This is a genomic window from Pseudomonas sp. NFACC13-1 (genome assembly GCF_900104425.1).
Lineage (GTDB): Bacteria > Pseudomonadota > Gammaproteobacteria > Pseudomonadales > Pseudomonadaceae > Aquipseudomonas > Aquipseudomonas fluorescens_AA.
Genome location: NZ_FMXV01000001.1, coordinates 283562 through 398904, shown reverse-complemented (window position 1 = coordinate 398904; position 115343 = coordinate 283562). Strand labels below are relative to the sequence as shown.

The following is a 115343-nucleotide window of genomic DNA, read 5'->3' as shown; positions in this document are numbered from 1 at the left end:
TCGGCGATCAGGTTACACGCGCAAAGGCGGGGCTTTGCGGCAAAGAGCGGGATTATATCCATTAAATGCGGCCTGTGCAGCCGTAAGACCGCACAGCCATTGCCGAGTGAACACCATGTAGGAGCTGACGAGTGCAACGAGGCTGCGATCTTGCCCCAGACACTTGAGTCCCAAGCGCAAGATCAAGATCAAGATCAAGATCAAAAGATCGCAGCCCCCGGCAGCGCCTACGCCGCACCATGATCCATCCCGGTCTCCTTCAAACTGTGCACCACGCAGACCACCCGCACCAACCCGCTGAAATTGCGCACCCCGCCATGGCGCAGGTGCACTTCCCTGTCCACATGGGACAGCAACGTGCTGATGGAGCAGCGGTTGAGCTCGGCCATGTCACCGAGGATATCCCAATAGACCTGTTCCAGCCGCAGACAGGTGGCGAACCCGTTCAGGCGAATGGATCGGGCCAAGGGCCGGGCCAGTTGCATATCGAACCCCCGGATGAACGGGTCGACGCTGATGGGCTGAAAACGCCCCAGCCGCCCTTCCCCGGGTTCTTTTCCTTGAATCATACCGTTGACACTCCTTTGCCATACGAGCCTCTGGGTTGGAACAACCCATCTGTGGCTCTATGGAAGCTCAACGGCATCGCCAGTTCCAGACGACTTTATGACCATGGGCGTAGGACAAGCCAACAGCAGGCCGGCGACGAATTACGCGGTCCTACACCCAGCGGGAGCAAGCGCCCTCGCCACGACGCCTTATTAGTTTTCCAACAGCGCCCGTAGCATCCACGCGGTCTTTTCGTGAACCTGCATGCGCTGGGTCAGCAGGTCGGCCGTGGGCTCGTCACTGACCTTGTCCAATAAAGGAAAGATGCCACGGGCCGTACGCGTCACCGCTTCCTGGCCCTCGACCAGTTGCCGGATCATGTCTTCGGCAGCCGGCACGCCTTCCTCTTCCTTGATAGAGGACAGGCGCGCATACACCGAGTAGGCACCCGGGGCCGGGAAGCCAAGGGCGCGGATTCGCTCGGCAATCAGGTCCACCGCCAGGGCCAGCTCGTTGTATTGCTCCTCGAACATCAGGTGCAGGGTCCGAAACATCGGCCCGGTGACGTTCCAGTGAAAATTGTGGGTCTTGAGGTACAGCACGTAGGTATCCGACAGCAGGCGCGAAAGCCCGTCGACGATGGACTTGCGGTCTTCTTCACTGATACCGATATCAATTGCCATGGGGTAGATCTCCTTAGGGTGATGAATTCGACAACGGCCCTACCACTCTAGTGGTTCTGGCCGCCTACGGCCTGCGACAGATTGCCAGCCCTCCAGAACCGACCAGCCAAGGCAGCCGACGGTTCCGACACCTGGGAAATTCAACGCCGCTTGCCTGGCGCGTTCAAGCAGCCGCGGGGCTTTTCTGGCCGACGAACAGCGCGGTCCGCGCCCGTAACGGGTTTGAGAAGGCCCGAGCTTTGCTGTTAAATAGGCAGTGTGTCGCTACGCCTAATTTTTCCGGGCGTAACGCATAGGCTGATTCGGGTACGTGTCCAACGCCTCTCATTGTTTCGAAGCGAACCGTGCCCGACCCGCTCTTCCTTGTGATCTGTCTTAACCGTGAGCCAATCAAAATGTTGAAAATCGTCCACTTGCTAATGGGCGCAGCTGCCCTGCTGCTGTCCTTCATCCCTAGCCTGGGTTCCGAAGCCACACCTTACCTGCAACACCCCGATGCACTGTACCTGGCCTTTTTCGGCCTGCTCAACCTGACCCTTGCCCCCGTCATCCCTTACTGGAACAAAGGTCCACGCCACCAACTGCAAAACCTTGTCAGCGCCTTGCTGGTGCTGGCCGTTGCCCTGCAAACCCTGGCCCTGCTGGCGCCCATGCCGGAAATTGGCGGTCAACCGGCCATTCTGTTCAGCCTGGGTGCGGCACTGCTCGCCGTAGCACTGCACCTGGCCGTCAGCTTCTACAAGAAGTCGTCGCCGACCGCCGCTGCGCAGAACTACGACATGTCCAACCGCGATACCGGCACGGTGAAGTGGTTCAACACGTCCAAAGGGTTCGGCTTCATTTCCCGCGACTCCGGCGATGACATCTTCGTCCATTTCCGGGCCATTCGTGGCGAAGGCCATCGCGTCCTGGTGGAAGGCCAGCGCGTGGAATTCTCCGTGATGAACCGCGACAAGGGCCTGCAGGCCGAAGACGTGATCGCTGCGCTGCCGCGCCGCTGATCCAAGCGTAAAAAAACCGCGATGCAGCCTCGCTGCTCGCGGTTTTTTATTGCCTGCCAATCGGCCAGGTCAGTAATGAGGAGGCGGGGCTTCTTCTTCGAAGGATTCGAACTGCCCGGCCATTTCTTCCTGGCGTTTGAGCAGCGCCGCCATTTGCAGCTGCAAACGTTCGACGATTCGTTGCTGCTCCACCAGTACGTCATTCAACGCCTGGATGGTGTCATCCTGAAAAGCCAAGCGGCTTTCCAGGTCGGTTACGCGTTCTTCAAGGTTCATGGTTCAGCCCTCCAGAAACTTGAAATCATCGGCCAGCGCCATGCGCAAGCGTTCGCGAATGGCCGTTACCTGTTCTTCATTATAAGGCTGGGCCGGGTGCTTGCCCCAGACCGGCGCCGGCCAGGCGGCATCATCACGCTTACGCACGATGACATGCATATGCAGTTGACTGACGACGTTACCCAAGGTTGCAACGTTGAGTTTATCGGCGTCGAACGAATCCTTGAGGGTTTCGGCCAGTGCGGTGGTTTCTTTCCACAGTTGCAATTGATCGATGTCATCCAATTGAAACAATTCACTGATATTTTCCCGCCGCGGTACGAGGATGAACCACGGGTAATTGGAATCGTTGGACAAGAGCAACCGGCACAGCGGGAAATCACCGATGGGCAATGTGTCTTGTTGCAGTCGTGGGTCTAAGGCAAACACCGCGCGTACTCCTCGCTAATGAATTCGCCCGGCGCAGCGGCCCGCAGGCCTGCATCGGGCACAGACCCGCAGCATACCCGCGAACGCAGGATCGATCACGGCGAACCGCCCCCGGCTCACCCCGACGGCTATTTTTTTCGACCCAACGGCCCGGCCTGGCATGAACAAGTGCAGCCCCACGCACCAACACGGCGCAACGATTAGGCAAAGCCCTGACATCGCCGCCCCAGAGGTCAGGCGATTCCCTAGGCGCTGTAAGATTTTCGTACAAGACACAAATTTTTTGCACCAAAACAGCACAGTGCGTCTACGCTCAGTGCACAAAGCATCCGGGATTTACTCACTGTGCAGGGTGAACCGGTAACGTTTTTGGTTGTCGCGGCATTTTTATCGTCGCCCAACACGGCGGCCGTACGCAGTCAACCCTATTTAAAACAAGGCCTTTGGAGCCCGGTTTCATGAGGTTTCACCGCGACAGACGCCAGGATGTGAAAAAAATGTAAACGAAATTCGGGTTTGTGCATGCTTGTTGCATTCATCCCCACATCGTCCACAGGGCCACGCCGGAAGCGAGTACCTGCGGACTACAAAATTAAAGTGGCAAGGCTGCCCCAAGGAGCTTCAAGCGCAGTAATGACGGACTCTTTACACCGATGCAGGAACAGAAAACACAACATTTAAGTTGTGAATCCGATTGCATTGGATCAGCCCAGATACGACATGGATCGAGCCATTGGCGACATGGTCGTAAAGAAGCTGAAAGGTTGAATGGGCAAGTATCGCCAAAGAATGTCGGCGTGATATAAGTTTGCGCCGACACAAAAAGAAAGAGCCGCCCAGATAATAAAACAGGTGGGACGGCAGTACTCTTAAAACCAAAGGAGCAAATCACGATGCGCGTGATGAAGTGGAGCATGATCGCACTGGCCGTTGCTGCAGCAGCCAGTACTCAAATGGCCTCGGCCGCACCTTTCGTAAGTGACCAGGCTGAAGCCAAAGGCTTTGTTGAAGATGCCAGCGCCAAACTGCTGCTGCGCAACTATTACTACAACCGTGACCGCAAAGACGGCTCTACCGACCAGAAAGACTGGACCCAGGGTATCTGGGGTAACTTCAACTCCGGTTACACCCAAGGCACCGTAGGCGTCGGTATCGATGCATTCGGTTACCTGGCGGTTAAACTGGATGGCGGCGATGGCACTGGCGGCACCGGCAACATGAGCCGCGATGCCGATGGCGACGTCAATGACAGCCAAGGCAAAGCCGGTGCAGCGGTCAAATTCCGCGTATCCAAGACCGAGCTGAAAATCGGTGACCAGCAGCCAAGCACTGCTCCAGTGTTCGCGGTTGGCGGCTCCCGTATCCTTCCTCAAACTGCCAGCGGTTTCCAACTGCAGAGCAGCGAAATCAAAGACCTTGACTTGGAAGCCGGTCACTTCTACTCGGCGACCAGCCAGGACAAAAATGCTCGTAACGGCGGCCTGTATGCGACTTATGCCGGTGTCGAAGCCAACACCATCGACTACGCTGGCGGCAAATATGCCTTCAGTGAAAACCTGTCCGCATCGTTGTATGGCGCCCGGTTGGAAGACATCTGGAACCAGTACTACGCGAACCTGAACTACACCATCCCAATGGGTGGCGATCAGTCGCTGAACCTGGACGGTAACATCTACCGCACCACCGACACCGGCAGCTCCAAGGCCGGTGACATCAGCAACACCGCGTACTCCCTGGCTGCAGCCTTCTCGTTCCTGAAAGCGCATACCATCACCGTTGCCTTCCAGAAAATCAACGGCGACACACCGTTCGACTACATCGGTGTAGGCGGTCACAGTGGCTCCGTTAACCGCGGCGGCGACTCGATCTTCCTCGCCAACTCCATCCAGTACTCTGACTTCAACGCCCCTGGCGAGAAGTCTGCCCAGATTCGTTACGACATCAAGATGGCTGAGTACGGCGTTCCTGGTCTGAGCTTCATGACCCGTTACGTTAAAGGTTGGGACATCGATGGGACCAACCTGTCCGCTAACAGCCAGTATCGTGATAGTTTGGGCAACCCGCTGTACGGAAGCAACGGCAAGCACAACGAAACCAACTTCGAAGCCAAGTACGTTGTCCAGTCTGGCCCGGCCAAAGATCTTTCCTTCCGTGTTCGTCAAGCCTGGCACTACGCTAACGCTGATGAAGGCGAAGGCGACATCAAAGAGTTCCGCCTGATCGTCGACTACCCGATTTCGGTTCTGTAATTGCCGAAAGTCTGTTTGCGGTAATCAAGAAAAGGCCCATCTTCGGATGGGCCTTTTTTATTGGATCAACTTTTTACGCAAGGCCTGACTTGAAGGTCAGACAACAATCGATCGAGCGTTACGCCGATGTCGATTCCTGAACGACCCGAATCACGCGTTGTGGAAACGGAATATCAATGCCCGCGTCCTTCAAGCGATCCCGCGCCTGTTCATTGAGCATGAACATCACGCTCCAATAGTCCGCGGTCTTCACCCAGATGCGCAGCGACACCGTGATGGAACTGTCGCCCAAGGTGGAAATCACCGCTTCAGGCGCCGGATCCGCCAGCACACGCTCATCCTTGGCCAGCTCCAGCAACACTTCCCGGGCCTTTTGCAGGTCAGCCTGGTAATCCACGCCGACATCAAACACGACCTTGCGGGTCGGCTGGCGGTTGGTGTTGGTAATGATGCCGTTGGAGAGATTGCCGTTGGGCACGATGACGGTCTTGTTGTCACCGGTGCGCAACACGGTGTGGAAGATCTGGATGCTATCGACCGTACCGGCCACACCCTGGGCTTCGATCCAGTCACCGATGCGGAACGGGCGGAACAGCAGGATCAGCACGCCACCGGCGAAGTTCGCCAGGCTGCCTTGCAGGGCCAGACCAATCGCCAGGCCGGCGGCACCGATGGCGGCGACGAACGAAGTGGTTTCCACGCCAATCATCGAAGCGACGCTGACGATCAACAATATCTTCAGAATGATGTTGGCCAGGGTACTGATGAACCCTTGCAGCGCCAGGTCGGCGTTACGCAGGGCCAGCAGCGCACCCAGTTTCTGCGTCACTTTGTTGATCAACCACCAGCCGATGGCCAGGGTGATGACCGCCAGCAGCACCCGGCTGCCATACTCCATGATCATGGGGATCCAGGTCTGGGAAGCCTTGACCAGGTTGTCCACTTCAGCATTCAAGTCCATCTCTCTCTCCTTATTCCTGTTGCACGCGGCATTGTGGCGAGGCCGCTTGCTCCCGCTGGCTGCGTAGCAGCCCCTTATAGGTGGGCGCTTCGCACCCAAGCGGGAGCAAGCTCCCTCGTCACAGGATCTTCATACAACTGAAGTATCAGTCGCGGAAGTTAGTGAATTGCAGGGGCATGCCGAATTCTTTGCCGCGCAATGCCGCAATGGCTTCCTGCAGGTCGTCACGCTTCTTGCCGGTAACCCGCACCTGCTCGCCTTGGATGGCGGCCTGCACCTTGAGCTTGGCGTCCTTGATATGAGCGACGATTTTCTTTGCCAGTTCCTTGTCGATGCCTTCCTTGAGCACGGCTTCCTGCTTCATCAGCTTGCCCGAGGCATAGGCGTCCTTGACCTCAAGGCACTGCACATCGATCTTGCGCTTGACCAGCGCCAGCTTGAGGATCTCGATCATCGCCTCGAGCTGGAACTCGGCCTCGGCGGTCAGGTTCACGGTCAGGTCTTTTTCCTTGAACTCGAAACTGCCCTTGCCCTTGAGGTCATAACGACGGTCGAGTTCCTTGACGGCATTTTCAACCGCGTTGGTGACCTCGTGTTTGTCCAGTTCGGATACCACGTCGAATGACGGCATGTAGTGTTCTCCAAATAAAAAGGCGCGCCAGTATCAACGGCGCGCGCTTGGCTTGTGGTTAAAATCGGGCTCATTATAACGGCTCTTTTCCTGCCGACACTGCGAGCCCTCTGATGCCTGCGCCAATCCGAGTAAAAAACTGATGCCCACCACCTGGCATGTCCTCGGGGCCGGCAGTCTCGGCATGTTGTGGGCCACGCGCCTGGCCCGGGCCGGGTTACCGGTGCGGCTGGTGCTGCGCAACGAAGCGCGCTTGCAGGCCTACCGCAGCGCCGCGGGCCTGACGCTGGTGGAACAAGCCCAGGCGCAGTGCTACCCGGTGCCGGGCGAAACGGCGGACAGCCCGGAGCCGATCAAGCGCCTGCTGCTGGCTTGCAAGGCTTACGACGCGCAAGCGGCGGTGACGTCGGTGGCCCATCGCCTGGACGCAGAATCGGAACTGATCTTGCTGCAGAACGGCCTCGGCAGCCAGGACGCAGTGGCCAATTGCGTGCCCCAGGCTCGTTGCATCAGCGCCTCCAGCACCGAAGGCGCGTTCCGCGACGGTGACTGGCGCGTGGTATTCGCCGGCCATGGCTACACCTGGTTGGGCGACCCGGCTCACCCGGTGGCGCCGTTCTGGCTGGACGACCTGGCCGCCGCCGGCATTCCCCACGAATGGAGCGCCGACATCCTCACCCGCCTCTGGCGCAAGCTGGCACTCAACTGTGCAATCAATCCACTGACCGTGCTGCATCACTGCAAGAACGGCGGCCTGCTGGAACATCACTGCGAAGTGGCGACCCTGTGCGCGGAGCTCACGGAGGTGCTCGAACGGTGCGGCCAGCCCGCGGCGGCCGAGGATTTGCAGCCGGAAGTCGAACGGGTGATCCAGGCCACGGCCGCCAATTACTCCTCGATGTACCAGGATGTGGCCAATCGGCGTCGTACCGAAATCAGCTATTTGCTCGGCTACGCCTGCAAGGTTGCCCAGCGCCACGGGCTGACCGTGCCGCACCTGGAACAACTGCGCCAGCGACTGATTGTCCACTTGGACAACCTCGGATTGCCCAGCGACTGAGCAGCGGCTACGCTGGCCCTCGTGTTCCTTTCTTAGCGACGAGTCTGATGCCATTGCGCCAGCGCCTTGAAAACCTTCCGGTCGGCCAGAAACTGCTGGCCGCCCTGTTGGTGTTATTGACCACTGTCCTGCTGGTAGCCAACCTGACCTTTATCAGCGCCGCCTACTACATTTCCCAGGAAAGCATGGCGCCCCAGGCCCTGCAGACCATTGGCCGACTGGTCGCCAACCCGAGCCTGATCTCTGACGCCCTGCAGTCGCCACAAAGTGCCCAGCGCCTGCTCGACGAGCTCAACAGCTACGCACCGCTGCGGGCGGCGGCGTTGTACGACGGCCAGGGCGACCGCCTGGCACAGCTGCAACAGGGCGAAAAGCTCAAGCTGCCGGACCATTTCCGCAACATACAAGCCTGGCAAGCGAGCGAGTTCCGCAGCAACCAGGTCATTACCCTGCCCCGCCCCGGCACGACGCCGGGGCACCTGTTGCTGGTGGCCAGCAGCGAATTGCCGACGGCGTTCTACACTGGCACCCTGACCGCAAGCCTCGGCATCCTGATTTTCAGCGTATTGCTCTGGCTGGTCATCGCCCAGCAAATCAAACGCCTGATCACCCAGCCGATCCATCAACTCGAAGAACTGTCGCGCCAGGTCACCCGCGAAGAGAACTACTCCCTGCGCGCCGCCCGCGGTAATCACGACGAGATCGGCAGCCTGGCCGAAGCGTTCAACACCATGCTGTCGCGGATCGAGGCCCGGGAGCAGCAACTCAAGCGCGCGCGGGACGACTCCCAGGCCGCCTACGACCAGGCCCAGGGCCTGGCGGAAGAGACCCGCCATACCAATCGCAAGCTGGAGCTGGAAGTCCAGGTGCGCAGCAAGATCGAGAAAAAACTCACGGGCTTCCAGAATTACCTCAACAGCATCATCGACTCCATGCCGTCGGCCCTGATCGCCCTCGACGAGCAACTCTACGTCACCCAATGGAACCAGGAAGCCAGCGCCCTCTCCGGCACGCGACTGGACGAGGCCCTGAACCAACCGATCTTCCTTGCCTTCGAACCGCTCAAGCCGTACCTGCCCCAGCTCAAGCAGACCGTCGAGCAACATACGGTGGCCAAGATCGAACGCGTCACCTGGACCAAGGACGACGAGGCCCGGCATTACGCCCTGACGTTCTATCCGCTGATGGGCGGCGCCGGGCGGGGCGTGGTGATCCGCATCGACGACATCACCCAGCGCCTGTCGCTGGAGGAAATGATGGTGCAATCGGAAAAAATGCTCTCGGTCGGCGGCCTCGCGGCGGGCATGGCCCATGAGATCAACAACCCCCTGGGCGCCATCCTGCACAATGTGCAGAACATCCGCCGACGCTTGTCGCCGGAATTGCCGAAGAACCTCGAACAGGCCGAGCAACTGGGAATCGAACTGCCGGTGGTCAACCGCTACCTGGAAAGCCGGGAAATCCCACAATTGCTCGACGGCATCCAGCAGGCCGGCGCCCGGGCGGCGAAAATCGTCACCCACATGCTCAGCTTCAGCCGGCGCAGCACGCGGCAGATGGCGCCCTGCGACCTGCCGGCGCTGATCGACCAGGCGGTGGAAATCGCCGGTAATGACTTCGACCTGACGATCGGCTTCGACTTCAAGGGCCAGGCGATCATCCGTCAGTTCGACCCGAACCTGGGCCCGGTGCCCGGCACGGCCAACGAACTGGAACAGGTGCTGCTCAACCTGCTGAAAAACGCCGCCCAAGCCATCCACCAACGCCAGGACGACAGCGAACCCGGGCGCATCATCCTGCGTACGCGGTTGAATCCGCCATGGGCGGAAATCCAGGTCGAGGACAATGGCATCGGCATGAGCGAGAACGTGCGCAAGCGCACCTTCGAACCCTTCTTCACCACCAAGGAGATCGGCCAGGGTACCGGCCTTGGGCTGTCGGTCTCGTATTTCATCATCACCAACAACCACAAGGGCCAGATGGAAGTGCAGTCGGCGCCGGGCCAAGGCACCTGCTTCACCTTGCGCCTGCCCCTGACGGGCCCCTCGATGGTGGCGCAGGAAAACAAACCACTGGAGCGTTGAGCATGGGTTTCCGCTTGTCGAAGATTTACACCCGCACCGGCGACAAAGGTGAAACCGGGTTGGGCGATGGTCGCCGCGTGGCGAAGGACCACCCACGGGTCGAGGCCATCGGCGAAGTGGACACACTGAACAGCCAGTTGGGCTTGCTGCTGGCCGGGCTCGCCGCCGAAACGGCCCGGTGCCCGGCGCTGAAGGAAGTCAGCGAGGTGCTGGGACCTTGTCAGCATCGATTGTTCGACCTGGGCGGCGAGCTGGCGATGCCGGCCTACCAAGCCTTGAACGTGGCGGAAATCGAGCGGCTGGAAGCGGCGATCGATGTGTGGAACGAGGAATTGGGGCCGCTGGAAAACTTCATCCTGCCCGGTGGCTCGACCCTGATCGCCCAGGCCCATGTCTGTCGCAGCCTGGCCCGCAGCGCCGAGCGGCGTTGCCAGCAATTGAACGCGGTGGAGCCGCTGACGGGGCCGGGGCTGGCCTATATCAATCGGTTGTCGGACCTGTTGTTCGTGGCGGCGCGGGTCATTGCCCGGCGACAAGGAGTGGCGGAGGTACTGTGGGAAGCGGCGGCCAAGCCTGGGGGCTGAATCGTTCTTGAGGCCGCCATCGCGAGCAAGCTCGCTCCCACACGGGATCTTCGTCGTTCACAGAATCCCTGTGGGAGCGAGCTTGCTCGCGATAGCGTCATCTGCTGCACCACATTCTCAAGCTGCTGGCCAAAACGCCCGAATTCCCGCCACACCCTGGGCCCCGGCTTCCCAGGCTTTTTGCCGCTCACCAGGCCCGACCCCACCCAACAGATAGACCGGCCGGTCAAAGCCATCGATCAACCGCGCCGCCTCTGCCCACCCCAACGGCTGTGCATCGGGATGGGTCTGGGTCGGCTGTACCGGCGAAAGCGTGACGAAGTCCACGTCCATTTGCTGCGCCAGGGACAGCTCCTCGGCGTTATGGCAGGAAGCCGCCAGCCAGCGGTCCTTGCCGAACGGTCGACCGGCCGCGGCATGCTTGCGCAGTTGCGCGGCGGTAATGTGCCAGCCAGCGGAAGGAAAATCCCCCAGCCATTCGAACGGCCCCTTGAGCATCAGTTGAGCCTTGCCGGCACACAACCCCGCCGCATCCACCGCCAGGTCGCGGTATTGCGGATCGTAGCCGTTGGGGGCGCGTAGCTGGACCAACTTGATCCCGCCGGCAATCGCCTTCTGCATGCCGCGCAGCAAGGCCGGCGTCTCAAGGCCTTCGGGAGTGATCAGGTATTCACCCGGCAAACGAGCCGCCGCGACGATCGGCTGATTGGCCGCCGGGAACTCATGGTTCGTCAGGTCGCGGGCCGTCACCCAGGCCAACGGTTGCCCTTCGGCGCCATGGGGCTCGCCGGTGAACGCCGAGACTTCCCAGACATCCAGCAACACCTGCTTGTCCGGGTAATCGTGACGCACCTTGATCAACGGCCGGGCGGCGTCGACGACAATGCCCAGCTCCTCGTGAAGTTCACGGGCCAGGGCGGTTTCGACGGATTCGTCGGCCTCGACCTTGCCGCCAGGAAATTCCCACAGGCCGCCCTGGTGCTGGATGTCTGCCCGTCGGGCGATCAGGATTTTACCGGCGGCATCGCGGATGACCGCTGCCGCCACATGGACTCGTTTCACCGCGCAGTGTCCTCCAGGCCAGCCTGTTGCCACACCTTGAACGCTGGCCATTGATATAGGGTTTCGACGTAGGCCTCATCGACCTCGGACAGTTTCACCTGATAAGTGCGCAAGCGCACGGCAACAGGGGCAAAAAACGCGTCGGCCAGGCTGACGCGGCCAAACAGGTAGGGACCGGCCTCGGTCGCCGCGGCACGGCATTCAGCCCACAGCGCCAGCATCCGCTCGATTTCCACTTGGACATCAGCCGGCATGGGCGACAGCGGTGCATCGCGCAGCAGGTCAAACGGCATATGGCTGCGGATGGCGAAAAAACCGCTGTGCATTTGCGCACAGGCCGAGCGTGCCTGGGCCCGGGCGGCCACATCCTTGGGCCAAAGACCGGCCTGCGGGAACTGTTCGGCCAGGTATTCGGCAATCGCCAGGGAATCAGCGATCACGCCGAATTCGGTCTTGAGCAACGGGACCTTGGCCGTGGCCGAATGCTTGAGCAGCTTTTCGCGGGTGTCGGGCTGGTCGAGCCTGACCAGCTCCTCGGTGTATTGCTCGCCGGTCAATGCCAGGGCCAGTGCGCCGCGCATGGACCAGGAAGAAATGCGTTGGTCGCCGATGATCAGGTGCAGGCTCATGCGTGGAGTCCTTTCTTAAGGTTTTGAGATGTCTGTACCGGCGCCATCGCGAGCAGGCTCGCTCCCACAGGAGAATGGTGGTGTGAATAGATTTTACCCCAGCAAATCCCTTGTGGGAGCGAGCCTGCTCGCGAAAGGAGCGACTCGATCCCAAACCTGTCAGGTCCGGTATTCAGCGTTGATCTTGACGTACTCGTGGGACAGGTCGGTGGTCCAGATGGTTTCGCTGCAATCCCCCCGTCCCAACTCGATACGGATGGTGATTTCTTCCTGCTGCATCACTGCCGCGCCCTGGGCTTCAGTGTAAGTGGCAGCACGAGCGCCTTGGCTGGCGATGCAGACGTCACCGAGGAACACGTCGATCTTGCTCACGTCCAGCTCAGGCACGCCGGCCCGGCCGACAGCGGCGAGGATGCGGCCCCAGTTCGGGTCGGAGGCAAACAGTGCGGTCTTGATCAGCGGCGAGTGCGCCACGGTATAGCCCACATCCAGGCATTCCTGGTGATTGCCTCCGCCATTGACCTGCACGGTCACGAACTTGGTCGCGCCTTCGCCGTCACGGACGATGGCCTGGGCCACGTCCATGCACACTTCGAACACGGCCTGCTTCAGGGCCTCGAACAGTGGGCCGCTGGCCTCGGTGATCTGCGGCAGCTCAGCCTGGCCGGTGGCGATCAGCATGCAGCAGTCGTTGGTGGAGGTGTCGCCGTCGATGGTGATGCGATTGAACGACTTGTTGGCACCGTCGAGCATCAGGTCTTGCAGCACCTGGCGCGAGACCTTGGCGTCGGTGGCGATGTAGCCAAGCATGGTCGCCATGTTCGGCCGGATCATGCCAGCGCCTTTGCTGATGCCGGTGACGGTGATGGTCACACCGTCATGCTCGAACTGACGGCTCGCACCCTTGGGCAGGGTGTCGGTGGTCATGATGCCGGTGGCGGCGGCGGCCCAGTTGTTTTCCGACAGGTCGTCGAGGGCGGCTTGCAGTGCGCCTTCGATCTTCTCGACCGGCAGCGGTTCGCCGATCACGCCGGTGGAATACGGCAGCACCTGGCTGGCGTCGACGCCGGTCAATTCCGCCAGCTTGGCGCAGGTGCGCTCGGCGGCGGCCAGGCCTGGTGCGCCGGTGCCGGCGTTGGCGTTACCGGTGTTGGTCAACAGGTAACGCACCGGCCCCTGCACGCGTTGCTTGGCCAGGATGACCGGCGCGGCGCAAAAGGCGTTGAGGGTGAACACACCCGCCACCGTCGAGCCTTCGGCGCAACGCATGACCACGACGTCCTTGCGCCCGGGGCGCTTGATGCCCGCCGAGGCAATACCGAGTTCAAAACCGGCAACCGGGTGCAACGTGGGCAACGGACCAAGACCAACAGCCATGAATGCGCTCCTAAATTAGATGTCTATCGACGCCGTCCTCATTGGGATGGCGAATCAAAATGGCAAAACGCCGCGACGGATAGCATCCGGTCGCGGCGCGGGTGGTTCAGCCTTGAAACGGGTTTATTGGATCTGCCCGTGGCAATGCTTGTATTTCTTGCCCGAACCGCAATAGCACAGTTCGTTACGGCCCAGCTTCTGCTCGTTGCGCACCGGTGCGGTCGCCAGGGCGACATCCACATCGACGCCCTCTTCGGCGACCACTTCCAGGCCAGGGGCTTCGGCGTGCTCGAACTGCATGCGCGCAGCCAGGGCTTCGGCTTCCTGGCGCAGGCGGGCTTCTTCCTCGGCCGGGTCTTCGCGGCGAACCTGTACGTGGGACAGCACACGGATCGAGTCGCGCTTGATCGAATCGAGCAACTCGGAGAACAGCGTGTAGGACTCGCGCTTGTACTCCTGCTTCGGGTTCTTCTGGGCGTAACCACGCAAATGGATACCGTGGCGCAGGTGGTCCATGGTCGACAGGTGGTCTTTCCACAAATCGTCCAGTACCCGCAGCACAATCTGCTTCTCGAAGGAACGCAGTGCCTCGGCGCCCGCCTGGTCTTCCTTCTCGTTGTAGGCAGCGATCAGTTCGGCCAGCAGTTTTTCACGCAGGGTTTCTTCGTACAGGTGATCGTCTTCGTCGAGCCATTGCTGGATCGGCAATGCCACGCCGAAATCGCTCTGCAAGGCGGCTTCCAGGCCGGCGACGTCCCACTGTTCCGGCAGTGACTGCGGCGGGATGTGGGCGCTGACGGTGGCGTTGAGCACGTCCTGGCGGAAATCGGCGATGGTTTCGCCAATGTTGTCGGCGGCCAACAAACTGTTACGCATGTGATAGATCACTTTACGCTGTTCGTTGTTGACGTCGTCGAACTCGAGCAATTGCTTGCGGATATCGAAGTTGCGGCCTTCGACCTTGCGCTGGGCCTTCTCGATGGCGTTGGTCACCATGCGGTGCTCGATCGCCTCGCCGGGCTGCATGCCCAGGGCCTTCATGAAGTTCTTCACCCGGTCAGAGGCGAAGATGCGCATCAGGCTGTCTTCCAGGGACAGGTAGAAACGGCTGGAGCCGGCATCGCCCTGGCGACCGGCACGGCCACGCAACTGGTTGTCGATACGACGGGATTCGTGACGCTCGGAGGCAATCACCTGCAAACCGCCGGACTCCAGCACCTGCTGGTGACGCTTCTGCCAGTCGGCCTTGATCTGCGCGATCTGCTCGGGGGTCGGGTCTTCCAGGCTGGCGACTTCCACTTCCCAGTTGCCGCCCAGCAGGATGTCGGTACCACGGCCGGCCATGTTGGTGGCGATGGTCAACGCACCCGGGCGACCGGCCTGGGCGATGATCTCGGCTTCCTTCTCGTGGAACTTGGCGTTGAGGACCTTGTGCTCGATGCCTTCCTTGTTGAGCAAGGCGGACATGTGCTCGGAGGTCTCGATGGTGGCGGTACCCACCAGGATCGGACGGCCCTGGGCCATGCCTTCCTTGATGTCGTTGATGATCGCCGCGTACTTCTCTTCGGCGGTCAGGAACACCAGGTCGTTGTAGTCCTTGCGGGCCAGTGGTTTGTTCGGCGGGATCACCACCACTTGCAGGCCGTAGATCTGGTGGAATTCGAACGCCTCGGTGTCGGCGGTACCGGTCATGCCGGACAACTTGCTGTACAGGCGGAAGTAGTTCTGGAAGGTAGTCGAGGCCAGGGTCTGGCTCTCGGCCTGGATGTTCAGGCCTTCCTTGGCTTCGATGGCCTGGTGCAGGCCTTCGGACAGGCGACGACCCGGCATGGTACGGCCGGTGTGTTCGTCCACCAGCACGACCTGGCCGTCCTGGACGATGTATTCGACGTTGCGATGGAACAGCTTGTGGGCACGCAGGCCGGCATAGACGTGGGTCAGCAGGCCCAGGTTATGGGCCGAGTAGAGGCTCTCGCCTTCGGCCAGCAAGCCGACGCGGGTGAGCATTTCCTCGATGAACTGGTGACCGGCTTCGTTGAGTTCGACCTGGCGGGTCTTCTCGTCGATGGTGTAGTGCCCGGGCTGGGTCACTTCGCCTTCGACTTCCTCGACATGCAACTTGAGCTGCGGGATCAGTTTGTTGATCTCGATGTACAGCTTGGAGCTGTCCTCGGCCTGGCCGGAAATGATCAGCGGGGTACGGGCTTCGTCGATGAGGATGGAGTCGACTTCGTCGATCACGGCAAAGTTGAGTTCACGCTGGAATTTTTCTTCCATGCTGAACGCCATGTTGTCGCGCAGGTAGTCGAACCCGAATTCGTTGTTGGTGCCGTAGGTGATGTCGGCGGCGTAGGCGGCACGCTTCTCTTCCGGTGGCTGGAACGGCGTGACGACGCCGACGGTCAGGCCGAGGAATTCGTAGAGCGGGCGCATCCAGTTGGCGTCGCGGCGGGCCAGGTAGTCGTTGACCGTCACCACGTGCACGCCCTTGCCGGACAGTGCGTTGAGGTACACGCCCAGGGTCGCCACGAGGGTCTTGCCCTCACCGGTACGCATTTCGGCGATCTTGCCTTCGTGCAAGGTCATGCCGCCGATCAACTGAACGTCGAAGTGGCGCATGCCCATGATCCGCTTGCCGGCTTCACGGGCGACCGCAAAGGCTTCGGGCAGGAGCTGGTCAAGGGTTTCCCCCTTGGCGATGCGGTCCTTGAATTCGGCAGTCTTGGCGCGTAACTGATCGTCCGAAAGGGCCACCATTTGCTCTTCGAAGGCATTGACAGTCTGTACCGTCTTGAGCATGCGCTTGACTTCACGCTCGTTCTTGCTTCCAAAAAGTTTCTTTAACAAAGGCGCAAACATATCGGCAGGATCTTCCACACTAAAGGGATGGAGGGCGGCCCCATGAGTCGCCCGTGCAGCCCTCATGGCCGCATGCGAACGAGCATTCTACCCGGAAACGATGGAGAGGAAAGTGGCGTTATTCCACGATGCTGGCACAGCGCTGTGACGGGGCCACCCTAAAATAAGGGCTTTTGCGCGAACTTCAACCCACAAAGCGCAGAAGTTACTCACTGATTGTGTAGCCAAAAGCCGCTGGGCGAGAGGGTCGAGGCGCGTCCGGCGCTTTCTGCTACCATGGCGCCTCTGTCACTTGCGGTATTCATTCATGGCCTTTCGCCCTCTTCCAGCCAAGGCGCCCGCCGTTCTGCTGCGCGAAGCCAAGCCGCTGAAAGCCATCTTCGGCCACGCCAAACGCCTGGGCCACTTGCAGCGCCTGCTGGACAGCCAGTTGCAACCGGCCGCCCGCGAGCATTGCCACGTGGCGTCCTGGCGCGAAGGCAGCCTGCTGTTGATCGTCACCGACGGCCACTGGGCCACGCGCCTGCGCTACCAGCAAAAACGCCTGCTGCGCCAACTCCAGGCGTTCGAAGAATTCGCCAACCTGACGCGGATCCTGTTCAAGGTGCAGCCACCCACCGTCCAGGTCGGCGCCAAAGGTCATACACTGGACCTATCCACCGACGCCGCGGCGACCATCCAGGCCACCGCCGACGGCATCACCGACCCCAACCTGCGGGCGGCGTTGGAGCGGTTGGCGGCGCATGCGCGGCCCAAGGCCTGAAATATTCATCGCCTGTAGAATCGCAATCGCGAGCAGGCTCGCTCCCACAGTAGGTCTTCTGCGGATACACATTTCGTGTACTGCACAGATTCCTGTGGGAGCGAGCCTGCTCGCGATTGCGGAAAGTCAGTCAACACAATCTTCGCAGGCTTGCTCGCGAAGGGGGCAACTCGGTCTCGACTACCGGCGCCGCTTGCTGCCCCCCAGCAACGACCCCATCAACCCGCGCACCAGCTGCCGGCCCAGTTGATTGGCCGCCTGGCGCATCGCCGACTTGAGCGCCTGGCCAGCCGCCGAGCCAAGGAACTCGCCGGCCTTTTCGGTGAAGCTCGGTTCTTCCGCCGCCGGTTTGCCCGGGGTCACTTCGGCCTGGGGCTCCAGCCCCTTGCGTCCCATCAGCACTTCGTAGGCCGATTCGCGATCAATGGGCTTGTCGTAGCGCCCTTGCAGTGACGAACTGGCGATCAACCCGGCGCGCTCGGCCTCGCTCAGCGGCCCGATGCGCGATTGCGGAGGTGCCACCAGCCCGCGCTGGACCATTTCCGGCGTGCCCTTTTCCTGCAAGGTGCCCACCAGGGCTTCACCGATGCCCAGCTCGGTCAGCACCGCCAGGGCATCGAACTGCGGGTTGGGCCGGAAACCGTCGGCCACCGCCCGCAGGGATTTCTGCTCCTTGGCCGTGAAGGCCCGCAAGCCGTGCTGGATGCGCAACCCTAACTGGGCGAGCACATCGTCCGGCAAATCGCCCGGCGACTGGGTCACGAAATACACCCCCACGCCCTTGGATCGGATCAGGCGCACCACTTGCTCCAGGCGCTCCTGCAAAGCCTTGGGCGTACCGGCAAAGAGCAAGTGCGCCTCATCGAAGAACAGCGCCAGCAGCGGCTTGTCCGCATCGCCGCGCTCGGGCAGCTGTTCGAACAGCTCGGCCAGCAGCCACAGCAGGAACGTCGCGTAGACCTTCGGCGCTTCGTGGACCAGGCGGCTGGCGTCGAGCAAGTGGATGCGGCCACGGCCATCGCTGGCCGGTTGCAGGATGTCTTCGAGCTGCAACGCCGGTTCGCCGAACAACGCGTCCGCGCCCTGCTGTTCCAAAGTGGACAGGCGCCGCAGCAGCGCCTGACTGGAGCCGGTGGTCATCAGCGCCGCGTCGTCCCCCAGCAGCTCGGGGTTGTCCTTGAGATGATTGAGCAGCGCCTTCAGGTCCTTGAGGTCCAGCAACAACAGGCCTTCACGGTCGGCCACCTTGAACGCGGCGTAGAGCGCCGACTGCTGGCTGTCCGTGAGTTCCAGCAGGCTGCCGATCAACAACGGGCCCATCTCACTCAGGGTGGTGCGCAGTGGATGCCCGGACTGGCCGTGGATATCCCACAAGGTCACCGGATAAGCCTGGGGCTTGTGGTTGAGCCAGGGCATGCCGGCGATGCGCTCGGCGATCTTGCCCTGGGGGTTGCCGGCAGCACCCAGGCCGCACAGGTCACCCTTGATATCCGCCGCGAACACCGCCACGCCGGCATCGCTGAACATTTCGGCCAGGCGCTGCAAGGTGACGGTCTTGCCGGTCCCGGTGGCGCCGGCCACCAGGCCATGACGGTTCGCCAGGCGCATGGCCTGGGCGATGGGCTGGCCGCTGAGGTCGGCACCGATAACGAGTTGCGATGAGTCAGGCATGTGGTCACCCGTGGTGTTTGCGATATGACGCCATTTTGCACGCTTATATAAAAGCATGCCTGGCGCATCAAGGCCCTGGCAGCAGGAATAATAGCTGCGAACCTGGGCCGGCCCTATCGCGAGCAAGCTCGCTCCCACAGAGATTTGGGGCGAGGCACAGATCCCATGTGGGAGCGAGCCTGCTCGCGATAGGGCCCTGTCAAACCCAGCAATACTCCACTGGCGGTGCACCCGCCCCACAACCCCAACCGAACATCTATTCTTCATAAAGGTCAACACAGGAGAACACAGACCGGAGGGACGTTCATCGTGCATATAGCGGACATAACCATGTTCTACGCCCCCGCCAGTGGAGGCGTGCGCACTTATCTGGATGCCAAGCACCGGCGCCTGGGCGATCGGCCCGGTATTCGCCACAGCCTGTTGATCCCCGGCGCGCATTTGAGCGAGCACGACGGAATCTACAAGGTGCCAGCCCCTGCGCTGCCGTTCGGCAAGGGCTATCGCTTCCCCCTTCGCCTGGCGCCCTGGCGCAATGTCCTGCGCGATCTGCAACCGGATCTGATCGAGGTCGGCGATCCGTACCTCACCGCCTGGGCCGCACTGGATGCCCGCCGTCAGCTCGACGTGCCCGTCATCGGCTTCTATCACTCCGACCTGCCGCTGTTGGTGAGCAACCGCATGGGCAACTGGTTCACCCCCAATATCGAAGCCTATGTCAGCAAGTTGTATGGCAATTTCGACCGGGTCCTGGCGCCGAGCCAGGTCATGGCCGACAAGCTGACCGGGCTGGGGGTCAAGAACGTCTATGTGCAACCCTTGGGCGTTGACCTGCAAACCTTCACCCCTGCCGCCCGCGACCCGGAACTGCGGGCCGAGCTGGGTATCGCCGAAGACGCGCGCCTGCTGATTTTCGCCGGTCGCGGCTCCAAGGAAAAAAACCTGCCGGTGCTGCTCAAGTGCATGAAACGCCTGGGCGAGCGCTATCACCTGCTGTTGGTGGGCTCATCGATGCCCGCCGTGGTGCCGGACAACGTCACGGTGGTCGACGAATTCTGCCCGGCGCCGCAAGTCGCCCGGCTCATGGCCAGCGCCGATGCCCTGGTGCACGCCGGCGACCAGGAGACCTTCGGCCTGGTGATCCTCGAAGCCATGGCCAGCGGTATTCCCGTGGTGGCGGTGGCAGCCGGGGCTTTCACCGAAATCGTCAACGAAGACTGCGGCCTGCTGTGCACACCCAACAATCCGCAGGCCATGGCCAATGCCGTGCGGCAACTTTTCAGCGAAGGCTGCCAACGCCGTGGCCTGCTGGCGCGCCGGCATGTGGAGCGTCATTACGCCTGGGACACCGTGGTCAACAGCTTGCTGGGGCACTACTACGCCGTACTCGGCGAACAAATGCCGTTGCTGGCCAATGGTTGAGGCGAGGAGCGTGTCGATGAGTTCTTCGCCCAGCGTGCTATTGGTGTTGCACGACGTGGCACCGCAAACCTGGCCTGACTACCAGCCCTTCGTCGAAGCCGTGGATGCCCTCGGCCAAGTGCCGATGACCTGGCTGGTGGTGCCGGACTTTCACCGTACCAATGCCCTGGAGGCTCACCCCGACTTTCGCCGCCTGCTCGACCGCCGGGTCGAGCGCGGCGACGAGTTGGTGCTGCATGGCTACTATCATTGCGACGACGGCCCTGTCGCCCGCCACCCCAAGGAGTGGTTCATGCGCCGGGTCTATACCCATGAGGGGGAGTTCTACAACCTGTCCGAGGCCGCCGCCCTGGCCCGCCTGCGCGCCGGGATCGACACCTTTGAGCGCTACCATTGGCCGCTGGAAGGTTTCGTCGCCCCGGCCTGGCTGATGAGCGAAGGCACGCGCCAGGCCTTGCGCCAGTTACCGCTGAGCTACACCAGTGACACCCAACACCTCTATCGCCTGCCCGACTTCAGCGCCATTGACGCGCCGGGCCTGGTCTGGAGTGCCCGCAGTGCCTGGCGCCGCGGCCTGTCGAAAGTCATCAGCGACCAGCGTGAACAGCGCTGGCGCCAGGCTCCGGTGATTCGTCTGGGCCTGCACCCGGTGGACATGCGCCACGGGTTTTCCCGGGACTATTGGCTGCGCACCCTCGAACGCCTGCTCAACGACGGTCGCGTGCCGATGACCAAGGTTGGCTGGCTGGCAACCCAGGGGCTGCGGGCCCGCAGCGCCGCATGAAACGGCTGATCTGGCTGGGCGCCGCCCTGCTCACGGCGCTGCTGGTGCCGCTGCTGGTCGGCGGCGGGGAAATGTGGTCGCGGGTGCAGCGCTTTCCCCTGTCCCTGCTGCTGACCATGCTCGGCATGATCGTGCTGTGCTGGGGCTTGAATTCCGTGCGCCTGCGCCTGTTGCTGGGTGAATACCGTGGGCGCATCGGCGGATGGAAAAGCATGGGCATGGTGATGTCCACCGAGTTCGCCATGTGCGCGACGCCTGGAGGCAGCGGCGGCCCACTGACGCTGATGGCCCTGCTGGCGCGCAACGGTGTACGCCCGGCCCATGGCAGCGCGGTGTTCGCCATGGATCAACTGAGCGACTTGCTGTTTTTCCTCTGCGCCCTGGTGGGCATTCTGTTCTACGCGCTGTTCCAGAACCTCAGCCAGCGCCTGGAATGGATGCTGGCGTTGAGCGCGATTTCGTTGTTTGGCGGGCTGTTCGGCTGCGTGCTGGTGGCCCGCTATCATCGTCAGCTGATTCTGCTGGGCGCTCGCGTGCTGCGGCACTTGCGGGTGAAGACCGCCACCCGCCGACGCTGGGGCCGCAAGATCCTGAACTTCCTCGCGGCCTTCACCGACACCTTGAAATTGCCACGACAGACGCTGTTCCAGGTCTTCGGCCTGACCTGCCTGCATTGGGCGCTGCGCTACAGCGTGTTGTACCTGGCATTGAAAGGGCTGGGCGCGGACCTGCAGTGGGCGTGGAGTTTCCTGATCCAGATGCTGTCCTTGAGCGCGGGGCAGTTCAGCCTGCTGCCGGGCGGTGCCGGGGCGGCCGAGCTGACGTCGGCGGCGCTGCTGGCCCCCATGGTGGGCAAGTCCACCGCAGCCGCGGCGATCCTGATCTGGCGGGCGGTGACCTATTACTTTTACCTGGTGGCCGGTGGGCCGGTGTTCTTCCTGATGGTCGGGCGGCCGTTGATCAAGAAGCTGATCAGGCTCAGGCAAGCCTGACCGGTCACGGCGTCTGTTCGGGCTCGTCCTGGGGATGCAATTGCTCCCACAATTGCGCGGCGTCGGGAAACTCGGTGCCATCCTCCGGGCTCAACGCGTCGGGGTCATAGCGGCTGAGGCAGCCCTCGCCCAGGGTGGCTGGCGCCTTGGAGGTGGCTTTGTCCAATGGATCGGTCATGGCGCGTGCTCTGGTAAGAAGGTTGCCCGAATCATTGTGCCCAGGGATTGCTCCCGCTCGGCTGCGCCTGTAGGAGCTGACGAGCGAAGCGAGGCTGCGATCTTTCCCCTACCGCTTGAGTCTCAAGCGAAAGAGAAAAATCAAAGGATCGCAGCCTTCGGCAGCTCCTACAAGCGCCCAAAACCCAGTCAGAAGACCACGGTCTTGTTGCCGTGCACCAGCACCCGGTCTTCCAGGTGATAACGCAGGCCCCGGGCCAATACCATCTTCTCTACGTCACGGCCGAAACGCACCATGTCTTCGATGCTGTCGCTGTGGCTGACGCGCACCACGTCCTGCTCGATGATCGGGCCGGCATCCAGCTCTTCAGTCACGTAGTGACAGGTGGCGCCAATCAGCTTCACACCGCGCATCGACGCCTGGTGATACGGCTTGGCCCCGACGAACGACGGCAGGAAACTGTGGTGGATGTTGATGACCTTGTGGGCGTATTCGCTGCACAAGGCCGGCGGCAGGATCTGCATGTAGCGAGCCAGCACCACCACCTCGGCGTCGTGCTGCTTGACCAGTCGCGAGACCTCGGCGAACGCCGGATGCTTGTCCTGCGGGTCGACCGGCACGTGGTAGTACGGGATGCCATGCCATTCCACCATGCTGCGCAAGTCATCATGGTTGGAAATCACACAGGCGATGTCGCAATCGAGCTCATCGCTGTGCCAGCGGTGCAGCAGGTCAGCCAGGCAATGAGACTCGCGGCTGGCCATCAGCACCACGCGTTTTTTCTGCGCGGTGTCGGTGATACGCCAGTCCATCGAGAACTCTTCGGCAATGGGGGCGAACGCTTCACGAAAGGCTTCAATGTCGAAGGGCAGCGAGTCGGCACGAATCTCGTGACGCATGAAAAACCAACCGCTTTGATTGTCCGAGTGATGGCTCGCTTCGGTGATCCAGCCGTTATGGGACGCCAGAAAGTTACTGACTTTAGCAACGATGCCGACGCGGTCCGGGCAAGCAATCACCAGACGAAAAGTGCGCATTAGGGAAACTCCAGAACTTCGCAAAGGCGGCCATTCTAGCCATTGCGCGGCAAAACTGCAGTATCGATGACACGCCGGATCCTGGGCGACAGCCCCAGGCCATGGCCGGCGAGGCCCGGGAAGGCAGATTATATGTGAACGGATGTGAAGACACTGTCGCGGTATTTAACTGCAACAGGCGTTTTTGTGGCGCGGCACTAATTAATTAAATAAAACACCGGTTAAATGTTTACTTGATGAAACTGTCTGATTACTATTGTCGCACTGTCTCCTTGTCACCCGCGTCCTACATAAGGTAGTCCACATGTCCTTGATCAATGAATACCGCGCCACAGAAGAAGCCATCAAAGAACTGCAAGCTCGCCTGAAAAACCTGTCGCAAGACGACAAACTGCAAACCGAGCTTGAATTCGAAGGCAAACTGCGCACGCTGATGGGCGAATACTCCAAGTCGCTGCGCGACATCATTGCCCTGCTGGATCCAGAAGCCAAGTCGAGCAAAGCCCCACGTGGCGCCGTGAAAACTACCGGCACCAAGCGCGCTCGCAAAGTTAAGCAATACAAGAACCCGCACAACGGTGAAGTCATCGAAACCAAAGGTGGCAACCACAAGACGCTGAAAGAGTGGAAAGCCAAGTGGGGCGGTGACGTGGTAGAAGGCTGGGCAACCCTGCTGGGCTAAGCCTCACCGCGGCGCAAGCTTCTTTGCGAACAAAAAAACGCCAGTGATTACTGGCGTTTTTTTATGCCTGTTATCTTTTCATTTCATTGCGATTCAAGGCTTAAACGTTTACGCAATTGCTGGCTGTAGCCCTGCCACTCCACGAGTACTTCTCGCTGCATCGGCGTAGACAGGGCCAGCCACTCTCCCATCGCCTCGTCAAAACTTTGCAAGGTATTAGGCGCTCCCCATTCCGGGGCGGACAGACGTTGTTGACAGAAAATTGTCCAGCGCTCCTGCTCTTCGGGACTCAAGGTGTCTGGAAAGTTGCGTGCACGATATCGGAACAAAAGTTCCGGTAGACGCTCATCATCGAAAGGCCATTGCGCTTGCGCCAATTGCGCCGGGTCCGCCATGCGCACTTGTTCACATAAACGCCGATCGCGATCGCCCAAGAAACCCGCGTATAACTGTTGCTCGGGATCCTCGCTGGCGGTGAAGTCCTCGCGGCCATAAATAGCCTGAAGTTTATCCTGCCAAACTTTCTGTGCGTCAGTTAGCCGCAATGCGCGCTGTCGATAGCCCTCCATGTCCAGCTCCAGCCGCTGCTGGTCCTCGACGCGCAGCACCGACAACGGCGCGACCACCGGGCATTTGTTGATATGGATAAGTTTGAGCGGCACCGGCAACTCGCCTTCGAGCAGTTCTTCGCGGCGGGTATACAAACGCTGGCGCAGGCTTTCGGCGTCATCGTCCAACAGGCCCTGGGGGTCCAGGTGCAGGTCGCAGACAATCAGGGCATTGCGGTTTTTCGGGTGCCAGGCCAACGGCAATACCACGCCGATGTAGTTGCGCGCCGCCGAGAAGCGACCGGAAATATGCACCATCGGCTGCAACAGGCGGATCTGGTCCATCACTTTCTGCTTGCTGCGCAACTGGAACAGCCAGTCGTAGAGCCGCGGCTGCCGCTGACGGACCAGGCGGGCCAGGGCGATGGTCGCGCGCACGTCCGACAACGCATCGTGAGCCTGGCCATGATCGATGCCATTGGCGGCGGTCAGGCGTTCGAGCTTGAGGCTGACGCGACCGTCCTCTTGCGGCCAGACAATGCCTTGCGGGCGTAGCGCATAGGCCGCGCGCACCAGGTCGATCAAGTCCCAGCGACTGTTGCCGCCCTGCCATTCCCGTGCGTACGGGTCGAAGAAATTCCGATAGAGGCTGTAGCGGGTCATTTCATCGTCGAAACGCAGGGTGTTGTAGCCGGCACCACAGGTACCGGGCGCGGCCAGTTGCCCGTGGACACGGGTCATGAAGTCGGCTTCGCTCAAGCCTTTTTCGGCCAGGCATGTCGGGGTGATGCCGGTAATCGCACAGGCCGCCGGATGCGGCAGGATGTCATCGCTGGGCCGGCAATAAAGATTCACCGGTTCGTCGATTTCATTGAGCTCGAAATCGGTACGGATACCCGCCACCTGCAAGGGCCGGTCGCAACGCGGGTTGATGCCGGTGGTTTCGTAGTCGTACCAGAAGATGGAAGTCACGGGCTGTTCCTGAACTGAAGACTGGCGAAGTCTAGGCGCTCGGGCCTGCCCTGGGCCAGCGGTGGTGTAACTTTTGAATTTCTTTACAAAATCCATGTACACCACAGACCTTATGTGGGAGCCGAGCTTGCTCGCGATGACGGCGGCACGTTCAACATCGATGCAACCAGACCCACCGCAATCGCGAGCAAGCTCGGCTCCCACAGGGATTTGGGTGAGCACACAAATCCATGAACATGGCTGATCCATCAAATGACCTGCACGGCCATATCGTTTGCCTACACAAAGGCTGCTAGCATCGCAGCCCATAGACCCTTCGAACCGGCCCCACCACTCAGGTTGCCCATGCTCGAGACACCAGCACTGCAAAGGAACGCGACGCTGCCCGCGCCCCTGGACACGCGTTATCAGGTGGAAACGCCGGAGGGCATCGACCTGCCACTGCGCCCGGCGGGGCTGATGCCGCGTGCGATCGCCTTCACCATCGATCTGGGTATACGCGGCTTGGTCCTGGGTGTTTTTTTCCTGGTCCTGGCGTTTTTCGGCGAGCTGGGGCTCGGCCTGGGGTCCATCCTGCTGTTTGTCGTCAGTTGGTGGTACATGGTGCTGTTCGAAGTACTCAACCAGGGGCGTTCTCCCGGCAAGCAGATCATGGGGCTGCGCGTGGTGCAGGACGATGGCCGGCCCATCGGCTGGTCGGCGTCGTTGATCCGTAACCTGCTGCGTTTCGTCGACATGCTGCCCTTCGGCTACACCTTCGGGGCCATCTGCTGCCTGCAGCATCCGGCGTTCAAGCGCCTGGGCGATCTCGCGGCCGGTACGCTGGTGGTCTATCGCGAACAACCGGTCAAACGCCCCGCATTGCCCATGGTCCCGCCGATACGCGCGCCTTTCACCCTGAACCTGCATGAGCAACGCGCCGTGCTGGGCTTCGCCGAACGCCAGGCCGAACTGTCCCAGGCGCGGGTCAACGAACTGGCCGCGATCCTGGCCGCGCCACTGAACGTCCAGGTGCCGAACGCCACCGCCGAGCTCAATGGCATCGCCCGCGGCCTGCTGGGGCCGACATGAAGCAGAGCCTGTTCGAAAGCCGCCACCAAGGAGAATGGGAGCACCTGGCCCAGCTACTCGATCAATTGGAGCGCAGCCGCAACGTGCCCCAGAGCGGTGACTTCCCTGCCGCCTACCGACGGCTTTGCCATCACCTGGCATTGGCCCAGGCCCGGGGCTACAGCAGCTTGCTGGTCGACACCCTGCAGCAACTGGCGCTGCGCGGTCACCAGCAACTCTACCGGGATCGCAGCCGACCATCGGCCAGCCTTTCGGCCTTTATCCTGGTCGGTTTCCCTCGACTGGTGCGTGAACAATGGCGCTTCGTGCTGGCCGCCGCCCTGATGTTCCTGGGCAGCCTGGTCGGCATCGGGCTGCTGGTCTATCTGTTTCCGGAACTGGTCTACAGCGTGCTGGGCGCCGACGAAATCAGCCAGATCCGCAGCATGTATGACCCGGCCTCCGGGCACCTGGGACGCTCGGTCGAACGGGCCGCCAGCGAAGACTGGGTCATGTTCGGCTACTACATCATGCACAACATCGGCATTGCTTTTCAGACGTTCGCCAGCGGCTTGATCTTTGGGCTGGGGAGCGCGTTCTTCCTGTTTTTCAATGGCCTGACCATTGGGGCGGTGGCCGGGCACCTGACCCAGATCGGTTCCGGTGGAACGTTCTGGTCGTTCGTGATCGGCCACGGCGCCTTCGAACTCACCGCCATCGCCCTGGCCGGTGCCGCGGGCCTGCAACTGGGCTGGGCGTTGATCGCCCCGGGACGCCTGACCCGTGGCGAGGCCTTGCGGCTCGCGGCGGGTAAAAGCGTGCTGATGGTCGGCGGCGTGATGCTGTTCCTGCTCATCGCCGCGTTCATCGAGGCCTACTGGTCTTCCAGCGCGGTAACGCCCGCCACCAAATACACCGTGGGCGGCTTGTTGTGGCTGTTGGTCATCAGCTATCTGTCGCTTGCCGGACGGGCCCGCCATGCGCCTGAGTGATGCCACCGTCGTCATCCGCCCACGCACCACCTGGGAAGCCATGGACCTTGGCGTGTTGATGAGCCAGCAGCATCGACGCTTGCTGATGACCAGCTGGGCGATCATCACGCTGCCGGTGTACCTGTTGCTGACCCTGCTGCTATGGGACTCACCGTCCCTGGTGGTGATGCTGTTCTGGTGGTTGAAACCGGCCTTCGACCGTCTGCCGCTGTACATCCTGTCCAAGGCGCTGTTTGGCGAAACCCCCACCTTGCGACAGGCCTTGCGCCAATGGCCGGCGCTGCTCAAGCCCCAGTTGCTGACCAGCCTGACCTGGCGCCGACTGAGCCTGAGCCGCAGCTTCCTGCTGCCGGTGGTGCAACTCGAAGGGCTAACCGGTGAAGCACGGGAGCAACGCAAACGGGTATTGCTGCAACGCAACCGCGGCGCGGCGCAATGGTTGACCATCATCGGCATACACCTGGAAACCGCCCTGTGGTTCGGCCTGATGGCCCTGTTCTATCTGTTCGTGCCGCAACAAGTCGAACTGCAATGGGACTGGGAGACCTTGGTGTCAGCAGCCGAGCACGACTGGTTGTGGTTCGAACACCTGGTCAACTTCCTCTACCCACTGCTGCTGATCTTGTGGGAGCCGGTGTACGTCGCCTGTGGCTTCAGCCTCTACCTTAACCGGCGCACGATCCTCGAAGCGTGGGACATCGAACTGGTGTTCCGGCGCCTGCGCCAGCGCCTGAGTGGCGTGGCCCCGGCATTGTTGCTGCTTGCCCTGGTGATGCTGCCGCTGGTGCCCCCGGCATGGGCCGACGAAGAGCCCAACACCCCCGACAGCCCGCGGCTGCTCAACCAGCCCCTGACCAGCGAAGCCTCCCGGGCCGGCATCAAGGCGATCCTCGAGGCCCCGCCATTCAAGAACCCGCAGACCGTCACCCGTTATCGTTTCGGCGAAGAAACCGCCGAACCCACCGACGAGACCGAGGCCAAACCGAGCTGGCTCAAGGCTCTGTTCAAATGGCTCGGCGGCCAACGCTTCGACATCGCCGCCGCGCTGATCCAGGTCGCGCTGTGGGCCTGCCTGGCAGGTGCGATCGCCTGGCTGGCCTGGCACTACCGGGAACGGCTCAAAGCCCTGGTCAATCGGCGACCGACGCAACGCCTGCCCGTGGAACGAGCGGCACCGGCACACATGTTCGGCCTGGATATTCGTGAAGAAAGCCTGCCGACCGACGTCGCCGCCAGCGTCGAACAGCTGTGGCCCACGCAACCCCGAGAAGCCTTGGGCCTGCTGTACCGGGCACTGCTCAGCCGGTTGCATCATGACTTCAAGATCCCTTTGAAACCGTCCGACACCGAAGGCCAGGTGCTGCAACGCGTCGAACGGCTCGAGCAGGACAACCTGCTGGGCTTCAGCAAAAGCCTGACCCTGCATTGGCAGAACATTGCCTATGGGCATCGCCCGCCGCCGCCCCACCTGCAACAGGAACTGTGTGACGGCTGGCGCGGGTTGTTCGGGCCGGGAGCGTCTCGATGAGCCGGCACACGGGGTGGCTGATCGGCGCCGTGCTGGCCGCCGTGGTGTGCGCATTCGGTTTTTACCTCTACGCCCAGGCCGTGCCCTATGAAGAGGTCGTCGAGCACGGCCCCTCCCCGGAAGTACAGGCCAACCCTTACCTGGCCGCCGAACTGTTCCTGCGCCAGCGGGGGATCAACGTCGAGCACGCCAACAGCCTGGAGGTGCTGCCCACCCTGGAGCCACGCCAGCACAGCCTGCTGTTGCTGGGCGAGCGCACGCACATGACGCCACGGGAAGTCGAACAGTTGATGAACTGGACCCGGGCCGGCGGACGCCTGGTCTTTGTGGCCGAAGCCTTGTGGGACAAGAGCACCGGCAGCAGCGGCGACCTGCTGCTCGACCGCGTGCGCCTGCGCCAACTCCTGAGCGAAGACCTCAAGGAGCCCGCGCCCGAACTGATCAAGGACCGTTACCCGGAACTGACCAAGCTCTACCTGGAAGACGAAGAGGCGCCGGCGTATGCCAGCTTCGACACCGACTTCCACCTCGAAGACCCGTACAACCTGGCCCAGGCCTGGGCCAACAGCGCGTTGTCGACCCACATGATGCAATTGAACCTCGGTCTCGGCTCGATCACGGTGATCACCGACGCCGAGCTGTGGAAGAACGACGCCATCGACCAGTACGACAACGCCTGGCTGCTCTGGTATTTGAGCGCCGACACGGACGTCACCCTGCTGTTCAACACCGACCACGACACCTTGCTGACCCTGTTGCTGCGCTATTTCCCCCAGGCGCTGGTGGCACTGCTGGCCTTGGTCGCCCTGTGGTTCTGGCATTCGGCGGTGCGCCACGGCCCGCTGCAACCACCGGCCTCCCAGGCCCGGCGCCAGCTGGAAGAACACGTACAGGCCAGCGCCGGTTTCCACCTGCGCCACAACGGCCAGCAGCACCTGTTGCATGCCTTGCAACAAGACGTGCTGCGCCGGGCCCGCCATCTTCACCCAGGCTTCGAACAACTGGCCGTCGCCGAACAATGGCAGGTCCTCGCCCGCCTGACCCGACAGCCCACGCGGGCCATCAGCCAGGCCTTGAGCCCACGGCCGAAACAGCGTATGTCCAGCGCAGAGTTCTGCCGCCAGGTCGCCCATTTGCAAACCCTCAGGAATGCCTTATGACTGAACAGAACGAACCTATCGACAGCCAGGCCCACGCCGCCCAACAGCGCCAGCGCGCCATTCAGTTGGCCCAGGCGATCCGCACCGAGCTGCGCAAGGCGGTGGTCGGCCAGGCCAGCGTGATCGACGATGTGCTCACGGCGCTGATCGCCGGCGGCCACGTGCTGCTCGAAGGCGTTCCCGGGCTGGGCAAGACGTTGCTGGTGCGCGCCTTGGCTCGCTGCTTCAACGGCGAGTTCGCGCGCATCCAGTTCACCCCCGACCTGATGCCCAGCGACGTCACCGGGCACGCGGTGTATGACTTGCAGACCGAGCAGTTCAAGCTGCGCAAGGGCCCGGTGTTCACCAACCTGTTGCTGGCCGACGAGATCAACCGCGCACCGGCCAAGACCCAGGCCGCGCTGCTCGAAGCCATGCAGGAACGCCAGGTCACCCTCGAAGGCCGCGCCCTGCCCATCAGCCAGCCGTTCATGGTACTCGCCACCCAGAACCCCATCGAACAGGAAGGCACCTACCCGCTGCCGGAAGCCGAGCTCGACCGCTTCATGCTCAAGGTGCGCATGGACTACCCGGACGCCGACCAGGAGCTGGACATGGTGCGCCAGGTCAGCCGCTCGACCCGTGCCGACATGCTCGACGTGCAACCGCTGCGCATGGTGCTGCAGGCCAAGGACGTGCAAGCGTTGCAACGCATCGCCAGCGACCTGCCGATGGACGACCAGGTGCTCGACTACGCCGTGCGCCTGGCCCGCACCACCCGCAGTTGGCCGGGTTTGACCCTCGGCGCCGGGCCCCGTGCGTCAATTGCGCTGGTGCGGTGCGCCCGGGCCCGGGCGTTGTTGCGCGGCGGCGAGTTCGTGGTGCCGGACGACATCAAGGGCTGCGCCCTGGCCGTACTGCGCCATCGGGTACGACTGGCGCCGGAACTGGACATCGAAGGGCTGTCGGTGGACCAGGTGCTGGGGCAGTTGCTCGATCAAGTGCCGGCGCCGCGGTTGTGAATACGCACTTCGTGATGGAGAGACTCATTGTGGCGAGGGGATTTATCCCTGCTGGGCTGCGAAGCGGCCCCCTGGTTTTGTCTGACACACTGCAAGGGGCCGCTGCGCGCCCCAGCGGGGATAAATCCCCTCGCCACAAAAGCGCGCTCTGCATGTCTCCAAGGGGAATGCACCCATGAAACCCTCGCGCCTGCTCTTGATCTGGCTCGCGCTGCTGCTGGCCCTCGGCATTGTGCTGGGCGCGCTACGGGCACTCGGCGTGACCGTGCCGGCGACGCTGCTGTCGATCAACTGGGGGTTGCTGTTGGCCGTACTAGCCCTGGCGCTGCTCGACGCGCTGCGCGTCCGGCGCCTGCCCTCGCCCCGGCTGCAACGGCAAATGCCCGGGAGCCTGGCCCTGGGTCGCTGGGGTGACGTGCGGTTGGACATCAGCCATGACTTTGCCCAGCCGCTGCACGTGCAGCTCTTCGATCACGTACCCGACGGCCTGGACTTCGAAAACCTGCCCCTGTCGGTCGAGCTGCAACCCGGCCAGCACAGCCAGGTCGGCTACCGCCTGCGCCCGCTCAAGCGCGGTCACTTCACCTTCGCCCAGTGCGAAACCAACCTGCCAAGCCCGCTGGGCCTGTGGACCGACAAACGCCTGCTGGAGGCCGTCGACCACACCCGTGTCTACCCGGACTTCGCCCGGCTCTACGACGGGCAACTGCTGGCGGTGGACAATTGGCTCAGCCAACTCGGCATCCGCCAGCGTCAACGTCGTGGCCAGGGGCAGGAATTCCATCAACTGCGGGAATTTCGCGAGGGCGACAGCCTGCGCCAGATCGACTGGAAAGCCACCGCCCGCCACCGCACGCCGATTGCCCGTGAATACGAAGACGAACGCGACCAACAGATCATCTTCATGCTCGACTGCGGCCGGCGCATGCGCAGCCAGGACGGCGAGCTGGCGCACTTCGACCACGCCCTCAACGCGTGCCTGCTGCTCAGCTACACCGCCCTGCGCCAGGGCGACGCCGTGGGCCTGAGCACGTTCGCCAGCGAACAAAGCCGCTACCTCGCCCCGGTCAAAGGCACCGGCCAGCTCAACGTGTTGCTCAACACCGTGTACGACCTCGACAGCAGCCAACGCCCCGCCGACTACCAGGCCGCCGTCACCGAACTGTTGGCCCGGCAAAAACGCCGGGCCCTGGTGGTGCTGGTGACCAACCTGCGGGATGAAGACGATGCGCAACTGCTGGCGGCCGTGAAACGGCTGGGCCAACAGCATCGGGTGCTGGTGGCCAGCCTGCGGGAAGAGGCCCTCGACCGCTTGCGCCAGGCACCGGTGCAAAGCCTGCCTGAAGCCTTGGCCTATTGCGGGACGGTGGATTATTTGAACGCCCGGGCCGAGCTGCATAAGCAGTTGGCCGCCCATGGTGTGCCAACCCTGGATTCGCGCCCCAGCGAGTTGGGGGCGGACCTGGTGACCCAATACCTGGCCTGGAAAAAGGCCGGGACCGCCTAGGTCCTACAGCGAGCCAGCAAAGTTCCAGCTGACTACAGTGCCTTGCGCAACGGACTACAGATCCGCCAGAATCCGCCGGCTTGTGCACCTTGGCCTTGCCCCGTAACTTGATTCGCGTCGCTGATATCCAGCGATCGGGTTTAGTCGCCCGGTGGTAAAAACGGTGTGCACAAGCGTCATCCAGTCGGGTTCCCCTATCCCCGCACTTGATGGTGGCTGTGCGCAGGGCGCCCTCGGGCGCGCCGGGCTTCGTTTTTCCACCGGTCGACTAACCTGCGTCCAGCCGCCACCCCTCGTTTAGTCGCGAACCGGGTGGCAGCACCAATCATGGAAAAACGAATATGATCAAGCCAACCCCCAATCCACCCCATACCGGCTCGCAGTCCCCCCACGAAACCTTCGATCCCGAAAAACTCGACGAAGCCGCCCAAAGAGCCCTGGACTACTACCTCAAGCCCAACAACGGCCAGCCCGACCAGAAAACCGCCAAACACCTGGACTACTTCATCGTCGCCCCCGAGGCCGACCCCGAAGGCATGCTCGCCCACACCTACGAAACCTTCTGCTCGGTGAGCACGCTGATCCTGGATTTATCCGAAGACCTGGAAGGCGCCCCGCGCAACCTGGCCCTGGCGATTCACCAGATGGGCGAGATGGGGGTGTTGTTGCTGGAAAGACTGCTGGATAACGAAGCGAGGGTTCAGCGCTGACAGGCACCCCGTAATCGCTGCGTAAGCGTGTAGGAGCTGTCGAGTGCAACGAGGCTGCGATCTTTCCCCAGACAATTGAGTCTCAAACGAAAGACCAGCAGATCAAGATCAAAAGATCGCAGCCTCGTTACACTCGGCAGCTCCTACAATCGAAGGCATCAAGCCGATTCCGGCAACGGATAGAAACTGAAATATTGCCGCAGCGCATTGATCAGTTGCCCGTACTCCGGCGGCGCCCACGTCAGGCTGAAGCCGGCGTCGAAATGCATTGGCGTCACGTCTTCCTGGCACCACAGGCACCTGGCTTTCAACTTGACGTTTTGCTGTGGTCCCTCATCAGCGGGAATTTTCAGGTGCAAGTCAAAATCCGCACCGATCATCAGCGGAAGATGGCTGATCAGCATCAGCCCATTTTCGGAAACATTGCCCAAAAAACCGATAGGCCTGTCGTTGATACCGTTAAACACTTTGAGGAAATACGGCAACTGATGCCGTTCGATTCGGCGTTCCTTGTACATGTCTTGTATCGCTTTCTTAGCGGCCACCATACCGGGCCTACCGATCACTTCGGAACGAACCCAAGCGAGCCCGCTCTCCCCGATCCCGGTGCCAGACGCTATCAATCGCCTTGGGCCTACTTCTGCCGGTCTCAGGTGCTTCTAAAAGTAGAGATCTAGCTCTAACTACGACTTGTACAAATATAGCCCAAGGTGGGGTGACAACCAGCCCCATGTATCAATTTTCATAAACACGATGGGCAGAGGCAGAGTGGCCAGGATTGCCCCTGGCCACGGGGGGAAGGGTCAAGAAGCTGGACGGATGGCCGAGGCGCTGCGGGTCGGGTAGTGGCCCAGGCTCTGCAGGGTTTCCAGACGGGCGCGAGCGCGGAACGCGTATTCACTGTTAGGGTATTGGGTGATGATGAACTGGTAGGTCTGTGCCGCATCGACAAACAGCTTCTGCCGCTCCAGGCACTGGCCGCGCAGCATCGAGACTTCCGGCTGCATGTAGCGGCGGGCACGGCTGGCGCGGTCGACCTGGGACAACTCGAGCATGACCTGCTCGCAATTGCCACGGTCATAGGCCTTGTAGGCCAGGTTCATGTGGTGGTTCATCGACCAACGGGTGCAGCCCGTGACGCTCAGGGCCAGGGCAACAAAAAGCACGAATCGCATGGGAGGTTCTCCTGTCTTGAGCCCTGTATCGACCTGGCTGGGAAAATCTGTAGGAGCTGCCGAAGGCTGCGATCTTTTGACCTTGACCCGATGTGCTGAGTTTTCGCTCAAGATTCAATTGTCTGGGGAAAGATCGCAGCCTCGTTGCACTCGGCAGCTCCTACGCAATGGTTTGCATTGCAATGGAGTAACGCGCAAAAATTTTCAAGAATGTTCATTTCGAAAAACAAACGAAAAAGTAGTGCATATGAACAATGACTACACCCAAAGAGCATAGTAGCCTTCGCTGGCGCTTGAACTTGAGGAGTCTTGCATGTCCGTCCGTCGCACCAAAATCGTCGCTACCCTTGGCCCGGCCAGTAATTCGCCGGAAGTTCTCGAACAGCTGATTCTGGCTGGCCTGGACGTTGCCCGTCTGAATTTCTCCCACGGCACGCCCGAAGAACACAAGGCACGTGCCAAGCTGGTGCGCGACCTCGCCGCCAAGCACGGCCGCTTCGTTGCCCTGCTGGGTGACCTGCAAGGCCCGAAGATCCGTATCGCCAAATTCGCCAACAAGCGCATCGAGCTGAAGATCGGTGACAAATTCACCTTCTCCACCAGCCATCCGCTGACCGAAGGCAACCAGCAGGTGGTGGGCATCGACTACCCGGACCTGGTCAAGGACTGCGGCGTGGGCGACGAACTGCTGCTCGACGACGGTCGCGTGGTGATGCGCGTCGAGACCGCCTCCGCCACCGAACTGAACTGCGTCGTGACCATCGGCGGTCCGCTGTCGGACCACAAAGGCATCAACCGTCGCGGCGGTGGCCTGACGGCGCCGGCCCTGACCGAAAAAGACAAGGCCGACATCAAGCTGGCCGCGGAAATGGAAGTCGACTACCTGGCCGTGTCCTTCCCCCGTGACGCCGCCGATATGGAATATGCCCGTCAACTGCGCGACGAAGCCGGCGGTACTGCCTGGCTGGTGGCCAAGATCGAACGCGCCGAAGCCGTGGCCGACGACGAAACCCTCGATGGCCTGATCAAGGCCTCCGACGCCGTGATGGTGGCCCGTGGCGACCTGGGTGTGGAAATCGGCGACGCCGAGCTGGTGGGCATCCAGAAGAAAATCATTCTGCACGCACGCCGCCACAACAAGGCCGTGATCGTCGCGACCCAGATGATGGAGTCGATGATCCAGAACCCGATGCCGACCCGCGCCGAAGTGTCCGACGTAGCCAACGCCGTGCTCGACTACACCGACGCCGTGATGCTCTCGGCCGAAAGCGCCGCTGGCCTCTACCCGCTCGAAGCGGTACAAGCCATGGCGCGTATCTGCATCGGCGCTGAAAAGCACCCGACCAGCAAGACCTCCAGCCACCGCATCGGCAAGACCTTCGAGCGCTGCGACGAAAGCATCGCCCTGGCGACGATGTACACCGCCAACCACTTCCCGGGCGTGAAGGCGATCATCGCCCTGACCGAAAGTGGCTACACGCCGCTGATCATGTCGCGCATCCGTTCCTCGGTGCCGATCTACGCGTTCTCCCCGCACCGCGAAACCCAGGCCCGCGCCGCCATGTTCCGTGGCGTCTACACCGTGCCGTTCGACCCGGCCGCCCTGCAACCGGGCGAAGTCAGCCAGGCGGCGGTGGATGAACTGGTCAAGCGGGGCGTCGTGCAGACCGGTGACTGGGTCATCCTGACCAAGGGCGACAGCTACCACACCATCGGCGGCACCAACGGGATGAAAATCCTGCATGTTGGCGACCCGATGGTCTGAGTGACCGAGCGCTGAAAAACAAAAGCCCTGCCATGTGAATGGTGGGGCTTTTTGGTTTTTACCTTGAAGTCTGTGCTGTCTGGTCTGCCGCCATCGCGAGCAAGCTCGCTCCCACAGGGTTTCATGGACACCGCAGACCTACTGTGGGAGCGAGCTTGCTCGCGATGGGGCCAGGCCAGGCGCTCCAGAATTCAATGCCTGTTGATAAAACCCGACAACGCCGCAACCGCCTCGGGCGAGCGCAGGCGTTGGGTGAACAGCTTGCCTTCTTCTTCAATCACCTTGCGCAACAGTTCCCGGTCCGGCGCCCTCATCAGTTGCTTGCTGATGCGCACCGCGTCAGGCGGCAGCGACTCGAAACCCAGCGCCACCTCCCGCGCCTTGGCCAGTGCCGCTTCACCGCTGTCCAGCGCCTCGGTGGCAATGCCCCACGCCACCGCTTGTTCGCCACTGAAGCCCTCACCCAACAGCAACAATTGCGCAGCCCTGGCCTGGCCCAGCAGCCGCGGCAGGATCAGGCTGGAACCGAATTCCGGGCACAGCCCCAGGTTGACGAACGGCATGCGCAGCCGCGCGTCCCGGCTGACGTAGACCAGGTCGCAATGCAGCAACAACGTGGTGCCGATGCCCACCGCCGGCCCGGCCACGGCGGCGATCACCGGTTTGCGGCAATCGAGCAGGCTGAGCATGAACTGGAATACCGGGTTGTCGAGGTCGTTCGGTGGCTGCTCGAGGAAGTCGACGATGTCGTTGCCGGCGGTGAAGCAATCGCTGGAACCGCTGAGCAGCGCCGCGCGGATCTGGGGGTCGCTGTCCGCCATCGCCAGGGCTTGGGCCAATTGATGGTACATGGCCCGGGTCAGGGCGTTTTTCTTGTCCGGGCGGTTCAAGCGCACGGTCAGCAGGCCGCGTTGACGGTCGAGCAACAGGGTTTCGGTCATGATCGGTCTCGCGTCTGGAAATCAGCGCTCAACCACGGGGCAGGAAGACGTCGGCCAGCAGTTGATTGCGCGGCAAGCCAGCCAGGTACAAACGCTTGGCAAAGGCCTCGACCCGGTCGGGATGGCCGCAGAGTAAGGCCTGGGTTTGCCGGGAAACAAGCCGCAGTTGCGCCAAGGCGGACGGCGCCTCGGCCGCGGCCAGCAACTCCACCGAGAGGTTTTCATGCTTGGCCGCCAACGCCGCCAGGGGTTTGGCCAGATAATGCCCGGTCGTATCATGGGCCACGTGAATAAGGCGAATCGCGCCTTGGTGATGCTGGCGCAAGGCTTCGCGCAGGAGACCGAACAACGGCGCCAGGCCCGTGCCAGCGGCGAGCAACCATAGCGGCCTGTCGTGCCAGTCGGCGTCGTAGTGCAAGGCACCGCCACGCAGTTCGCCCAGGCGGATCGGGTCGCCGGCCTTCATCTGCCGGGCCGCGTCGATGAACAGGCCGGGCTCGCGACAATCGAGGTGGAACTCCAGGAAACGGTCTTCTTCGGGCAGGCTCGCCAGGGAATACGGCCGGGCCACCTCGCCGGCCCACAGCACCAGATGCTGCCCGGCCCGATACCGCAGCGGCCGCTCGGGGGTGAGGCGCAGACGCAGCACCTCACCGCCCAGCCAATCCACCGCCATCACCTGGGCGGCCTGGCCGTCGCGTTGCGGGTCGAAGGTATGGATCCGCACATCCTCGACCACCTGGCATTGGCAGGCCAGCCGCCAACCCTGGTCGCGCTGCGTCGGGCTCAAGGCGTCGGGGCGGCTGTCGCGCACATCGCCCCCCACGCACTGCACCAGGCAGGCGTGGCAGCTGCCGGCGCGGCAACTGTAGGGCACCGCCACGCCGGCGCCGTTCAAGGCGTCCAGCAGGTTACTGCCCGCCGCCACCGTCCATTGCCGGCCAGCGACTGTCAGTTCAGGCATCGACATTCTCCCAAGCGGCGGCGCAACGATTGCGGCCGTCTCGCTTGGCACGGTACAGGGCCTGGTCGGCACGCTGCAACGCGTTGTCCAGGTCATCGCCCATTTCCAGCATGGTCATGCCCGCCGACAGGCTGAGGGCGCCGACCTGCAGGCCGATCAGCTCGACTTCGGTGAACGCCAGCCGCAGCCGCTCGCAACAGGCCGTCAGGCGATGGGGGTCGCAAGCGGGCAGCAGCATGACGAATTCCTCGCCGCCGTAACGGGCCAGTACATCGCCCTCGCGCAGGCACGCCGTGGCGACCGCGGCAAACGCCTGCAGCACCTGGTCGCCCGCGGCATGGCCATGCAGGTCGTTGATGCGCTTGAAATGGTCGAGGTCGATCAGGGCCAGGCCATGGGCGACGCCAGGCCGGAGGGTGTTGAGTTCGCGGGAGGCCAGGCGCAGGAAGTGCCGGCGATTGAACAGCCCGGTCAGTTCATCGGTGGCCACCAGGTCTTCGAGCTGGCGCATCATGCCACGCAAGGTGTCCTGGTGCGCCTGCAAGGCAAACCGCCGCTGGCGCATGCGCTGGCGTGAGGTCTGGACGTAGCGGGCGTAAAACACCAGCCACACCAGCACGAGAAACAGCACGGCCACCTGCAACCCGGCCAGGGTGGGATCGGGAAGCCTGAAGAAGTAACCGTCCCAGAGGGTAATCGCGGTGAAGCTGATGAACACCAGCGACGCGCAGCGCACAAAGGCCCGGCGCGACAGATGGAACAACCCGAACAGCAGGATCAGCACATAAAACACCAGGAACACGCCCCGGGCCTGGTCCAGGTGCGCCATCATCCAGGTCTGCCAGCCCAGGCCGATCAACACCTGCACTTCGGTGAGGCTGGGGTCGGCGAAGCGCAGGTTGCGGTCGGTGATAAACAGCGCGAACAGCCCGGCCTGGCACAGCACCACCAACACGCTGCCGATGATGACACCGCGCAACGAGTCCAGGTAATGCCCACTGAAAAATGCCAGCCACAACAAAACCAGTGCCAGCGCGTATGTCGCGGCCGCCAAAGCGAAGCGTTTCAGCAAAAGACGTTGAATGGCGTTATGGGTCAATCGTTGACTCACCATGGGAAAGGAACTGACAGGAGGCGTCCTACGCTACAGGCCAGACGCCACTTTAGTGGCGTGTAGGGCAAATGACCATTCAATTCTGGAGCAGAAAAATGGCGTCAAAGCAATGGCCCAATTGACGCATTGTTGAGTGCTGGCAGATGCCCCCTGTGGCGAGGGGATTTATCCCCGCTGGGCTGCGAAGCAGACCTGAAAGCTGCCACTGCGGTGGGTCAGGTTAATGCCCATCTGTCTTTTGGGGCTGCTTCGCAGCCAGCGGGGATAAATCCCCTCGCCACAGATAAATCCCACTCCATACAGGCCGCTCGCTCCCACAGGGTGCCGGCCTGCGATATACTGCCGCGCCTTTTTAGCGTCGCGCCAGCATGCCCGGCGTGCCTTAAAGAGGTGTCGTCCGTCGACCGATGCACCCAAACGGACGGCACCTTATTGAATGTTCCCGTCTTCAGAGAGGAGCGCGACTCATGACCGTGATCAAGCAAGATGACCTGATACAGAGCGTTGCCGACGCCCTGCAGTTCATTTCCTACTACCACCCCGTGGATTTCATCCAGGCGATGCACGAGGCCTACCTGCGCGAAGAATCGCCGGCGGCCCGTGACTCCATGGCGCAGATCCTGATCAACTCGCGCATGTGCGCCACCGGCCATCGGCCGATCTGCCAGGACACCGGCATCGTGACCGTGTTCGTGCGCGTGGGCATGGACGTGCGTTGGGATGGCGCGACCATGAGCCTGGACGACATGATCAACGAGGGCGTGCGTCGCGCCTACAACCTGCCGGAAAACGTCCTGCGCGCTTCCATCCTGGCCGACCCGGCCGGCGCGCGTAAAAACACCAAGGACAACACCCCGGCGGTCATCCACTACTCCATCGTCCCGGGCAACACCGTGGAAGTGGACGTGGCGGCCAAGGGCGGCGGCTCCGAGAACAAGTCGAAGATGGCCATGCTCAACCCGTCCGACTCCATCGTCGACTGGGTGCTCAAAACCGTTCCGACCATGGGTGCCGGCTGGTGCCCACCGGGCATGCTCGGCATCGGCATCGGCGGCACCGCCGAGAAAGCCGCGGTCATGGCCAAGGAAGTCTTGATGGAATCCATCGACATCCACGAGCTCAAGGCCCGCGGCCCGCAGAACCGTATCGAAGAGATGCGCCTGGAGCTGTTCGAGAAGGTCAACCAACTGGGCATTGGCGCCCAGGGCCTGGGTGGCCTGACCACCGTGCTCGACGTGAAGATCATGGACTACCCGACCCACGCCGCCTCCCTGCCGGTGTGCATGATCCCCAACTGCGCCGCCACCCGTCACGCCCACTTCGTGCTGGATGGCACGGGCCCGGCGTCGCTGGAAGCGCCCCCGTTGGACGCCTACCCGGAAATCGTCTGGGAAGCCGGCCCGTCGGCTCGTCGCGTCAACCTCGACACCCTGACGCCAGAAGACGTGCAAAGCTGGAAGCCGGGCGAAACCGTGCTGCTCAACGGCAAGATGCTCACCGGCCGCGACGCGGCGCACAAGCGCATGGTCGAGATGCTGAACAAGGGTGAAACCTTGCCAGTGGACCTCAAGGGCCGCTTCATCTATTACGTCGGCCCGGTCGACCCGGTCGGCGATGAAGTCGTCGGCCCAGCCGGCCCGACCACCGCCACGCGGATGGACAAGTTCACCCGCCAGATCCTCGAGCAGACAGGCTTGTTGGGCATGATCGGCAAATCCGAGCGCGGCCCGACCGCTATCGAAGCGATCAAGGACAACAAGGCCGTCTACCTGATGGCCGTCGGCGGCGCCGCTTACCTGGTGGCCCAGGCGATCCGCAAATCCAAGGTCCTGGCGTTCGCCGAACTGGGCATGGAAGCGATCTACGAGTTCGAGGTCAAGGACATGCCGGTGACCGTTGCGGTCGATAGCCAAGGCGAGTCGGTGCACATCACCGGCCCTGCCATCTGGCAGAAGAAGATCAGCGACAGCCTGGCGGTCGAAGTGCAGTAACACTTCAGTGCCATGAACAAGGCCGGTGAGCGACAAGCCCACCGGCCTTTTTTTGTGTCCATGTCAGCGATGCTCACTACAGGTACCTGTGGTAATCCTGTGGGAGCCGAGCTTGCTCGCGATAGCGGCCTGTCAGCCAACATCCTCTCTGGATGACCCACTGCCATCGCGAGCAGGCTCGCTCCCACTGTGGCTATCATCGGACACAAATCTTGTGCACAGCCCCCATCTACTGTGGGAGCCGAGCTTGCTCGCGATAGCGGCCTGTCAGTCAATATCCTCTCTGGATGACCCACCGTCATCGCGAGCAAGCTCGCTCCCACAGAGCAACCGCCATGCTATCGTGCCCGCCCGACTTTCCACTGGTTTACGCCAGCATGCTGCCGACCCCCCGTACCTTGCGCCTGTCGTTGTACACCTTGCTGATCCTCGCCGGCGCGGCGGTTGCCGCCACCCTCGCCGTGCGCCACGCCGAACGCGAGGCCTTGAAGGAAGATGCCAGCCGTGCCAGCCAGCAGTTGGCGCTGTACGCCAATTCGTTGCACACCCTGATCGAACGCTACCGCGCCCTGCCCGCCGTGCTGGCGCTGGATCCGGAGTTGCGCTCGGCCCTCAAGGGGCCGGTCAGCGCGGCGCAGCAGGATGCGTTGAATCGCAAGCTCGAACAGATCAATGGCGCCGCCCAATCATCCACACTGGAACTGCTCGACCACAGCGGCCTGGCCGTCGCGGCCAGTAACTGGCGCCTGCCCAGCAGCTATGTCGGGCACAACTATGGCTTTCGTCCCTACTTCATCCAGACCCGCACCCAGGGCACCGGGCGGTTTTATGCGGTGGGCGTGACCAGCGGCATCCCGGGGTACTTTCTCTCCAGCGCCGTGACCGGCGACAACGGCGAGTTCCTTGGCGCGATGGTGGTGAAGCTGGAGTTTCCGGAGCTGGAGCGCGAATGGCGCCAGGGCAGCGACACCCTGCTGGTCAGCGATGCCCGGGGCATCATCTTCATCGCCAATCGCCCGGGCTGGCGTTATCGCCACTTGCAGCCGCTGACCGACAGCGACCGCGCCGAACTCAAGGCCACCCGCCAATACGACAAACAACCGTTGCAAGCCCTGGCCCATGAACCGCTGCGCCGCTTCGACGACAACAGCCGCCTGGCCCGGGTCGAGGCCCCCGGTGGATCGGAGGATTACCTGTGGGAATCCTTGCCGTTGAGCGCCGAAGGCTGGACCCTGCACTTGCTGCGCCGTCCGCAGATCGCCTTCGAGGACCTGCGCAACGCCGGGCTTGCCGCCGCCGGGTTGTGGCTGGCGCTGGTGTTCCTGTTGCTGTTTCTCAACCAGCGCTGGCGCCTGGCAAAGTTGCGCCAGCGCAGCCGCGAAGAGCTGGAACGGCTGGTGGAGGAGCGGACCCGGGACCTGCGCACCGCCCAGGACGGGCTGGTGCAATCGGCCAAGCTGGCGGCGCTGGGGCAGATGTCGGCGGCCCTGGCCCATGAAATCAACCAGCCCTTGACCGCCCAGCGCATGCAATTGGCAACCCTGCGCTTGCTGCTGGATCACGGTCGGGTCGATGACGCCTACAAGGCCCTCAAGCCGGTGGACGACATGCTGACCCGCATGGCCGCCCTCACCGGCCATTTGAAGACGTTCGCCCGCAAAAGCCCCAGTGGCCTGCGCGAACGCCTGGACCTGGCGGCAGTGGTGGACCAGGCGCTGCAACTGCTGGACACGCGCCTGCGGGACGAGCAGGTCAGCACTGTGTTGCACTTGACCCGTCCAGCGTGGGTGCGCGGCGATGCAATCCGCCTTGAGCAGGTGTTGATCAACCTGTTGCGCAACGCGCTCGACGCCATGGCCGGCCAACCTCTCAGGCGCCTGGAAGTGCGCCTGGAGGCCGATGATCAATTGTGGCGCCTGACCGTCAGCGACAGCGGCACCGGCATCGCCGAGGAACACCTGGCCCAGGTGTTCGATCCGTTTTTCACCACCAAGCCCGTGGGCGATGGCCTGGGCCTGGGGCTGGCGGTTTCGTTTGCAATCATCCATGAGTCCGGCGGGCGTCTGAGCGCGGACAACCACGAGAACGGCGCGGTATTCTGCGTGACCTTGCCCATCGATCAGGAGGCGCAACTGCATGCTTGATTCAGTCATGGTCGTGGATGACGAAAGCAGCATCCGCAATGCCGTCGAGCAATGGTTGAGCCTGTCGGGGTTCCAGGTGCAGCTGTTCAGTCGCGCCGACGAATGCCTGGCCCGGTTGCCGGAGCATTTTCCCGGGGTGATCCTCAGCGACGTGCGCATGCCCGGCCTCAGCGGCCTGGAGCTACTGGCCGAAGTACGTCGCCGCGACCCGGACCTGCCGGTGATTCTGTTGACCGGCCACGGTGACGTGCCCATGGCCGTGGAGGCCATGCGCGACGGTGCCTATGATTTCCTGGAAAAACCCTTCAGCCCCGAAGCCCTGCTCGGCAGCCTGCGCCGGGCCCTGGACAAGCGCACCCTGGTCCTGGAAAACCGCCGCCTGCATGAGCAGGCGGACGCCCGCGCCCGCCTCGATGGCACGCTGCTAGGGGTTTCCCGTGCGCTGCAAAACCTGCGGCGCCAAGTGCTGGACCTGGCGGCATTGCCGGTCAACGTATTGATCCGTGGCGAAACCGGCAGCGGCAAGGAATTGGTCGCTCGCTGCCTGCACGATTTCGGCCCGAGGGCGAACAAACCCTTCGTCGCGTTGAACTGCGCGGCCATTCCCGAAGCGCTGTTCGAGGCGGAGTTGTTCGGTCACGAAAGCGGCGCCTTCACCGGCGCCCAGGGCAAACGCATCGGCAAGCTTGAATATGCCGACGGCGGCACGCTGTTTCTCGATGAAATCGAAAGCATGCCCCTGGCCCAGCAGGTCAAGCTGCTGCGGGTATTGCAGGAACAGAAGCTCGAACGCCTGGGCTCCAACCAGAGCATCGCCGTGGACCTGCGCATCATCGCCGCCACCAAGCCCGACCTGCTGGACGAAGCCCGGGCCGGGCGTTTTCGCGAAGACCTGGCCTATCGCTTGAACATCGCCGAGCTACGCCTGCCGCCGCTGCGAGAACGGCGCGAGGACATTCCCCTGCTGTTCGAACACTTCACCCACAACGCCGCCGAACGCCTGGGCCGCCCCGCCGCGCCCCTGAGCGGCCCGCAGTTGAGCCATCTGCTCAGCCACGACTGGCCGGGCAATGTGCGGGAACTGGCCAACGTCGCCGAACGCCAGGTGTTGGGGCTGGATCAACTGCCCGCCCTGGAGACGGAGCCGGGCCAGTCCCTCGCGGCCCAGCAGGAAGCCTTCGAAGCCCAATGCCTGCGCGCCGCCCTGACTCGGCACAAAGGTGATGTGAAAGCCGTGCTCGAAGAACTGCAACTGCCACGCCGCACCTTCAATGAAAAGATGCAGCGGCATGGGTTGAGCCGGGAGATGTTTTTGTAGGTTTCTGTGGCGCCTGCACTGGCGCCATCGCGAGCAAGCTCGCTCCCACAGGGTTATGCGTACACAGACAAAAATGTGGGAGCGAGCTTGCTCGCGATGAGGTCAGAGCCAACACCCCCGAATAAGCGGATTTCCGCTCACCACCAATCGAAAACAAGCGGATTTCCGCTCACTCGACACCGCAAACCCCTCTAGACCGGCCCTCCAGCGCCTGGCACAGCTCCTGCTATAGCCCTGTCAGGCTGCGTTCCCGCGCGCTCCACAAAAACAATTAAATGAAGGATCCTTCGATGGATAACTCCAACGCCCTGCCCATTGGGTCGGCTGCCGTGCCCGCCCGTGAAAGAACCACCGCCAGCCGGATCAAATCGATCTTCAGCGGCTCGGTCGGCAACATGGTCGAGTGGTATGACTGGTACGTCTACGCCGCGTTCTCGTTGTACTTCGCCAAAGTCTTCTTCCCCAAGGGCGATACCACCGCCCAATTGCTCAACACCGCCGCGATCTTCGCCGTGGGCTTCCTGATGCGCCCGATCGGCGGCTGGTTGATGGGCCTGTACGCTGACCGCGCCGGGCGCAAACGTGCGTTGATGGCCTCGGTGTACCTGATGTGCTTCGGCTCGCTGATCATCGCCTTGAGCCCGAGCTACGAAACCATCGGCGTCGGCGCGCCGATCCTGCTGGTGTTCGCTCGCCTGCTCCAAGGCCTGTCGGTGGGTGGCGAGTACGGCACCTCGGCAACCTACCTGAGCGAGATGGCGACCAAGGAACGTCGCGGCTTCTTCTCCAGCTTCCAGTACGTGACCCTGATTTCCGGCCAGCTCATCGCCTTGGGTGTATTGATCGTGCTGCAACAGTTCCTCACCACCGAACAGTTGTACGCCTGGGGCTGGCGCATCCCGTTCGCCATCGGCGCACTGTGTGCGGTCGTGGCGCTGTACCTGCGGCGCGGCATGGAAGAAACCGAGTCGTTCACCAAGAAAGAGAAGTCCAAGGAAAGCGCCATGCGCACCTTGCTGCGCCACCCCAAGGAACTGATGACCGTGGTCGGCCTGACCATGGGCGGCACGCTGGCGTTCTACACCTACACCACCTACATGCAGAAATACCTGGTGAACACCGTCGGCATGAGCATCTCCGACTCCACCACCATTTCCGCCGCCACACTGTTCCTGTTCATGTGCCTGCAACCGGTGATCGGCGGGCTGTCGGACAAGATCGGTCGCCGGCCGATCCTGATCGCCTTCGGTATCCTTGGCACCCTGTTCACCGTGCCGATCCTCACCACCCTGCACACCATCCAGACCTGGTGGGGTGCGTTCTTCCTGATCATGGCCGCGCTGATCATCGTCAGCGGCTACACCTCGATCAACGCCGTGGTGAAGGCCGAGCTGTTCCCCACCGAAATCCGCGCCCTGGGCGTCGGCCTGCCCTACGCACTGACCGTGTCGATCTTCGGCGGCACCGCTGAATACATCGCCCTGTGGTTCAAGAGCATCGGCATGGAAACCGGCTACTACTGGTACGTGACGGCCTGCATCGCCGTGTCGCTGCTGGTGTACATCACCATGAAAGACACCGGCAAGCATTCGCGGATCGTGACCGACTGACAGGGTTCAACCGCCACCGCAACGGTGACGGTGATGGCCCCATCGCGAGCAAGCTCGCTCCCACAGGATTAGCGTAAATCCCTGTGGGAGCGAGCTTGCTCGCGATTGGAGACAACTCGGTCTCAAGTCAACTCAGCAGTGCCCTGCTTGCCATAACGCTTCTGCGCATAGGTCGCGCCAGCGATCATCACGATCAATATCCCCGCCAACACCGCCGATGAACCGATGGTGCCGAAATCAAGGCCGCCTTTTTCATGAGGCTTGGTCATCAAGTCGCCCAGGGTCGCCCCCAGGGGACGGGTCAGCACGAACGCGATCCAGAACAACGCCACCGACGAAATACGGGTGAAGTACTTGAGCGCCACGACCACGGCAATGGTCGAGCTGATCAACAGTGCGCCGCCAGCGAAGCCCAAGCCCGAATCGTCGGCCAGGTAATCGCCGAGGGCAGTGCCCAACGTGTTGGAAAACAGAATCGCCATCCAATAGAACATCTCGCCGCGAAAGGTCTGCACCTTGGTGACATTGAGCGAATCACCACTCAGGCGCCAGGCGGCGAAGATCGCCAGCAGAATCGCAATCAGGATCATCGACCCGGTGGCGTAACCCAACTCCAGGGTGCGATCCATGAAATCGGACATCGTGGTGCCCGCCGTGCTGGTGGACAGGATCACGATCCAGTACAGCACTGGCTTGTAAGTCTTGGCCATCAACTGCGTGATCAGGGTCAGGACAAACACACTGATCAACATGAGCGAACTGATCGCGTAACCGACATCGAGGGTCATCGACAGCAGATCTCCCGCGGTTTCGCCAAGGGTCGTCGCGCAGATTTTCATGACCCAGAAGGCCAAGGTGATTTGAGGCAGTTTATTCATCGCAGGGCTCCGGAGTGTGGCAGCTGACTCTTGGGGTCCAGCCGTGGGGGCAAGTTGACATCGCGGCGGTGAAAAGCAGGTCCGTAATCTATGAAAAATCTGTCATTGAACTGGGATTAATCGCCCGTTAATGCACTTGCCACACCCTGGGTTCACTGAATCGATGACCTGCGCGACGTTCGCTCCGACGATGGAAGCGATTGAATACGCCGCCCTTAATATCTAGTTAATCGATTGTTTTTAGCATTATTTTGCGCTTTTTAATCAACTTAGTTGGCGTAGCATTCAACCCATGCAAGACACACATCGCCCACGAATCCGGAGTGACCACCATGAAAACCCAACTGATCCTCGCCCTGACCCTGTCCGTGTTGGCCGCCAACACCTTCGCCGCTGACGGTTTCGACAAGACCGGTGCCGCCTCCTTCGGTGCCAACGCCAGCGCAGCCATCGAACGCAGCCCTGCCGGTCATTACGCCGCCGACGGCTTCGACAAGACCGGCACCGCCGACGCCATCGCCGCCGATGGTTTCGACAAGACCGGCACCGCCGACGCCATCGCCGCCGACGGCTTCGACAAGACTGGCACCGCCGACGCCATCGCCGCTGACGGCTTCGACAAGACCGGCACCGCCGACGCCATTGCCGCTGACGGCTTCGACAAGACCGGCACTGCCGAAGCAATTGGTTGATGATTGAACGTCAAAAGATCGCAGCCTTCGGCAGCGCCTACGGATTGAACACGGTCCTGTAGGAGCTGCCGGAGGCTGCGATCTTTTTTTGCATCACCCAATCTGGAAATAAAAGGCCCAGCCTTGCACTATTGGCCGCCTATGAATGCCTTTCCAGGAAACGCCCGCCATGCCCGATGACATCCATTACTACGAACCCGCCAACGGTCACGGCCTGCCACACGATCCATTCAACGCCATCGTCGGCCCGCGCCCCATCGGCTGGATTTCGTCCCAAGATGGCGAAGGCCGCTTGAATCTGGCGCCCTACAGTTTCTTCAACGCCTTCAATTACATTCCACCGATCATTGGGTTCTCCAGCGTCGGGCGCAAAGACAGCCTGAACAACATCGAACAGACCGGTGAGTTCGCCTGGAACCTGGCCACCCGACCGCTCGCCGAGCAGATGAACCAGAGCTGCGCGATGGTCGGCCCAGAGGTCAATGAGTTCGAACTGGCGGGCCTGACGGCCGCCCCGTCACGGGTGATCCAGGTGCCGCGCGTCGCCGAAAGCCCGGTGTCCTTTGAATGCAAGGTCACACAGATCATTCAATTGCAGCGGGCGGACAAAGGGCTGGTGCCAAGCTGGCTGATCCTCGGCGAAGTGGTCGCCGTGCATATCGCCCAGTGGCTGTTGAAGGATGGGGTGTACGACACCGCCGCCGCCGAGCCGATCTTGCGCGGGGGTGGGCCGGCGGATTATTTCCAGCTGGGGCCTGAGGCGTTGTTCAAGATGCATCGCCCCAAATAGAAGCTTGCCCATCACACTCTGTGGCGAGGGGATTTATCCCCGCTGGGCTGCGGAGCAGCCCCCAATACCTTCCTGACACTGAGTTGCCTGGACTGTTTTAGGGCCGCTTCGCGCCCCAGCGGGGATAAATCCCCTCGCCACAGGTGTAGGTCATCCCAACAGGTGACACGGGTTTACCAGACCAGCCCGCCCTCGTCGTCGACACCCTGGAGATGGGTGAGCTGCACGGCAGCGGCTTCATCGGCTTCGGTCGCGGTCTTGAAGCTCTGGTCTTCAAGCACCTTGTTGAAACGCGGCGCACCTGAGCCGCCGATGGCCTTGGTGGCAATGGCGGCGTTGTAACCGCCGCCCTCCTTGGGAACAACGGCGGAAACGGCTTCAAAGGTATCAAAGGCTTTACGTGCCATGTTTGTGCATCCTGGCGGTGGAAAATGACGGTCATTAAACCTTCAACCGGCCAGTTTGTGTACCTGTGCCCGGCACCCTTCGGTCGCCTGAGCGGCGGAGACTTCCCTAAAGGTGTGGAAATCCAGGCTGCTCACCACCAGGTCCTGCACCAGCTCGGCGAAAATCGCCATGGCCGGTGAGTTGAAGTAGGCGTCCATCGACGGCTGATTGACCCAGAGCCCGGACACCAGCCACAAATCAGCGTCGCATTGCGATTGCTGCAAGGCGAAGTGCAGGCAACCGGGCGCCTGGCGCGAGGGCGCGATCAGCGTACTCAGGCGTGCACCCAGTTGCTTGGAGCAACCACGGCGGGCCCGGACAAAAGCCATGTGGCTGACGGGGATCTGTGTAGTCATGCTCAACCCTCCCAGGTAATCCATTGTGCAGCCGGGGACAGGCTGCGACAGGATCAAAGGTTAAGCGCCACGACGCGAGCTTCGTTAGTCGATTCCTGCCGACCCGTTGCACAATCCTGCGCATCGGTTGCACAAGAGCCGCCATCGAACCCGCTGCCGACTGCGAAGTTGAAACAAAAGGTTTCAAGCAAGTTTCACCCGCATTGACCCGTCATGGCCCATTGCGCCGTGCAGGATCAGGCAAGCTTTCAACAGGATGTTGCTACCGCTGTGCCTTGCACAAACATAAGCTTCGTTCATCGCTCTCTATCGCCTGAGGATCACGGCATGTCGCCACTCGATCACGCTCACGTCCCGCTGGACACCTACCTGGAACAACAGCGCGCCGAACTGGCATCGATCATCGACCGCAACACCAGCGAAGACGGCACCTACGCCACGGCCATCGGCTCGCTGAACCTGTCGCGGCACAGCCAGCCGCACAAATTCGCCCCGGTGCTGGCGCAACCGGCGCTGTGCATCATGGCCCAGGGCAGCAAACAGGTGCGCCTGGCGGACGAGCTCTTCAACTACGATCCGCTCCATTACCTGGTGGTCTCGGTCTCGATGCCGCTCAGCGGTTGCGTCGCCGACGTTTCGCCCGAGCAGCCGATCCTGGCCCTGCGCCTGGACATCGACCCGGCGGAAATCACTGCGTTGATCGCCGATGCCGGCCCCTTGGGCGTGCCGACCCGCCCCGCCGGGCGCGGGCTGTATGTCGAACGCCTGGATACGCCGATGCTCGACGCTGTGCTGCGCCTGGCACGGCTGCTGGACACGCCGAAAGACATCGCCATGCTCGCGCCCCTGGTGCGCCGGGAAATCCTCTATCGCCTGCTGCGCAGTCCACAGGGCTATCGGCTGTATGAAATCGCCATCGCCAACAGTCAGAGTCATCGCATCAGCCAGGCGATCAAATGGCTCAACGGCCATTTCGAACAGCCGCTGCGCATCGATGACCTGGCCCGGGAAGTGAACCTCAGCGTCTCGACCCTGCATCACCGTTTCAAGGCCATGACGGCCATGAGCCCACTGCAATACCAGAAGCAACTGCGCTTGCAGGAAGCCCGCCGGCTGATGCTGGCCGAAGGGCTGGAAGCTTCGGCGGCGGGGTATCGGGTGGGTTATGAAAGCCCTTCGCAGTTCAGCCGCGAGTACAGCCGATTGTTCGGCGCGCCGCCGTTGCGGGACCTGGCGCGGTTGCGGATGACCGTTTGAGAGAGGGTTTGGATGGGTTGTGCCGGCCTCATCGCGAGCAGGCTCGCTCCCACATTTGATCGGTGGTGAACCACGCATTCGTGTCCACTGAAGATCTCCTGTGGGAGCGAGCCTGCTCGCGATAGAGCCAGCAAAAACACCTCAACACTTCGATGTCCAGACACCCTGGTCAATCTCAATCAACGTCGGCCCCTGCCGCTCACGGGCGGCCAGCAACGCGGCACGCAGCGACGGCACATCGTCGATGGCTTGGGCAAAGCAGCCCAAGGCCTTGGCGACACCGATGAAATCCGGGGTGTAGATGTCCACCCCCACCGGTTCGATGCCGCGGTTGAGCATGTATTTCTTGATCTCTTCGTAGCCCTGGTTATTCCACAGCAGCACGATCACCGGTGTGCTCGCCTCCACGGCGCTGGCCAGTTCCGGCAGGGTGAACTGCAACCCGCCGTCACCGATCAGGCACACCACCGCGGGGCGGCCGTGGCCCAGGTCCTTGCCGCCGAGCCAGGCGCCAATGGCCGCCGGCAACGCGTAGCCAAGGGTGCCGTAGCCGGTGGAGGCATTGAACCAGCGGCGCGGCTGCTCCGGGTTGAGGGTCAGGTTGCCGGTGTACACCGGTTGCGTGGAGTCACCGACGAACACCGCCTCCGGTAGCGTCTGCAAGACCGTGTCGAGAAACACCGTCTGGGCGCGGGTCGCGGCGTCCCAACTGCCTTGAAGCTCCGCGCGCAAGCGGGCGGCACGCGCCGGTCCCCAATCGGCTTGGCGTTCGGCCAAGGGTCGCTGGCCCAATTCGTCGAGCAAGGCCCGGGCGGCGACACCGGCGTCGGCTACCAGCGCCAGGTGCGGCGGGTAGTTGCGCACGGTCTGGTCCGGGTCGATGTCGATGCGCAGCAGCGCGCCGGGAATCTCGAAGCCGCCGGCAAAGGTAATGTCGTAATCGGTTTCGGCCAGTTCGGTACCGATAGCCAACACCACATCCGCCTCGGCCACCAACGCACGGGTGGCCACCAGGCTCTGGGTGGAGCCGATCAGCAACGGATGGCGCGCAGGCAGCAGGCCTTTGGCATTGATGGTCAACGCCACTGGCGCGCCGAGACGTTCGGCCAGTTCGGTCAATTCAGCCCCTGCGTCAATGGCCCCGCCACCGGCCAGGATCAAAGGCCGTCGCGCCGTCGCCAGCAGGCCGGCCATTTGTTTTACCGCACCCGGTGCGGCACCGGCGCGGCTGATGTTCACCGGCACGCTGGCGAGCAAGGCATCGGCGTCTTCGACCAGAACGTCCAGCGGGATTTCAATGTGCACCGGCCGCGGGCGCCCGGCCTGGAACACCGCGAACGCCCGGGCCAGCACGCCGGGCAATTCGGCGGCGGACATCAGCGTGTGGGAAAACGCCGCGACACCGCCTACCAATGCAGACTGGTTCGGCAGTTCATGCAGCTTGCCACGCCCGCCGCCCAACTGGCTGCGCGACTGCACGCTGGAGATCACCAGCATCGGGATCGAATCGGCGTAGGCCTGGCCCATGGCGGTGGTGATGTTGGTCATGCCGGGGCCGGTGATGATGAAACACACGCCGGGCTTGCCGCTGACCCGGGCGTAACCGTCGGCCATGAAACCTGCGCCCTGTTCATGACGCGGCGTCACATGGCGGATACTGGAACGGGCCAGCCCGCGGTACAACTCGACGGTGTGCACGCCGGGAATGCCGAACACCTGCTCCACGCCATAACCTTCGAGTAACTTGACCAATACTTCGCCGCACGTCGCCATTGCCATTGCCTTTTTCTGGTCGGGTAAAAGGCCGCGCAGCACTAGGGAGCGGGCCCCTTTTGTCTTGGAGATGGCGTTATTGGAACGGGCGGGGCATGGCGACAACAATGGATAAAAAGTCATACTAGCCATGTCCTCACGTCATGGCTTGGATCGAAATGAAACGACTCCCCCCGTTACCGGCGCTGCACACATTTCTGATCACGGCCCAATGTTGCAACTTCACCCGGGCCGCCGAACAGTTGCACATCACCCAGGGCGCGGTGAGCCGGCAGATCGCCGGGCTGGAAGACCATTTGGGTTATGCGTTGTTCCAGCGCCAGGCACGCGGCCTGAGCCTGACCGCCGAGGGCCAGGCGTGGCTGCCACGGGTGCAGCAGGTGTTCGGCCTGATCGGCGAAGCGGTCCAGCAGATCGGCGAAAAGCGCCAGACCCTACAGCTAAAGGCCCCGACCTGTGTGATGCGCTGGCTGCTGCCGCGCCTGTTGCAATGGCAAAAGGAACGACCGGACGTGCCGGTGGAACTGACCACCACAGTCAGGCACGGCGTGGATTTCCAGCGCGAAGCCTTCGACGCCGCGGTGGTCTATGGCCCACCACCGGATGCCTCGCTGGCGTGCCTGCACCTGTTCGATGAACAGCTGACGCCCGTCTGCTCCCGCCCGATCCTGGAAGGACCGATACCGCTGCATGAACCCGCCGACCTGCAGCACCACTTGCTGTTGCACCCGGCCCTTGACGAGCGCGACTGGAACGCCTGGCTGGCGGCGGCCGGTGTGCACTTGAACCAGGTCAGCAAGGGCCAGCATTTCGAAACCCTGGACCTGGCGATGTCCATGGCCTCCCAGGGCACGGGCGTGGCGATTGGCGACTGGTCGCTGATCGGCGACGACCTGAGCGCCGGCCGGCTGGTGGTGCCGTTCGAACTGAAGGTCAAGACCGGGCTGGGTTATCACCTGGTGCACCCGCGCAAGCCCCAGGTTTCGGGGCCGTTGCTGGAGTTGATGGACTGGTTGGTGGCGCAGGCACAGGTGCGGTAGAAGCCATGTGCTAAACCCTTGTGGCGAGGGGATTTATCCCCGTTGGGTCGCGCAGCGCCCCCAAAGCCTAGCGCCTCGGTGTGTCAGGCTGATCATGTTCGATAGTTTGGGCCTGCTGTGCAGTCCAGCGGGGATAAATCCCCTCGCCACAAAAAACCCAGGCATCCGCTAGAGCAGATTCGGCGCCTGCGCCGGTTCGATCTGCGCCCAATGGGACGTGTCTTCGCGGTGCTGCTGCAGGTACGGCAACACCGCCGCCAGCAACGGCGCCTTGAACGCGTCCTGGAAGCGATGGGCCAGGCCCGGGATCAGTTTCAGTTGGCTGCCTTGGATGTGCGCCGCCAGGTGCACGCCGTGCATCACCGGCAGCAACGGGTCGGCGGTGCCGTGGACGACCAGGGTCGGCACCCGCAGTTGATTGAGCAGTGCTACCCGGCTCGGCTCGGCCATGATCGCCATGATCTGGCGTTTCACGCCTTCGGGGTTGAAGGCCCGGTCATAGGCCAGTGCAGCCTGATGCAGCAAGGCCTGACGGTCATCCACCACCATCGGGCTGCCCAACGCGGCCAGCAGATCGGCCTGCTGTTCAAGGGCCATTTCGCGATTCGGAGCTCCGCGCCGGGACAACAGTTGCACCAGTCTTTCACTGGGCGCGGGCAAGCCGGCGGCACTGGAACTGGTCATGATCAGGGTCAGGCTTTCAACCCGCTCAGGCGCCATGGCCGCCATGTGCTGGGCGATCATCCCGCCCATGCTCGCGCCCAGTACATGGAAATTTTGCACATGCAACGCGTCCATCAGCCCGAGCCCGTCGTCGGCCATGTCGGTGAGGGTATAGGGCGCGGCCACGGGCAAGCCGAGTTTGTAGCGCAGGGCTTCAAAGGTCAGGTTGGCGCTGCCGGGCGCCTGGCGCCAGGTGCTCAGGCCGACATCGCGGTTATCGTAGCGAATCACCCGGAAACCCTGCTCGCACAGGGCGACCACCACTTCGTCCGGCCAATGGATCAACTGCCCACCCAGGCCCATCACCAACAGCAATGCAGGATCCGAGGCACGGCCAATGCTCTGGTAGGCCAGGCTGACCTGATCCAGATCGACCCGTTGGGTCGCAACATTGACATCGCAACGAGACGCCGCCATCGACGGCAGGCCGAAAAACAACGCGGCCAGGAAAATAAGTACACGCATGAAGAAACACCGAAACGCAGAACCCCAGTAGAGCGCGAGTCTGATGAAGTTTGTTCAAGCGCGCTGCCACAGTTGCGTGACAGTTTGATGAAGATTGCGTAGGAGCTGCCGAAGGCTGCGATCTTTTGACCTTGATCTGCTGTTTTTTTGCACGCTTGACTCAAGTGTCTGAGGAAAGATCGCAGCCTCGTTGCACTCGACAGCTCCTACAGGGTGCAGCCCAGCGGGAGCAAGCTGCCTCGCCACAAAAAAGCTCCCCTTGCCAGGGACAGGGTGCTCGCCCGCAACAGCCGGGCCTCAGGCCAACTGGCTGCGCAACTGCCGCGCCGCCGCCACCATGTTCACCAGTGCCGCTTCCGTCTCGGGCCAGCCCCGGGTCTTCAGCCCACAGTCGGGGTTGATCCACAGCCGCTCGGCGGCGATGCGTTTCACTGCCTTGTTCATCAGCGCAACCATCTCGGCCGTGTCCGGCACCCGTGGCGAGTGGATGTCGTAGACGCCCGGGCCGATGTCGTTCGGGTAGTCGAACGCTTCGAACGCTTCCAGCAACTCCATGTCCGAACGGGAGGTCTCGATGGTGATGACATCGGCGTCCAGGTCGGCGATGGCCTTGATCACGTCATTGAACTCGCTGTAGCACATGTGGGTATGGATCTGGGTGTCATCACCCACGCCCGATGCGCACAAGCGGAACGCCTCCACGGCCCAGTCCAGGTAGTGCTGCCATTGTCCGCGACGCAGTGGCAGCCCTTCGCGGAACGCCGCCTCGTCGATCTGCACGATTCTGATCCCGGCCTTTTCCAGGTCCAGCACCTCGTCGCGCAGGGCCAGGGCCAGTTGTCGGGCCTGGACCTGGCGCGACACGTCTTCGCGGGGGAACGACCACATCAGCATGGTCACGGGACCGGTGAGCATGCCCTTCATGACCTTGTCGGTCAGGCTTTGCGCGTAACGGATCCAGTCGACGGTCATGGCTTTCGGGCGGCTGATGTCGCCGTAGATGATCGCCGGCTTCACGCAACGCGAACCGTAACTCTGTACCCAGCCGAAACGGGTGAAGGCGTAGCCGTCCAGTTGCTCGGCAAAGTATTCCACCATGTCGTTGCGCTCGGCTTCACCGTGCACCAACACGTCCAGGCCCAGGCGTTCCTGGATCTGCACGGCATGGCGGATCTCGGTGTGCATGGCGTCCTGATAGTCGTTGGCCGACAACTTGCCCTGCTTGTAGGCCTGACGGGCCAGGCGTATGGCCGGGGTCTGCGGGAAAGAGCCGATGGTGGTGGTAGGAAAGGCCGGCAGCGCCAGGCGTGCGCGCTGGCGTTCGATGCGCTGGGCAAACGGTGAATGCCGCTGGCTGTCCTGTGGCCCGATCGCCGCCAGGCGCGCCTGGACCTCGGCTTTGTGAATGCGCGCCGAGCCGGCGCGGCGGGCCTGCACCTCGCGGCTGTCGCTCAAGGCCTGCTGCACGGCGGGGGCCTGTGGATCGTTCATCGCATCGCGCAGCACCGCGACTTCACCGCACTTCTGCACGGCGAAGGCGAGCCAGCTCTTGAGTTCGGGATCGAGCCGGTCTTCACGCTCCAGGTCCACCGGGCTGTGCAACAAGGAGCACGAGGTACTGACCCAAAGGTTGTCGCCAAAGCGCTCCTGGGCCGGTTGCAATTGCGCCAGCGCCTGTTCCAGTTCGCAGCGCCAGACGTTGCGACCGTTGACCAGGCCCACCGAGAGAATCTTGTAGGTCGGCAGGCGGTCCAGCACCTGGCCCAGTTGTTCCGGGTCACGTACCGCGTCGATGTGCAAGCCGTCCACCGGCAGGCTCACCGCCAGGCCGAGGTTGTCTTGCAGGCCGCTGAAGTAGGTGGCCACGAGCTTTTTCAACGGCGAGTACTGGAGGATGTGGTAAGCCCGCTCGAAGGCGCTCCTCCAGGCCAGGGGCAGGTCCAGGGTGAGGATCGGCTCGTCGATCTGCACCCATTCCACGCCCTGGGCCTTGAGGCGGTTGAGGATTTCACCGTAGACCGGCAACAGGCGCTCCAGCAGGTCGAGCTTGTCGAAGGCCTCGCCCTTGGCCTTGCCCAGCCACAAGTAGGTCAACGGGCCGATGATCACCGGTTTGACCTGGTGGCCCAAGGCATGGGCCTCGTCCACTTCGTCGAACAACTGTTCCCAGCTCAGGGCGAAGGTCTGGTCGACGGAAAACTCCGGGACCAGGTAGTGGTAGTTGGTGTCGAACCACTTCGTCAGTTCCTGGGCGTATTGCGCCTGGCCGTGCTCGGCACCGCAGCAACTGGCCGTGGCGCCACGGGCCATGGCGAACAGGGTGTCGAGGGTCGGCCGGCCCTGGGCATCCAAGGTACCGTGGAAACGTTGCGGGACGGCGCCCAGGGTCAAGGTGTGGCTGAGCACCTGGTCGTACCAGGCAAAGTCGCCGACGGGCAGCAGGTCGATGCCGGCGTCTTTCTGCAGTTGCCAGTGCCGGGCCCGCAGTTCACGACCCACGGCTTGCAACGCAGCCGGGGCCAGGTCGCCTTTCCAGTAGGCTTCGAGGGCTTTCTTCAATTCGCGGTCGGCGCCGATGCGGGGAAAACCGAGGGTATGGGCCAGGGCCATGGTGTGCGTCCTCCTGTAAAAGATGGCGCCATTGTCGACAGCTCGACCTGCATGAGACAAACTCAACCTTTTCGTGTTGATCACAAGTTTTACTCATGGAGCCACTCCGGTGCTTGAACTCCGTCACCTCAAGACCCTGCACGCCCTGCGTGAAGCCGACAGCCTGGTCGAAGCCGCCGAACGCCTGCACCTGACCCAGTCCGCCCTCTCCCACCAGTTCAAGGAACTGGAAGAGCGCCTGGGCATGCAGTTGTTCGTCCGCAAGACCAAGCCCGTACGTTTCACCAGCGCCGGCCTGCGCCTGTTGCAACTGGCCGATGCCGCCCTGCCGTTACTGCGCAGTGCTGAACGGGACATCGCCCGCCTGGCGGGCGGCACCGCCGGGCGCCTGCACATGGCCATCGAGTGCCACAGCTGCTTCCAGTGGCTGATGCCGACCATCGACCAGTTCCGCGATGCCTGGCCGGAAGTCGAGCTGGACCTGGCCTCGGGTTTCGCCTTCGCCCCCTTGCCGGCTCTGGCCCGGGGCGATCTCGATTTGGTGGTGACCTCCGACCCGCTGGAACTGGCCGGCATCACGTACGTGCCGCTGTTCACCTACGAAGCGATGCTCGCCGTCGCCAACCAACATCGGTTGGCGAGCAAGCCCTACATCGTGCCCGAGGACCTGATCAGCGAAACCCTGATCACCTACCCGGTGGAGCGCGACCGGCTGGACATCTTCACCCGTTTCCTGGAACCGGCCGATATCGAACCGGCCCAGGTGCGCACGTCCGAGCTGACGGTGATGATGATGCAACTGGTGGCCAGCGGTCGTGGCGTCTGCGGCATGCCGCACTGGGCGTTGCATGAATACAGCTCGCGGGGCTACGTGAAGGCCAAGCGGCTGGGGGAGAAAGGCCTGTTCGCCACGCTGTACGCGGCAGTGCGCACCGACATGCTCGACGCGCCATACATGCGCGATTTTTTGCTGACGGCCAAGGACACGTCGTTTTCCACGCTCGACGGTGTCAGTGCCGTTCGCTGACTGTAGGAGCTGTCGAGCGAAGCGAGGCTGCGATCTTTCCCCTGGCCATTGAGTCACGAGCGAACGCCCAACAGATCAAGCTCAAAAGATCGCAGGCTTCGCCAGCTCCTACAGGAGTCTGCGGTGAGATTAGAGCTCGAACCACATGTGGATTTTGTCGAGGTACTCGTCGTCCACGCGGATCGCCATCGGTTCGAGACCGTACAGGACGAAGCCGCAGCGCTGGTAGAGCTTGAGCGCCGGGGCGTTGCCCGCGGTGACGGTCAGTTGCACCAGGCGCAGGAAGGTGTGGCGCCGGGCTTCGTCGAGGGCCGCCTGCACCAGTTGGTAGCCGAGGCCCCGATGGCGATGTGCGTCGGCGACGTACATGCCGAACAGCAGCGCCTTGTGCCGGGCTTTTTCCCTGGGCTCCAGGGCCAGGCCAACGATGCCGACCAGTTCTTGCTCGACAAACGCCCCCAACAGCACATCGAGCCGGCTGCCCAGGCGTGACTCCCACCAGTTGATGGGCAACTTCGCCCGCTCGCCGACGCTGGAGGTGAAGGCCTGGGGGTGCAAGGCGTACGCCTGGAGCATCAGCTCGCGATACACCAGGGCATCGCCGGCCCGCAGGCGTCGAATGTTCACGCCGAACGCCGTTGCTCAAGCATCAGGCGCAGCGCCAGGGCACCGAGGACAAACCCCATGAAGTAGCGCTGCACCGCCAGCCAGCGCGGGTTGTGGACAAACCACGAGGCAATGCCGGCGGCGAACAGGGCGATCAGCAGGTTGACGCTGAAACTGACGCTGATCTGGGTCAGCCCGAGGAGGATGCTCTGGGTGAACAGCGAGCCGTGTTCCGGGCTGATGAACTGCGGGAACACCGACAGATAGAACACCGCGATCTTGGGGTTCAGCGCACTGGTGAGAAAGCCCATGGTGATCAGCTTGCGTGTCGAGTCCGCCGGCAACTGCCGGGCCTCGAAGGGCGAACGCGCGCCCGGCTTCACCGCCTGCCAGGCCAGCCACAACAGGTACAGCGCGCCGGCCCATTTCAACACTTCATAGGCCATGGGCACCGCCAGGAACACCGCCGTCAGCCCCGCGGCGGCGGCGAACATGTGCACGAAGAACCCCGCCACCACGCCCAACAGCGACGTGACGCCGGCCTTGCGGCCCTGGCAGATCGAACGGGAAATCAGGTAGATCATGTTCGGGCCGGGTGTCAGTACCATCAGTAACGCGGCGGCGGCGAAAATCAACAGGTCCGGCAATGGGATCATGGGCGTCAGTCCTTGAGGCGTGAATCAGCAAGCGGCGAGGTATGTCGCTCGATAAAACGGCAGGATCACCTCGCCTGTCAACGGTGCGAGCACAAGATCGCTGTCGCCGTCCGGGTCGATCCAGCACACCTCTTCGATTTCGGCCGCTGGCGAAACCGGGGCGTCGATGTTCAGCAAAAACACCTCGGCCTGCACGATAAACCCCGGTTCGTTGGCCGCCGGCGCGCTGAACACACCCAAGTGGCAGGCCTGGGCCGGATCGATCCGCAACCCGAGCTCTTCTTCCAGCTCCCGGGCCAGCGCCTGCACCGGTTGTTCATGGGCCTCGATCTTGCCCCCCGGCTGCATGAAGGCCCGGGTACCGCGCTTGCGCACCAACAGGGTTCGCCCGTCGGGCCCGACCAAGAGGGCGGCGGCGATGCGGATGAGGGAGGTGGTCATGATGAGTCAAAGCCTTGGGCAGAAAAATGCCGGGGAGATTACAGACACAGTGGCCGGGAGCAAAGCCTGGCGCTGGGCTGAAATTCAACACATTCCCCCTGTGGGAGCGAGCTTGCTCGCGATAGCGTCCGGTCAGTCGACACTGCAGTCACTGACACTCCGCTATCGCGAGCAAGCTCGCTCCCACAGTTCGAACAGTGGCATCTTCAGAACCGCATCACCCCAAAATCGGCCTCGGCGCCGAAGGGTCGGCGAGTTCTTCGGGGATCTTGACGAACACGCTGTACCGGGCCCCTTCCATCGACTCGAAGGCGATGAGCTTCTCCACCAGCGGGCCGCTCAGGACCTTGCCGGCGTTGAGCAGCAGCATGCCGTTGTCGGCGTTGAGGTTGCGCGCCAGGATCATGCCGGCCACCAGTTCGCGGGTGTTCATGACCTTGACCGTCGGGTCGGACAGGGTCACGTCGTCCAGGTACTCGCCGCAGGCCTTGATGAAATCCTCGATCATGTCCGGGTCGTACAGCTTGCCGGCGTATTTGCGGATGTAGACCAGCGCCTCGTCGCTGTTCATCTGTCGTTCGAGGATCAACCCGCGCTGCAGCTCGATGAAATCCACCGCCAGTTTCAACAGTCGCGAGCCGAAGGGAATGGCCTCGCCCTTGAGGTGCTCTGGGAAGCCGCTGCCGTCCCAGCGCTCCTGGTGATGGCGGATGATCCGGGCCGCGTCCTTCATCGGATCCAGGGTCATCAGCAGCGATTCGCTCTGCTTCGGATAGGCCCGATAGAGATCGAGCTCATTGTGGTGCAGCAAGTCGGCGGGCGTGACCATCATATTGTCGGTCCAGCTCAGCTTGCCGATGTTGTAGAGCGCAGCGGCCATGGTCAGGTCGCGGTCGGTGGACTCATCGAGGAAATGCAGTCGGCTGTAGACCCTGATCAACTCGATGATCTGCCGGTTGGTCTGCTTGGCCTTGGGCAGGCGCAGGTTGGCGATCAGCGAAAACACCTCGGTGCTGGTCACATAACTGCGCTTGAGTTCGTCATAGGCCAGGTCGAGCATGTCGGCGGTCTGCTGCAGCTCGGAGGTGCGCGACGCCACGCGTTTTTCCAGGGTGGCGTTCAGGGTCTTGAGTTGCTGGTTCTGCTCGCGGTTCAGCGCTTCGAGACGCTGGCGTTCGCTTTCGGAATGCTGGTGGGCCAGGGCCTGGCGCAAGGCCTGTACCAGTTCCTCATCGTTCCAGGGCTTGCTGAGGTAGCGATAGAGCTGCCCCTCGTTGATGGCCTTGGTCATCATGTCCACATCGGCATAACCGGTGAGCAGGATGCGCAACGTCGATGGGTACAGCTTGCGGATCTCGGCCAACAGCGTGGCGCCATCCATGTTCGGCATGCGCGCGTCGGTCATCACCAGGTCGACCGGCCGCTCCTTGAGAATCTCCAGGGCCTTGGCGCCACTGTCGGCCAGCAGGATCTCGTACGGCTGGCTGCGCAATAGCCGACGCAGGCTATTGAGAATCGACTCTTCGTCATCGACCAGCAGCACCACCGGCTTCTTTACCGGAACGTCCGGCGATTGATCTTCCATTTGAAACCCCCTCCTGTTCACGGCAACCGTTCTACCTTAGCCCCAAATACAGGCTAGTAGATTGCGAAGATTTAGACACATTTGCCATCAGTGGCCGAGCGCATCGCGATGAGACGACTATGCTCTACCCCATGAAGGGCCATGTATAGGCCGAATACTCATGCCAGCGAAAGGGATATCAGATGTTCCCAGGGTTCTATAGTCAGCATCAAAGTGGTGCACGGCCATGAATCTGCCTTTGGATAAGACCAATCGGCGGATCCTGATCGTCGACGACACCCCGACCATCCATGAGGATTTTCGCAAGATCCTCAGCCCCCAGATGACCGCCGAAGACAACCTGAGCAGTGCCGAAGAGGCTCTGTTCGGGGCGCCGGTGGCAGTCGCCGCCATGAGTTTCGTCCTCGATTCGGCGTTCCAGGGCATGGAAGCCTTGAACAAGGTCGAGAAAGCGCTGGCCCAAGGGCAGCCCTTCGCCATGGCGTTCATCGACATGCGCATGCCGCCGGGCTGGGACGGCCTTGAAACCATCGAACGGCTATGGCGCGCCGACCCCAAGCTGCAAGTGGCCCTGTGCACCGCGTACTCGGATTACTCCTGGGAAGACATTTCCGAGCGCCTCGAACTGGGCGACCGCCTGCTCATCCTGAAAAAACCCTTCGACGCCATCGAGATCCGCCAGATGGCCAGCGCCCTGACCGTCAAATGGCAGATGACCGAGGACGCGGCGCTGAAAATGGACATGCTCGAACGGGCGGTCGAGGAACGCACCCGCGAGTTGGCCGACGCCAACATCATCGTGCAGAACAGCCCGACCATTCTCTATCGCCTGCGGGGCGAGCCGCCGTTCGCGTTGATGTACATCTCCCATAACATCACCAAGTTCGGTCATTCCGCGGCGCAACTGATCAACGCGCCGGACTGGGCGCAAACCCTGATCCACCCCGACGACCAGGACAAAGTCCAGGAGGCCATGGTCCGCGTCCTCGACCGTGACACTGCCGGGGCCTCCATCGAGTTTCGCATGCGCACTGGCGACGACACGTTCCGCTGGGTGGAGAACCGCTACATTCCGGTGCGCAACGACCAGGGCCTGTTGCTGGAAGTGGAAGGCATCATCCTGGACATCACCGAGCGCAAGCTGGCCGAAGAGAAGATCGCCCTGCTCGCCCGCACCGACGGCCTGACCGGGTTGGCCAACCGCGCCACCATGATCGAGCGCCTGCACCAGGCCTTCGCCGCCGCTCGTCGGGGAGCGGCACCGTTCGCCATGTTCTACCTGGACCTGGATCACTTCAAACGCATCAACGACACCTTGGGCCATCCCATCGGCGACCTGCTGTTGCAGGAAGTCGCCGCCCGTATCAAGTCCTGTACCCGGGAAAACGATGTGGTGGCACGCCTGGGCGGCGACGAATTCGCCCTGCTGCAACTGGACGTCCATGAAGCGACCCACTGCGCCGCGCTGGCGGGCAAGATCCGTGATGCGCTGGTCGCGCCGTACTCCCTGGACGGCAACGACGTACGGATCTCGGTGAGCATCGGCATCGCCCTGTACACCCCGCAAAGCCTGAGTGCCGACAGCCTGATGGCGCAATCCGACATGGCCCTGTACCGCTCCAAGGAAAAGGGACGCAACCAGTATCACTTCCACAACGAGGAAATTAACCAGGAAGTCACCGACCGGGTCGCCCTGGCCAACGATTTGCGCCAAGCCATCGAAAACCAGGAACTGCACCTGCACTACCTGCCCGAAGTCGACCTCGGCACCGGCAAGATCCTCGGCATGGGCGTGCAGGTGCGCTGGAACCACCCCCAACGGGGCTGGCTGGAACCGGAGGCCTTCATGCCAGCGGCCGAGAAGACCGGGATCATCATTGGCCTCGGGCACTGGGTGCTGGACCAGGCCTGCCAACAGATGCGCCAATGGCGCGACCAGGGCATGGCGCCGCCGGTGATCGCCATCGACCTGTCCCTGACCCAGCTCAAGACCGGCCCGGAACTGATCTACGACGTGCTGCGCACCACCGCGCGCTGGGAGCTGGCACCCTGGGACCTGCGTTTCGACGTCACCGAAGCCACCCTGGCCCAGACCAAGTGGACCCACAACGACGTGCTGCCGCGCCTCTGCGAACTGGGCGTGCAGATCGCCATCGATGACTTCGGTACCGAATATTCCTCGTTCGATTACCTCAAGACCTACCGGGTCAATCACCTCAAGCTCGCCCAGCGCTTTCTCGACAGCGCCAACGCCGACCCCGAGAACGCCACGACGTTGCGGGCGATCATCAACTTCGCCCGGGACGTGGGCATCGGGATCATTGCCGAGGGGGTCGAGACCCAGGAACAACGCACCACGCTGATGTCCAGCGGCGGCGCGATGCAGGCCCAGGGGCATTACTTCAGCACCGTGGTCGACAGCAGCCAGGCCGCCAAACTGCTCAAGGCCGGCACGATCATTCCCGCGACAGACCACTGGACCCGACCAGCGAGCCAGCTATCGGAGAGCAATCCATGAACCCCATGTCGGTGCCTGCCAACCGGCGGATCCTGGTGGTGGACGACACGCCGGCGATCCACCAGGACTTTCGCAAGATCCTCAGCCCCAGCGCCGGCAGCGATGACTCGCTGGACGACACCGAAAGCCTGCTGTTCGGCACTCCGCAGGTCAACCGGCTGCAATTCCAGATCGACTCGGCCTACCAGGGTGAGGAAGCGCTGGAACTGGTCAAGCGCGCCCAGGCCGAAGGCCAGCCCTATGCGCTGGTGTTCGCCGACATGCGCATGCCACCGGGCTGGGATGGCCTGCAAACCATCGAACAACTGTGGAAAGCCGACCCGCGCCTGCAAATCGCCCTGTGCACGGCCTTCTCGGATTACTCCTGGGAAACCATGGCCGAACGGATCGAGTTCGATGATCAATTGCTGATTCTCAAGAAACCGTTCGACACCTTGGAAATCCGCCAGATGGCCAGCGCCATGACCTGGAAATGGCAGCTGGCCCAGGACGCGGCGCGGAAAATGCGCAGCCTGGAACGCACGATCGAAGAGCGCGTCCAGGAATTGCTCAAGGTCTCCCACCTGCTGCAATACGATGTGCTCACCGAGCTGCCCAACAGCATGTTGCTCGGCGACCGCCTGACCCAGGCCATGGCCCAGTGCCGTCGGCACGACCGGCAACTGGCGGTGATGTTCATCGGCCTGGACCGCTTCAAGCGCATCAACAACGCGCTAGGCCATCCGGTGGGCGACGAAATGCTCAAGCGCGTGGCCCGGGCGCTGGCGACCGTGGTGCGTGAGTCCGATTCGGTGTTCCGCTACGGTTCCGATGAATTCGTAGTGATCATGGGAGACATCGCCGAGGCGCAGCAAACCAAAGGCGTGGCCGAAAAACTGCTGGCGGCCATCAGCTCCCCGCAACCCATCGACGGCCATGACCTGAGCGTCACCGCGAGTTTGGGCATCAGCGTGTACCCGACCGACGGTTTCGACGCCGTGGCGCTGATCAAGAAAGCCGAGACGGCGATGCGCAACGTCAAGGAAACCGGCCCCAACGACTACCGTTTCTTCACCGAGGACATGAACCGCCGGGCACGGCAGCAACAGACCATCGAATCGGGCCTGCGCCTGGCCCTGCAACGCAAGGAATTCGTGCTGCATTACCAACCCAAGCTCGACCTCGGGAGCGGCAAGGTGGTCGGAGTCGAGGCGTTGGTACGCTGGAACAGGCCGGAACATGGCCTGGTCTACCCGGGGGATTTCATTCCGGTGGCCGAGGACAGCGGCTTGATCGTTCCGCTGAGCCAATGGGTGCTTCAGGAAGCCTGCCAGCAGGCCTGCCGCTGGCAAGCCCAGGGCATGCGGCCGTTGTGCCTGTCGGTGAACATCTCGGCCATCGATTTTCGCCAGCGCGGCTTCGTCGAAGGCATCACCCGCACCCTCAAGGAAACCGGCCTGGACCCGACACAGTTGGAACTGGAGATCACCGAAAGCGTACTGATGCAGAACATCGATACCACGGTCGCCATCCTCAAGGCCATCAAGCAACAGGGGATACGCCTGGCCATCGACGATTTCGGCACCGGCTATTCGAGCCTGAGCTACTTGCAGAAATTTCCGGTGGATGTGCTGAAGATCGACCAGTCGTTCGTCGGTGACCTGAGCATCGACAGCAATGACGCCAAGCTGGTGAGCACCATCATCAGCCTGGGCAAGAGCCTGAACCTGCACATCATCGCCGAAGGGGTGGAAACCCTTGAGCAGCTTGAGTTTCTCAAGCAGCACCACTGCGAGGAAGTCCAGGGTTATTACTTCAGCAAGGCCGTCGAACCGCAGGCCTTTGCCGATTGGATGACCGAGTGGGAAAAACGCCAGAACCCGTTTTCGTGAACAGCTGAGTCCTCAACCAAAGTTTCAAGGAAAAGATCCCATGGCGTCACATGGACTGATTCTGGCTCTCGGCCTGCTCGTGGGAGCAAGCGTAACCGCTCACGCCGCCCCCCTGGATGAACCCCTCAAGCCCCTGCCACCGGTGCCGGCCCTGGACCCCAAGCGCGTCCAACTGGGGCTGCGGCTGTTCAATGACCCACGGCTGTCAGTCAACAACACCCTGTCCTGCGCCAGTTGCCATCGCCTGGACAAGGGCGGTGCCGACGACAAGCCGTTTTCCCTGGGCTTCGACGGCAAGCCGGTGGAGGTCAATACACCCACCGTGTTCAACGCCGGCCTGAACTTCCACCAGTTCTGGGATGGCCGGGTCGATACGCTGGAAGAACAGGTCCACCAGGTCGTGATCAGCCCGGTGGAAATGGGCAGCACCTGGGAGTCGGTGATCAAGCGCATCGCCGATGATCCCGGCTACGCCAAGGACTTCAAGGACGCCTACCCCGACGGCGTGACCGAGCCCAATATCCAGAGCGCCCTGGCCGACTACGAACGCACCTTGCAAACACCCAACTCGCGTTTCGACCAGTACCTGCTGGGCAATACCGACGCCCTCACGCCCCGGGAAAAGTTCGGTTACCAGCGTTTCAAGGAGTACGGCTGCATCGCTTGCCACCAGGGCGTGAACATCGGCGGCAACATGTTCCAGAAATTCGGGATCATGGGTGACTACATCGGCGACCGGGGCAACCCCACCCGGGCCGACGAAGGACGCTTCAACATCACCGGCGATGAAGCGGACCGCCAGGTGTTCAAAGTGCCCAGCCTGCGCAACGTGGCCGTCACCGCGCCGTATTTCCATGACGGGTCGGCGACGACTCTGGAACACGCGGTGGAGGTGATGTTCAAGTACCAACTGGGTCGTGAGCCGCTCAAGAACGATACGACACTGATCGTCGAGTTCCTCAAGAGCCTGACCGGTGAATCGGAGGGCAAGCCCCTATGACCACGCTCCGTCGCCTCGGTCTTGCGTTCATCGGCCTGTTGCTGGCTTCGATCCTGCTGTTCATGTACATCAATTCGGGGGCCCGACAGGCCGCCTCGTACATTGAATCCCGGGACCTGATCCGCCTGCTCAAGCAACAGGACGCCATCTGGGACAACGAAGTCCTCAAGTCGCGGATCGCCCTGACCCACAACTACGACCCGCTGGTCTCCCCCCTGCATGAAATGGCACGCCTGTGGCAGCGTCTGGACGCCATCGAATCGGAACCGGGGCGCCACGGGCCATCGCTCTGGGAGGCCCAGCGCGACGATTACCTCAAGCTGGTCAAGGAAAAGACCCGTCTGGTGGAACAGTTCAAATCCCATAACGCGGTGTTGCGCAACTCCCTGGCCTTCCTGCCCACAGGGGAGGATGACATCCAGGGCCAGTTCGCCCGGCTGCCCGACACCTACAAACTGGAGTTGCAGAACGTTGCCATCGACACTTACGACCTGTTGCTCAGCAGCATGGAGTTCGCCCAGCTCAGTTCCCCGGAAATCGCAGCCGAGGTCCTGTTGGGCTTGAACCAGTTGGATGTCAACAAGGAGCGCCTGCCCGAGGGGTTGCTCAACTCCATCGAAGTCCTGCGCAGACACATCGGGGTGATCCTGCGCGAACAGCCAAAGGTCAATGAATTATTGCTGGGCATCGAAGCGATCCCCTTGTCCGATCGCCTGGACACCATCACCAACCTGCTTGAGAAAGACCAGGAAAAAGCCGCCGCCAAATACGAGCGCAACCACATTTACCTGCTGGTGTTCGCCACGTTCCTGGTGCTGATCCTGATCTGGCTGGCGATCCGGTTGATACGCAGCTTCGCCGAGATCAATCGGGTCAACAACGCCCTGCAAACCGCCAACGATGAACTGGAACTACGGGTCGAGGAGCGTACCCGCCAGCTCAAGGACACCCAGAGCGAATTGATGGACACCGCCCGCCAGGCCGGCATGGCGGAAATCGCCACCAACGTGTTGCACAACGTCGGCAACGTCCTCAACAGCGTGAACATCTCCGCCGACCTGGTCAGCCGCAAACTGCGCAGCAGCAAGGCCCTGGGCCTGGGCAAGGCGATGCAACTGATCAACGAACACGCCGATGACCTCGGACACTTCCTCACCGAAGACGCCAAGGGCAAGCTGCTGCCCGGCTACCTCAACCAACTGGTCGAAGCCATCGCGTTGGAGCAGCAGAGCCTGACCGATGAACTGGCCCAGTTGAGCAAGAGCGTGGACCACATCAAGGACATCGTCTCCACCCAGCAATCCTATGCCGGGGCCAGCAGCCTGCTCGAGCCCCTGGTGGTCAGCGAACTGCTCGAAGACGCTTTGCGCATGAACGCCGGCGCCCTGACCCGCCATCATGTTACGGTGATCAAGGAATACGGCGACGTGCCGCGGATCATGGGCGACAAGCATCGCTTGCTGCTGATCCTGATCAACCTGATCAGCAATGCCAAGTACGCCATGGCCGGGGTGTCCAACGATGCGCGGAACCTGACCCTCAAGGCCGCGGTGGTCGATGGCCAGACCCTGCAAATCAGCGTCAAGGACGAAGGCGAAGGCATCCCGGAGGAAAATATGACGCGCATCTTCGCCCATGGTTTTACCACGCGTAAGGAAGGCCACGGCTTTGGCCTGCACAGCTGCGCATTGGCGGCCATCGAAATGAACGGCCACCTCACCGCCCACAGTGAGGGGCCAGGCAAAGGAGCGACATTCCAATTGCAGGTGCCCCTGAAACTTGCAGAAGGTGAACCATGAACAGCCTGAGTAACCGCCGCATCCTGTTGATCGACGATACACCCGCCATTCATGAAGATTTCCGCAAGATCCTCACCCCGGAGGATGACAGCAACACGGATTTGCAGGACATGGAAAGCGCGCTGTTTGGCGAAGCGCCGAAACCTGCCGCCACCGTGTTCGAACTCGACTCGGCCTACGGTGGGCAGGAGGGCCTGAACAAATTGCTGGGGGCAATGGCCAAGGAGCGTCCCTATGCCCTGGCCTTTGTCGACATGCGCATGCCCGAAGGCTGGGACGGCGCCAAGACCATCGAAGAACTCTGGAAGCGCGACCCGCAGTTGCAAGTGGTGGTTTGCACCGCCTATTCGGATTATTCCTGGGATGAATTGCTCGACCGCCTGAACGGCCACGACCGCTTGCTCATCCTGAAGAAGCCGTTCGACAACATCGAAGTCCAGCAGATGGCCAACACCCTGACCACCAAATGGGAAATGACCTCGCGCGCGCAATTGAAAATGAACAAGCTCGAAGACCTGGTAGAACAACGCACCCAGGCTTTCAAGCAGGCCAGCGAGCTGCTGCAGATGGAGATCGACGAGCGCAAGATGCTGGAAACCCAGTTGGTGCAATCGGAAAAGCTCGCCTCGCTGGGCCAGTTGGCGGCCGGGGTGGCCCACGAGATCAACAACCCGATCGGCTTCATTTCTTCCAACCTGGGGGCGCTGGACGGCTACTTCGGCAAACTCCAGGAAATGCTCACGGCTTACGGCAGCGCCGAGGAGGCCATCGCCTCGCCGGAGCTGGTGGTGAACTTGAGAAAGCTGCGCGAACAGGTGGAGCTGGATTTCCTGGTCGAGGACATCCCCCTGCTGATCAAGGAATCCAAGGATGGCATCGGCCGGGTCGGGCAGATCGTCAAGGACCTGAAGGACTTCTCCCGCGTTGATTCCAGCCAGGAATGGCAGATGGCCAATTTGCAGCAGGGCATGGATTCGACGTTGAACATCGTCGCCAATGAAATCAAGTACAAGGCCGACGTGGTCAAGGAATACACACCCTTGCCGGAGGTGGAATGCCTGCCGTCGCAGATCAACCAGGTGATCATGAACCTGATCGTCAACGCCGCCCAGGCCATCGGCCCCGAACGCGGCACCATCACCCTGCGCAACGGGGTCGGTGAAGAAACCGTCTGGATCGAAGTGGCGGACAACGGCTCGGGCATTCCCCCCGAGACCCTGCAGAAAATCTTCGACCCGTTCTTCACCACCAAACCCATCGGCCAGGGCACGGGGCTCGGGCTGTCGTTGTCCTACGGCATCGTGAAAAAACACAACGGCGAGATCACCGTACGCAGCGAAGTCGGCGTGGGCACCACCTTCCGCGTGGAATTACCGTTGCGGCAGATGAAGCAGGCAAGCTGAGCCACCCCTGTAGGAGCTGCCGAAGGCTGCGATCTTTTGATCTTTCGCTTTCTTTCGCTTGAGATTCAAGTGTTTGGGGAAAGATCGCAGCCTCGTTGCACTCGACAGCTCCTACACAGCTCCTACAACGCAGCCCAGCGGGAGCAAGCTCCCTCGCCACAGACTGAATTCCAAGCTAATGTCTCGCCAATCGCCCACTCCCAAGGAAACCGTATGAGCCTGTCTCTGCTGAGTCGTTACGCCTTCTTTGCTGGCTGTGTCATCTTCACCCTCGCCAGCCTGCCATTCCTGCAACACGACTGGCTCTGGCCCATTGCGCTGGTGACCGGCCTGTTGAGCCTGTTGGGAGTGTTCGACCTGCTGCAAAGCCGTCATGCCGTACGGCGCAACTACCCGATCCTGGGCAATATCCGTTATCTGGTCGAAGGCATCCGCCCGGAGATCCGCCAGTACCTGCTCGAATCCGACAGCGATGCCCTGCCCTTCTCCCGGGCCCAACGCTCGCTGGTGTACTCCCGGGCCAAGAACGAAAGCGCCGACAAGCCGTTCGGCACCTTGATCGACGTGTACCAGACCGGCTTCGAATTCATCGGCCATTCCATGCGCCCGGCCCCGCTGAGCGACCCCAGCGGTTTTCGCGTGACGGTCGGTGGCCCACAGTGCACCCAGCCGTACTCCGCATCGGTGTTCAACATCTCGGCCATGAGCTTCGGCTCCCTGAGCGCCAACGCCATCCGGGCGTTGAACCAAGGCGCGAAGCTGGGCAACTTCGCCCATGACACCGGCGAAGGCAGTATCAGCCCCTACCACCGCGAACACGGTGGCGACCTGACCTGGGAACTGGGCAGCGGCTATTTTGGCTGTCGCACCAGCGACGGGCGCTTCGACCCCGAGCGCTTCGCCGCCCAGGCACAGAACCCGCAGGTGCGGATGATCGAAATCAAGATGAGCCAGGGCGCCAAACCCGGCCACGGCGGGATCCTGCCCAAGCACAAGGTCACCCGGGAAATCGCCGAGACCCGTGGCATCCTCATGGGCGAGGATTGCGTGTCCCCATCACGTCACAGCGCGTTTTCCACCCCCATCGAACTGATGCAATTCGTCCAGCAACTGCGTGAGCTGTCCGGCGGCAAACCGGTGGGCTTCAAATTCTGCCTGGGCCATCCCTGGGAATTCATGGGCATCGCCAAGGCGATGCTGGAAACCGGGATCCTGCCTGACTTCATCGTGGTGGACGGCAAGGAAGGCGGCACGGGCGCGGCGCCAGTGGAGTTCACCGATCACATCGGCGTGCCGCTGCGCGAGGGCCTGTTGTTCGTGCACAACACCTTGGTGGGCCTGAACCTGCGGAACAAGATCAAGCTCGGCGCCAGTGGCAAGATTGTCAGCGCCTTCGACATCGCCAGCGTCCTGGCCATCGGCGCCGACTGGGCCAACGCCGCGCGCGGCTTCATGTTCGCCATCGGCTGCATCCAGTCCCAAAGCTGCCACACCAACAAATGCCCCACCGGCGTCGCCACCCAGGACACCTTGCGCCAGCGCGCCCTGGTCGTCCCGGACAAGGCCCAGCGGGTCTACAACTTCCACCGCAACACCCTCAAGGCCCTGGCCGAAATGCTCGCCGCCGCCGGGCTCGAACACCCGTCGCAATTGCAGCCCAAGCACCTGGTGCGGCGGATGTCGGCCACCGAGGTCAAGTTGTTCTCTGAGTTGCACGTGTTTCTGAAGCCGGGGGAATTGCTGACCGGCGAGGTCAATGGGGCGTTTTATTCGCGGATGTGGCAGATGGCGCGGGCGGACAGCTTTGAGCCGATGGAAGTGGCGGCGGCGTGAACCGATCGCGCAACGAACCGTTTCGACGCTGCGCAACTTTCCTTGCACCGGAAGGAACAGGACACTCCCTGACTATCGAGTCAAGTCGCTACAGTCGGCAACACGGCGGCTGATTTGCGTAGGCTCTTTCATAACGATGAAACCATAGTCGCCCAGCAGATAAATCCGGTAATACTGGTTGTCCACGATGGGCGCATAAACTAAATAACCCACCTGTGTCGCATTGCGCCGCTCACGTTCCTTTGCCACGTTGGTGATGCCCATTAACGGTAAGCGTTCCGAGAGCATGAAGTAGTCGATATTTAGTAAATAAGACAGCACCGGAAGCTCTCGGAACGAACCGCAAGCGCTTACCAACCAGTAGTCGGAATAGGTGATCGATAGATAAATCCGCTTGGCTTCGTACAGTTCCCGGTGTGAAGTGATGTCATACCCCAAACTGTAAAGCGCACCGTCGGCGAAGGTTTTTTGCAGAGTCAGCACCCGACCATAAGCGAAGGACAATGAAAGCGTCGCCAGAAGCGGAAGGAAGAGCAATAACGGCAAACGCGGATGGATTGGAGAAAGAGCCAGATACGCAAGATAAAAGCAGAACATCAGAAGCACACCGAAGCCCATCAAGGTACGCGCGCCTTCGTTGAAATCACGAAAAACCAGCGTGATACCAGGCACCAGCAGGATCAACAAAGGCAGCGTCATCGAACATCCCAGAAACAACACGAAAGTTTTCCAACCCTGCTCCTCACGCTCCAGCAACCTGCTGCCCAATCGTATGGCGCCGATCAGCGCCAACACAACCAGCGCGGCTAGCAACCAGGCGTAGCCACCGTGAAACAGCAGCGCAACTTTCTCGGCCACTCGTTCTATGTTGATGCCGATTTGCAGCAACGGATCGGCTTTCCAATTCAACAATGCAGTCCGCTCCGGCCCCATGAGCAACACGGCGGTGGCAAAGTAAATCAGAACGGCCAAACCAAGCTGAGCCAACTTCCAACCCAGCTTTTCCAGCCATTGCAGGTACGGTTCCCGTTTGTATGCCGCTGTGAGCAATTCCAGGCAACACAGGCCCAGGAACACATTGAAGCTGATCTGGTAGAGCCCGAATGCCAGCACCAACAAACCGGCTGGCACCCACCACTGACGTATTCGCGAAGTCCCCTGAAAGGTCATTGCGTAAATGACCGCGACCAGACTCAGTGCCATCGCGGGGCCGTCGTATTGATACGACAGGTTCTGCAACAGGAAGGGGTTGTACCAGAGGGGCAACGGGACCAAACAACAGACCAGTGTCGGCTGAGGGAAGTAATGAAAAGTCAGGCGAATCAAAGCCAGGGACATGGCCAATGCGGCGAGCAACAATGGCAGCGGAAAAATGTCTGGCGCGGCGCGGGTGAGGGACAGCGCTTGATACAACAGATCAGAAAACCAGCGCCCTTGGTTGGTCCAGGCCATTCCAGCTTCCAGTGCCCGCCAGTTATCGTCGATATAGCGAAAATCAGCGAGGATCAACGGCAGGACGTAAAGCAAGATCGCCGTTGAAAAAAACAGCGCGACCTGACGACGATTGAGCTCGCGATAGAAAAAGTCGCTCATCATGATTCATCCCGGGATTTCAGCCTGCTTTTCCGGATCATTTCCTTGATGACATGCCAGGGTCGGTGCCTGGTCTTCAGATATCCGTCCGACGTACTCACCCAATACTCCAATGCCGACCCATTGCATCCCGCCTGGAAACAGAGTCGCGGACGAGCGCAAGGACTACCACAGCCGCCAAAGCTGAACGATCAACCAAACGCTCATTCGCGATGTCCACGAAACACCACAAATCGGGACAACAGGAAACCGATCACCAGGCTCAACAGCGAAAATACCGCGACAGTCAGCAGGCCATGGACATGCCAGCGATCACCCAAGTAACCCACAATGAAACTGAGGGTCCCCATGACACATAAGAAAAGAACATAGCCCAACACTGAGGTCTTGGCCTCGAATGTGTAGAGCGCATTGACATAAAAAGAGAACGAGGCTGCCACGCAAAAGGCAGTGAAGTTACTCAACGCTTGATTGAGGCCGAACGCCACCCTGAGCACGAAAAACACTTGCCAATGGATCAGCGTATTGGCCAGCCCAATCAGGGCGTAACTGAAAAAGCCTTTCCATAACGTTTTCATGGATGCCCCCGACCGGGACGGTACTTAAGGCTATTCAATCTAGGGTTCTGTCGATACTCGGTCTACTGTAAGAACTAACAGGTGTCCTGTAGTTCATCTGGCTGTGACGCACAAAAAAGCCCCGATCATCCGACCGAGGCTCTCTTCTACATCGCCGTCAACTTACGAAACCGAACGCACCGTCCCCTGCACGTCACCGGTCGGTTGCAACTTGAAGGTGTAAAACAAAACTGTCAGCAACACCAGGAACGCCGGGCCTACATATAGCGCCACGCGGGTATCCGGGAAGTACGCCATCAGGCCCACCACCAGCACCAGGAACGCCAGGGCCAGGTAGGAACTGACCGGGTACAGCCACATGCGGTACTTGAGGGCCGCACGCTCGGAAGCGCTCAGGCCTCGGCGGAATTTGAGCTGGGCCAGCAGGATCATCACCCAGGTCCAGATCGCGCCGAAGGTGGCGATGGAGGTCACCCAGACGAAGACCTTCTCCGGCACCAGGTAATTGAGCAACACGCCCAGCAGCAGCGCGGCGATGGACAGCAGCAATGCGCGACGCGGCACGCCGTTGGTCGAGGTCTTGGCGAAACCGGCCGGGGCCTGGCCGTTCTGCGCCAGGCTGTAGAGCATCCGCCCGGTGCTGAAGATGCCGCCGTTGCAGGACGATAGTGCGGCGGTGATCACCACGAAGTTGATGATGCCGGCGGCGGTCTTGATGCCCAGACGCTCGAAGGTCATCACGAAAGGGCTGCCCTGGGTGCCGATCTCGTTCCACGGGTAGATCGACAGGATCACGAACAGAGCGCCGACGTAGAACAGCAGGATCCGCCAGAACACCGAACCGATGGCGTTGGGGATGGTTTTCTGTGGGTTCTTCGCTTCACCGGCGGTCAGGCCGATCATCTCCACGCCCAGGTACGCGAACATCACCATCTGCAGGGACATCAACACGCCGGACACGCCGTTGGGCATGAAGCCGCCGTGGGCCCAGAGGTTGGAAATGCCCAGGGCCACACCGTCGTTGCCGAAGCCAAAGGCGATGATGCCGATGCCACCGATGACCATGGCGATGATGGTGACGATCTTGATCAGGGCGAACCAGAATTCGAATTCGCCGAAGGCCTTGACCGCGATCAGGTTGATCGAGCCCATGCTGACCAGTGCCGCCAAGGCCCAGATCCAGCGGGGCACGTCGGGGAACCAGATGCCCATGTACACCGCCACGGCGGTGATCTCCGCCACACAGGTCACCAGCCACAGGAACCAGTAGTTCCAACCGGTCAGGAAACCTGCCAGTGGGCCGAGGTAATCCTGGGCATAGCGGCTGAACGAACCGGCCACCGGGTTGTGCACGGCCATTTCACCGAGGGCGCGCATGATCACCAGGATCGCCAGGCCGCCAATGATGTAGGACAGCATGATCGCCGGGCCGGCCATTTCGATGGCCTTGGCCGAACCGAGGAACAGCCCGACACCGATGCAGGCGCCAAGCGCCATCAGGCGGATATGCCGTTCGCCGAGTTCACGTTTGAGCGGACCGCCCTGGGCGGACTCGCCATGGGGCAGATGGTTGCCGACAGGCATAGGGGTAACCTCGTCTTGTTATTGGATTAGCCACCGAGTGTCCAAAGCCGCAGGCCGGTAAGCCTGCCGCCTTGCCGATACCGGGTCTGTCTTGTGGGCAGACCGTCCTGTGGAACGACAACCTCAGGATCAGCGGGTCGTGCAGTATAAAAAGCCAGGGATAGAGAGATTCACTGTAAAACCTGGAAATTTCAGGGATAGCCTGCGCCAGAATCGACTTTTAGAAGAGGTGTTGTCTGGATTCAGGGCACTCGGAAACGTCGCCGAGTATTGCACAGTGATGGTGCAGCGTCATGTTTTGGCATGGGGGCGATGGCTCTAGCGCGAGGTTTTCCGGACACCACTGCCCGTTATGATGGGGATTATCTGTGGCAGTGGATTTATTTGTGGCGAGGGGATTTATCCCCGTTGGGCTGCGCAGCAGCCCCTCAACCGCAGCCCGGGTATTTCTGAACAATCGAGTTGCCTGTATTGGGGCTGCTTCGCAGCCCAGCGGGGATAAATCCCCTCGCCACAGAATCCCACCGCAGCTACATCTCCTCAGCACAGGGAATCCATGTTCCCCGGTCCAGACAGGCAACATGAGTCACTTCAAATCCATGCAGTGTCCCAGAGAGGGTAATCGCCAATACATTTCACCAGCCCAGCCCGCAACGGATTGTCAATGATGTAGTCGGCGGAGGGCCGCAGCTCTTCATTGTCACGAATCGCGCGGTCATGAAAGCCGCTTTGCCAAAGCGGACCAGAGGTTTCGGTCATGCTATTGACGCGATGGGTGCATCGAGCTTTGGTGGCACCGATGACACGACTCAGATGGCCATCGTGGAGTTGCAGCAACCAGTGAAAATGATCCGGCATTACCACCCAGGCTAAAGAGTTCACCAAGCCAGAATCATGGGCGCATTTGAATTCTGCAACCAACAATCTTCCAACCTTCCAGTTGGCAAAAACAGGACGGCGCTGATGAGTAACGGCCGTCACCAGATAGGCGCGTCCTTGCTCCGAATAACGTCCTCGACGCAAGCGATGTGAATTGGGGCGTGGATGCATTCCTTGCTTCCTTTGAGAGGGTTTGGATGCAGCGTAGCCATGCTGTTGTTTGATCGACGCTGAGAAGGTCGAGCGAATACTCCGAAGCTTGTGTAGTACTTGTGATGTGGGGATTTATCTGTGACTAGTGGAAGTCATGACAGACCGGTACCCACAATTTCCCCTCCCCCCACGCCAACCACCGTCTAAGCTTCAAGCAAGTCCGATCAATCTGCTTAATGGATCAGTCGACTATGGGCGCTTTGTGGCAAACCGATTCAAATGAACCTGTGGTCCCGACTGAACGTATGGAAGAAGCGCCTTTACCTCAAAAAAAACGCCGCGCACGACATGGCTGGCGGGCATTCTGGTTGTTGTTGCTGATTATCGTGGTGGTGGTCGGCCTCGCAGTGACCAAGGAAATGCGCACGTCGCGGTTTCAGGCCCGGGAGCTCAGCCAGTACGCCGCGTCCCTGAGTTACTCGGTACAGCCGGGACCCAGCGATGCCATCGTCTACCCTGGCGCAGGCCCGTTCGACCGGCGCCTGGGCTACAGCGCGCTGGGGGAGTTCCTGCCGCGCCTGCTCAAGCGTGACTATGTGATCCAGGCCCAGGCGCGGTTTTCGCCGGCGTTGATGGACTACGTCGAAAAAGGCCTGTTCGTGCCCTACGCGGAAAAGATCCAGGCTGGATTGACCATCACCGACTGCCGCGCCGCACCGGTCTATCAGTTCAAGTACCCGCAGCAGCTGTATGCGAACTTCGAAGCGATCCCGCCCGTGGTGGTGCAGAGCCTGTTGTTCATCGAGAACCGTTTTCTGCTCGACCCCAAGCAACCCTTGGCCAACCCGGCCGTGGACTGGCCGCGCTTCGCCATGGCGGCCTGGTCGCAAGTCGCCAAGCTGTTGAGCCTGCCGGGGCAATCCGCCGGGGGCAGCACCTTGGCCACACAACTGGAGAAATACCGTCACTCGCCTGAGGGCCTGACCGTGTCCGGCGCGGAGAAAATCCGCCAGATGATTTCCGCCAGCGTGCGCGCTTACCAGGGCGGCCCGCAAACCCTCGAGGCGCGGCAGCGGATCATCCGCGACTACCTCAACAGCGTCCCGCTTTCCGCCGTGCCGGGGCATGGTGAAGTCCATGGCATGGCCGAAGGCTTGCGGGTCTGGTATGGCGCCGACTTCAATCGGGCCAATGAACGCTTGGCCAGCACCGCGACCGATCCCCAGAGCCTGGCGGAAAAAGGCCTGGCCCTGCGGGAAATGCTGTCGTTGATGATCGCCCAGCGCCGACCGTCCCATTACCTGTCCAAGGGTCACGATGAACTGGCGCGCCTGACCGATAGCCACATCCGCCTGCTGGCACAGAACGGCGTGATCGACGCGGCGTTGTCGGAGGCGGCCCTGGCGAGCAAGGTCAGCTATCGCGACTGGGTCCAGGACCCGACCGTGCAGCCCAACGAAACCAACAAAGGCATCAGCGCCGCCCGCAGTCGCCTCGCCGCCCTGCTCAACCGTCCGCTGTACGACCTCGATCGCCTCGACCTGTCCGCCACCAGCACCTTGCAAAGCGATTTGCAGGCCCAGGCCACCGACTACCTCAAGCGCTTGGCCGACCCGGCCTTCGCGACCGAGATCGGCCTGATGGGAGAACGCCTGCTGACCCCCACCAGCACCACCCAGGTGCGCTACAGCTTCACCCTGCTGGAACTGACCCCCGATGGCTCGCGTGTGCGGGTGCAGACCGACAGCACCGACCAGCCTTTCGACATCAACGAAGGCAGCAAGCTGGAACTGGGCTCCACCGCCAAGTTGCGGGTGCTCACCACCTACCTGCAAATCATCGCCGAACTGCACGACCGTTATGCCCAGCAGACCCCGGCGGCGTTGAAGAAAACCGAAGTCGCCGAGCAGGACCGCCTCTCGCGCTGGGCCGTCGATTACCTGATCCAGAACACCGACCGCAGCCTGTCGAACATGCTCGAAGCCGCGCTGGACCGGACCTACTCGGCCAGCCCGGGCGAAGCCTTTTTTACCGGCGGCGGGCTGCACACCTTCCACAACTTCCGCAACGAGGACAACGGTCGCAACCCGACGTTGCGCGACGCCCTGCGGGAGTCTATCAACCTGCCGTTCATCCGCCTGATGCGCGACCTGGTGCGCTACGCCACCTATGCCGGGCCCAACAACAGTTCCGAACTGCTCAAGGACGACAAGGACCCGCGCCGCCAGGAATACCTGGCCCAATTCGCCGACCGCGAAGGCACCTCGTTCCTGCTCAGGTTCTGGAAGAAATACCAGAAAAAGGACACCGGCCAGCGCCTGGAAACGTTCCTCGACGGCATGCGCCCTACCGCCATCCGCCTGGCCGCCGTGCACCGCTATTTCTTTCCCAACGACAGCCAGGAGAGCTTCAACCGCTTCGTGCGCGCCCATTTGAAGTCAGCCAAGAGCGCTGAAAAACTCACCGACGAACGCCTCGAACGGCTCTACCAAAGCTATGGCCCCGGTGCCTATGACCTGCCGGACCAGGGCTTCATCGCCAAGGTTCACCCGCTGGACCTGTGGTTGATGGGTTACCTGCTGAACAACCCCGACGCCAAGTTCAGCCAGATCGTCAAGGCCAGCCAGTTCGAGCGCCAGGAAGTCTATAGCTGGCTGTTCAAGAGCCGGCACAAGAGCGCCCGCGACAGTCGCATCCGCACCATGCTGGAAATCGAAGCCTTCCTGGATATCCACCAGCGCTGGCAGCAAGTGGGCTATCCGTTCGACCACCTGGTGCCATCGCTGGCCACCGCCATCGGCAGTTCCGGTGACCGCCCGGCTGCGCTGGCCGAACTGGTGGGCACCATCCTCAACGATGGCATCCGCCAACCGGCGCTGCGGGTGGACAGCCTCGACTTTGCCGTCGACACGCCTTACGAGACACGGCTGGTGAGCAACCCGGACAATGGCAAGCGCGTGATGCCCGTGGAAGTGGCCCAGGCCTTGCGCGGGGCGCTGTCCCAGGTGGTGGATGCCGGCACCGCGAAACGCGTGGCCGGCAGTTTCAAGCTGGCCGACGGCACGCCGCTGGCCATGGGCGGCAAGACCGGCACCGGCGACAACCGCATCGAGGCCATCGGCGCCGGTGGGCGGATCCTCAGTTCCAAATCCATCAACCGCACCGCCACCTTCGTGTTCTACATCGGCGATAGCCATTTCGGCACCCTCACCGCCTATGTACCGGGCGCGTCGGCGCAGAACTTCAAGTTCACCTCGGCCTTGCCGGTACAAGTACTCAAGGGCATGGCGCCGTTTCTCTCGCCCTACTTGCAACCGGGAAGCCATACCCAGTGCAAGCCGCTGGTGGCGGGGCAATGAGTCACGGCAAGTTGGGGGAGGTACCTGTGGCGAGGGGATTTATCCCCGCTGGGCTGCGCGGCAGCCCCTAAAAAAGCACGCCATTAACCTGATCCACCGTGGTATCGGCTTTCAGGGCTGCTGCGCAGCCCAACGGGGATAAATCCCCTCGCCACAAAGACAGCGGGTTGACCCGAGATCAGAGCGTGACCCGAGGCACCGCGTCGAAGATCACGGTGATATGCCCCGTGAACAAACCGGACAACATGGGAGAAACCGGGAGGGGGACGAAGATGCGCATTTCAGCCGTCATGCCTGGCGTGGACGTAGCGTCATCCACCACTTCCTTAGGCACTTTTTCCAACCAAACGTTGTTGAACAAGGTGACAGTGTGAATTCCATAAGTACCGTTGAACAACCAGGAATTCCCTTCAATGTAGGCATGAACCGAACCGTCGGTGTTTTTCACATCGAAGATCTGACGCACTGGGGACAACATTCTGTTCACAGGATTGAAATGCATGACTTCGTCCTTACCGAAGTCTGGATTGCGTGGCTGTACATGAAACTGCTTGTTCGGGATGTTCGCGCTGATATGGATCGATGAACGTGCGTCATCGCCAGCCCATGCCAGCGAAGAACCCAGGGCTACAAAGCCCAGGGCAGCGATGGATACAAATTTTTCGAACATGGTTGAAATTCTTTTTATGGTTATGGAAATGCGGGAGTGCTGCCTGCGTCCCGCTGTTACAGGCAACACACACCACAAAATCAGGGGTTGACCCGAGGCACCGCGTCAAAAATCACGGTGAAGTCAGCGTTGTACACGCCTGGAGACAATGGGCGAGTGGGCTGGCTCGCAACGACGACACGCATCTCAGCCTGGGTACCCGGTGTGGACGTGGCATCGTCCACGACTTCCTGGGGTCGGCTGTCCAGAGGCACGCCGTTGAATATCGCCCTCAGGGTCACATGATCCACACCGTTGCTCAGATGGATGGCACCTGTCTGGTTGGCATTCTCGAGGTAGGCGTGGACCGAACCGTCGGTGTTCTTCACATCATAGGTATGGCGCAAAGAGGTGAGCTGGTAGGTCACCGGGTTGTAATGCATGTATTCATCCTTGCCAAACTCCGGATCCCGTGGCTGCACGTGGAATTGCTGGGTCGGAATGTTCGCCTCGATATGGATCGATGAACGTGCGTCATCGGCGCCCAGTACCAACGACGAACTTAGCGCAGCAGCCCCCAAAGCAATAACGGACAAAACTTTCTTGAACATGCTTGATACCTTTTTGTAGTAATAAAAAGCGCAGGAGCAAACTTGCCCCCACCGTCACTGACCCAGCACTCCTGTGGCGAGGGAGCAAGCTCCCTCGCCACAGGAGTGCTGGGTCAAATGATCTTTGCCGCAGGGTTCGCGATTGCTACGGTGCAGTAGCGTCGAACACCATGTGCACCGTGCCGTAGTAATCCCCCGGCTTGTAGTCGTCATCGGGCCTGATGGCGGCGATTTCCAGCGGCACCTGGCGTCCGGGCCGGGCTTCGGTGGCCGTGACCACCTGGGCGGAATCCAGGGTCAGTGCGACGCCATTGAAGGTCACTCGCAGATCGATGCGCTCACGTCCGTTGGACAGATACGCCTCTTCCCCCAGGCGGGCACCGATGGCGCCGTTGCTGTTCTTCACCTCGTAGGTGGCCCGCAACGGGCTGAGCTCGCCGGTGATGGTGCTGAAGGGCAGGCGCTGTTCGCGCTGGACCAGTTGCGGGTCGAGGGGCACCACATGAAAGTCGGCGGTGGGGATGGTCACGTAGACCTCGAAGGTTTCCCGTTCGACCGCGCCCCAGGCCTGGACCCAGGGCAACATAAGGGCGCTCAGTGCGAGGGGACGTACCAGTGTCTTGAACATATTTGATTACCTGTGGCGTCAACGACGGTTCGGCGACGGCGACCGTCAACCTTTGATCTCGACGTTTTTCTGCTCGCTGCCTTCGATCAACGTGAAGCGATATTCGCGCCCCGCCTCCTTGTCGAACGAAAACGTCCGGCCGGCCATGATGTGGTGCTTGGTTGTGGGCCGGCACTCGTTCTCTTTCTTCGCTTCGCAGTCCTTGAACTCATCGATCACCAGTACGCTGTTGCCGTTATTGCGTATCTGGTAGCGATTGACGCTGTCATCGATCACAGTCTCGAAGCGGGTGTCCTTGGGCCGTACGAAGAACACCGTGCCGTAGCCCGCCAGTACCTTGACCCCCGCCCCGATGCGCTCCTTCTTGTATTCCTCGCGCTCCTCCTTGCTGATGGCGAACTCGTCTTCGGCCTCCGGCACCACCGGCACGAAGCGCACGCGGAAGTACCGTTCCTTGTCGCGGTTGCCCATGAACAGCAAGCGCGTACCCTGCACCCCGTTGGCCGGCACGATCAGCCGCGCCGGGCTGGCCATCAACCCGTCCTTGGCCTGGGCACTGGCCTGGTTCTGCAGCGGCACTTCCTGGTAGCTGCCGTCCTCGTTATAGATAATCTCCAGGATGTTGACCTTGACGAACGCCGTGGACGTGCCGCCGTTGAAGATCCGCTTCATGTAGGTGGTCTTGTTGCCGTCCAGGTAGTCGTAGACCACCCCGACGCCGATTTGCGGACCGGCCTGGGCCACGCCGCAAAACAGATAGAGTCCAACCCATGCCAATAGATGTTTCATCGCTTTTCCAACCTCATGCATTTAACGCAACTCACTAAAAAATCCTGGCCGACCGGCCGTTTAAACTTCCGAATCCCAGACCACGGTGACGTTGCCGGAGTAGGCCTTGGCGCCACTGTCGAGCATCTCTGCGACGCTGCTTTGGGCCACTTCGAAGTGCAGCATCCCGGGCCGGCGGTCGACGTAGAAGGTGGGCTGGAACAACTCGGTGCCAGTGCCGTCACGCAACAACGGGCGACGGGCGACCGGTTGCCCCGCGGCATCCGTCAAACCCTCGGGCAAGGTCACGCTGACGTTCACCGGCACGGCGTGACCGGTTCCGGTTTCGGAAATCGCGCAGGTGTTGCCGCTGATGTTTTGGCATTCGATGGCCATCTTGAAACGCGAAGACGCGGAGATGTGGAAACGCTGGTCGCGGAACAGTCGCGTGGGTTTGCGCCCGCTGTTCAGCCAGGCCTGCCAGCCTTCCTGGGGGACCAGTTCGACGCGGTTGCCGCCGGGAGGTATATCCACTTTGAGGGTGTGTTCGACGTCCAGCTTGAAATTGAGGGTGATCACCGAGTCGTTGGGGATCATGACGTCCCCCATGTCAAAGTCCTGCCCCGGCCCCACGCCATAGGACACTGAGCCCGTGTATTGACCGGATGACATTTTCAAGGGGTTGGGGGTGCGCAACTCGTAGGCAAAGTCCAGATGTCGGTATGACATGCTAGGAATCAAATAACTGGCCCTTTTGGCGCACACGCCTTCGACTGGCGTCTTCCAGAAGAAGTTATAGATCAGGCTGTTCAGGGTCCCGAAATTGGTGGATCGACATGGCGATGGCGCATACATCCAGCTAGAACCGCCCCATAACCTCCTGTGGGCGGTCGTGTTATCCACGCCGCCACCCACCAGTTCCACGACGCTGACGGGAAGTTGATAGCGCGAGCCAACGCCGGAAATGCGCACTTGAACTATCTCGGTTTCGCCAGTATCGGTATGGGTCACCTGGGCCAACCGCCAGGTGGCGGGCACATCGAACATGGCACCTTGCCGAGAACTCCCGTGGTTGGCCTGGATGGGGCCGGTCGAATCGAAAACGATGGGCACTTGAAGGCTGAACATCTTTTCCCGTTCGCATACCGCCGGATACAGCGCGCAATAACCCGATACCGGCGTGGTATTGAGAAAGGTGTTTTCATTGGGTTTCGAGGGGTCCGGCCTGAAGACGGCGGTGACTTCCTTGTTCACGGCACTGGCCGTGGATGCACAAGCCAACAACATCACCGAAACCATACCTCGCACTGCTGGTAACTGCTTCATCTACACCCCACCCTCAAATCGGCTCGGACTGGCCAAGCCACGCCTTTTAAACTTCCGAATCCCAGATCACCGTGACGTCGCCGCTATAGCGCGTGGCGCCGCCGTCCAGCATCTCTTCGACGCTGCTCCGGCCGACCTCGAAGTGCAGCATTCCCGGCCTGCGGTCGACATATAAGCCGGGCTGGAACAACTCGGTGCCACTGCCATCGCGCAACAGCCGGCGACGGTTGACCGGTTGCCCGCTGGCGTCCGTCAAGCCATCCGGCAGGGTCACACTGACGTCCACCGGCACGGCATGGCCGGTGCCGGTCTCGGTGATCGCGCAGGTATTGCCGCTGATGTGCTGGCATTCGAGCCCCATCTTGAAACGGGAAGAGGCGGAGATATGGAAACGCTGGTCGCGGAACAGCCGCACCGGCTTGCGCCCGCTGTTGAGCCAGGCTTGCCAACCGTCCTGGGGCACCAGTTCCACGCGGTTGCCACCGGGAGGCACTTCGACTTTGAGGGTGTGTTCGACGGTCAGATTGAAATTAAAGGTAAGGACCGGGTCGGAAGGGATCATGACATCGCCCATGTCGAGGTCCTGACCCGGCCCAATGTTATAGGTCAGTGACCCGGTATATAGACCGCTCGACATTTTCAGAGGGTTTGGGGTGCGTAGTTCGTAGGCAAAGTCCAGATAATCGTAGGTAAAGCTGGGGATCAAAAAGCTGGCCTTTTTGGAGCACGCAGCTTCGACCCTGGTTTTCCAGAAAAACCGATATGTAGTCGCATTAAGGCCTCCATGGCCGGTATACCCGCAGGGTGTGCCGGGATTCACCCAGCTATGGCCGTAGCCACCCCACAACCGGTTATGAGCCAATGCAAGGTCAATGTTCGGATTACCAATCAGGTCAAGCACGTTCATTGGAAGTCGATACCTCGACCCGATGCCTGAAAAGCGTACTTCGACAGTTTCGATTTCCCCCGTTTCGGCATGAGTCACTTGTGCGGTACGCCAGTTGGCGGGCACCTTGAAGGTCGCCCCTTGCCTATAATCGGTATGGTTCGCCTGGATAGGGCTGTTCGAATTGAAGCTGATAGGCAACTGAATGCTGAATATCTTCGTCGCAGCGCAATCTGCCGGATAGAAAGTGCAGTAACCTGAAACCGGTGTGGTATTGGTAAATTGATTCAGGTTTGGCTTCGAAGCATCGGGCCTGAATATCGCGCTGATATCCTGACTCGCTGCATTGGCCGCCGGCACGCAAGCAAGCAACAACAACGAAACCACGCTGCGCACGGCTACCGATAAGGGTTTCATCTATACAACCTCATACATCGATGCAAATCCCTGCAAGTTGGGGAAAAACTTCACTGCGGGAACAAGGCTTGCCCGCGATGCAGGCGCCCCGGTCTCCTGGTGAGTTGGTGTTATCGTTCATCGCGGGCAAGCCTTGCTCCCACAGCTCATGAACGCTGCTTCGCCGGGTCAGTCGCAGCCAGCGAGCTGTCAGCCAAACTGTCCGGGGTGCAGCGCAGGTCGCCGATCATCAACACGTCGCCTTCCTCGGTGGCGGTTTCCGGGTCGAGGCGGAAGCGGCAGAACAACTCGTTGCCGTAGCGCACTTCCAAGGTCGGGGACGCGGCGTTCATTTCCATGGAGAAGAACCCGTCCGCCTCGCTGACGCCACGGCTGGCGTGGTTGATCACGTGATGGCCCTTGAGCGGCTGGCCCTGTTCGTCCAGCAGACGGCCGAGCACGGTCACGGTTTTCATCACGCTGACCTTGCGGTAGTCCACACCGCCCTTGTTCAGGTGATAGCGGGTGCGTGTAGGCTCGATACTCGCCGCCGGCGGATGAACGCCCTCGAAGTCGAAGGTGACCATGCTGTTTTTATAAGCAGTGATCGGCACGAAGTTACGGCCCGGGTGCAACGTGGTGCTGCCGCCAGTCAGGTCGTCGGCGCGCAGGACGATGTTGTCCAGGTCGGTCTCCACGTCGACGATCATTCCCGCGCCGCGACCTTGCGGCACGCCGGTGAAGGCGGCTTTTCGGCCGCCCACGGCGACCGTGCTGCTGAGGTTCAGGCCGCCGGTGAGGTTGTCGTTGTAGGACGAGCGCTGGATGAAACCATCGCCATAGAGCGAGTCGGTACTGAAGCTGGCGAGGCCGGACAGGCCCACGCCATAGGTATCGGCCAGCGCCGTGGCGGAGACGCTTTGCAACACGTGGTCCTGGAGGTCGCGGCGATAGGTCAGCGAGGCATTGTTGTCCCGGTCGCCCTCGCGGGAGGTGCGGGTGCCGATGCTGCCCGACCAGTACTCGCCCGGGCCGCCCAAGGCCACGCTGAGGCTCAGGTCCACACCGCGATTACGCCGGTCATTGGTACTCGAAGTGCCAGGGCGGTCGAACACCGACAACCGCCAGTTGGCATCGCTGCCACGCAGCTTGGCGCGCTGGGTCCAGCCCAGGTCCAGGCCCGTGCCCTGGACATTGCCTTCGCTGTAGGCCAGCCGCCCGTTGAGGGAGGTCTTGTTGCTCAAGCGATGGTTGACCGACAGCGACGAGTTGCTGGTTTGACCGACGTACACGTTGCGCTGGCGGATACGGGTGCCGTCCGGCAGGGTTTCGTAGGTGTTGCGAGTGTCCAGCCAACTGCGGTTGTGGCTGGCCACGACGCTGCCATTGCCGTAGCTGTACATGCCCTGCAAGTCCATGCCGGTGCCGTACTGTTCGGTCTGGTAGACATTGGCGTACAAGCTGGTACTGCTGCCCAGCGTCCAGTCCACCGAAGTGCCCACTTGCAGTTTGTCCTGCACCTGACGCATGGAGCCCCCCAGGATCACCCGTGGGTGCAGCAGGTAATTGACGCCGAGGCCCGCCGTGGTAAAACCCGAGGGCTGGTCGTCCCAGTTGCTCCACAACCGGGTTTCCCGACCGGCGAACAGGTTGTAGCGCCAGCGATCTTCCGTGCTGCTCCAATTGCTGGGTTTGTAGACCAGTTCCTGGCTGGTGGCGGTGGTTTGTCCATCCTCGATCAGCCGGACCTCCACTTCGTAGATACCACCGGGCAATGGCCGGGTGTCCAGGCTCTGCAAGCCGGCGCTGACGGCCTGGGTGTTGATCAGCAGGCCACTGCGATAAATCTCCACCGACGCCTGGCGGCTGGCGGTGACATAAATGGGGTAGACGCTGGGCTTGGGATTATCGACGACCAGGCTGTCGGAACTGCCGAACATCACCCCCAGCGCAGTGTCCGGGTTGGCGCCAAACGAACGGATCTGACGGTTCAGGCCATCGGAACTGGGCGTGAAATAACCCAGGCGGAAAAATTGTCCTTCCAACTCTCGTTGGGTATAGAGCTCGTGGATGGCGTGGTAAGTCTTGTCGTCCGGCCCACCAAGACGCGAGAGCTGGAGGTCCAGGGATTGGCTCCAGTTGCCCACGCTGGAACTGGCGTTGAGGCCATAGCGTCCCCCGGTATCCTGTTCCTGGCCACCATTGAGATTGAGTTGGTTATTGAAGATAAGACCGAAGCTGCCCTCTTTGGGTTGGTCGTAAAAACGCCGGGGCTCGGTCGAGCGCTCGACGTCTTGGGTCAGGATCGACACCAAGGAGTTCTCGAGGCTGTAATGCACGGCCAGCAACCCCGCCGAACAATTGGTTTCACAGGCGCCGAGTGCGATGCCCTGCTTGAGGCGTTGTTCCCATTGCTCGCGTTCGACCGCCTTGATCGAACTCTCGTGGGTGTCGGTAAACTCGAGCAGGGTAATACGATCATCTCGCGTCAAGACCACCATGGCCTCGCCGAGATACTGTTGATTGAGTTCAATACGAACCGCGAGCGGCACATCGAAGAAGTGGGCTTCAAACTCCGCCGGCAACCCCTTGGCCTGGGACAGCAGGCTCGTGGGTGTCGTACCGGGTGCAGTTGGCGCGGCCAATGCATTGGCGCACAACAATAGCGCGAGCGCACCTGCGATGGGTGTCATCGAAAACATCAACGGGACTCTCATTATCAGCGAGCTATCAAGGCATTCCAGCTACAGGCCGGCCGGCTGGGGAGCGCCGGCAGGCCTGTCGCGCTGCCCGGGACGAGGTGGAACTCACCGGGCGGCAAAGGGCATTACGGGCGTGGCACGGCGTCGAAGATGACGGTCATGTCAGCGGTGTATACGCCGTTCTGGGTAGGCAGAGGCCTGGCCGGGATAATGGTCATCTCAGCCTGGGTGCCTGGCGTGGAGGTCGCGTCGTCCACCACTTCCTGGGACCTGTCGGTCAGGGTGACACCGTTGAAGGCGGTGGTCAGAGCGATGGCATCGCTGCCATTGAACAGCGAAGCCTCGCCGCCTTCGATGTAGGCGTTGACCGAACCTTCGGTGTTCTTCACGTCGTAGGTCTGGCGCAGCGACGTCAGGGTCCCGTTGACGGTGTTGTAGTTCATGGTTTCATTCTTACCCCAGTTCGGGTCACGTGGCTGCACGTGGAACTGCTGGGTCGGAATGTTCGCCGTGATATGGATGGACGAACGTGCGTCGTCGGCAGCGAAAGCCAGCGAAGAACTCAGGGCCGCAGCGGTCAGGGAAGCTGCGGTTACGATTTTCATGAGCATTGTTAACACCTGTTCATAGCAATAAAGAGGGAAGGGCTGAAGTTGCAGGCCAATACAGCTTGGCGTGCCCCTTCAACGCCGGTGCATGATCGTCGCTCTTTAATTAAAAATAAGCAGGAAAGTTCGCATAGACTTGTAGTAAAGCGAACATGCAACACAAGGAAAAATACGCAATTTTCGATAAAACGTAACTTTTAATGTAAGAGCATTCCCACATTCCCACTAGTTACGGTTAATACTTCCTGATACCCACCCGGTTTCGTCCCGCAAACTTAAGGGATTCAGGTAAGGTCACACTTCACTTCTTGTAGGACCCAACGAAGATATATCTTCACTTCAAGATATATCTATATAAGCGAAGATATATCTGAAGTCAAAGATATATCTCGGTTCTATTTATGCGGAACAGAGAGCAAACACATGACAGTCCTTTATCCCCCTTCCACTCATGAACAGGGTCGTCAGGATGGCTTCGAACGACGCCCGCCCGGTCGCGAGCGCGGCAGTCGCGGCCCACGGGTTTTCGCCCCCGGCCACTTGAAATTGCTGTTGCTGGCCCTGATTGCCGAGAAACCTTGCCACGGCTACGAGCTGATCCGGCAGATCGAGTCCATGTTCGACGGTGCCTACAGCCCCAGCCCCGGCGTGATCTACCCGACCCTGACCCACCTTGAAATGGGTAAGATGATCAGCGGCGACGCCGAGGGTGGAAAAAAGTGTTACAGCGCGACCGATGCCGGACGTCTATTCCTTCGAGACCAGGCCGAAGCGCTGGACGGCGTGCGGATGCGCATCGAAACCAGCAAGCGTACCCTGCGTGACCAGGATCGGCCTGCCGAGATCCACGAGGCGGTGGGTCACCTGCGCGATGCGCTACAGATGCACCAGGGCCGTTGGAGCCCGGAAGAAATCCTGCGGGTGCGCGGCCTGCTCAACGACACCGTCAAAGCCATCGTCGACGGCCCTGCCCGTCCCTCTGTTTCGGAGTCAAGCAATGACTGAACACGATCCAAACACCATTCACCGCGTCAGCCACGAGATCAAGCGTCGCCGCCTGCAAGTGTTGCGGGTGGTGGACCTGACCCCACGCATGCGCCGCATCACCGTCGGCGGGCCGGAACTGGCCGGGTTCACCAGCCTGGGCACGGATGACCACGTGAAATTGCTGTTCCCGCAGAACGCCGAGGAACAGGCCGCCCTGGATAACTTCAACCCCAGCGCGGGCAAGGCCCAGGGCCCGATGCCCGAGATGCGCGACTACACGCCACGCCGCTATGACCTGAACACCTTGGAGCTGGACATCGATTTCGTGCTCCACGGCGACGGCCCGGCCTCGACCTGGGCGGCCCAGGCCGCCCCCGGGCAATACCTGAACATCGCCGGGCCCAGGGGCTCGATGATCGTGCCTGACATCTTCGACAGCTACCTGCTGGTCGGCGACGAAACCGCCCTGCCCGCCATCGCCCGCCGCCTCGAAGGCCTGGCGCCGGACCGACGGGCCCTGGTGGTGGTGGAAGTGGAAAACGGCGCCGAACAACAGATCCTCCAGAGCCCGGCGCAGGTCCATGTGATCTGGGTATTGCGCGAAGGCCGCCAGGACAACCTGCTGCGAACCGTGCGACAGTTGGAAATGCCCGGCGGCAAGCTGTACGCCTGGGTCGCGACCGAGAGCAAGGTGTCGCGGCAGATTCGCAAGGTGTTGCTGGAGGAGAAAGGGTTGGACCAGGACTTTGTGAAGGCGGTGGGGTATTGGAAGGCGGAGGGTAGTGAGGAGGATTGAGAGACTGGCGGCGGCTGAACTACCCTGTCCACTGGACAACACAGAACCCCGTGGCGAGGGAGCTTGCTCCCGCTGGAATGCATTGTAGGAGCCGTCGAGTGCAACGAGGCTGCGATCTTTCCCCAAACACTTGAGTCCCAAGCGAAAGATCAAAAGATCGCAGCCTTCGGCAGCTCCTACAGAGCCCAGCGGGAGCAAGCTCCCTCGCCACGGGGATATCGCTGTTCTTAATGATTCACAGGACATTTCACCAGGTACCCCATGCTCTTCCTGCTCGCCTACATCGCCAGCGTCGTGCTGATCAACTTCGCGTTTTCCGCCGCGCCGCACCTGGACATCATCTGGTCGGCCTGGGGCGGGCTGGTGTTTATCCTGCGGGACATGGTCCAGACCCGTTTCGGCCATGGCGCCATCTTGGCGATGCTGGTGGCGCTGGTGTTGTCCTACGTCACTTCGGACCCGACCATCGCCCTGGCCAGCGCCACGGCATTCGCCGTGTCCGAGTGCATCGACTGGCTGGTGTTCACGATCACCAAGCGCCCGCTCCATGATCGGCTGTGGATCAGTTCGGCCCTGAGCATTCCCCTCGACACCTTCATTTTCTTCGGCCTGATCGACGCCCTGACGCCAGGCGTGGTGATCACCGCCCTGGCCTCGAAATTCGCCGGGGTCACGGTCGTCTGGCTGATCATGGCCTGGCGTTTGCGAAAGCAAACCGTCGCCACCTGAAGCCAAATCCCGCGGTTCATGTAAAATGCCGCGCTTTCTCCCCATGGGAAGCTCGCCCGGCGCGCACCCCGATGATCCGCTCCTGCTTGAGGACCTTCAGATGACCCGTATCGGAACCCCATTGTCGCCCACCGCGACCCGCGTTTTGTTGTGTGGCAGCGGTGAGCTGGGCAAGGAAGTGGTAATCGAGCTGCAGCGCCTGGGCGTCGAGGTGATTGCCGTGGATCGCTACGCCAACGCGCCGGCCATGCAAGTGGCCCACCGCAGCCATGTGATCAACATGCTCGACGGCGCCGCCCTGCGTGCGGTGATCGAGGCCGAGAAGCCGCACTTCATCGTGCCGGAAATCGAAGCCATCGCCACCGCCACCCTGGTGGAGCTGGAAGCCGAAGGCTTTACCGTGATCCCCACCGCCCGCGCCGCGCAACTGACCATGAACCGTGAAGGCATCCGTCGCCTGGCCGCCGAAGAGCTGGGCCTGCCGACTTCGCCGTATTTCTTCGCCGACACCGTCGAAGACTACCGCAAGGCCGTGGAAACCCTGGGCTTCCCCTGCGTGGTCAAGCCGGTGATGAGTTCCTCGGGCAAGGGCCAGAGCCTGCTGCGCGGTAGCGACGATGTACAGAAAGCCTGGGACTACGCCCAGGAAGGTGGCCGCGCCGGCAAGGGCCGGGTCATCATCGAAGGCTTTATCGATTTCGACTACGAAATCACCTTGCTTACCGTACGTCACGTGGGCGGCACCACCTTCTGCGCACCGGTCGGCCACCGCCAGGAAAAAGGCGACTACCAGGAATCCTGGCAACCCCAGGCCATGAGCCCGGCGGCCCTGGCCGAATCCGAGCGCGTGGCCAAGGCCGTGACCGAGGCCCTGGGTGGTCGTGGCCTGTTTGGCGTCGAGCTGTTCATCAAGGGCGACCAGGTGTGGTTCAGCGAAGTCTCGCCACGCCCCCATGACACGGGTCTGGTGACACTGATTTCCCAGGACCTGTCGCAATTCGCCTTGCACGCCCGCGCCATTCTCGGCCTGCCGATCCCGCTGATCCGCCAGTTCGGCCCGTCGGCGTCGTCGGTGATCCTGGTGGAAGGCCAATCGACCCAGACCGCGTTCGCCAACCTGGGCGTGGCCCTGAGCGAACCGGACACCGCCCTGCGCCTGTTCGGCAAACCGGAAGTCAACGGCCAGCGCCGCCTGGGCGTGGCCCTGGCCCGCGATGAATCCATCAAAGCGGCCCGTGCCAAGGCAACCCGGGCTTCCCAGGCGGTGAAGATCGAGTTGTAAGCTGGCTGAATGCAAACCCGTGGCGAGGGAGCTTGCTCCCGCTGGGCTGCGTTGTAGGAGCTGTGTAGGAGCTGTGTAGGAGCTGTCGAGTGCAACGAGGCTGCGATCTTTCCCCAGACACTTGAGTCTCAAGCGAAAGATCAAAAGATCGCAGCCTTCGGCAGCTCCTACGAACCTAACGAGAGCAAGCTCCCTCGCCACAAAAGCCACAGTGCAATAAAAAAGGCGACACCCGCAAAGGTGTCGCCTTTTTCATGAGTGCCGGTTTTGCTTAATCCGGCAACTTATAGGCAATCACATAATCACCCTGCCTGGTCCCCAGGGAGCCATGCCCCCCCGCAACGACCAGCACGTATTGCTTGCCGTCCTTGCCGGTGTAGGTCATCGGCGTGGTCTGGGCACCGGCGGGCAGGCGGCCTTCCCACAGCTGCTTGCCGTTTTTCACGTCATAGGCACGCAGGTACTGGTCCAGCGTACCGCTGAGGAACGCCAGGCCGCTGCCCGTGGTGAACGTACCCCCCAGGCTCGGAACACCCATGCTCAGCGGGATCGGTACTGGCGAGCTGTCGCGCACGGTGCCGTTCTTGTGTTTCCACAGGGTCTTGTTGTTGGTCAGGTCCACCGCCGCGACATAACCCCAGGCAGGCGCCTGGCAAGGCAGGCCCATCGGCGAGAGCAGCGCTTCGAGGATCACGCCATACGGCGCGCCCTTGTTCGGCTGCACGCCTTCGGTTTCGCTCTTGCGACCCGGCCCACCGGCCACTTCCGCCGCTGGCACCAGCTTCGACTTGAACGCCATGTAGCTCGGGTTGACGAAAGCGATCTGGCGCACCGGGTCCACCGAAATGCCGCCCCAGTCGAATACGCCGAAGTTGCCCGGGTAGACGATCGAACCTTGCAGCGACGGTGGGGTGAACATGCCGTCATAGCGCAGCGACTTGAAGTCGATCCGGCACAACATCTGGTCGAACGGAGTCACGCCCCACATGTCGCGTTCCTTGAGGACCGGCGGCACGAAGTTCAGGTCGGACATCGGTTGGGTCGGCGAGGTGTGGTCGCCCTCCACCGCGCCTTGCGGCACCGGGATTTCCTTGATCGGCACGATCGGCTGACCATTGCTGCGGTCCAGCACGTAGATGCTGCCCTGCTTGGTCGACGCCAGGACGGCGGGTTTCACGCCATCGGCGGTCTTCATGTCCATCAGCGTCGGTTGACCGCCAACGTCCATGTCCCACAGGTCGTGGTGGGTGAACTGGAAGTACCAGCGCACCTTGCCGGTGGCGATGTCCAGGGCGGTCAGGCCAGCGGAATACTTTTCCGATTCCGGGGTACGCAGGCCACCGAACTGGTCGGGGGTCTGGTTGCCCATCGGCAGGTAGAGCATGCCGAGTTTTTCATCGACGCTGAACATGGACCACATGTTCGGCGAGTTGCGGGTGTAGGTCTGGCCTTCGGCGATCGGCGTGGTGTCGTCCGGGTTGCCGCTGTCCCAGTTCCATACCAGCTTGCCGGTGTGCACGTCGTAGGCACGGATCACACCGCTTGGTTCGTCGGTGGAGACGTTGTCGGTGACGTGGCCGCCGATCACCACCAGATTCTGGGTGACCGCCGGTGGCGAGGTGGAGTAGTAACCGCCGGCCGTGAAGCCGCCGATGTTGGCGCTCAGGTCGACCTGGCCCTTGTCGCCGAAGTCTTCGCACATCTTGCCGGTGTCGGCGTTGAGGGCGATCAGGCGGGTGTCGGCGGTCGGCAGGAAGATCCGTCGTGGGCAGACGGTACTGGCCGGTGTGGTGCTGGCGGTGCCGGTGGGGCTCTGCTCGGCGGAAGCGTAGACGGCGTCATCGTGGTAGGTCACGCCACGGCAGGTCATGTGGGCCCACCCCTTGAAGTTTTCCGCTTTTTGCGTGGAAAGCTTCGGATCGAAACGCCAGATTTCCTTGCCGGTTTCAGGCTCCAGGGCAATCACTTGGCTGTGAGGCGTGCACACGTAGAGCATGCCGTTGACCTTCAGCGGGGTGTTTTCGGCGGTGGTTTCACCCGGGTCGTTCGGCCCTGGCAGGTCGCCGGTGCGGAACGTCCAGGCTTGCTTGAGCTTGCTGACGTTCTCGGGGGTGATCTGCGCCAGCGGCGAATAGCGGTCGCCGTGGGCGCTGCGCCCGTAGGAATTCCAGTCGCCGTCGGGCATGGCCGGTGCGGTGTTGGTCATGCCTGGCACGCTGTCGCGGTCCAGTTGGCCCTTGATCTCACCCGGGTTGGTGAACTGACTGGCAAGCGCGGCGATACCGGCGATGACCACGGCGGCGCCCAACGCACGGGTGCCCATGGCCGAGGCGTCGGCGGTCAACAGCGGGCGGCGGAACCACGGCAGCAACATGACGATGCCCAGGGCAAACAGCAGCGCCAGGCGCGGCACCAGTTGCCACCAGTCCAGGCCGACTTCCCACAGCGCCCATACGGTGCTGGCGAACAGCACCAGTGCGTACAGGCCCAGGGCCGCGCGACGGGCCATGATCAGCAGCACGCCGGTCAGCGCCAGGCCGATACCGGCCAGCAGGTAATACAGCGAGCCGCCCAACGTGCTCAGCTTGACCCCGCCGGCCAGCAGGGCCAGGCCCATCAATAGAAGCAGAATGCCGAGCAGGCTCGGAAGCAGACGGCTTCGACTCAAAGCACCCTCAGTGCTCATAGTGTGATTCTCCGTGACGTTTTAAGGAGGCCCGCGCAAGTAGTCACTGTAGATGACGATCTTGAAGGGGCATGGTTCAGTTGAAAAAGGCAAATTGGCTGGCGCGATCCCTGTGGGAGCGAGCTTGCTCGCGATGGCGGCGTGTCAGTCGGCTTCAATGTTGAATGTGCAATCGTTATCGCGAGCAAGCTCGCTCCCACAGGAATTCACCAAGACAGCGCTGTCTTTCAGGATCAGTGCATTGGGCATTCATCAGATCTTCCAGCGGGAATGAGCTGGACGCAGAGGCTCCGGCATAACAGAAGAAGCGTTTCAGCAAGCGGCGCAAGGATAATGTCCTGTTATCAATAGAGAAAGGGCTTTTGTTGACATGGATCATCTCGGATTTGGTAACAGTGCACCTGGCCCTGGAGCCCCACGATGAAGGCTATGCTTCCACCACGAGGGCACCTCGGCTAAGGTGCGCGGCTTTACCCTTTTTGCGCGAAGGCCTTCCATGACCGAACCCAACAACAACCCGCTGCACGGCGTGACGCTGGAGCAGATCCTCAACGCCCTCGTGCAGCACTACGAATGGTCGGGCCTGGCTGAACGCATCGATATCCGCTGCTTCAAAAGCGACCCGAGCATCAAGTCGAGCCTGACCTTCTTGCGCAAGACCCCTTGGGCGCGGGAGAAAGTCGAGCGCCTGTACATCAAGTTGATGCGCACCAAACGGCCGGTCTGAGCCGCCGTGGGGATTGATAGAGGTCCTGGCCTCACCCTGCGCCAGCGCTTCGTGTCGGTCACGGCGCTGCTGGCCTGGGCGGGGTTGAGCATCCAGTTGTATCTGATCCTGCTGGGTCGCTGGGAGCTGGGGGCGAGCCTGCTGGGCGGGTTGGTGAGTTTCTTCAGTTTCTTCACGGTGCTGACCAACCTGTGGGTGGCGGTGGTCCTGACCTGGGAGCTGACCCCTCGCCCCGCCCCGGCCCGCCGCTGGTTCCTGCAGCCCGGCGTACGCAGCGGTGTCGCCGTGAGCATCGCCCTGGTCAGCCTGGCCTACAACCTGCTGCTGCGCCACCTCTGGCAACCCGAAGGCTGGCAGTTCGTGGCCGACGAATTACTGCATGACGTGGTGCCGATACTCTACATCGCCTATTGGTGGCGGTGGGTGCCCAAAGGCCGCTTGCGCCTGGGCCACATCGGGCTGTGGATGATCTATCCCTTGGTCTACTTCGCCTATGTCCTGCTGCGGGGGGATTTACTGGCGGCCTACCCCTACCCTTTCATCGACGTGGCGAGCCTGGGTTATCCACAGGTGTTCATCAATGCCGGGGGGATACTGGCGGGATTTGTCGGGATTGCGTTGGGGGTGGTGGGGTTGGATCGGTGGGCGGGACTCAAGCAAACACCATGATCCCCTGTGGGAGCGAGCTTGCTCGCGATAGCGGTGGTCAGCGCGAGACACTGTCGAATGTGCCTCCGTCATCGCGAGCAAGCTCGCTCCCACAAGGGGATTGTGTTCATCTCCGACATCACCGCCCGGCCGGCAACATCCACACCAACCCACTGGCCTTGGCCCGTTCATGACACAGCGCCAAGACCCCGCGGCGTTCGTCATTGTCCATCCGGCTCCACCGGGTGATTTCCGCCACGGTGCGCTGGCAGCCGGTGCAGATATCGTCATCGTCCAGCGCGCAGATGTTCACGCAAGGCGAAGGCACCGGGCGTTCAGGGGCGCTCATGGTTCCTGCTCGGCCAGGTCGCGGGCATAGCGCTGGGCATTGTGCACATAGTGCGCCGCGCTGGCCACGAGCATGTTCTTCTGGGCTTCGGTCAATTCACGCACCACCTTGCCGGGCGAGCCCATCACCAGCGAGCCGTCGGGAATCTCCTTGTTTTCGCCGATCAGCGAATTCGCGCCGATGATGCAGTGCTTGCCGATCTTCGCGCCGTTGAGGATCACTGCGTTGATGCCAATGAGGCTGTAGTCGCCCACCGTACAGCCATGGAGCATGGCGTTATGGCCGATGGTCACGCCGGTGCCGATGGTCAGTGGATAACCCATGTCGGTGTGCATCACCGTGCCGTCCTGCACGTTGCTGTCCTTGCCGATCAGGATCAGCTCGTTGTCGCCGCGCAGCACGGCGTTGAACCAGACATTGGCACCCTCTTCGAGGCGTACCTTGCCCACCAGCGTGGCGTTGGGTGCGACCCAGCTCTGTGGGTGGGTTTCGACTCGGGCATCGCCCAGGCGGTATTTCATGGGAATCCTCGGGGCATCAGGTATTGATGAAACTCTTTGGCGGGGTGTGCAGGTCGATCCCGGCGTCGTACAGCAGGTTGACCAACTCGACGATCATGATCGCCGTCAGCCCCCAGATCTTGTACTCGCCAAACCGATAGCTGGGCACATACCAACTGCGACCCTGGTAATCGATCCGGTGCGTGTGTTCGCGCGGATCCTTGCGAAAAAACTCCAACGGCACGCTGAATACCGCCGCGATCTCGGCATCGTTGGCCTGGTATTCGACGTAGTCCGGAATCACCCCGACATAGGGCGTGACCTTGATGCCATGCAGCGAGATCAACGGGCTGAGAGGGCCGATCACTTCCACCAGGCCGGGGGGCAGGCCGATTTCTTCCTCGGCTTCGCGCAGGGCGGTGAAGATCAGGTCCGGATCTTCCGGGTCGCGACGCCCGCCGGGAAACGCCACTTCGCCGCCATGGGTCGATAGCCCGCTGGCGCGCAGGGTCAGTACCAGTTCCGGTTCGTCACTGCGGGTGATCGGCACCAGCACCGCGGCTTCAGGGAAACGTCGGTCGGCCTGCAGGTCGTGTGGGGTGTGGTTGCTTACTCGATGCAGTAGCTCGTCCAGCATGAGACTTCTCGATTCATTCGCTACCTTGCATCATGCACCAATCATTCAAGCGGCCCAACCCCCGCACCGCGTCGTGTCGCGAAACGACAACTTGCCGACACCTGCCGCGCACGCCAAGATAGGCGCAGCATTCAGGAATCCAAGCATGAAATTCTGCAGCCAGTGCGGTAACCCGGTGACCCAGCGCATACCCGAAGGCGATTCGCGCCTGCGCTTCGTTTGCGACACCTGCCACACCATCCACTACCAGAACCCCAACATCGTCGCTGGTTGCGTGCCGACCTGGGGCAGCAAGGTGTTGTTGTGCCGACGCGCCATCGAGCCGCGGCGCGGCTACTGGACGCTGCCGGCGGGCTTCATGGAGAACGGCGAGACGGTCGAGCAGGCCGCCGTGCGCGAAACCGCCGAAGAGGCTTGCGCCCGGGTGCGAAACTTGAGCATCTATACGCTGATTGACGTACCGCATATCAGCCAGGTACATGTATTCTTCCGCGCCGAACTGGTGGACGAGGATTTCGCCGCCGGGCCCGAGAGCCTGGAGGTGAAGTTGTTCGAAGAAGCGGACATTCCCTGGGACGAGCTGGCTTTCCGTACGGTGGGCCGCACCCTGGAATATTTCTATGCCGACCGCCGGGCGGAGGATTACCCGGTGCGATCCGAATCGATCCCGCCGCTGGCCCAGCCGGCCAACACCTAAAAAAACCAATCGAATATAGCCGCGACACCTCTAGGGATATCGTTTCAATGCGCTGGTTGCTTGTCCTGTTCTGCTTGTCGTTCACCGTTGTGTCCCAGGCCGCCGCCGTGGGAACCTACAACGGCAAGGTCATCGAAAAAGTGCTGGTGCTCAAGTCCGCCCATCAATTGCAATTGATCAACGACGGCAAGCCGCTCAAGACCTATCGCATTTCCCTGGGCAAGGGCGCCAAGAAAGGCCCCAAGCTGATCGAGGGCGACAAGCGCACCCCCGAAGGTTTCTACTGGATCGACTGGCGCAAGACCAGTGACCGGTTCTACCTGTCGATGCACATTTCCTACCCCAACATCAGCGACGCCGCCCGCGCCCGCCGTGAAGGCGTGGAGCCGGGGGGCATGATCATGATCCACGGCACGCCTGATTCGGAAGAAAACCCTGAACAGCTGTTCCATACGCTGGACTGGACCGATGGCTGCATCGCCATGCGCAACGTGGACATGCGCGAAGTCTGGAACCTGGTGCCGGATGGCACGATGATCGAAATTCGTCCGTAGCCCCTCGCCACAAAAGCCCTCTGACCCGGCATCAAATCTTCGTTGCCTGATCTGGCCTCATCGCGAGCAAGCTCGCTCCCACAGTAGTTTTGTATTGCACATAACCCCCTGTGGGAGCGAGCTTGCTCGCGATGAGGCCGGCACTTATTGCATCAAGTCCGAAGCGCTACCCGGTCCAAGGCAGGGACCACCCAAAAAACATGTCGGAAACATCGGTGCGTCTGACAGACCGCTATCTCTGTGGCGAGGGGATTTATCCCCGCTGGGCTGCGCAGCAGCCCCAAGCAATCCCCCAGCTCTCCTGGCACACCGAGTTGTCAGGTTAGGGCCGCTGCCCGCCCCAGCGGGGATAAATCCCTCGCCACAACAACGCGGTAGCCTTGGTGGGCTCGGACGACCGCCCGTCAGCATCAAAAAATAAAATCAAAAAATCGCAACTTCAGAAATTACCTACAGATGAATACCAGTTCACCCAGTAGGCGTTGTCGCAGTTGAAGATATTTACGTTCGAATCCCCACCCTCTAATACCACTTCAATCCCACCCCACCAAAACCCTCCAACAACCTCTCTAAACCCCGGGAAAGCGGCGTTGACATGGTATTCAAGTGGTATTAGCTTCCACCCCACTTACCGAGCGACAACAACCCAATAACCGCATCGGACACGAATATGAACGACATCCTGGCCCTGCGCCCTGACGACACCCAACCCACGCCGCTGTACCTGCAATTGGCGCGTAACCTGGAGACGGCGATTCATGCCGGCCAGTGGAAAGCCGAACAGGCGATGCCGTCCGAGCGCAGCTTGAGCGAGCAACTGGGCATTTCCCGGGTCACGGCCCGCAAGGCCTTGGAGGTGCTGTTCGAACAAGGGCTGATTCGCCGCAACCAGGGCTCCGGCACCTTTATCACCCCGCGCCTGGAACAGCCGCTGTCACGCCTCAGCGGCTTCAGCGAGATGCTGCGGCTCAAGGGTTTTGTGCCGGGTTCCCAATGGCTGGAGCGGGAAATCACCCCGCCCACCCACGAAGAACTGATCCGCCTGGGCCTGTCGCCCACCGACAAAGTCGCGCGGCTCAAGCGCCTGCGCAAGGCCGACGACACGGTCATGGCCATCGAGATGAGCACCTTGCCCGCCAGCCTCATTCCCAAGCCGCAAGCGGTGGGCGATTCCCTCTACGCATTTCTCGACGGCATCGGCAAGCCGGTGGTGCGCGCCCTGCAACACATCCAGGCCATCAACGCCTCGGACGAATTCGCCGCCCTGGTGGGCATCGCCCCCGGTACCGCGATGCTGCTGATGACCCGGGTCGGCTACCTGGAAGACAACACCCCCATCGAAGTCACCGACACCTATTGCCGCAACGACTACTACGACTTTGTCGCAGAGCTGCGGCGCTAGACGAGCAGAGAATTCCCATGTCCGAAGACAACATCCTCACCTGTGACGGCTGGGTTCGCGGCCGCCTGCTCCATGAGCACGGTAGAGTCGTGGCCATCGAAGGCCAGCCCTGCGATCCGGCGGGCAACGACCTGCCCTACCTGCTGCCCGGTTTTATCGACCTGCACGTCCACGGCGGTGGCGGCAAGGACATCATGCAAGGCGCCTCGGCGTTCGAGACCATCGCCCGCACTCACCTGCGTTTCGGCACGACCGCCCTCTTGGCCACCACCATGACCGCCCCCAGCGAAGAGATCGCCAGCGTGTTGCAGGCCCTCGGCGAGTTCTGTGAGCAGCGTCCGAACGGCAGCGCCCGGGTCCTGGGCGTGCACTTGGAAGGCCCTTACATCAACCCCGGAAAACTGGGCGCGCAACCGAATTTCGCCCACACCGCGCTGCTGGCCGAGGTGGAGCGCTACCTGGCCCTGGCGCCGATCCGGGTGATTACCATTGCCCCGGAAATCGCCGGTCACGATGCCTTGATCCGCGCCCTCAGCGCCCGGGGCGTGCGCATGCAGATCGGCCATACCCTGGGCAGCTATGAAGAAGGCGTCGCGGCGTTGGCCGCCGGGGCGACCAGTTTCACCCACCTGTACAACGCCATGAGCCCGTTGCATCACCGCGAGCCGGGGATCGTCGGCGCGGCCCTGGCCCATGCCCGCTACGCCGAGCTGATCCCCGACTTGCTCCACGTGCACCCCGGCGCAATGCGCGTGGCCCTGCGGGCGATCCCGTGCCTGTACTGCGTCACCGACTCCACCGCCGCCGCCGGCATGCCCGACGGCGAATACAAGTTGGGCAGCCACACCGTGACCAAGTGCCTGGGCGGGGTGCGCCTGGCCGATGGCACCCTGGCCGGCAGCACCCTGACCATGGACCAGGCCCTGCGCAACCTGGTGAAAATCGGCCTGCCCATCGCCGAAGCGTCCCAGCGTCTGTCCCAGTTTCCCGCCGACTACCTCGGCCTGCCCGAACGCGGTCGCCTGCAACCCGGCGCCTGGGCCGACTGCGTACGCCTTGACCGTTCCCTGACCCTGACCGACGTGATGGTCGAAGGAGAAGCCATTGACTTCCAAAATGCTTGAAGAGGCCCTGGCCTCCCATGAAGCGGTCGAGCGCCAGTTGCAGCGACTGGATCCGGCCCTCGAGGAAATCGCCGGACGCCTGCGCCGCCAACCACCGCAAGTGGCGATGACTGTCGCCCGCGGCAGCTCCGACCACGCCGCCAGCTATTTCGCTTACCTGACTATGCAACAGTTGGGTATCCCGGTGGCCTCGCTGCCGATGTCGGTGGTGACCATGCAACAGGCGCCGCTGAAGGTCAGCGGCCAGGTGGCGTTCGGGTTTTCCCAGTCGGGACAGAGCCCGGACCTGGTGAACAGCCTGCGCCTGTTGCGCAAGCGTGGCGCCTTGAGCGTGGCCCTGGTCAATGCCCCCGACTCGCCTCTGGAAGCCGCCTGTGAATTCAGCGTGCCGCTGTGTGCCGGCGTCGAAAGCAGCGTCGCCGCGACCAAGAGTTTCATTGCCACCCTCAGCGCCAGTGCGCGACTGGTGGCCCACTGGAAAGCCGACGCCGAGTTGCTCGAAGCCGGCGGCGCCCTGCCCGAGGGCCTGCGCGAGGCCGCCCGCCAGGACTGGCACAGCGCTGTCGACGCCCTGCGCGACTGTCAGCGGTTGATGGTGATCGGCCGGGGCGCCGGGTTCGCCATCGCCCAGGAAGCAGCGCTCAAGTTCAAGGAAACCTCGGCGATCCAGGCCGAAGCCTTCAGCAGTGCCGAAGTTCGTCATGGGCCCATGGCGCTGATCGACCATGACTACCCCCTGCTGGTGTTCGCCCCCCGCGGTGCCGAACAGGCCGGCGTGTTGAGCCTGGCCACGGACATGCGCCAGCGCGGTGCCCGGGTCCTGTTGGCGGCACCTGATGACATTGTCGAACGCGACCTGACCTTGAGCCGCGCCGAGCACCCGGCCCTGGACCCGATCCTGGCGATCCAGAGCTTCTACGCGATGGCCGCGAACCTGGCTGTGGCCCGAGGCCTGGACCCGGACCAGCCACGGCACCTGAGCAAGGTCACCCGTACCCACTGATCCGACTGCTTTTCAAACAAGAGCCTGAAGAGAGCGAGCCCATGCCCAACAACAATAAAGAGCTGATCCTCAGCGCCCCCCTCAGCGGCCCGGTGCTCACCCTCGCCAATGTCCCGGACGCGGTATTCGCCAGCGGCGCCATGGGCGATGGGATCGCCATCGACCCGCTGAACGACACCCTCTACGCGCCCTGCGACGCTGAAGTGATCCACGTCGCCCGCACCGGCCATGCGGTGACCCTGCGGGCCGACAATGGCGCCGAACTGCTGCTGCACCTGGGCCTGGATACGGTCGAGCTGCAAGGCGACGGGTTTTCCATGCTGGTCAAGGAAGGGGCACGGGTCAGCCATGGCCAGCCGCTGCTGCGTTATGACGTGGATAAAGTGGCGCTGCGCTGCAAGAGCCTGGTCAGCCTGCTGGTCATCACCAACGGCGAGCGTTTCCAGGCACGGCCCATCACGCTCGAAGGGGTGAAGGTCGGTGAGCCGCTGCTGCACATTCTCGCCAAGGCCGGCGGCCAGGCGGAACATCACGACCAAGACGACGGCATCGAAGTGTTCGGCCAGGTCCGCATCGCCCATCGAGGCGGTCTTCACGCCCGCCCGGCGGCGCTGGTGCGCCAGACCGCGCAAGGCTTCAAGAGCCGCTCGCAGCTGCATTTCGGCGGCAAGTCGGCCTCCTGCGACAGCGTCATGGGCATGATGGGGCTGGCCATCACCGAACAGGCGCAAGTGCACGTCAGTTGCCGGGGCAGCGATGCCGAGGCGGCGCTGCAAGCCTTGCTGGCGACTTTATCCACAGCCCTGGTGGAAGAGGCCCATGCCAGCGCGCCGTCGCCCGAACCACCACGGGCGAATGCAGAAGAAGGTGTGCTGCACGGCGTATGTGCCGCGCCCGGCCTGGTGACTGGGCCGTTGGTTCGGTTGAACGGCATTCAATTGCCGGAAGACATCGGCGGCCATGCCGTCGAAGAGCAGCGACAACATCTGAGTGACGCCCTGGCCCAAGTCCGTGGCGAGATCCACCTCACGCTGGAGCACGCCCGGGCCAAGAAGCACCACGATGAAGAGGCGATCTTCAGTGCCCACCTGGCGCTACTGGAAGACCCGCTACTGCTGGATGCCGCCGAACTCTTCATCGAACAAGGCAGTGCCGCGTCCCATGCCTGGAGCCGTTCCATCGACGCGCAATGCCAGGTCCTGCAGCAACTGGGCAGCACGCTGCTGGCCGAGCGCGCCAACGATTTGCGCGACTTGCGCCAACGGGTCCTGCGGGTGTTGCTGGGTGAGGCCTGGCAATTCGACGTTGTGGCGGGCGCCATCGTCGCCGCCCAGGAACTGACCCCGTCGGACCTGCTGCAACTCAGCGCCCAAGGCGTGGCCGGCGTGTGCATGGTCGAGGGCGGCGCGACGTCCCATGTGGCGATCCTGGCCCGAGGCAAAGGCCTGCCGTGCCTGGTGGCGCTGGGCGAGGCACTGCTTGCGCAGGCGCCAGGGCAATCGATGGTGCTGGACGCTGACGGTGGCCGTCTCGAACTCACGCCAACCGCCGAGCGCCTGGCGCAGGTGCGGCAAGCACAGACCCGACGCACGGCCCGGCGCGCCCAACAACAGACCCTCGCCCACACACCGGCGCGAACCGTCGATGGCGTGGAGGTTGAAGTCGCCGCTAACGTGGCCTCCAGCGCCGAAGCCGGCGAAAGCTTGGCCAACGGTGCCGATGGCGTTGGCTTGTTGCGCACCGAATTTCTCTTCGTCGACCGCCACACCGCCCCCGACGAAGAAGAACAGCGCCAGGCCTATCAAGCCGTACTCGATGCCATGGGCGACAGGCCGGTGATCATTCGCACCATCGACGTGGGCGGCGACAAGCAACTGGATTACCTGCCACTGCCCAGCGAAGCCAACCCGGTACTGGGCCTGCGCGGCATTCGCCTGGCCCAGGTGCGACCGGACCTGCTCGACCAGCAACTGCGCGCCCTGCTGCAAACCCGTCCGCTGGACCGCTGCCGGATCCTGTTGCCCATGGTCACCGAAGTCGACGAACTGCTGCACATCCGCCAACGCCTCGATGCCCTCGGCACTGAATTGGGCCTGGGCGAACGCCCGCAACTGGGGGTGATGATCGAAGTGCCGGCCGCCGCGTTGCTGGCCGAACAATTGGCCGAACATGCGGATTTCCTCTCCATCGGCACCAACGACCTGTCGCAATACACCCTGGCCATGGACCGCGACCACGCCGGCCTCGCCGCCCGGGTCGATGCCCTGCACCCCGCGCTGCTGCGGCTGATCGCCCAGACCTGCGCCGGTGCCGCCAGGCATGGGCGTTGGGTCGGCGTGTGCGGGGCCCTGGCCTCGGACCCGTTAGCCACGCCCGTACTGATCGGCCTGGGTGTACGCGAGCTGTCGGTCAGCCCGCCGCAGATCGGCGAAATCAAGGACCGCGTGCGCCACCTCGACGCCGCGCAGTGCGCTCGCTTGAGCAGCGAACTGCTGGACCTGGGCAGCGCACTCGCGGTACGCCGTGCCTGCCATCGACACTGGCCCCTGGACTGAGCCACTTCGAAGAACAATAAAGGGAGAGACGCCATGTACCAGCATTTCATCGAAGGGCTGCAACGCCTCGGCCGGGCACTGATGCTGCCCATCGCGATCCTGCCCATCGCCGGCCTGTTGCTGCGCCTGGGCGACACCGATCTCTTGGACATCGCCATCATCCACGATGCCGGCCAGGCGATTTTCGCCAACCTGGCGATGATCTTCGCCATCGGCATCGCCGTGGGCTTCGCCCGGGACAACAACGGTACCGCGGGGTTGGCCGGGGCCATCGGCTACCTGGTAATGATCGCCACCCTGAAGGTGCTCGATGCCAGCATCAACATGGGCATGCTCGCCGGGATCATCAGCGGCCTGCTGGCGGGCGCGCTGTACAACCGCTTCAAGGACATCAAGTTGCCGGAATACCTGGCGTTCTTTGGTGGCCGGCGCTTCGTGCCGATTGTCACCGGCTTCAGCGCTGTCGGGCTGGGCGTGGTGTTCGGCCTTATCTGGCCGCCGATCCAGCAGGGTATCAACGGTTTCGGCGCCTTGCTGATGGAAAGCGGCAGTTTCGGCGCCTTCGTGTTCGGGGTGTTCAACCGATTGCTGATCGTTACCGGCCTGCACCACATCCTCAATAACATGGCCTGGTTCATCTTCGGCAGTTTCACCGACCCCGATACCGGTGCGGTGGTCACCGGTGACCTGAGCCGTTATTTCGCCGGCGATCCCAAGGGCGGCCAGTTCATGACCGGCATGTTCCCGGTGATGCTCTTCGGCCTGCCCGCCGCGTGCCTGGCGATGTACCGCAACGCCCTGCCCCAGCGGCGCAAGGTCATGGGTGGGATCCTGCTGTCCATGGCGCTGACCTCGTTCCTGACCGGTGTCACCGAACCGATCGAGTTCGCCTTCATGTTCCTCGCGCCCTTGTTGTTCCTGGTCCACGCGCTGCTCACCGGTGTGTCGATGGCCGTGACCAATCTGCTGGACATTCACCTGGGCTTTACCTTCTCCGGCGGCTTCATCGACATGGTCCTGGGCTGGGGCAAATCCACCAACGGCTGGTTGGTCATCCCGGTGGGCCTGGCCTACGCGGCGATCTACTACCTGGTTTTCGACTTCTGTATCCGCCGCTTCGACCTGAAGACCCCGGGGCGTGAAGAGGTACCGGCAGGCGACAAACCGGCCATCGCCGAAAACCAGCGGGCCGCGGCCTACATCCAGGCGTTGGGCGGCGCAGACAACCTGATCACCATCGGTGCCTGCACCACGCGCTTGCGGCTGGACATGGTGGACCGTAACAAGGCCTCCGACGCCCGGCTCAAGGCCCTCGGCGCCATGGCCGTGGTGCGCCCCGGTAACGGCGGGAGCCTGCAGGTGGTGGTGGGGCCGATGGCCGACAGCATTGCCGATGAAATTCGCCTGGCGATGCCCTCCACCCTTCGCCCGGTCACCGCGCCGGTACCGAATGCCGTTGCACCGACGACGCCGGCCGCCCTTTCCAGCACAGAAGCGCAACAATGGCTGGACGCCCTCGGAGGCCAGGACAATGTCCTGCAACTCGAGTGCGTGGCGACGAGCCGGCTACGGGTGCGGCTGGCCGATGACAAGGGCTTGTCGGAAAGCCGGCTCAAAGGGCTGGGGTGTCAAGGTATGAGCCCGTTGGAGGGTGGCGTCTGGCACCTGCTGCTGGGGGAGAAGGCGCCGCGGTTATGGCAGGCATTGGATGGCCTGGCGCATGGCCGCAAGGTCGATGCCGGGGCCTAGCACCCCAAGTTCTACCGGGATTTTTGTATTCTTCTTTCGATTTATCGCGAGCAAGCTCGCTCCCACAGTGGCTGGGTGTTGTTCACAAGACCTGTGATCGACCACTTGCCTCCTGTGGGAGCGAGCTTGCTCGCGATGAGGCCGGTACTTATTGCATCAAGTCCGAACCTGTACCCAACCGAAAAATTATCTAGCGCGATCCCCTCGACAAAACCCTCGATTAAAGGTCATCGACCAAGCGCTAGCAACTGTCAGAAATAACAGGTAATGGATAATTCAGACCAGTAACAGCCAATAAACACAACCTGATATTCGCGACCGCTTCCAACTGAGATGCTTGTTACAAAATAAGGTCTTAAAACCTAAAACAGTCATCTATTCTCACTCTCACGCAGTGAACCGAGGCACACCCGCGCGTTGCCTTCGCACTGCGCAATCGGTAATTAAACTGTCAATTCGAAGAATAGGTCGTAATGAAGTATGTGATTCGATTGGCATCCTCGTTTCAGGAGAGGTGTCCACATCATGAGTAGAAGCAGCAGTTTTATACGGGCGGCGACTGTCGCCATGGTATTGGCAGGCACCTGGCAAGCGAGCCCCAATGCGTGGGCAACGACCCAGGACTCGGCGCAGAAGGATGAACCCTGGTACCAGGCCTGGCTCCAGGTCACGGCGGATCCCAGCGTGGATATCCGCAAGACCCAACCCTTATTGCGCTGGCGGACCGACCTGGACACGCTCTACCGGGGAGACACCACCAATCAAGGCCTCGAGGCCTTCCGGGACGGCTTGCTGCCCAAATCAGTGGCCTTCCCCGAAGACACATGGATGTACGACTGGTTCAAGCATGGAGCCGGGGCCCAGCACTCGGTCTACAGCAGTACCACGCGCAGCCAGCGTATCGCCCAGAGCTTCGCCAACGAATGGGTATTCGAATTCAAGGCTCCCCATGGCATCGACCAGCAGGAATCGGGGGGGCCTATTATCGGCGAGGAAGAGATCAGCTACCCCGGCGGGGTCAAAGGGCACTTTATCAAGCAGGCCTGCAAGAAAACCGACCTGGCCGATTGCGTCGCCAACCCGGACTACCGTGAACCCTCTGGTCACGAGACGATGCTGGAAGTCGCAGCGACGCCCATCGATTGGAGCAAGATCACCCCGCCAGAAGGCCTGGCCTGGGTGACGAACAAAGAATCCCTCTGGGCGGTGGGCTCCTCGAGGATCAACCCTGTGCAAGGAGCGGACGCACTGGCCAGTGGGTTACGGGCAAGAAACTCGCAACCACCGGTCTTGCGCTGGGCGAGCAGCCCGGAGTCTCCTTCCGTTCAATCGGTCGTCGTGGCGTTTCGTGACTATAGCGATGCCAAGATCTGGGCGGTCACGGAAGCGGCAAACGGCGGTTGGGTGTACGAGGTCAGGCCCAACAGCGTGGCGGTGGATCTGTCAGGGGAGCACACCGGCAACCGTCCAGGCGCCTTCGCGTTCATCGGCGGTATCAAGGGCGGGCTATTGATGAATGCCCGCCGGTTCGAGAAAGGTGTGGGCGAACCGGTCGAATGCATCGGCATCGAAAAAGAAGCCTGCCGCCTCGAAAACCGACATCAGTAGACGGGCCAGGAAAAGCCCATGTGGGAGCGAGCTTGCTCGCGATGACGGCGGCACATCCACTGTTCATCTAAGCGGACCCACCGCTATCGCGAGCAAGCTCGCTCCCACAGGGTGGACTGTGCCAACGGGATCACTGGACTCCAAGGGGGAACCTGCTTGCGCTGGCGGGCATGGTTTTGCCATTCCCCCGGGCAATAAAAAACCGCTGGTTCAATCAGCGGTTTTTCATTTCAACGAACCGAGGATCAGAAATCCTCCAACCGCCACACTTCATACGCTGGCGTCTCGTAGGGATGGCTTTGTTTCAGCGCGTTCACCACCCCACGAATCAGCTCATCGGCAACGACAAGCTCTACCTTCCACTCCTCGACCTGCTCGACCTGGCCCGCCTCGCCGATGAACGGTTGGCTGCCATCCAGAGGACGGAACTGGCCCAGGCCCAACACTTGCCAGGCACAGTGGTCATAGTCGCCGATTCGCCCGCCACCGGCAGCGAATACGGCGGTTTTGACCTCCTCCACATGGCTGGCCGGGACGAAGAAGCAGAGCTTGTACACCGTCTTAGTTCACCCAGACGCGGGCGTTGCGGAACATGCGCATCCAGGGTGCGTCTTCGTTCCAGTCGTCCGAACGCCACGAGTTCTGCACCGCGCGGAACACCCGCTCCGGGTGCGGCATCATGATCGTGACGCGGCCATCGCGGCTGGTCAGGCCGGTGATCCCGCGCGGCGAGCCGTTCGGGTTGGCCGGGTAGGTTTCGGTGACCTTGCCGTGGTTGTCGACAAACCGTAGCGATACGCAACCGGACAGGTCGGCTTCGAGCAGGGCTTCTTCGCTTTCGAATTCCGCATGGCCTTCGCCGTGGGCGATGGCGATCGGCATCCGCGAACCGGCCATGCCCTGCAGGAAGATCGAGTTCGACTCCTGGACCTGGACCATCGCCACGCGTGCTTCGAACTGCTCGGAACGGTTACGCACGAAGTGCGGCCAGAATTCGCTGCCCGGGATCAACTCGTGCAGGTTCGACATCATCTGGCAACCGTTGCACACGCCGAGGGTGAAGCTGTCATTACGCTCGAAGAAACCCTGGAACGCATCGCGGGCACGGCTGTTGAACAGCGCCGACTTGGCCCAGCCTTCACCGGCACCGAGCACGTCGCCGTAGGAGAAACCGCCGCAGGCGACCATGCCCTTGAAGTCGTTCAGGTCGACACGACCGGCCAGGATGTCGCTCATGTGCACGTCGATCGCGTTGAAACCGGCGCGGTCGAACGCTGCCGCCATCTCCACCTGGCCATTGACGCCCTGCTCGCGCAGGACCGCCACTTGTGGGCGAATGCCTTTCTTGATGTAGGGCGCGGCCACGTCGTGGTTGACGTCGTAGCTGAGCTTGGCGCTCAGGCCCGGGTTGTCTTCTTCCAGCAGCGCGTCGAACTCCTGCTCGGCGCACTCGGCGTTGTCGCGCAGGCGCTGGATCTGGTAGCTGGTTTCAGCCCACTGACGCTGCAACAGACTGCGCTGGCCTTCGAAGACGGTGTCGCCGTTGAAGGTGATGTTGATGTGGGCGTTGTTGATCGGCTGGCCGATCACCGAGACGCAGTCGGCCAGGCCGGCGGCGCTGAACTGGGCGAGGATGTCCGGGGTGGCGTCCTGGCGAACCTGGATCACCGCACCCAGTTCTTCGTTGAACAGGATGGCCGGGATTTCAGCCGTGGACTCGGCCACGCTGTCGAGGGTCAGGCTCAGGCCACAGTGACCGGCGAAGGCCATTTCCACCACGGTGGTCAGCAAACCACCGTCGGAACGGTCGTGGTAGGCCAGCAGGTGACCGTCGGCGTTGAGGCCCTGGATGACGGCGAAGAACGCCTTCAGGTCTTCGGCATCGTCGACGTCCGGCGCTTGCGAACCGAGCTTGCCATGCACCTGGGCCAGGATCGAGGCGCCCATGCGGTTCTGGCCACGGCCCAGGTCGATCAGGATCAGGTCGGTGGTGCCCTTGTCCATGCGCAGTTGCGGGGTCAGGGTCTGGCGGATGTCGGTGACCGGGGCGAAACCAGTCACGATCAGCGACAGCGGCGAGGTCACGCTCTTGTCCACGCCTTCGTCGTTCCAGCGCGTGGCCATGGACATGGAGTCCTTGCCCACCGGAATGGTGATCCCCAGCTCCGGGCACAGCTCCATGCCGACAGCCTTGACGGTGTCGTACAGGCGGGCATCTTCACCCGGGTGACCGGCGGCGGACATCCAGTTGGCCGACAGCTTGATGTCGGAAATCTTGCCGATGCGCGAAGCCGCGATGTTGGTCAGGGTCTCGCCGATCGCCATGCGGCCCGAGGCCGGGGCATCCAGCAGCGCCAGCGGCGTGCGCTCGCCCATCGCCATGGCTTCGCCGGTGTAGACGTCGAAGCTGGTGGCGGTCACGGCCACGTCGGCCACCGGCACCTGCCATGGGCCGACCATCTGGTCACGGGCCACGAGGCCGGTGATGGTGCGGTCGCCGATGGTGATCAGGAAGCTCTTGCTCGCCACGGCCGGGTGATGCAGCACGCGCTCGATGGACTCGCCGAGGTCGAGGGTGGACGGATCGAAATCATCGCCCAGTTCCGCTTCGCGAACCGCCGAACGGTGCATGCGTGGGGCCTTGCCCAGCAGCACTTCCAACGGCATGTCCACCGGGCTGTTGCCGAAGTGGCTGTCGGTGACGGTCAGTTGCGGCTCGGCGGTGGCTTCACCCACTACCGCGAACGGGCAGCGTTCGCGCTCGCAAATGGCCTGGAAGCGTTCGAAGTCGGCCGGACCGACCGCCAGGACGTAACGCTCCTGGGATTCGTTGCTCCAGATTTCGTGCGGGGCCATGCCCGGCTCGTCGTTTGGAATGTTGCGCAGTTCGAAGCGGCCACCACGGCCGCCGTCGTTGACCAGTTCCGGGAAGGCGTTGGACAGGCCGCCCGCGCCGACGTCGTGGATGAAGCTGATGGGGTTGTGTTCACCCAACTGCCAGCAACGGTCGATGACTTCCTGGCAACGGCGTTCCATTTCCGGGTTTTCCCGCTGGACCGAGGCGAAGTCCAGGTCGGCCGAGCTGGTGCCGGTGGCCATGGAGGAAGCCGCGCCGCCACCCAGGCCGATCAGCATGGCCGGGCCGCCGAGGACGATCAGCTTGGAGCCGACCAGGATCTCGCCTTTCTGCACGTGTTCGGCGCGGATGTTGCCCATGCCGCCCGCGAGCATGATCGGCTTGTGGTAACCACGGACTTCCTCACCACGGGGGGTGGTGATGGACTGTTCGAAGGTACGGAAGTAGCCGGTCAGGGCCGGACGGCCGAATTCGTTGTTGAACGCCGCGCCCCCCAGGGGACCTTCGATCATGATGTCGAGGGCGTTGACGATGCGCTCAGGCTTGCCGTAGGGCTTTTCCCACGGCTGTTCGAAGCCCGGGATCTGCAGGTTCGACACGGTGAAACCGGTCAGGCCGGCCTTGGGCTTGGCACCGCGCCCCGTGGCGCCTTCGTCGCGGATCTCGCCACCGGAACCGGTGGACGCGCCCGGGAACGGCGCAATGGCCGTCGGGTGGTTGTGGGTCTCGACCTTCATCAGGATGTGCACCGGCTCCTGGACCGCACCGTACTGGCGGGTCTCGGGGTTCGGGTAGAAGCGACCGGCAACGTTGCCGACGATCACCGCCGCGTTGTCCTTGTAGGCCGACAGCACACCTTCGTTATGCATCTGATAGGTGTTCTTGATCATGCCGAACAGGCTTTTTTCCTGGCTCTGGCCGTCAATGTCCCAACTGGCGTTGAAGATCTTGTGGCGGCAGTGCTCGGAGTTGGCCTGGGCGAACATCATCAGTTCGATGTCGTGCGGGTTGCGCTTCAAACCCTGGAAGGCGTTGACCAGGTAATCGATCTCGTCTTCGGCCAGGGCCAGGCCCAGTTCGGCGTTGGCGTTTTCCAGTGCGGCGCGGCCGCCGCCCAGTACGTCGATGGCCGTCAGCGGCTTGGGTTCGGCGTGGCTGAACAGACCGGCGGCCTGCTCCAGGTTGCCCAGCACGACCTGGGTCATGCGGTCATGCAGGCCTTCGGCGATCAACTGGGCCTCGGCCTCGTTGAACTCGCCGGCGACATAAAAGGCAATGCCGCGCTCCAGGCGCTGGATCTTCGCCAGGCCGCAATTGCGGGCGATGTCGCTGGCCTTGCTCGACCATGGCGAAATGGTGCCGAAACGCGGCAGCACCAGGAACAGGCGACCGGCCGGCTCCTGGACAGGAACACTGGGGCCGTACTTCAGAAGGCGCGCGAGCACCTGCTGTTCGTCGCCGGTCAAACCGCCGGTGACTTCGGCGAAGTGAGCGAATTCAGCATACAAGCCACTGACAGCCGGAACCTTTTGGCTCAGCTGCTCAAGGAGTTTGCTGTGGCGAAAGGCAGAAAGGGCAGGAGCGCCGCGCAGGATCAACATCTTCGGGACAGCCTCGGGAAGGGGGTGTGCTTTGAGGCCGTGCATTCTAGCCTAAACCGCCGGCAACGGCACCCGAAACGGCACGCACGGTGCAGGCCGAATGTCGGTCTCCGCGCCTGCGACGGTATTGCACCCCCATGCCAAGGTTCGCGCAGAGATATTTTTCAGCGGCGCAAAGCCTGCCACACCCCGGCCGGCCGGTGTTGCGGACATGTTTTGCAACCGCTAGCAGACTGGCCTTTTGCTGTCGAGATATGGCGGTAGGGGCCGTTTGCGTATACTGCGCAGATGTTTTCCCCAACGGCTTTGCGTCCGCGATATGCCAGATGGCTGATCGCAACCGGACTCTTCCTGGTGCTCAGTGGTTGTGTTGAGAAACCCAACACACTGGAGCGCGTAAAGGAGGATGGCGTGCTGCGGGTGGTTACCCGAAACAGCCCCGCCACCTACTTTGAGGATCGTAACGGTGAAACCGGCTTCGAATACGAGCTGGTGAAGCGCTTCGCCGACGATTTGGGGGTGGAACTGAAGATCGAGACCGCCGACAACCTCGACGACCTGTTCAACCAGATCGGCAAGCCCAACGGTCCGGTATTGGCGGCCGCGGGCCTGGTCAGCAGCGAACAGCGCAAGAAGCAGGTACGGTTTTCCCACGCCTACCTGGAAGTCACCCCGCAGGTCATCTACCGCAACGGCCAGTCACGCCCCACCGACGCAGCCGCCCTGGCGGGCAAGAAGATCATGGTGCTCAAGGGCAGCAGCCACGCCGAACAGCTGGCACAGCTGAAACAGCAATACCCCGGCATCGAATACGAAGAGTCCGACGCGGTTGAAGTGGTCGACCTGCTGCGCATGGTCGACGAGGGGCAGATCGACCTGACCCTGGTGGACTCCAACGAAGTGGCGATGAACCAGGTCTACTTCCCCAACGTGCGCGTGGCCTTCGACCTGGGCGATGCCCGCAGCCAGAGCTGGGCCGTGGCCCCCGGCGAAGACAACAGCCTGCTCAACGAGATCAACAGCTACCTCGACAAAGTGCAGAAGAACGGCACGCTGCAACGCCTCAAGGACCGCTACTACGGCCACGTCGATGTCCTCGGCTACATGGGCGCCACCACGTTCGCCCAGCACCTGCAACAACGCCTGCCCAAATACGAACAGCACTTCAAGGCCTACGCCAAGCAGGAAAAAGTCGATTGGCGCCTGCTGGCCGCGATCGGCTACCAGGAGTCGCTGTGGCAACCGGCGGTCACGTCCAAGACCGGCGTGCGCGGCCTGATGATGCTGACCCAGAACACCGCCCAGGCCATGGGCGTGTCCAACCGCCTGGACCCGAAGCAAAGCATCATGGGCGGCGCCAAGTACCTGGCCTACATGAAGGACCAACTGGACGAAAGCATCGAGGAGCCCGACCGCACCTGGTTCGCCCTGGCTGCCTATAACGTCGGCAGCGGCCACCTGGACGACGCCCGCAAACTGGCGGCCAAGGAAGGGCTGAACCCGAACAAGTGGCTGGATGTGAAGAAGATCCTGCCGCGCCTGTCCCAGAAGCAGTGGTACAGCAAGACCCGCTACGGCTACGCCCGGGGCGGCGAGCCCGTGCATTTCGTGGCGAACATCCGTCGCTACTACGACATCCTGACCTGGGTGACGCAGCCGCAACTCGAAGGCGACCAGGTGGCCGAGGGCAACCTGCACGTGCCGGGTGTGGACAAGAGCAAGCCGAACCAGGAATCCCCGCAGCTCTGATAGCTGTACACAACCCTTAATGTGGGAGCAGATCTGTGGGAGCAAAGCTTGCTCCCACAGGATGTGGCTGCGGTCAGGACTTGGCGGCAGCCAGGATCAGCGCTTTCATTTCCGCCACCGCCGACTTGAACCCGACGAACAACGCATGGGCCACCAGCGC

At 61.9% G+C, this 115343-nt stretch carries 98 protein-coding genes (1 of these 98 cut by a window edge); 50 read left to right on the top strand and 48 right to left on the bottom strand.

The features are described from left to right. Nucleotides 1-227: 227 nt before the first annotated feature. Nucleotides 228-569: a ribbon-helix-helix domain-containing protein gene (locus BLQ55_RS01820; RefSeq protein ID WP_060740898.1), complete on the bottom strand. Its 342-nt coding sequence runs from the start codon at nt 567-569 to the stop codon at nt 228-230. Between the two features lie 192 nt (nt 570-761). Continuing rightward, complete coding sequence (locus BLQ55_RS01815; protein WP_060740897.1) at nt 762-1232, bottom strand: Dps family protein; 471 nt, start codon at nt 1230-1232, stop codon at nt 762-764. A 395-nt stretch (nt 1233-1627) separates the two neighbouring features. Here BLQ55_RS01815 and BLQ55_RS32675 point away from each other — a divergent pair, with 395 nt between their 5' ends. Next, a complete protein-coding gene (locus BLQ55_RS32675; protein WP_092201468.1) occupies nt 1628-2233 on the top strand; it encodes a cold-shock protein in 606 nt (201 codons plus the stop codon). Nucleotides 2234-2302: 69 nt separating this feature from the next. Here the strand turns inward: BLQ55_RS32675 and BLQ55_RS01805 are convergent, their stop codons facing one another. Next, nucleotides 2303-2509, bottom strand: a complete 207-nt coding sequence (locus BLQ55_RS01805) for a SlyX family protein (protein WP_030140808.1) — start codon at nt 2507-2509, stop codon at nt 2303-2305. A gap of 3 nt (nt 2510-2512) precedes the next feature. Continuing rightward, a complete protein-coding gene (locus BLQ55_RS01800) occupies nt 2513-2938 on the bottom strand; it encodes an HIT domain-containing protein (RefSeq protein ID WP_092201466.1) in 426 nt (141 codons plus the stop codon). Between the two features lie 893 nt (nt 2939-3831). Between BLQ55_RS01800 and BLQ55_RS01795 the strand changes: the two genes are divergently transcribed. Next, nucleotides 3832-5187, top strand: a complete 1356-nt coding sequence (locus BLQ55_RS01795; protein WP_092252014.1) for an OprD family porin — start codon at nt 3832-3834, stop codon at nt 5185-5187. A gap of 118 nt (nt 5188-5305) precedes the next feature. Here BLQ55_RS01795 and BLQ55_RS01790 read toward each other — a convergent pair whose 3' ends face one another. Together BLQ55_RS01790 and BLQ55_RS01785 are read right to left on the bottom strand one after the other, a co-directional pair. After that, on the bottom strand, nt 5306-6148 hold the full coding sequence (locus tag BLQ55_RS01790) for a mechanosensitive ion channel family protein (protein WP_072348934.1): 843 nt from the start codon (nt 6146-6148) through the stop codon (nt 5306-5308). 145 nt (nt 6149-6293) lie between these two features. Next, complete coding sequence (locus BLQ55_RS01785) at nt 6294-6779, bottom strand: YajQ family cyclic di-GMP-binding protein (protein WP_092166399.1); 486 nt, start codon at nt 6777-6779, stop codon at nt 6294-6296. 142 nt (nt 6780-6921) lie between these two features. Here BLQ55_RS01785 and BLQ55_RS01780 point away from each other — a divergent pair, with 142 nt between their 5' ends. From BLQ55_RS01780 to BLQ55_RS01770, 3 genes are read left to right on the top strand one after another with little or no spacing between them, the layout of a single operon-like run. After that, the gene (locus tag BLQ55_RS01780) at nt 6922-7839 is read left to right on the top strand and encodes a putative 2-dehydropantoate 2-reductase (RefSeq protein WP_092252013.1); all 918 of its coding nucleotides are present in this window, start codon (nt 6922-6924) and stop codon (nt 7837-7839) included. 47 nt (nt 7840-7886) lie between these two features. Further along, nucleotides 7887-9923: a sensor histidine kinase gene (locus tag BLQ55_RS01775; RefSeq protein ID WP_092252012.1), complete on the top strand. Its 2037-nt coding sequence runs from the start codon at nt 7887-7889 to the stop codon at nt 9921-9923. Nucleotides 9924-9925: 2 nt separating this feature from the next. Beyond that, nucleotides 9926-10507 carry a cob(I)yrinic acid a,c-diamide adenosyltransferase gene (locus BLQ55_RS01770; RefSeq protein WP_092201455.1) on the top strand — a complete coding sequence of 194 codons (582 nt, stop codon included), beginning with the start codon at nt 9926-9928 and terminating at the stop codon, nt 10505-10507. Nucleotides 10508-10624: 117 nt separating this feature from the next. Here BLQ55_RS01770 and BLQ55_RS01765 read toward each other — a convergent pair whose 3' ends face one another. The 4 genes from BLQ55_RS01765 to secA form a co-directional block, all read right to left on the bottom strand. Continuing rightward, nucleotides 10625-11569, bottom strand: coding sequence for a Nudix family hydrolase (locus BLQ55_RS01765; RefSeq protein ID WP_092252010.1), 945 nt, complete (start codon nt 11567-11569; stop codon nt 10625-10627). Continuing rightward, on the bottom strand, nt 11566-12198 hold the full coding sequence (locus BLQ55_RS01760) for a glutathione S-transferase family protein (RefSeq protein ID WP_092252008.1): 633 nt from the start codon (nt 12196-12198) through the stop codon (nt 11566-11568). Before BLQ55_RS01760 ends, BLQ55_RS01765 begins: the two co-directional genes overlap by 4 nt. 159 nt (nt 12199-12357) lie before the next feature. Continuing rightward, nucleotides 12358-13575, bottom strand: a complete 1218-nt coding sequence (gene argJ / locus BLQ55_RS01755; protein WP_092252006.1) for a bifunctional glutamate N-acetyltransferase/amino-acid acetyltransferase ArgJ — start codon at nt 13573-13575, stop codon at nt 12358-12360. A gap of 123 nt (nt 13576-13698) precedes the next feature. Further along, nucleotides 13699-16434, bottom strand: coding sequence for a preprotein translocase subunit SecA (secA, locus tag BLQ55_RS01750; RefSeq protein WP_092201447.1), 2736 nt, complete (start codon nt 16432-16434; stop codon nt 13699-13701). A gap of 307 nt (nt 16435-16741) precedes the next feature. Between secA and BLQ55_RS01745 the strand changes: the two genes are divergently transcribed. Then, nucleotides 16742-17197: a DUF721 domain-containing protein gene (locus BLQ55_RS01745; protein ID WP_092252004.1), complete on the top strand. Its 456-nt coding sequence runs from the start codon at nt 16742-16744 to the stop codon at nt 17195-17197. Nucleotides 17198-17377: 180 nt separating this feature from the next. Here the strand turns inward: BLQ55_RS01745 and BLQ55_RS01740 are convergent, their stop codons facing one another. Then, entirely contained in the window at nt 17378-18868 is a 1491-nt protein-coding gene (locus tag BLQ55_RS01740; RefSeq protein ID WP_092252002.1) for a helicase HerA-like domain-containing protein, read from the bottom strand. 330 nt (nt 18869-19198) lie between these two features. Here BLQ55_RS01740 and BLQ55_RS01735 point away from each other — a divergent pair, with 330 nt between their 5' ends. The 3 genes from BLQ55_RS01735 to BLQ55_RS01725 are packed head-to-tail and all read left to right on the top strand — an operon-like array spanning nt 19199 to nt 22066. Continuing rightward, nucleotides 19199-20290: an N-acetylglucosaminyl phosphatidylglycerol synthase gene (locus tag BLQ55_RS01735; protein ID WP_092252000.1), complete on the top strand. Its 1092-nt coding sequence runs from the start codon at nt 19199-19201 to the stop codon at nt 20288-20290. Between the two features lie 16 nt (nt 20291-20306). Then, nucleotides 20307-21074 carry an N-acetylglucosaminyl phosphatidylglycerol deacetylase gene (locus BLQ55_RS01730; protein ID WP_092251998.1) on the top strand — a complete coding sequence of 256 codons (768 nt, stop codon included), beginning with the start codon at nt 20307-20309 and terminating at the stop codon, nt 21072-21074. Then, nucleotides 21071-22066 carry a glucosaminyl phosphatidylglycerol flippase gene (locus tag BLQ55_RS01725; RefSeq protein ID WP_092251996.1) on the top strand — a complete coding sequence of 332 codons (996 nt, stop codon included), beginning with the start codon at nt 21071-21073 and terminating at the stop codon, nt 22064-22066. Before BLQ55_RS01730 ends, BLQ55_RS01725 begins: the two co-directional genes overlap by 4 nt. 4 nt (nt 22067-22070) lie before the next feature. Here BLQ55_RS01725 and BLQ55_RS32085 read toward each other — a convergent pair whose 3' ends face one another. Both BLQ55_RS32085 and purU read right to left on the bottom strand, forming a co-directional pair. Further along, the gene (locus BLQ55_RS32085) at nt 22071-22244 is read right to left on the bottom strand and encodes a hypothetical protein (RefSeq protein ID WP_170842278.1); all 174 of its coding nucleotides are present in this window, start codon (nt 22242-22244) and stop codon (nt 22071-22073) included. Nucleotides 22245-22432: 188 nt separating this feature from the next. Further along, entirely contained in the window at nt 22433-23281 is an 849-nt protein-coding gene (gene purU / locus BLQ55_RS01720) for a formyltetrahydrofolate deformylase (RefSeq protein WP_092251994.1), read from the bottom strand. Between the two features lie 304 nt (nt 23282-23585). Between purU and mvaT the strand changes: the two genes are divergently transcribed. Next, nucleotides 23586-23963, top strand: a complete 378-nt coding sequence (mvaT, locus tag BLQ55_RS01715; RefSeq protein WP_003205091.1) for a histone-like nucleoid-structuring protein MvaT — start codon at nt 23586-23588, stop codon at nt 23961-23963. A gap of 83 nt (nt 23964-24046) precedes the next feature. Here the strand turns inward: mvaT and sbcB are convergent, their stop codons facing one another. Further along, nucleotides 24047-25483 carry an exodeoxyribonuclease I gene (gene sbcB, locus BLQ55_RS01710; RefSeq protein ID WP_092251992.1) on the bottom strand — a complete coding sequence of 479 codons (1437 nt, stop codon included), beginning with the start codon at nt 25481-25483 and terminating at the stop codon, nt 24047-24049. Between the two features lie 345 nt (nt 25484-25828). Between sbcB and BLQ55_RS01705 the strand changes: the two genes are divergently transcribed. The 7 genes from BLQ55_RS01705 (at nt 25829) to BLQ55_RS01675 (ending at nt 33431) form a co-directional block, all read left to right on the top strand. Beyond that, complete coding sequence (locus BLQ55_RS01705) at nt 25829-26554, top strand: RDD family protein (protein WP_092201433.1); 726 nt, start codon at nt 25829-25831, stop codon at nt 26552-26554. After that, entirely contained in the window at nt 26551-27525 is a 975-nt protein-coding gene (locus tag BLQ55_RS01700) for a stage II sporulation protein M (protein ID WP_092201431.1), read from the top strand. Before BLQ55_RS01705 ends, BLQ55_RS01700 begins: the two co-directional genes overlap by 4 nt. Beyond that, entirely contained in the window at nt 27512-29053 is a 1542-nt protein-coding gene (locus tag BLQ55_RS01695; RefSeq protein WP_092251990.1) for a DUF4129 domain-containing protein, read from the top strand. Before BLQ55_RS01700 ends, BLQ55_RS01695 begins: the two co-directional genes overlap by 14 nt. Beyond that, complete coding sequence (locus BLQ55_RS01690) at nt 29050-30213, top strand: DUF4350 domain-containing protein (RefSeq protein ID WP_092251988.1); 1164 nt, start codon at nt 29050-29052, stop codon at nt 30211-30213. Before BLQ55_RS01695 ends, BLQ55_RS01690 begins: the two co-directional genes overlap by 4 nt. Beyond that, nucleotides 30210-31214, top strand: coding sequence for an AAA family ATPase (locus BLQ55_RS01685; protein ID WP_092201425.1), 1005 nt, complete (start codon nt 30210-30212; stop codon nt 31212-31214). Before BLQ55_RS01690 ends, BLQ55_RS01685 begins: the two co-directional genes overlap by 4 nt. Before the next feature lie 175 nt (nt 31215-31389). Next, nucleotides 31390-32721, top strand: a complete 1332-nt coding sequence (locus BLQ55_RS01680; RefSeq protein ID WP_092201423.1) for a DUF58 domain-containing protein — start codon at nt 31390-31392, stop codon at nt 32719-32721. Nucleotides 32722-33062: 341 nt separating this feature from the next. Beyond that, nucleotides 33063-33431, top strand: a complete 369-nt coding sequence (locus tag BLQ55_RS01675; protein WP_092251986.1) for a DUF6124 family protein — start codon at nt 33063-33065, stop codon at nt 33429-33431. Nucleotides 33432-33589: 158 nt separating this feature from the next. On the opposite strand, the gene BLQ55_RS01670 is transcribed toward BLQ55_RS01675, so the two are convergent. Continuing rightward, on the bottom strand, nt 33590-33949 hold the full coding sequence (locus BLQ55_RS01670; RefSeq protein WP_092201419.1) for a PilZ domain-containing protein: 360 nt from the start codon (nt 33947-33949) through the stop codon (nt 33590-33592). Nucleotides 33950-34234: 285 nt separating this feature from the next. Beyond that, nucleotides 34235-34606, bottom strand: coding sequence for a tetratricopeptide repeat protein (locus tag BLQ55_RS01665; RefSeq protein WP_092201417.1), 372 nt, complete (start codon nt 34604-34606; stop codon nt 34235-34237). A 313-nt stretch (nt 34607-34919) separates the two neighbouring features. Here BLQ55_RS01665 and pyk point away from each other — a divergent pair, with 313 nt between their 5' ends. Next, a complete protein-coding gene (gene pyk / locus BLQ55_RS01660; RefSeq protein ID WP_092166364.1) occupies nt 34920-36371 on the top strand; it encodes a pyruvate kinase in 1452 nt (483 codons plus the stop codon). Between the two features lie 191 nt (nt 36372-36562). Here the strand turns inward: pyk and BLQ55_RS01655 are convergent, their stop codons facing one another. Genes BLQ55_RS01655 through BLQ55_RS01645 form a run of 3 tightly spaced genes read right to left on the bottom strand, consistent with a single transcriptional unit; the run spans nt 36563 to nt 39375 of the window. After that, the gene (locus BLQ55_RS01655) at nt 36563-37312 is read right to left on the bottom strand and encodes an enoyl-CoA hydratase-related protein (protein WP_092251984.1); all 750 of its coding nucleotides are present in this window, start codon (nt 37310-37312) and stop codon (nt 36563-36565) included. Between the two features lie 28 nt (nt 37313-37340). After that, nucleotides 37341-38276, bottom strand: a complete 936-nt coding sequence (locus tag BLQ55_RS01650) for an iron-sulfur-binding ferredoxin reductase (protein WP_092201413.1) — start codon at nt 38274-38276, stop codon at nt 37341-37343. Beyond that, nucleotides 38269-39375: a GGDEF domain-containing protein gene (locus tag BLQ55_RS01645; RefSeq protein WP_060743142.1), complete on the bottom strand. Its 1107-nt coding sequence runs from the start codon at nt 39373-39375 to the stop codon at nt 38269-38271. The genes BLQ55_RS01650 and BLQ55_RS01645 overlap by 8 nt, the downstream gene beginning before the upstream one ends. A 482-nt stretch (nt 39376-39857) precedes the next feature. On the opposite strand from BLQ55_RS01645, the gene BLQ55_RS01640 reads away from it, so the two are divergent. The 4 genes from BLQ55_RS01640 to BLQ55_RS01625 all read left to right on the top strand — a co-directional run bounded on the left by BLQ55_RS01640 (nt 39858) and on the right by BLQ55_RS01625 (nt 46453). Then, nucleotides 39858-41381 carry a fumarate hydratase gene (locus tag BLQ55_RS01640; RefSeq protein WP_060740866.1) on the top strand — a complete coding sequence of 508 codons (1524 nt, stop codon included), beginning with the start codon at nt 39858-39860 and terminating at the stop codon, nt 41379-41381. A gap of 377 nt (nt 41382-41758) precedes the next feature. After that, a complete protein-coding gene (locus BLQ55_RS01635) occupies nt 41759-43525 on the top strand; it encodes a sensor histidine kinase (RefSeq protein ID WP_092252128.1) in 1767 nt (588 codons plus the stop codon). After that, nucleotides 43518-44843 (top strand): sigma-54-dependent transcriptional regulator, encoded by a 1326-nt coding sequence (locus tag BLQ55_RS01630; protein ID WP_092201411.1) that lies wholly within the window; start codon nt 43518-43520, stop codon nt 44841-44843. Before BLQ55_RS01635 ends, BLQ55_RS01630 begins: the two co-directional genes overlap by 8 nt. A 290-nt stretch (nt 44844-45133) precedes the next feature. Then, nucleotides 45134-46453 (top strand): MFS transporter, encoded by a 1320-nt coding sequence (locus BLQ55_RS01625; RefSeq protein ID WP_092251982.1) that lies wholly within the window; start codon nt 45134-45136, stop codon nt 46451-46453. A 122-nt stretch (nt 46454-46575) separates the two neighbouring features. Here the strand turns inward: BLQ55_RS01625 and BLQ55_RS01620 are convergent, their stop codons facing one another. Beyond that, nucleotides 46576-47331 carry a COG4705 family protein gene (locus BLQ55_RS01620; RefSeq protein WP_092205127.1) on the bottom strand — a complete coding sequence of 252 codons (756 nt, stop codon included), beginning with the start codon at nt 47329-47331 and terminating at the stop codon, nt 46576-46578. A 332-nt stretch (nt 47332-47663) separates the two neighbouring features. On the opposite strand from BLQ55_RS01620, the gene BLQ55_RS01615 reads away from it, so the two are divergent. Beyond that, nucleotides 47664-48023 (top strand): hypothetical protein, encoded by a 360-nt coding sequence (locus tag BLQ55_RS01615; protein WP_092251980.1) that lies wholly within the window; start codon nt 47664-47666, stop codon nt 48021-48023. Between the two features lie 169 nt (nt 48024-48192). Then, nucleotides 48193-48813, top strand: a complete 621-nt coding sequence (locus tag BLQ55_RS01610) for a flavin reductase family protein (protein WP_092205129.1) — start codon at nt 48193-48195, stop codon at nt 48811-48813. Between the two features lie 173 nt (nt 48814-48986). Here BLQ55_RS01610 and BLQ55_RS01605 read toward each other — a convergent pair whose 3' ends face one another. Continuing rightward, on the bottom strand, nt 48987-49220 hold the full coding sequence (locus BLQ55_RS01605; RefSeq protein WP_092251978.1) for a hypothetical protein: 234 nt from the start codon (nt 49218-49220) through the stop codon (nt 48987-48989). Nucleotides 49221-49262: 42 nt separating this feature from the next. Continuing rightward, nucleotides 49263-49616, bottom strand: coding sequence for a putative quinol monooxygenase (locus tag BLQ55_RS01600; protein WP_092251976.1), 354 nt, complete (start codon nt 49614-49616; stop codon nt 49263-49265). Nucleotides 49617-49943: 327 nt separating this feature from the next. Between BLQ55_RS01600 and BLQ55_RS01595 the strand changes: the two genes are divergently transcribed. Then, nucleotides 49944-50873 carry an AraC family transcriptional regulator gene (locus BLQ55_RS01595; RefSeq protein WP_092251974.1) on the top strand — a complete coding sequence of 310 codons (930 nt, stop codon included), beginning with the start codon at nt 49944-49946 and terminating at the stop codon, nt 50871-50873. A gap of 141 nt (nt 50874-51014) precedes the next feature. Here the strand turns inward: BLQ55_RS01595 and BLQ55_RS01590 are convergent, their stop codons facing one another. Further along, entirely contained in the window at nt 51015-52646 is a 1632-nt protein-coding gene (locus BLQ55_RS01590) for a 5-guanidino-2-oxopentanoate decarboxylase (protein ID WP_092251972.1), read from the bottom strand. A 158-nt stretch (nt 52647-52804) separates the two neighbouring features. On the opposite strand from BLQ55_RS01590, the gene BLQ55_RS01585 reads away from it, so the two are divergent. After that, the gene (locus BLQ55_RS01585; RefSeq protein ID WP_092205163.1) at nt 52805-53686 is read left to right on the top strand and encodes a LysR substrate-binding domain-containing protein; all 882 of its coding nucleotides are present in this window, start codon (nt 52805-52807) and stop codon (nt 53684-53686) included. Between the two features lie 168 nt (nt 53687-53854). Here BLQ55_RS01585 and BLQ55_RS01580 read toward each other — a convergent pair whose 3' ends face one another. Next, on the bottom strand, nt 53855-54874 hold the full coding sequence (locus BLQ55_RS01580; RefSeq protein ID WP_092205134.1) for an alpha/beta fold hydrolase: 1020 nt from the start codon (nt 54872-54874) through the stop codon (nt 53855-53857). A gap of 297 nt (nt 54875-55171) precedes the next feature. Further along, nucleotides 55172-57484 (bottom strand): 5-methyltetrahydropteroyltriglutamate--homocysteine S-methyltransferase, encoded by a 2313-nt coding sequence (metE, locus tag BLQ55_RS01575; protein WP_092251970.1) that lies wholly within the window; start codon nt 57482-57484, stop codon nt 55172-55174. Between the two features lie 109 nt (nt 57485-57593). Here metE and metR point away from each other — a divergent pair, with 109 nt between their 5' ends. Further along, nucleotides 57594-58511 (top strand): transcriptional regulator MetR, encoded by a 918-nt coding sequence (gene metR, locus BLQ55_RS01570; RefSeq protein WP_092205136.1) that lies wholly within the window; start codon nt 57594-57596, stop codon nt 58509-58511. 129 nt (nt 58512-58640) lie between these two features. On the opposite strand, the gene BLQ55_RS01565 is transcribed toward metR, so the two are convergent. The 4 genes from BLQ55_RS01565 to BLQ55_RS01550 all read right to left on the bottom strand — a co-directional run bounded on the left by BLQ55_RS01565 (nt 58641) and on the right by BLQ55_RS01550 (nt 61799). Then, complete coding sequence (locus BLQ55_RS01565; protein ID WP_092251968.1) at nt 58641-59138, bottom strand: GNAT family N-acetyltransferase; 498 nt, start codon at nt 59136-59138, stop codon at nt 58641-58643. After that, a complete protein-coding gene (locus tag BLQ55_RS01560; RefSeq protein WP_092205138.1) occupies nt 59135-59773 on the bottom strand; it encodes a LysE family translocator in 639 nt (212 codons plus the stop codon). The genes BLQ55_RS01565 and BLQ55_RS01560 overlap by 4 nt, the downstream gene beginning before the upstream one ends. Before the next feature lie 24 nt (nt 59774-59797). Further along, nucleotides 59798-60214 carry an NUDIX hydrolase gene (locus BLQ55_RS01555; protein ID WP_092251966.1) on the bottom strand — a complete coding sequence of 139 codons (417 nt, stop codon included), beginning with the start codon at nt 60212-60214 and terminating at the stop codon, nt 59798-59800. A 217-nt stretch (nt 60215-60431) separates the two neighbouring features. Further along, nucleotides 60432-61799: a response regulator c-di-GMP phosphodiesterase, NosR family gene (locus BLQ55_RS01550; protein WP_092251964.1), complete on the bottom strand. Its 1368-nt coding sequence runs from the start codon at nt 61797-61799 to the stop codon at nt 60432-60434. A gap of 226 nt (nt 61800-62025) precedes the next feature. Here BLQ55_RS01550 and BLQ55_RS01545 point away from each other — a divergent pair, with 226 nt between their 5' ends. The 6 genes from BLQ55_RS01545 to BLQ55_RS01520 all read left to right on the top strand — a co-directional run bounded on the left by BLQ55_RS01545 (nt 62026) and on the right by BLQ55_RS01520 (nt 72223). Next, a complete protein-coding gene (locus BLQ55_RS01545; protein WP_092251962.1) occupies nt 62026-64317 on the top strand; it encodes a GGDEF/EAL domain-containing response regulator in 2292 nt (763 codons plus the stop codon). Next, complete coding sequence (locus tag BLQ55_RS01540; RefSeq protein WP_092251960.1) at nt 64314-66188, top strand: two-component system response regulator; 1875 nt, start codon at nt 64314-64316, stop codon at nt 66186-66188. The genes BLQ55_RS01545 and BLQ55_RS01540 overlap by 4 nt, the downstream gene beginning before the upstream one ends. A 40-nt stretch (nt 66189-66228) precedes the next feature. Continuing rightward, nucleotides 66229-67188 (top strand): cytochrome-c peroxidase, encoded by a 960-nt coding sequence (locus BLQ55_RS01535; protein WP_092251957.1) that lies wholly within the window; start codon nt 66229-66231, stop codon nt 67186-67188. Then, nucleotides 67185-68987 (top strand): DAHL domain-containing protein, encoded by a 1803-nt coding sequence (locus BLQ55_RS01530; RefSeq protein ID WP_092251955.1) that lies wholly within the window; start codon nt 67185-67187, stop codon nt 68985-68987. Before BLQ55_RS01535 ends, BLQ55_RS01530 begins: the two co-directional genes overlap by 4 nt. Beyond that, on the top strand, nt 68984-70390 hold the full coding sequence (locus BLQ55_RS01525) for an ATP-binding protein (protein ID WP_092205145.1): 1407 nt from the start codon (nt 68984-68986) through the stop codon (nt 70388-70390). Before BLQ55_RS01530 ends, BLQ55_RS01525 begins: the two co-directional genes overlap by 4 nt. Nucleotides 70391-70603: 213 nt before the next feature. Beyond that, a complete protein-coding gene (locus BLQ55_RS01520; protein WP_092205146.1) occupies nt 70604-72223 on the top strand; it encodes an FMN-binding glutamate synthase family protein in 1620 nt (539 codons plus the stop codon). Nucleotides 72224-72295: 72 nt separating this feature from the next. Here BLQ55_RS01520 and BLQ55_RS01515 read toward each other — a convergent pair whose 3' ends face one another. The 4 genes from BLQ55_RS01515 to BLQ55_RS01500 form a co-directional block, all read right to left on the bottom strand. Then, nucleotides 72296-73816 (bottom strand): glucosyltransferase domain-containing protein, encoded by a 1521-nt coding sequence (locus BLQ55_RS01515; RefSeq protein ID WP_371128510.1) that lies wholly within the window; start codon nt 73814-73816, stop codon nt 72296-72298. 203 nt (nt 73817-74019) lie between these two features. After that, nucleotides 74020-74394, bottom strand: a complete 375-nt coding sequence (locus tag BLQ55_RS01510) for a GtrA family protein (protein WP_092205148.1) — start codon at nt 74392-74394, stop codon at nt 74020-74022. Nucleotides 74395-74556: 162 nt separating this feature from the next. Continuing rightward, entirely contained in the window at nt 74557-75978 is a 1422-nt protein-coding gene (locus tag BLQ55_RS01505) for an amino acid permease (protein ID WP_092251951.1), read from the bottom strand. A gap of 591 nt (nt 75979-76569) precedes the next feature. Then, entirely contained in the window at nt 76570-77028 is a 459-nt protein-coding gene (locus BLQ55_RS01500; RefSeq protein WP_092205150.1) for an REP-associated tyrosine transposase, read from the bottom strand. 233 nt (nt 77029-77261) lie between these two features. Here BLQ55_RS01500 and BLQ55_RS01495 point away from each other — a divergent pair, with 233 nt between their 5' ends. Next, nucleotides 77262-80369: a transglycosylase domain-containing protein gene (locus BLQ55_RS01495; RefSeq protein WP_092251949.1), complete on the top strand. Its 3108-nt coding sequence runs from the start codon at nt 77262-77264 to the stop codon at nt 80367-80369. 178 nt (nt 80370-80547) lie between these two features. Here the strand turns inward: BLQ55_RS01495 and BLQ55_RS01490 are convergent, their stop codons facing one another. From BLQ55_RS01490 to BLQ55_RS01455, 8 genes are all read right to left on the bottom strand, one after another. Then, nucleotides 80548-81039, bottom strand: a complete 492-nt coding sequence (locus BLQ55_RS01490) for an adhesin (RefSeq protein WP_092251947.1) — start codon at nt 81037-81039, stop codon at nt 80548-80550. A gap of 80 nt (nt 81040-81119) precedes the next feature. Further along, entirely contained in the window at nt 81120-81629 is a 510-nt protein-coding gene (locus BLQ55_RS01485; RefSeq protein ID WP_092251945.1) for a CS1 type fimbrial major subunit, read from the bottom strand. Nucleotides 81630-81774: 145 nt separating this feature from the next. Next, on the bottom strand, nt 81775-82257 hold the full coding sequence (locus BLQ55_RS01480; protein ID WP_092205154.1) for a CS1 type fimbrial major subunit: 483 nt from the start codon (nt 82255-82257) through the stop codon (nt 81775-81777). 45 nt (nt 82258-82302) lie between these two features. Then, complete coding sequence (locus BLQ55_RS01475; protein ID WP_176814169.1) at nt 82303-83046, bottom strand: molecular chaperone; 744 nt, start codon at nt 83044-83046, stop codon at nt 82303-82305. Nucleotides 83047-83106: 60 nt separating this feature from the next. Next, nucleotides 83107-84351 carry a hypothetical protein gene (locus BLQ55_RS01470; protein WP_092251941.1) on the bottom strand — a complete coding sequence of 415 codons (1245 nt, stop codon included), beginning with the start codon at nt 84349-84351 and terminating at the stop codon, nt 83107-83109. A 46-nt stretch (nt 84352-84397) separates the two neighbouring features. Continuing rightward, entirely contained in the window at nt 84398-85654 is a 1257-nt protein-coding gene (locus BLQ55_RS01465) for a hypothetical protein (protein WP_092251939.1), read from the bottom strand. Nucleotides 85655-85800: 146 nt separating this feature from the next. After that, complete coding sequence (locus BLQ55_RS01460; RefSeq protein WP_092251937.1) at nt 85801-88335, bottom strand: CS1-pili formation C-terminal domain-containing protein; 2535 nt, start codon at nt 88333-88335, stop codon at nt 85801-85803. Nucleotides 88336-88460: 125 nt separating this feature from the next. Then, nucleotides 88461-88946, bottom strand: a complete 486-nt coding sequence (locus BLQ55_RS01455; RefSeq protein WP_092251935.1) for a CS1 type fimbrial major subunit — start codon at nt 88944-88946, stop codon at nt 88461-88463. Nucleotides 88947-89366: 420 nt separating this feature from the next. Here BLQ55_RS01455 and BLQ55_RS01450 point away from each other — a divergent pair, with 420 nt between their 5' ends. From BLQ55_RS01450 to purT, 4 genes are all read left to right on the top strand, one after another. Then, complete coding sequence (locus tag BLQ55_RS01450; protein ID WP_092251933.1) at nt 89367-89948, top strand: PadR family transcriptional regulator; 582 nt, start codon at nt 89367-89369, stop codon at nt 89946-89948. After that, nucleotides 89941-90726 carry a siderophore-interacting protein gene (locus tag BLQ55_RS01445; RefSeq protein ID WP_092251931.1) on the top strand — a complete coding sequence of 262 codons (786 nt, stop codon included), beginning with the start codon at nt 89941-89943 and terminating at the stop codon, nt 90724-90726. The genes BLQ55_RS01450 and BLQ55_RS01445 overlap by 8 nt, the downstream gene beginning before the upstream one ends. Before the next feature lie 261 nt (nt 90727-90987). Next, nucleotides 90988-91455 carry a preQ0 transporter gene (locus tag BLQ55_RS01440; protein ID WP_092205162.1) on the top strand — a complete coding sequence of 156 codons (468 nt, stop codon included), beginning with the start codon at nt 90988-90990 and terminating at the stop codon, nt 91453-91455. A gap of 100 nt (nt 91456-91555) precedes the next feature. Further along, a complete protein-coding gene (gene purT / locus BLQ55_RS01435; RefSeq protein WP_092251929.1) occupies nt 91556-92737 on the top strand; it encodes a formate-dependent phosphoribosylglycinamide formyltransferase in 1182 nt (393 codons plus the stop codon). 271 nt (nt 92738-93008) lie between these two features. Here the strand turns inward: purT and BLQ55_RS01430 are convergent, their stop codons facing one another. Beyond that, nucleotides 93009-95423 carry a glucose/quinate/shikimate family membrane-bound PQQ-dependent dehydrogenase gene (locus BLQ55_RS01430; RefSeq protein ID WP_092251927.1) on the bottom strand — a complete coding sequence of 805 codons (2415 nt, stop codon included), beginning with the start codon at nt 95421-95423 and terminating at the stop codon, nt 93009-93011. 52 nt (nt 95424-95475) lie between these two features. Between BLQ55_RS01430 and BLQ55_RS01425 the strand changes: the two genes are divergently transcribed. The 3 genes from BLQ55_RS01425 (at nt 95476) to BLQ55_RS01415 (ending at nt 96819) form a co-directional block, all read left to right on the top strand. Next, nucleotides 95476-95697, top strand: a complete 222-nt coding sequence (locus BLQ55_RS01425; RefSeq protein ID WP_092251925.1) for a hypothetical protein — start codon at nt 95476-95478, stop codon at nt 95695-95697. 222 nt (nt 95698-95919) lie between these two features. After that, nucleotides 95920-96150: a VF530 family protein gene (locus BLQ55_RS01420; protein WP_003205228.1), complete on the top strand. Its 231-nt coding sequence runs from the start codon at nt 95920-95922 to the stop codon at nt 96148-96150. 6 nt (nt 96151-96156) lie between these two features. Beyond that, nucleotides 96157-96819 carry a Pr6Pr family membrane protein gene (locus BLQ55_RS01415; RefSeq protein ID WP_092251922.1) on the top strand — a complete coding sequence of 221 codons (663 nt, stop codon included), beginning with the start codon at nt 96157-96159 and terminating at the stop codon, nt 96817-96819. 118 nt (nt 96820-96937) lie between these two features. Here BLQ55_RS01415 and BLQ55_RS01410 read toward each other — a convergent pair whose 3' ends face one another. The 3 genes from BLQ55_RS01410 to BLQ55_RS01400 are packed head-to-tail and all read right to left on the bottom strand — an operon-like array spanning nt 96938 to nt 98284. After that, nucleotides 96938-97147, bottom strand: a complete 210-nt coding sequence (locus BLQ55_RS01410; protein ID WP_092251920.1) for a DUF1289 domain-containing protein — start codon at nt 97145-97147, stop codon at nt 96938-96940. Beyond that, nucleotides 97144-97668 carry a gamma carbonic anhydrase family protein gene (locus BLQ55_RS01405; RefSeq protein ID WP_092251918.1) on the bottom strand — a complete coding sequence of 175 codons (525 nt, stop codon included), beginning with the start codon at nt 97666-97668 and terminating at the stop codon, nt 97144-97146. The genes BLQ55_RS01410 and BLQ55_RS01405 overlap by 4 nt, the downstream gene beginning before the upstream one ends. Nucleotides 97669-97684: 16 nt before the next feature. Continuing rightward, nucleotides 97685-98284: a CoA pyrophosphatase gene (locus BLQ55_RS01400; protein WP_092166302.1), complete on the bottom strand. Its 600-nt coding sequence runs from the start codon at nt 98282-98284 to the stop codon at nt 97685-97687. A gap of 145 nt (nt 98285-98429) precedes the next feature. On the opposite strand from BLQ55_RS01400, the gene BLQ55_RS01395 reads away from it, so the two are divergent. The 8 genes from BLQ55_RS01395 to BLQ55_RS01360 all read left to right on the top strand — a co-directional run bounded on the left by BLQ55_RS01395 (nt 98430) and on the right by BLQ55_RS01360 (nt 108976). Continuing rightward, nucleotides 98430-98981: an NUDIX hydrolase gene (locus BLQ55_RS01395; protein ID WP_092205380.1), complete on the top strand. Its 552-nt coding sequence runs from the start codon at nt 98430-98432 to the stop codon at nt 98979-98981. A gap of 47 nt (nt 98982-99028) precedes the next feature. Further along, entirely contained in the window at nt 99029-99535 is a 507-nt protein-coding gene (locus BLQ55_RS01390; protein ID WP_092205379.1) for a L,D-transpeptidase family protein, read from the top strand. 670 nt (nt 99536-100205) lie between these two features. After that, entirely contained in the window at nt 100206-100937 is a 732-nt protein-coding gene (locus BLQ55_RS01385) for a GntR family transcriptional regulator (RefSeq protein WP_092205378.1), read from the top strand. Between the two features lie 17 nt (nt 100938-100954). Further along, complete coding sequence (gene nagA, locus BLQ55_RS01380; RefSeq protein ID WP_092205377.1) at nt 100955-102061, top strand: N-acetylglucosamine-6-phosphate deacetylase; 1107 nt, start codon at nt 100955-100957, stop codon at nt 102059-102061. Continuing rightward, a complete protein-coding gene (locus BLQ55_RS01375; protein ID WP_092251916.1) occupies nt 102042-103064 on the top strand; it encodes an SIS domain-containing protein in 1023 nt (340 codons plus the stop codon). Before nagA ends, BLQ55_RS01375 begins: the two co-directional genes overlap by 20 nt. 41 nt (nt 103065-103105) lie before the next feature. Next, nucleotides 103106-105619, top strand: a complete 2514-nt coding sequence (gene ptsP / locus BLQ55_RS01370) for a phosphoenolpyruvate--protein phosphotransferase (RefSeq protein ID WP_092251914.1) — start codon at nt 103106-103108, stop codon at nt 105617-105619. A 33-nt stretch (nt 105620-105652) separates the two neighbouring features. Next, nucleotides 105653-107368 carry an N-acetylglucosamine-specific PTS transporter subunit IIBC gene (gene nagE, locus BLQ55_RS01365; protein WP_092251912.1) on the top strand — a complete coding sequence of 572 codons (1716 nt, stop codon included), beginning with the start codon at nt 105653-105655 and terminating at the stop codon, nt 107366-107368. Nucleotides 107369-107893: 525 nt separating this feature from the next. Next, nucleotides 107894-108976 carry a scabin-related ADP-ribosyltransferase gene (locus tag BLQ55_RS01360; protein WP_143011682.1) on the top strand — a complete coding sequence of 361 codons (1083 nt, stop codon included), beginning with the start codon at nt 107894-107896 and terminating at the stop codon, nt 108974-108976. A 245-nt stretch (nt 108977-109221) separates the two neighbouring features. Here the strand turns inward: BLQ55_RS01360 and BLQ55_RS01355 are convergent, their stop codons facing one another. Together BLQ55_RS01355 and purL are read right to left on the bottom strand one after the other, a co-directional pair. Beyond that, nucleotides 109222-109533, bottom strand: a complete 312-nt coding sequence (locus BLQ55_RS01355) for a YqfO family protein (protein ID WP_092205372.1) — start codon at nt 109531-109533, stop codon at nt 109222-109224. 4 nt (nt 109534-109537) lie between these two features. Continuing rightward, nucleotides 109538-113434: a phosphoribosylformylglycinamidine synthase gene (purL, locus tag BLQ55_RS01350; RefSeq protein WP_092205371.1), complete on the bottom strand. Its 3897-nt coding sequence runs from the start codon at nt 113432-113434 to the stop codon at nt 109538-109540. Between the two features lie 288 nt (nt 113435-113722). Here purL and mltF point away from each other — a divergent pair, with 288 nt between their 5' ends. Beyond that, the gene (gene mltF / locus BLQ55_RS01345) at nt 113723-115183 is read left to right on the top strand and encodes a membrane-bound lytic murein transglycosylase MltF (protein ID WP_092205370.1); all 1461 of its coding nucleotides are present in this window, start codon (nt 113723-113725) and stop codon (nt 115181-115183) included. Between the two features lie 73 nt (nt 115184-115256). Here the strand turns inward: mltF and pdxJ are convergent, their stop codons facing one another. Next, nucleotides 115257-115343: the final stretch of a pyridoxine 5'-phosphate synthase gene (pdxJ, locus tag BLQ55_RS01340; RefSeq protein ID WP_092251908.1), read on the bottom strand. The gene runs 657 nt beyond the window's last position; only the last 87 of its 744 coding nucleotides appear in the window; its start codon lies beyond the right edge, outside the window; it ends in the stop codon at nt 115257-115259.

What these genes read in the sequence shown, in the direction of transcription:
- BLQ55_RS01430 (WP_092251927.1), bottom strand. Translation starts at nt 95,423, where the DNA reads ATGAGCACTGAGGGTGCTTTGAGTCGAAGCCGTCTGCTTCCGAGCCTG.
- BLQ55_RS01455 (WP_092251935.1), bottom strand. Translation starts at nt 88,946, where the DNA reads ATGCTCATGAAAATCGTAACCGCAGCTTCCCTGACCGCTGCGGCCCTG.
- nagA (WP_092205377.1), top strand. Translation starts at nt 100,955, where the DNA reads ATGTCCGAAGACAACATCCTCACCTGTGACGGCTGGGTTCGCGGCCGC.
- mltF (WP_092205370.1), top strand. Translation starts at nt 113,723, where the DNA reads ATGTTTTCCCCAACGGCTTTGCGTCCGCGATATGCCAGATGGCTGATC.
- purT (WP_092251929.1), top strand. Translation starts at nt 91,556, where the DNA reads ATGACCCGTATCGGAACCCCATTGTCGCCCACCGCGACCCGCGTTTTG.
- BLQ55_RS01600 (WP_092251976.1), bottom strand. Translation starts at nt 49,616, where the DNA reads ATGACTACACAGATCCCCGTCAGCCACATGGCTTTTGTCCGGGCCCGC.
- BLQ55_RS01410 (WP_092251920.1), bottom strand. Translation starts at nt 97,147, where the DNA reads ATGAGCGCCCCTGAACGCCCGGTGCCTTCGCCTTGCGTGAACATCTGC.
- BLQ55_RS01450 (WP_092251933.1), top strand. Translation starts at nt 89,367, where the DNA reads ATGACAGTCCTTTATCCCCCTTCCACTCATGAACAGGGTCGTCAGGAT.
- BLQ55_RS01425 (WP_092251925.1), top strand. Translation starts at nt 95,476, where the DNA reads ATGACGATCTTGAAGGGGCATGGTTCAGTTGAAAAAGGCAAATTGGCT.
- BLQ55_RS01510 (WP_092205148.1), bottom strand. Translation starts at nt 74,394, where the DNA reads ATGAAAACGTTATGGAAAGGCTTTTTCAGTTACGCCCTGATTGGGCTG.
- BLQ55_RS01395 (WP_092205380.1), top strand. Translation starts at nt 98,430, where the DNA reads ATGAAATTCTGCAGCCAGTGCGGTAACCCGGTGACCCAGCGCATACCC.
- BLQ55_RS01545 (WP_092251962.1), top strand. Translation starts at nt 62,026, where the DNA reads ATGAATCTGCCTTTGGATAAGACCAATCGGCGGATCCTGATCGTCGAC.
- BLQ55_RS01400 (WP_092166302.1), bottom strand. Translation starts at nt 98,284, where the DNA reads ATGCTGGACGAGCTACTGCATCGAGTAAGCAACCACACCCCACACGAC.
- BLQ55_RS01815 (WP_060740897.1), bottom strand. Translation starts at nt 1,232, where the DNA reads ATGGCAATTGATATCGGTATCAGTGAAGAAGACCGCAAGTCCATCGTC.
- BLQ55_RS01705 (WP_092201433.1), top strand. Translation starts at nt 25,829, where the DNA reads ATGCTCGAGACACCAGCACTGCAAAGGAACGCGACGCTGCCCGCGCCC.
- argJ (WP_092252006.1), bottom strand. Translation starts at nt 13,575, where the DNA reads ATGGCTGTTGGTCTTGGTCCGTTGCCCACGTTGCACCCGGTTGCCGGT.
- BLQ55_RS01775 (WP_092252012.1), top strand. Translation starts at nt 7,887, where the DNA reads ATGCCATTGCGCCAGCGCCTTGAAAACCTTCCGGTCGGCCAGAAACTG.
- BLQ55_RS01445 (WP_092251931.1), top strand. Translation starts at nt 89,941, where the DNA reads ATGACTGAACACGATCCAAACACCATTCACCGCGTCAGCCACGAGATC.
- purU (WP_092251994.1), bottom strand. Translation starts at nt 23,281, where the DNA reads ATGCGCACTTTTCGTCTGGTGATTGCTTGCCCGGACCGCGTCGGCATC.
- BLQ55_RS01535 (WP_092251957.1), top strand. Translation starts at nt 66,229, where the DNA reads ATGGCGTCACATGGACTGATTCTGGCTCTCGGCCTGCTCGTGGGAGCA.
- BLQ55_RS01770 (WP_092201455.1), top strand. Translation starts at nt 9,926, where the DNA reads ATGGGTTTCCGCTTGTCGAAGATTTACACCCGCACCGGCGACAAAGGT.
- BLQ55_RS01550 (WP_092251964.1), bottom strand. Translation starts at nt 61,799, where the DNA reads ATGGAAGATCAATCGCCGGACGTTCCGGTAAAGAAGCCGGTGGTGCTG.
- BLQ55_RS01520 (WP_092205146.1), top strand. Translation starts at nt 70,604, where the DNA reads ATGAGCCTGTCTCTGCTGAGTCGTTACGCCTTCTTTGCTGGCTGTGTC.
- BLQ55_RS01820 (WP_060740898.1), bottom strand. Translation starts at nt 569, where the DNA reads ATGATTCAAGGAAAAGAACCCGGGGAAGGGCGGCTGGGGCGTTTTCAG.
- BLQ55_RS01515 (WP_371128510.1), bottom strand. Translation starts at nt 73,816, where the DNA reads ATGAGCGACTTTTTCTATCGCGAGCTCAATCGTCGTCAGGTCGCGCTG.
- BLQ55_RS01460 (WP_092251937.1), bottom strand. Translation starts at nt 88,335, where the DNA reads ATGTTTTCGATGACACCCATCGCAGGTGCGCTCGCGCTATTGTTGTGC.
- BLQ55_RS01505 (WP_092251951.1), bottom strand. Translation starts at nt 75,978, where the DNA reads ATGCCTGTCGGCAACCATCTGCCCCATGGCGAGTCCGCCCAGGGCGGT.
- BLQ55_RS01590 (WP_092251972.1), bottom strand. Translation starts at nt 52,646, where the DNA reads ATGGCGACGTGCGGCGAAGTATTGGTCAAGTTACTCGAAGGTTATGGC.
- BLQ55_RS01615 (WP_092251980.1), top strand. Translation starts at nt 47,664, where the DNA reads ATGAAAACCCAACTGATCCTCGCCCTGACCCTGTCCGTGTTGGCCGCC.
- purL (WP_092205371.1), bottom strand. Translation starts at nt 113,434, where the DNA reads ATGTTGATCCTGCGCGGCGCTCCTGCCCTTTCTGCCTTTCGCCACAGC.
- BLQ55_RS01680 (WP_092201423.1), top strand. Translation starts at nt 31,390, where the DNA reads ATGAAACCCTCGCGCCTGCTCTTGATCTGGCTCGCGCTGCTGCTGGCC.
- BLQ55_RS01630 (WP_092201411.1), top strand. Translation starts at nt 43,518, where the DNA reads ATGCTTGATTCAGTCATGGTCGTGGATGACGAAAGCAGCATCCGCAAT.
- BLQ55_RS01540 (WP_092251960.1), top strand. Translation starts at nt 64,314, where the DNA reads ATGAACCCCATGTCGGTGCCTGCCAACCGGCGGATCCTGGTGGTGGAC.
- BLQ55_RS01360 (WP_143011682.1), top strand. Translation starts at nt 107,894, where the DNA reads ATGAGTAGAAGCAGCAGTTTTATACGGGCGGCGACTGTCGCCATGGTA.
- BLQ55_RS01635 (WP_092252128.1), top strand. Translation starts at nt 41,759, where the DNA reads ATGCTGCCGACCCCCCGTACCTTGCGCCTGTCGTTGTACACCTTGCTG.
- BLQ55_RS32085 (WP_170842278.1), bottom strand. Translation starts at nt 22,244, where the DNA reads ATGACCGATCCATTGGACAAAGCCACCTCCAAGGCGCCAGCCACCCTG.
- secA (WP_092201447.1), bottom strand. Translation starts at nt 16,434, where the DNA reads ATGTTTGCGCCTTTGTTAAAGAAACTTTTTGGAAGCAAGAACGAGCGT.
- BLQ55_RS01480 (WP_092205154.1), bottom strand. Translation starts at nt 82,257, where the DNA reads ATGTTCAAGACACTGGTACGTCCCCTCGCACTGAGCGCCCTTATGTTG.
- BLQ55_RS01500 (WP_092205150.1), bottom strand. Translation starts at nt 77,028, where the DNA reads ATGCATCCACGCCCCAATTCACATCGCTTGCGTCGAGGACGTTATTCG.
- BLQ55_RS01495 (WP_092251949.1), top strand. Translation starts at nt 77,262, where the DNA reads ATGGGCGCTTTGTGGCAAACCGATTCAAATGAACCTGTGGTCCCGACT.
- BLQ55_RS01405 (WP_092251918.1), bottom strand. Translation starts at nt 97,668, where the DNA reads ATGAAATACCGCCTGGGCGATGCCCGAGTCGAAACCCACCCACAGAGC.
- BLQ55_RS01440 (WP_092205162.1), top strand. Translation starts at nt 90,988, where the DNA reads ATGCTCTTCCTGCTCGCCTACATCGCCAGCGTCGTGCTGATCAACTTC.
- BLQ55_RS01665 (WP_092201417.1), bottom strand. Translation starts at nt 34,606, where the DNA reads ATGCGATTCGTGCTTTTTGTTGCCCTGGCCCTGAGCGTCACGGGCTGC.
- BLQ55_RS01420 (WP_003205228.1), top strand. Translation starts at nt 95,920, where the DNA reads ATGACCGAACCCAACAACAACCCGCTGCACGGCGTGACGCTGGAGCAG.
- BLQ55_RS01525 (WP_092205145.1), top strand. Translation starts at nt 68,984, where the DNA reads ATGAACAGCCTGAGTAACCGCCGCATCCTGTTGATCGACGATACACCC.
- BLQ55_RS01585 (WP_092205163.1), top strand. Translation starts at nt 52,805, where the DNA reads ATGAAACGACTCCCCCCGTTACCGGCGCTGCACACATTTCTGATCACG.
- BLQ55_RS01580 (WP_092205134.1), bottom strand. Translation starts at nt 54,874, where the DNA reads ATGCGTGTACTTATTTTCCTGGCCGCGTTGTTTTTCGGCCTGCCGTCG.
- BLQ55_RS01640 (WP_060740866.1), top strand. Translation starts at nt 39,858, where the DNA reads ATGACCGTGATCAAGCAAGATGACCTGATACAGAGCGTTGCCGACGCC.
- metE (WP_092251970.1), bottom strand. Translation starts at nt 57,484, where the DNA reads ATGGCCCTGGCCCATACCCTCGGTTTTCCCCGCATCGGCGCCGACCGC.
- BLQ55_RS01605 (WP_092251978.1), bottom strand. Translation starts at nt 49,220, where the DNA reads ATGGCACGTAAAGCCTTTGATACCTTTGAAGCCGTTTCCGCCGTTGTT.
- BLQ55_RS01695 (WP_092251990.1), top strand. Translation starts at nt 27,512, where the DNA reads ATGCGCCTGAGTGATGCCACCGTCGTCATCCGCCCACGCACCACCTGG.
- BLQ55_RS01610 (WP_092205129.1), top strand. Translation starts at nt 48,193, where the DNA reads ATGCCCGATGACATCCATTACTACGAACCCGCCAACGGTCACGGCCTG.
- BLQ55_RS01485 (WP_092251945.1), bottom strand. Translation starts at nt 81,629, where the DNA reads ATGTTCAAGAAAGTTTTGTCCGTTATTGCTTTGGGGGCTGCTGCGCTA.
- BLQ55_RS01745 (WP_092252004.1), top strand. Translation starts at nt 16,742, where the DNA reads ATGGCCTTTCGCCCTCTTCCAGCCAAGGCGCCCGCCGTTCTGCTGCGC.
- BLQ55_RS01730 (WP_092251998.1), top strand. Translation starts at nt 20,307, where the DNA reads ATGAGTTCTTCGCCCAGCGTGCTATTGGTGTTGCACGACGTGGCACCG.
- BLQ55_RS01385 (WP_092205378.1), top strand. Translation starts at nt 100,206, where the DNA reads ATGAACGACATCCTGGCCCTGCGCCCTGACGACACCCAACCCACGCCG.
- BLQ55_RS01595 (WP_092251974.1), top strand. Translation starts at nt 49,944, where the DNA reads ATGTCGCCACTCGATCACGCTCACGTCCCGCTGGACACCTACCTGGAA.
- BLQ55_RS01790 (WP_072348934.1), bottom strand. Translation starts at nt 6,148, where the DNA reads ATGGACTTGAATGCTGAAGTGGACAACCTGGTCAAGGCTTCCCAGACC.
- nagE (WP_092251912.1), top strand. Translation starts at nt 105,653, where the DNA reads ATGTACCAGCATTTCATCGAAGGGCTGCAACGCCTCGGCCGGGCACTG.
- BLQ55_RS01760 (WP_092252008.1), bottom strand. Translation starts at nt 12,198, where the DNA reads ATGAGCCTGCACCTGATCATCGGCGACCAACGCATTTCTTCCTGGTCC.
- BLQ55_RS01670 (WP_092201419.1), bottom strand. Translation starts at nt 33,949, where the DNA reads ATGTACAAGGAACGCCGAATCGAACGGCATCAGTTGCCGTATTTCCTC.
- BLQ55_RS01735 (WP_092252000.1), top strand. Translation starts at nt 19,199, where the DNA reads ATGTTCTACGCCCCCGCCAGTGGAGGCGTGCGCACTTATCTGGATGCC.
- BLQ55_RS01795 (WP_092252014.1), top strand. Translation starts at nt 3,832, where the DNA reads ATGCGCGTGATGAAGTGGAGCATGATCGCACTGGCCGTTGCTGCAGCA.
- BLQ55_RS32675 (WP_092201468.1), top strand. Translation starts at nt 1,628, where the DNA reads ATGTTGAAAATCGTCCACTTGCTAATGGGCGCAGCTGCCCTGCTGCTG.
- BLQ55_RS01625 (WP_092251982.1), top strand. Translation starts at nt 45,134, where the DNA reads ATGGATAACTCCAACGCCCTGCCCATTGGGTCGGCTGCCGTGCCCGCC.
- BLQ55_RS01700 (WP_092201431.1), top strand. Translation starts at nt 26,551, where the DNA reads ATGAAGCAGAGCCTGTTCGAAAGCCGCCACCAAGGAGAATGGGAGCAC.
- BLQ55_RS01725 (WP_092251996.1), top strand. Translation starts at nt 21,071, where the DNA reads ATGAAACGGCTGATCTGGCTGGGCGCCGCCCTGCTCACGGCGCTGCTG.
- mvaT (WP_003205091.1), top strand. Translation starts at nt 23,586, where the DNA reads ATGTCCTTGATCAATGAATACCGCGCCACAGAAGAAGCCATCAAAGAA.
- BLQ55_RS01650 (WP_092201413.1), bottom strand. Translation starts at nt 38,276, where the DNA reads ATGCCTGAACTGACAGTCGCTGGCCGGCAATGGACGGTGGCGGCGGGC.
- BLQ55_RS01740 (WP_092252002.1), bottom strand. Translation starts at nt 18,868, where the DNA reads ATGCCTGACTCATCGCAACTCGTTATCGGTGCCGACCTCAGCGGCCAG.
- BLQ55_RS01805 (WP_030140808.1), bottom strand. Translation starts at nt 2,509, where the DNA reads ATGAACCTTGAAGAACGCGTAACCGACCTGGAAAGCCGCTTGGCTTTT.
- BLQ55_RS01685 (WP_092201425.1), top strand. Translation starts at nt 30,210, where the DNA reads ATGACTGAACAGAACGAACCTATCGACAGCCAGGCCCACGCCGCCCAA.
- BLQ55_RS01620 (WP_092205127.1), bottom strand. Translation starts at nt 47,331, where the DNA reads ATGAATAAACTGCCTCAAATCACCTTGGCCTTCTGGGTCATGAAAATC.
- BLQ55_RS01655 (WP_092251984.1), bottom strand. Translation starts at nt 37,312, where the DNA reads ATGACCGAAACCCTGTTGCTCGACCGTCAACGCGGCCTGCTGACCGTG.
- BLQ55_RS01475 (WP_176814169.1), bottom strand. Translation starts at nt 83,046, where the DNA reads ATGAAACATCTATTGGCATGGGTTGGACTCTATCTGTTTTGCGGCGTG.
- pyk (WP_092166364.1), top strand. Translation starts at nt 34,920, where the DNA reads ATGTCCGTCCGTCGCACCAAAATCGTCGCTACCCTTGGCCCGGCCAGT.
- BLQ55_RS01465 (WP_092251939.1), bottom strand. Translation starts at nt 85,654, where the DNA reads ATGAAACCCTTATCGGTAGCCGTGCGCAGCGTGGTTTCGTTGTTGTTG.
- BLQ55_RS01490 (WP_092251947.1), bottom strand. Translation starts at nt 81,039, where the DNA reads ATGTTCGAAAAATTTGTATCCATCGCTGCCCTGGGCTTTGTAGCCCTG.
- BLQ55_RS01560 (WP_092205138.1), bottom strand. Translation starts at nt 59,773, where the DNA reads ATGATCCCATTGCCGGACCTGTTGATTTTCGCCGCCGCCGCGTTACTG.
- BLQ55_RS01530 (WP_092251955.1), top strand. Translation starts at nt 67,185, where the DNA reads ATGACCACGCTCCGTCGCCTCGGTCTTGCGTTCATCGGCCTGTTGCTG.
- ptsP (WP_092251914.1), top strand. Translation starts at nt 103,106, where the DNA reads ATGCCCAACAACAATAAAGAGCTGATCCTCAGCGCCCCCCTCAGCGGC.
- BLQ55_RS01690 (WP_092251988.1), top strand. Translation starts at nt 29,050, where the DNA reads ATGAGCCGGCACACGGGGTGGCTGATCGGCGCCGTGCTGGCCGCCGTG.
- BLQ55_RS01555 (WP_092251966.1), bottom strand. Translation starts at nt 60,214, where the DNA reads ATGACCACCTCCCTCATCCGCATCGCCGCCGCCCTCTTGGTCGGGCCC.
- BLQ55_RS01780 (WP_092252013.1), top strand. Translation starts at nt 6,922, where the DNA reads ATGCCCACCACCTGGCATGTCCTCGGGGCCGGCAGTCTCGGCATGTTG.
- BLQ55_RS01470 (WP_092251941.1), bottom strand. Translation starts at nt 84,351, where the DNA reads ATGAAGCAGTTACCAGCAGTGCGAGGTATGGTTTCGGTGATGTTGTTG.
- BLQ55_RS01675 (WP_092251986.1), top strand. Translation starts at nt 33,063, where the DNA reads ATGATCAAGCCAACCCCCAATCCACCCCATACCGGCTCGCAGTCCCCC.
- BLQ55_RS01390 (WP_092205379.1), top strand. Translation starts at nt 99,029, where the DNA reads ATGCGCTGGTTGCTTGTCCTGTTCTGCTTGTCGTTCACCGTTGTGTCC.
- BLQ55_RS01785 (WP_092166399.1), bottom strand. Translation starts at nt 6,779, where the DNA reads ATGCCGTCATTCGACGTGGTATCCGAACTGGACAAACACGAGGTCACC.